Here is a 114,873-nt window from a genome sequence, read left to right on the forward strand (position 1 = left end):
TCTGCTGCATCAGATCGCAACCGGCCAGCCCTTCGACCCGCGCGCCTGCGTCAAACCCGCGCTGACGCTCCACGAAACCACCACGATCCTTCGGCTCCTGGAGCTGTTCCGCCAAGCACCCACCCGCATGGCCGTCGTGCTCGACGAGTATGGCAGCGTGGAAGGCCTTGTTACGCTGTCCGACATCTTCACCGTGATCGCCGGCGAAATGGCCGAACCGGACCAGATGGACGATTCGATCATCCCGCGCGGTCCAGGATCCTGGCTGATCGATGGCCGTACCCGCCTCATTGATGTGGAACGCAAGATCGGCGCCATAGGCCTGGTGCACAACGATTACAGCACGCTGGCCGGCCTCGTTCTCCACCGCCTCGGCCGATTGCCGCGCGTGGGCGAAAGTGTCACCTATAACGGCTTCCGCTTCGAAGTCGTCGATCTAGACGGGCGGCGCATCGACAAAATCCTGGTAGAGCGGATCGAAGCCCAGGAAACCGAGAACGGCCTCTCCGGCACCGCCTGAGGCGGGATCACGCGATCTCTTCCCACGGGAAGCTGTCTAGCCGTTCGGCGCCTTTGGGCGTGATCACGACTTGCGTCTCCAGCTTGACGCATTCACCCTTGCCTTCCTCCCCGATCAGGCTTTCGACGCAAACCGTCATGTTCTCGGCAAAGACGCCCCTATAGGCAGCGCGCCAATCCGGGTGCAGCGGGATCGATGGATATTCGTCCGCCATGCCGACGCCGTGGAGTGCCACCGAATAGCGGCAGGCGACGTATTTATCGGGGATCTGCCAGGATTTTGCGTTGAACTCGTCGAAACTCATGCCGGCTTTCAGGATCGCAAGATTGTGGTCAATTTGGTCGAGAGCGGCAGCATAGAGATCGCGCTGTGCCCCGCTCATGCGCCGGTGCCCGACGATCCAGGAGCGCGAGAGATCGGCGCAATAGCCATAGGGGCCGATCATGTCCGTGTCGAAACCCAGCATGTCGCCATCTGCAGCGACGTGATCCGAGCATTCCTGGAACCAGGGATTGGTGCGCCGCCCGACGGTGAGCAGCCGCGTTTCAAGCCATTCGCCGCCCGAGCGGATGTTCTCGTAATGAAGCTCGGCCCAGATTTCCTGCTCGGTGCGCCCGGGCAGTGAATATTCGTACATCCGCGCCATGCCGGCCTCGCAGACCCGGATGGTCCAGCGCATTAGTTCGAGTTCCTCGGCGCTTTTGACCGAACGCGCGATCTCGGTCAGGGCCTGGCCTTCGACGATGGTGACGCCGCGCCGGCGCAAGGCTTCCGCACCGGGCGGGTCGAGCTTGTCGATGGCAAGCCGCATGTTGCCGCCATTGCGTTCCTTGAGAATCGAGACGATCTCGTCGGCCCAGGCCTCGACCCGCTCCTGCAATCGGTCGGCGGTGTACATGTAGAACCAGGCATTGCCAGGGCGGATCTCGTTGATCGTTTCCAGCCCATCGGCAAGATGCTCGGCGCCGCGATAGGCGAATTCGATGGCATGCCCGTCGGCGAACAACATCGCGTAGTGGAACGGGTTGTGCGTCGCCCAGAGTTGCATATTGGAGATGTCGAGGGCGTAGCGGATATTGATCGGGTCGTAGAGCAGGATCGCCGCGCAATCATGGGCTGTCACCTGATCGACCAGGCGCTGCTTGCGGTAGCCGCGCGCCTTGACCAGAACCGATTTCGGGAGCGGGCTCTTCAACGGCCGGTCGGCGCCTTCCGGATTGAGATAGGCGCGCTTGCGCGCATCCTTGAAAACCTGATTTTCAGATACCGCCAACCCATCCATCGACATGTCCCGAACCCCCGCCAAGACTGTTTCGGGGTGAAATCTAGCCCGGCTGGGTGCGTTCCGGCGATACGTAATTGGAATGGCGCAATTTCCAGACGGTATGGCGTCCCGAACGATCAACCGACCGGCGAATTGACCAGTATGGTTGCCCTATCGCATACTGAGCCATGCCTCGCCCGATCAGGAGAAGATGATGACGTCGTCGATTGCCCGCATCCCCGCCAAAGGCCGCCTCGATAATTCGCATTACGAAGCCCGCTGTGACCTCGCCGCCGCCTTCCGCTGGACGGCCGAACTCAACATGCATGAGGGTGTCGCGAACCATTTCAGCCTGGCGGTCTCGGATGACGGCAGCCAGTTCCTGGTCAATCCCTGCGGCAAGCATTTCTCGCGCATCAAGGCGAGCGATCTTCTGCTGCTCGATGCCAATGATCCCACCACCATGGATCAGCCGAATGCACCGGACCCCACCGCCTGGTACATCCACGGTGCCATTCACCGCAACGTCCCCTCGGCGCGCTGCGTGCTGCACGTGCATTCCAAATATGCGCTGGTCCTCGCCACGCTGAAGGATCCCAGCATGCCGCCGATCGACCAGAACACGATGCGCTTCTACAACCGCATCGCCTTCGATCTCGGCTTCGACGGCATGGGATTGGGTGATGAAGGTGAACGCCTGTCGCATAGCCTCACCGAGAGCAAGAAGGTGATGGTGATGGGCAATCACGGTGTGCTGACCACCGGCAACAGCGTCGCCGAGGCCTTCGACACGCTCTATTACTTCGAGCGCGCCGCCGAGACCCTGATCACCGCCTACATGACCGGCCGCGAGCTCAGCATCGCCAGCGACGACGTGGCCGAGAAGACGGCAAAGCAATGGGAGGAATATCCCTCCGACATGATGGATGCGCATTTCAAGGAAATCCGCGCCATCCTCGACCAGAAGCAGCCCGACTACGCAGAGTGAGTCGGTAATACAACAATGTCATCCCCCGCGCAGGCGGGGGATCCACAAGTTTCTTTCCTCAGTCGCGGGCAAACTCGTGGATGGTCCGCCTGCGCGGACCATGACAAATTTTGGGACATACGCGTAATTCCCCCAAAGCCCCTTAGAGCGCCCTGGCCTGCTCCCGCAGGATGAATTTCTGGATCTTGCCGGTCGAGGTCTTCGGCAATTCGCCGAATATCACCTTCTTCGGTGTCTTGAACCCAGCCAGGCTCTCGCGACAGAAGGCGATCAATTCCGCTTCTTCCACCCTCGCGCCCGTTTTCAGTTCAACAAAGGCGCAGGGCACTTCACCCCATTTTGGATCCGGCTTCGCCACGACGGCGGCCAGCGCAACGGCGGGATGCTTATAGAGCCGGCTTTCGATCTCGATCGAAGAGACATTCTCGCCGCCCGAGATGATCACGTCTTTCAGCCGGTCCTTCACCTCGACATAGCCGTCGCTATGGCGCACGGCGAGATCGCCGGAATGGAAATAGCCGCCGGCAAAGGCCTTCTCGGTCGCTTCCCTGTCGCGGTGATAGCCTTTCATCACGGTATTACCCCGAATGACGATCTCGCCCATCGACTTCCCGTCCGAAGGAATGTCGGCGCCGGATTCCGGGTCCAGCAGTTTGATCTCCTCGGTGATCGGAAAACGAACACCCTGCCTGGCCTTGATCTCGGCCTGGTCGGCAAAGGGCAGTTCGTTCCATTCCTCATGCCAGGCGCAATGCACGACATGACCGAAGGTCTCGGTGAGGCCATAGACCTGCATCACCTCAAAGCCGAGCTCGGCCATCCTGGCCAGCACGGCGCTGGGTGGCGGCGCACCTGCCGTCATCACCTTGACCGGATGATCGAAGGCGCGGCGCTCTTCCGCCGGCGCGTTGACCAGCAGCCCAAGCACCACCGGCGCACCGCCCAAATGCGTGATGCGGTGTTCGGCGATCGCCTCGAAGATCGCCTTGGCGGCAACATAGCGCAGCAGGATCGCGGTGCCGGCCACCAGCGCCAGGGTCCAGGCATGGCCCCAGCCGTTACAATGAAACATCGGCACGGTGTAGAGATAGCGGGGATGCGGCGGCAGGCCCCAGCCCACCACCGTGCCCAGGCTCATCAGATAGGCACCGCGATGATGATAGATGACGCCCTTGGGCCGGCCGCTGGTGCCTGAGGTGTAATTGAGCGACAGCGATTGCCATTCATCCGGCGGCAGGCGCCACTCGAAACCATCATCACCTTCTTCCAGCAATTGGTCATAGGTGATCTCACCCAGCCGATCCTCCGGCAATCCACCCGTTTTTGCGGCCGGGTCGACGATGTCGATCACGATCGGACGTTTGCCGCTCATGCGTGCCAGTGCCTGGCGCATGGCGGGAGAAAACTCGCTATCGATAATCAGTACCTTGGCGCGGCCATGATCCAGGATATAGGCGATGGTGTCGGGATCGAGCCGCGTGTTGATGGTGTTGAGGATAGCGCCAGCAAGCGGCACCCCGAAATGCGCCTCAAAGAGCTCCGGCGTGTTGGCCGCCATCACCGCGACCACATCCCCGGTGCCGATACCCTTGCGCTGCAGCGCCGAGGCAAGACGCGCGGCACGGTTGCGGATAGCGAGCCAGCTCAGGCGCCTCTTGCCGTAAATCACGGCAACGCGACCCGGAAAGACTTCCGCCGCACGCGCAAGGAAGGAAAGCGGCGAGAGGGCCACATAATTCGCCGCGTTCCGCGGGAAATCCAGCGCCTCGGTCATCGGTCGCTCCCGGTCAGGGCCCACGCCAATCGATGTCGCAGATCTCGGCGCTGCGGCCGTCGAAATCCCATACCCGGCCGAAGGCGCGCACACGCCCCTGATTGGCCTTGGCGACGATGATGTCGGGAGCGATCCAGTATTCGCTGTTCTTGACGACGACGCCTTGCCCAGGTTCCTTGCCGCCAATCGGCTCCACCTCGCCCAGGATCTTTTTCGGGACCACGAGGCGCCGCTTCTCGCCCTCTCGCTCAAAGCTAACCGGCGCACGCTCCGCACCGAGGAACGTGCTGACCAGGGCCGAGAACAGGCCGGTGGTGCCGCGTGCCTTGCCGCTGAAGATGTTGACGAGCTTTTCAAACGCCATATCGCTCGCCCGCTCGTCGATGAAGGCCGCAGCGCTCCAATTGCCGCGTGCCATGTTGCCGGGAATGTCGAGCAGCAAGGCGACGTTGAGGCCGGAAAGGTCGGTCTCGCCGCTATGCCCCTGGTCGATGCGCACGCCGGCCCAGCCCTGGCACTGGCCTTCGGTCGGCGGATGCTTGCCGAGCGAGATGACGCAGGGGCAGAACACCGTACAACTGCAATTGAGGATCAGCTCGCCCTTGAGGGCCCATTTCTCCATTTATTCCACCTGCCTGCTAAAGCGACTGCCATCCGATGCCAAAGGCATATCCGGCCGAGAGAACCAGGGCGATCCCCAAGGGCAGCGTCACAAAGCGCCCGGGACCTGCAAGTTTTTCAATCAACATCAGAAGCATGGCCAACGCCATCCAGCCGAGATTCATGGTGCCGCCGACAAAGGCCAGCAGCATCAGCGGCCAGCAGCAGCCCAGGCAATCGCGCCCATGCTTCAACCCCATGATGACGGCACCCAGAACACCGTCGCGCCATTGCGCCAGGAAGAAGGTCATCGGATGCCGGCAGCGCGCGAGGCAGGCATGCTTTAGCTTGGTGAATTGGTAGATCCCGGCAAAGCCCAGCAAGCCGGCAGCGAGAAAACCGCTTTGCGCCCGGCCCGCCGCATCAATGAGATCCGCCGCGGCGAGCAGCATCTGCGCCAACGCTGCGATCAGCGAAAAACCGAGCCAGATTGCGACATAAGCGAAGCAGAAAGCAAGGAATTGCGCGGCACCGCCGGGGCGCGACTGCAGCAGATCGACGAGGCGCTGCAGGGCCGGGAAAGCCGTCGGCAACATCATGCCGAGCGACATCAGCGCCCACATGGCGATGAGATGCGGCAGGGCCAGAGACGAAACGGAATCGAGGCAGCGTGCCAGGAATCCGGCGAATGCACCGTGATCTGGCCAGAATATCGGCGTGCTCGTCTCAGCCATTGCGACGAGCCCCGCCCAGGCAGCAGCGATAGCGAGATAGAAAACGCACCAGCCTGCCGCGGCTGGAAGGCGACCGGCGATGGCCGAGGCCTGCATGGATGCGTCTCCGAAACTGCAACGATCACGATCGACCGGTGCGTCAGGAAAGCATGAATTCGGGAGCGTTGGAACTGGGCAGATATCGTGCAGTGCAGCAGAAAAACTTGGTCAGCCCGCCTTGCGCCAGCGCGCCAGGGCATAGATGGCGCCACCCGTGACGAGCCCCCAGAACGCGCTGCTCACGCCAAAGAAGCTGAGGCCGGATGCCGTCACGACAAAGGTTACCACAGCCGCCTCACGGTCCTTGGCTTCCGCCATCGCGCCCATCAAGGCGCCACCGAAGGCACCGAACAGGGCAAGGCCCGCCACTGCCTGGATCAGGATCGGCGGCGCCGCGCTGATGAAAGCGGTCGCCGCGGCGGCGCCGAGGCCGAAGAGTAGATAGAAGAGGCCGGCGATGACGGCAGCCCAATAACGCTTCTTGGGGTCGGGATGCGCGTCCTCGCCCGCACAGATCGCCGCCGTGATCGCGGCCAAATTGACTGCATGACCGCCGAAGGGCGCCGAGAGCAGGCTGAAGATACCGGTGATGCTGAAAAGCGGCCCCGGCTCTGGACGATAGCCATTGACGTTGAGCACGGCGATGCCGGGAATATTCTGCGAGGCCATGGTGACGATGAAGAGCGGCAAGGCGATGCCGATGAGGCCGGCAATGCTGAATTCCGGCAGGATCAGGATCGGCCGCGGCCACAGATCGTCGACCTGCAATCCGCTGACATCGACCGTCGCGGCGATGATAACGACCGTGACGATGACGGCGGCCGGCACAGCGAGCAGACGGCGGAAGCGCGCGACCAGCGCCCAGGTGACGACGATGAGCAGGCCGTGGATGGGGGATTCGGCGACCGCCTTTACCGGCGCGAGGCACAACCCCAGCAGCACGCCGGCCAGCATCGCATTGGCAAGCGGCGCCGGGATGGCGGCGACGGCACGGCCCAAGGGTTTCCAGAATCCGGCGATGACGATGAGGAGGCCCGTCACCAGGAAGGCGCCGACGGCCACGGGAAAGCCGCCTTCCGGCAACGCCGTCGATGCCAGCAAGGCAGCACCCGGCGTCGACCAGGCAATGCTGATCGGCAGGCGCGTGCGCAGACTCAAGTAAACGGCGCAGAGTCCCATCGAAATCGAGAGCGCCATCAGGCCGGAAGCCGCCTCGGCCTGACTCGCACCCACCGCTATCAGCCCCTGCACGATGACGGCAAAGGAACTGGCAAAGCCGACGAAGGCGGCAAGCCAGCCGGCGGCGAAGGCAGGCAGGGAAAGATCGCCGCGCAAATCGGAACTCGAGGTGGAAGTCATAGCGGGGGACTCGGGAATTAGCCGCGAAAGAGCAGCCAAGATGCGGGAAAATAGGAAGATTGGCAAAGACCTAGACTTACCGCGAGCTGACACGCCTTGAACCGCGCCGCCCGGCTCTTATCTCTAGGCTCCCCATTTCAAGATCCGGAGATTGCCCAAAATGCTCGACCCGAAACGTTTGCTGGAAGACTTCCTGGGCGGCAATGTCGGCCAAGGAGCAGGTCAGGGTTCAGGTCAGGGCTTCGGCAAGGCCGGTACCTTCGCGGCGGGTGCTGCGACCGGCGGTTTGGTCGGTTTGCTCTTGGGCTCGAAGAAGGCCAAGAAGATCGGCGGCAATCTACTGGGTTATGGTGGCGCCGCGGTACTGGGTGGTCTTGCCTATAAGGCCTGGCAGAACTACCAGGCGAAATCGCAAACCGGTGGCGCGCCGGCAAGTATTCCTTATCCGACGAGCGTCCCGGCCTCCGGCGCACCCGCGGCCCTGCCGCTGCCGGCCGACAGCCCGTTCGATCCCGGCATCGGCACATCGGCCGATGGCAAGCCCTTCGCTCTCGCTCTGGTCCGCGCCATGATCGCCGCGGCCAAGGCCGATGGCCATATGGATGCCAATGAGCAGAGCCAGCTCTTTGCCCGCATCGAGGAATTGCAATTGGACGCCGATGCCAAGGCCTTCGTGTTCGATGAACTGGGCCGCCCCACCAATCTCGACGCCATCGCCGCCTTGCCGCGCAGCCAGGAACAGGCAGCCGAGATCTGGCTCGCCTCGCGCCTTGCCATCGATCCCGATGACGTGCGCGAAAAAGCCTATATGTCCGCCCTCGCCGCCAAATTGCGCCTGCCGCCGGAACTCCTCAATCAGCTAGAACGGCAAGCGAGCGCGGTACCGGCTGAGATGGCCTGAATCAGGCGCGTCTATTCCGGCAGCGTTTCGGCAAGACGCCGTGCGGCGCGTTCCAGCACCGGCAGGAAACCGACTGCGCGCTCCAGGCTGAGGCGCGCCGATGGCGCGTGGCAGGCGAGTGCTGCCAGAGTGGCGCCGCTGCTGTCCTTGACGGGTACGGCGACAGCGATCAAGCCCAACAGGAATTCCTCGCGATCGAGGCTGTGCCCGGCTTTGGATATCTCCGCCAGCTCGCGCTCCAAGCTGGCGCGGTCGACGATCGTGTGCGGCGTGAAGGCCGAGAGTTCCAAAGCGGCGAGCACGCTACGCCGCCGCACTGGCGGCAGATGGGCCAGAAACAGCTTGCCGCTGGCCGTGCAATGCAAGGGCACGCGTGAGCCGGGTTCGAGATGGAGGCGCAAAGGCCACCTTGCCTCGACGCGGTCGAGATAGATCACTTCGTCCCCAGCAAGCGCCGTGAAGTTGCAGGTCTCGCCGATCTCGTCGACGACACTTTTCAGAATCGCACGGCGCTCGGCACTGGCCCCGCCGCGCATGACGTCGAGGCCGATCCGCAGCAGGCGCGGCCCGATACCGTAATGGCGGCCGCCCGGTTCGCGGGCGAGATAGCCGGCGGCCTCAAGGCGTTGGCACAGGCGATGCACGGTCGGCTTCGGCAGACCCAGGATGCCGCAAAGCTCCGGCGCGGTGAGCGCGCGCCCCGTGCGCGAGATCGCCTCGATGAGTTCCAATACGCGGTCGATCCCAGATGCGCCGTCACGCGCATTTGCCTTCTCGGCTGTCACCTTTTTGCTCCCCGATTTTGCACCGCACCCAACGGGTGGCGGCTCCCAGCACGATCGTTTGTCACCAGCATGCTATGCAGCACTTGTTGCTGTCATGCACCTTGGCTCCAGGATTATAGCTCATCTGGTGAGACGATTTGTCTCATTTCTTGTTGACATCAATCAACGGCTTGGTCAGTTTTCCTATGTCTGGGGAGACAAACATGAGCGTCGGAACCGAATTTGACTTCGTCATTGTCGGCGCCGGGTCGTCCGGCTGCGTGCTGGCAAACCGGTTGTCGGAAGGCGGGCGCTATAAAATCGCCGTCCTCGAAGCGGGACCGCGCGACCGTAATTTCTGGATTCATCTCCCGATCGGCTACGGCAAGACGATGTGGGACAGCCGGGTCAACTGGCGTTTCCATACTGAGCCCGAACCCAATATGGCCGGTCGCGAGATCTACTGGCCCCGTGGCCGCGTGCTGGGCGGATCGTCCTCGATCAACGGCCTCATCGTGATCCGCGGCCAGGCCGAGGATTACGATCGTTGGCGAGAGCTCGGCAATGCGGGTTGGAGCTGGCAGGAAGTCCTGCCCTATTTCCGCCGCCTGGAAAGCAATGACCGCTTCGCCGAGAGCCAGTTTCATGGCGCCACCGGCCCGTTGCGCGTCAGCAGCATCCGCGCCAAGAACGAATTGATCGAAGCCGTGATTGCAGCCGCGGAGAATTGCGGCGTGCCACGTACCGATGATTTCAACGGCGCCGCACAGGAAGGCGTCGGCTATTACCAACTCACCACGCATAACGGCTGGCGGGCAAGCGCTGCCAAGGCCTATCTGCGGCCCGCGGAAGACCGCGCCAATCTCAGCATCATCACCGATGCGCAGGTGACGCAAATCCTGTTCCAGGGCAAGCGGGCGACCGGCGTCCGCTTCCAGCGCGGCGGCCGCCAGGAATCGATCCAGGCGCGGCGCGGGGTGATCCTTTCGGCTGGTGCCGTGCAATCGCCGCAACTCCTGATGCTCTCCGGCATCGGCCCGGCGGCTCACCTCCAGGATCACGGCATTCCGGTCCTCCAGGATCATCCGGGAGTCGGACAGAATCTGCAGGATCATCTGCAGATCCGCCTCATTTATCGCTGCAACAAGCCCATTACCACCAACGATACCCTGCGCTCGCTCGCCGGCCGCATGCGCATAGGGCTTGAATGGCTGCTGTTCCGCAGCGGGCCGCTTGCCATCGGCATCAATCAAGGCGGGCTTTTCACCCGCGTCCTTCCGGAATCACAGACGCCGGACATCCAGTTCCACATCGCGACCCTCTCAGCCGACATGGCCGGCGGCAAGGTCCATGACTTTCCAGGATTCACCCTCTCGGTCTGCCAGTTGCGCCCGGAAAGCACAGGCAGCATCTCGCTCCGCTCCGGCGATCCGCTGGCCGCGCCGAAAATCCAGGCCAATTACTTCGCCGCGGAAACCGATCGGCGCTGCGCCGTCGCCGCCATGCGCTTTGCCCGCAAGCTGGCACAGACCGACCCGCTCGCCGGATATGTCGCCAGCGAGGTGAAGCCCGGCGACGGTGCCGTCAGCGACGATGATCTCATGAATTTCGCCCGGGAACAGGGCGCCACGATCTTTCATCCTGTCGGCACCTGCCGCATGGGACCGGAAGAAGACGCACAGGCCGTGGTCGATCCACGCCTGCGGGTGAAAGGAATCGACGGCCTTTGGGTGGTCGATTGCTCGATCATGCCGGCTTTGGTGTCCGGCAACACGAACATCCCCGCCATCATGATCGGCGAGAAGGCCGCCGAGATGATCCGGGAAGATGTCGATAACAATGAAGCAAACGGGAGGAAACCATGTCTGAGTACAGCGGAGGGCATACCGGCGGCGACCGCGGTTTAAGGCGCGTCGTTGTCGCCAGCGTCATCGGCGCCACCATCGAGTGGTACGATTTCTTTCTATACGGCATCGTCGCCGGCATCGTTTTCAACAAGCTTTATTTCCCGGCCGATGATCCGGTCGTCTCTATCCTTCTTGCCTATACCACCTTTGCCATCGGCTTCGTCGCGCGCCCGCTGGGCGGCGTGATCTTCGGCCATTTCGGCGACAAGATCGGCCGCAAGAGCATGCTGGTCTTGACCCTGATGATCATGGGTGTCGCCACCGTGCTGATCGGTCTGCTGCCGACTTACGAACAGATCGGCATCGCCGCCCCCATCCTGCTGCTGCTCCTGCGTATCGCTCAGGGCCTCGGCATTGGTGGCGAATGGGGTGGCGCCGTGTTGATGGCCTATGAATATGCGCCAAAGACCAAGCGTGGCTACTATGCCAGTCTGCCGCAAATCGGCTTAGCGATCGGCCTCTGCCTTGCGTCTGGCGTTACTGCATTGACCTCGCAATTGCCGGACGATCAATTCATGGCCTGGGGCTGGCGTATCGGCTTCATCGCCAGCTTCGTCCTGGTCGCGGTCGGTCTTTACATCCGCCTGCGCATCCTGGAAACGCCGGAATTCGAGAAGGTGAAGGCAACGCAATCGGAAGCCAAGATTCCGATCGTCGATGCCATCCGCGACTATCCGAAGAACATCCTGCTCGGCATGGGTGCGCGCTACATCGACGGCGTGTTCTTCAACGTCTTCGCCGTGTTCTCGATCGTCTATCTGTCGAAATATGTCCACGTGCCGGGGACCGAGGAATTCGTGCCGCGCACCACGGCACTTTGGGTGGTCGCCATATCGGCCCTGGTCATGATCTTCAGCATCCCCTTTTTCGGCAAATTGTCCGACAGATGGGGACGGCCAAAGACCTATGCCATCGGCTCGCTCCTGCTGGCGCTGGTGACCTATCCCGCCTTCTGGGTGATGAGCAGCGGGGATCCGATCATGATCGGCCTTGCTTTGATCATCCCCTTCGGCATCATCTATGCGATGTGCTACGGGCCGGAAGCGGCCTTGTTCTCCGACCTCTTTGACGCGCGGGTGCGCTACACCGGCATCTCGTTCGTCTATCAATTCTCTGGCATTTTCGCGAGCGGCATCACGCCGATCATCGCGACCTATCTCATCACCGCTGGAGATGGGAGCCCGTGGTATCTCTGCGCCTATGTCGTCTTCGCCGCCCTGGTCAGCATGTTCTCGGCCATGGCGATCAAGGACGGCCGCAAGAACGCCTGATCCATCGCAAGGCGGGCGGCAGACATGCCGCCCGCCGGCTTGCGCTCAATAACCCCACATATGCTGCAGTGATACGGCGCCGGCATCCGAGACGGTGACGATCTGGCAATTGATGTCGGCATTGGGGGCGGTCGCCAGCAACGGCCCCACATTCTCCGCGCCCAGGAATCCGGCAAGATCCGGGATGAGATCGTCGAGCCAGATGAGGCTCCCGGCGAAGCTCGGGACCACAACCGTGCCGGCGCGGCGCTCGCCCTTCCGGTTGAGCACGCTGAGGGTGAGCGCACCATTCGCCTTGTAATCGAGGCGGCCGCTCCCATGACATGCCAGCACCGCCGTGCGATAACCCGTCCCAACGCGCGCGCGCGCGAAAAGATTGGTGCGACCGATGACTGAGCCCATCGGCCCGGCGAAATGCGCGACACCGGGTACAAAGAGGCCGATATTGCGCCAGGAATTCTGGGCCTCGGTCACATCCCAATCCTCGCTTTGCCTGTGCTTCACGACAAGGTCGAATTGTGTCTTGAAGCCCTTTCGGCGATAGCCGATGCGCTCGAAATCCGGCGTCACCACGACGAGGCCGATCTCGCCATTGCCGGCAATCCAGGGGAGGTCGTCGGTGAAGATCGCCCCCTTGCGTGCCTTTTGATAGCGATCCTCGCGCAGCAAACGACCCTGTCGGTCGAAACTGTGGATGATGAAGTCGCGGTAATTCGGGTTGGCACTGTCGCAATCGAAGCCGAAGCAGAGCGGATTCTGTGGCCCCAGCACTGGAATGCAATGCGGATCGGTGAGGTAGCCCGCCACCCGCAGGGCCGCGATCTTCTCCCGCTCCGCCGCTTCCATCGCCATGTCGCGCTGGTCCCGCACTGGAACGCTGGCGTGATGATTGGCGGCGATCGCTCCGTCCCCACCCGGCCCCTTCCCCGGCTTCAGCGAGTACCAGTTCGAACCGCCATAGCCGGCATATTCCCAGCCGACGTAACGGCGCCCCGCCAGATCGGCAGCCGTGACGCAGTCCTCCTCGATCGGCAGATCGCGCCGGCGATGGATCTCGCGGATCTCGTCGTCGAGATAGGTGACCAGGCGATCGTCCTTACCGAGATCCCGGTCGTAATTCGGCACCGTCAGCACCACGTCACCATCGCGGCAGGCTTCGGCGGAGAGGCGGAATTCGAATTTATGATCCGGTGCGCGGTTGAACTCGTGGACGCCATGGAGGGTGGTAAGAGATTGCCGCCAGAAAACATCAGCGCAGACCCTGAGGCGATAATGCCGACCGCGTGTCAGAACGGGATGGGTGACATAAGCAGCAATGCTGGACGCCTGCCGGCCCTGCGGGAAGAAATCGGAAAGGCGGAGGGCCAGGCTCTCATCGGCACGCAGGATACGATAGAGGCGCTTCTTCTCGGCGCCGCACAGAATCTCGATGCGAAATTGCAGCGCATCCTTGATCCCGAAGAAATGCTGGAAGTGGTTGAAGAGCAAAGCCTCGGCATCGTCGGCCACCGAGGGCACCGGCAAGGTTCCGGCGCAGAATTCCCAGTTCTCGGCCACCCAATAGACCGGTTTGGTGGGATGGCCCTCCGCCATGCGGGCTAGGACCAGACGGTATCCGGCAATGACATCCGGCCCACCCGCCAGGGCGGCATCGAAGGTTGCAAGATCGATTCCATCCGGATTCGCGGCACCGGCCAGCACGTCCGCAATGTTGCAGGACGCCCAGGTCACGGTAAGATCTGGCGCCCCTGCCTTGACTAGGCTGAGGAAGGCCGCGTCACCTACCACCAGCAGATGCCGGATGCCGTCCTCAGCGATCCGCGCCAGCACCGATTGGAGGCTTTGCGAGATCAGCGTTTCGCTGGAATGGTGTTTCTTCGCCGCTTTCTTCCTGGCCTTGGCACCGCCGAAAAGCGAGCGTTTCACCTCGCGACCCAGGGCGGCAATCTGTGTGGGAAATGTCGCCACGATATCTGTCCGTTACCTGTAAATGCCTATGACGGGCGAACTCAAAATACGTATGATCGGCGTATGCCGGCCCCGGGCGGCATATTAGCGCGAGTTCCGGGAGCGAGAAACCCAAACGTCCGAACCCTTGTACAGGTCAGCAAGCCTTTGCCCCGCAATATCGTCGCCTTCATTTTCGCCCGCGGTGGATCGAAGGGGGTCCCGCGCAAGAACGTGCGGCCCATTTCCGGGAAACCGCTCATCGCCCATGCCATCGCGGCAGCAAAGGCCGTGCCGGCGATTTCGCGAATTGTGGTGTCGACCGACGATGCCGAGATCGCGGAAGCCGCCCGTGCCCATGGTGCCGAGGTGCCCTTCATGCGTCCGGCGGAACTGGCGACCGACAGCGCGTCGGAATGGCTGGCCTGGCGCCATGCGGTTCAATTTGTCGAAGATCAATCCGGGCCGATCGACCTCTTCGTCTCGGTCCCCACTGTCTGCCCCTTGCGGACCGGCATCGATATCGAAAAATGTATCGCGCGCTTCGATAAGGGTGATGCCGATCTGGTGCTGACCACCATTCCCGCCAAGGCCAATCCCTATTACACCCTGATCGAACTCGCAGCGGACGGCGCGCCGCATCTGGTGAAGCAGCCGCCCGCCGGCATCAGCGGCCGGCAGCAGGCACCAAAGGTCTACCAGATCGTCGCCGGCTGTTATGTGGCCCGGCCCGATTTTATCCGAAGCCACGATGGCATTTGGGCGGGACGCTTGCGCACAGTCGAGATCGCGCCGGAACATGGCGTCGATATCGACGACGAGATCGATTTCGCCTTGGCGGAATTGCTGCTCGCGCGGCGCGACGGCTAGGCCGGCAGATCGCGGAATTCTTTGAAGACCAGGCATGGCCAGTCGGCAATACCACGCAAGGTGGCGAGGATGCGTTCTGACGCCTGACCGTCACCATAGGGATTGACCGTGCCCCGTAGCTGCAGGGTCAGGGCTTTGTTGATCGCAGCGCCGATCGCGGTGCGGGCCGGCGCGCAATCGATCACCGAGGCAGCGCGCGGCCGCCCTTCCTGGCGCCGTCCGATATTGACACTCGGCACATCGAAACTCGGCGCCTCGTAAAGACCGCTCGACGAATTGCCGACGATCGCCGCGGCATGCTTCATCAGGCTCTGGAACGTGAGTGGCGCCAGCGAGGCATGGGCACGCGCGCCGGCATGCGTGGTGACGAAGCCGCGGATGAGGTCATTGAGAGCGTTCCCCTCCGCATCGGCATTCGCATAAGTGAAAATGAGGCCGATCTCCGGCGGCAATGCGCCAAGAGCCGCCAGCAGCTCGCCCATCTGTGCCACACTCGGCACCGGATCGAGTGTCACTGGATGAAAAGTGACCAACAGGAATCTATGCGGAATCTCATAGCCAAGGGCGGCGGACAATGCCGCCCGGTCGAGGTAGCTCGCCTGTTTAATGAAATCGATGCCAGTCGAGCCGACATTGAAGACGCGCTCAGGTATCTCGCCCAATTGCCGCACACGCCGCGCGGCGGCGTCATTGGTGACGAAATGCAAGCTTGCCATTTTGGTGATGGCATGGCGGAAGCCGTCATCGAGCGCACCGTTGGTGACGTCGCCACCGCAGAGATGTGCGATCGGCACCCGCTGCACGAAAGCCGCCTCTGCGGCCGCCAGGATCTCGAAGCGGTCGCCCAGCACCAACAGCATGTCCGGCCTCAACGTCTCGATAACGTCGACGAAGCCAAGGATGCCTCTGCCGATGGCTCGTGCTATCTCGGCGGGATCGTCAGCTTTCCCCAGGACCGGCACCTGTGCCGCCAGCGGGAAGCCATCCCGCGCGAACTGATCCACGGTATGCCCGAACTCCTGCGACAGATGCATCCCGGTCGCCGCCACGGACAGACGAAAGGCGGGGTCAGCCGCGATCTGGCGCATCGGCCAATAGAGCAGCGCATAATCCGCCCGACTGCCGGAGACCGCCAGGATATGCCGCTGCGCCGACATCAGGCCGATTTCGGATTGAACAATTGCGGTGCACTCGGGATGTTGATAATGCGCGGCTGGATCGCCTCTGCGACGTTTAGTGGCATGCGCGGCGATGCGCTGAACATCGGCAGCGTGTGGTTGAGGCGCCAAAGGGCACGGCACATATAACCAGCCCCATGCGTCGCCTTGAGAATCGTGTCGCGCTCGCCGGCATCCTCGGGCGCCAGCACCGCCGCCATCAGCCAGTAATTGCTCTTCGCATAGTCCGGCTCGCGCAGCATGGCAAAACGATTGGTCCCGGCAAAGGCCGCTTCGTAGCGGGCCTGCAGCGCACGCTTGGCCGACAGGCGCTCCGGCAGGGTCTCCAGCATGGCACAGCCCAGGGCTGCGTTGAGGTTCGGCAGGCGGTAATTCCAGCCGATCTCCTCATGGATGAATTCGAAGGGGTGCGGTGTCTTCGCCGTGGAGGTGAGGAAACGCAAGCGCTGGCCCAGCACCGGATCGCGCGTCAGGATGGCGCCGCCGCCGCCCGTAGTCACCACCTTGTTGCCGTTGAAGCTGAGGCAGGCGATCGGCGCCAGCGACCCGCAGGGCCTGCCGCGATAGGTGCTCCCCAGCGATTCCGCCGCATCCTCGATCACGGGCAAGCGCCAGCGTTCGGCGACGGCGAGGAGCGCATCCATGTCGACCGGATGGCCGAAGCAATGCATGGGGAGGATCGCCGCCAGGCGCCTGCCGGTGAGGCGGTTGCGCGGGCCGTCAGGAGTAAGCTCGGCAATGTCGTCGAGGTAATCGGCCAGCTTCGCCACGTCGACGCCCAGCGAGCGAATCTCGCTGTCGATGAAATGCGGCATGGCGCCGACATGGGCGATGGCGTTGTTGGTGGCGACGAAGGTAAGGCTGGGCGAGAGGACCTCGTCACCCGCCTGCACGCCGATCACGCGCAAGGCCATTTCAATGGCGACCGTGCCGCTGACGACGGCCGCACAGGCCCCGGCCCCCGTGAGGTCGGTCAGCATTTCCTCGAATTTCAAACCGAAGGCCCCGTTATAGGAAACCCAGCCGGAATCGAGGCATTGCTGCACATAGGCCCGCTCATTGCCGGTGAAGACCGGCTCGTGCAGGCCGACCGGCGTGGCGATCCCCGGCAGGGCCGCCTTCAGGGCCGCCAGGAAGGTCTGCGACAGGGGGGCCGTCATGGGGGCTGGCGCGGTGCTGAGAACGGTTTGAGTCATGATAATCCGGTGAAGTCGGGCCTACCGCCCCAAACCATCAATTTGCGCTTGAAATTCAATGGCTAGTGGCATGAATTGCGGCGGAGTATAACGTTTGCGCGGGGGGTGGTACAGACTCCCTGCGCGGGGGAACGAGACCGAGATGGCGGAAACCGAGACAGATCGCGTCGAGATCATCTGCGAGGCGGGGGTCAATCACAACGGCGACCTGCCGCGTGCCTTGGCGCTGGTCGATGCCGCGGCGGCGGCCGGCGCCGACGTCGTAAAGTTCCAGACCTATCGCACTGAGTCGATCGTCACCCAGGCAGCACCCAAGGCCGCCTATCAGAATCGCAACGCGCCGGAAACGGCCTCGCAATTCGAGATGCTGAAAGCGCTGGAACTGGATGCCGCGGCACACAAGGCCCTGATCGCCCGCGCCCGAGAGCGTGGCATCGGGTTCCTTTCGACACCCTTCGACCTTCCTTCCTTGCGCCTCCTTACCGAATTGGGCCTGACCCGGCTCAAGGTCTCCTCCGGCGATCTCACCAACGCGCCCTTGCTGCTGGAGATGGCGCGCTCGGGTGCCGACCTCATCCTGTCGACCGGCATGGCCGATCTCGCCGAGATCGGCGAGGCGCTCTCAGTCCTCGCTTTTGGATATATCGGCAACGGGCAACCCGACCGATTGGCCTTCGCCGCCGCTTTTGGCAGCGATGCCGGGCAGCTTGCTTTGCGGCAGCATGTGACGTTGCTCCATTGCACCAGCGACTACCCGGCGCAGGTCACGGACGTCAATCTGCGGGCGATGGATACGCTGGCCACTGCTTTCGGCCTTCCCACCGGCTATTCCGATCACACGATCGGCATCGAAATCTCGGTCGCAGCGTCGGCGCGGGGTGCCAAGGTGATCGAGAAGCACATGACCTTGGACAAGAGCCTGCCGGGTCCCGATCACAAAGCCTCGCTGGAGCCCAGCGAGTTCGCGGCGATGGTGGCGGCGATCCGCGCCGTCAGCAAATCCCTGGGCTCTACCGAGAAAAAACCGAGTGCGGCGGAAATGTCGACGCGCCAGGTCGCACGCAAGGCCATTGTCGCGGCACAGGCCATTGCCGTCGGCGAAGCCTTCAGCCTGGAGAATCTGACGACCAAGCGCGCTGGCGGAGGACTGGCGCCGGTGACGCTCTGGGACCTGCTCGGCGCCCGGGCAAAACGCGCCTATGCCCCGGATGAGGTGATCGAACCATGAAGAAACCTATCGCGATCCTGGGTGGCGGCGGGCATGGCCGCGTCGTGCTCGACGCCCTACGCCTCGCCGGCTTCGAATTCCTTGGCATCATCGACGCCAAGCCGGATTTCATGCCGCCCCAAGGTCTGCGGCATCTGGGCGGCGATCTCGACGCGGTATCGCCGGCGGATTGCGATCTGGTGCTCGGCATCGGCTCGGTCGATGTGGGTGCCCAAAACCCGCGCCCGCGCCTCTTTGCCGAGGCAAAGGCACGCGGTTTTCATCTCCCCGCTTTCGTCCATCCGGCCGCCTTTGTGGCCGGCGACGTCATCCTGGGGGAAGGCGCGCAGATTCTGGCCGGCGCCATCGTGCAGGTCGGCAGCCGGGTCGGCAGCAATGTCATCGTCAACACGCGCGCCTCGGTCGATCACGACGGCATCATCGGCGACCATGTGCATCTGGCGCCGGGCGTCGTTCTCTCCGGCAATGTCGAGATCGGGGCGGGCAGTCATCTCGGTACCGGCGCCATCGTCATTCAGGGCATGAAGATCGGCGTGGAGAGCATGATACGCGCCGGCTCGGTAATCACGAAGTCGGTGTCTGCAGGCGGCCGCGTCTAGGGCTACGCCCGACGGGCGAGATGCTCTCGCCACGGCTTGCTGTGCCGCGAGATATAATGGTCGATGAATTCTCCGACCAGTTGCGACGACATTTTTCCATCTTCAACATAGGAATACTCCGCAAAGCGCCGCAGCCGCGCGGCGCTGTCGCCCAGTGGACTGACGCGGTTCTCCAACAGATCTTCGAGCAATTGCGCCAGCTCAGCACCCGATTCCGGAAAGAAGGCGACCTCGCGATCCCCTGTGCGCGAGTAATGCAAACCGGAGGCCTCGGCCGAGCGGCGCGAATCGCCCCAGGTCGGCACCGCGACGCCCGCGCCGGAGAGTAGGGCCTCCACCACTGCCGTCGAATTGAAACCAACCACGATTTTCGATTCGGCAAAGAGAGACGGCAACGGCTCCTCGGAGACGACGTCGATCGGCGCGTTCCGTAACCTGGGATGCCGCTGGAAATGCAGGGCCACTTCGTTCTGCTTCTTCACCTTCAGGACGCAACGCAACTGGCCGCGATGCCGTTCAGCAAGATCGATGAAGCCATCCAGAACCTCCCGGAAATTCTCCGGCGCGAGATAGAGCGGGTCGCCGTAGGAGACCAGGGTTACCGTGCGGCGCGCGGCAACATCGATCATCGCAATGTCGCGCCAGGCATCAAACCTCGGCCAGCCGGTCAGCCATACGGCGCCAGCGTCGAATCCGCCCGTCTCGTAGAGCGTATCCCGGGTCGGTGCTGACGCTACTGCAACGCCTGCGCCGCCATAGACAAACTTTGCCGCTTTATACTGCAACTTGACCATCTGCGCCGAGGCTGGCCAAAGATAGTTCTCGCGGCTCAGCACCAGGAAGGGGATGCCCAGTTCCTTGCACCCCAATCGTATCGCGTCGTCCTGCCAATAATCGGTATTGGCGGCCATGACGGCATCGATCCTGTTTATCTGCGAAGCCTGTTCCAGGAAGCTCCGGCCAAACCTGGAGAGCAACGGTCGGGAAGCCTCAAGAGGACCATTCAGGTAGTCGCCGAAAAAAGTCTGCCGGCGCCATTGCGGCGGAATCCAGCGCTCCTGATACTTTTTGATGGTTGTCGCGCGGGCGACCGGAAAATTGTAGGGAAGCCGCTTGCGCAGCTCGACTACATCTTTGCGGAACAATGCCCTGTCCAGGCAGAGAATGGTCGGGCGCTGCGGGTCGACACCATGCCATTCCATCTTTCGCACCACCCGGCGCGCGCGATCCTCGACGCCCTCGCCCCGGCTGTTCGCCCATGCCCGCAAACGGTAGATCCAATCGCCAAACCGGGGCGTGATGACCTTGTCCAGGCCGCGATCCGGGTAACCGGCGGGGTATTGCGTATCGACCATGAAAGCTACTTCCAAATCTGACCAAACGAACTCGATCTTGCCTCTTATTAGCGGTAATCCGGCCTTCCCGCAAACCTCCGGCCCAATCCCTTTGGCACCCGCGTGGGGCACTGATTGACGCTGTTTAAGTCAGCCGGTAATAGTCGAACGCTGAGAATGAAACCAAGCGTTTTTCAGAAGAAAGCCCGTCAATGATCGATATTTCCGTGCTGTCCGAATTGCTGCAAGGACAAAAAATGCAATGTGTCGACGTCGGCGCCCGCGGTGGCATGCAGAAGCACTGGATGCCATTTGCCTCATTGCTTGAGCTCGACGCCTTCGAGCCGGATGCAGCGGCCTGTGAAGCACAGCGCAAGATCGCTCCACCATCAGAGCACTGGCATCCTTTCGCGCTCGGCGACCGGAACGGCCCGGGAACCCTCTATGTCGTGCGCAAACCTTCCTCTTCCTCGCTCTATCCGCCCAACAAGGCGATCATGGATTCCTACACTCCCAAGGGCTACGGCGATTTGATGAAGGAAGTGCCGGTCAGCCTGTCGCGCCTGTCGACGGTCCTCACCCAAGAGAATCGCCCCGCGCCGGACTTTATCAAGCTCGACGTCCAGGGTGCCGAGCTTGATGTGCTCAAGGGTCTGAACGATGAGCACTGGGGCAACGTACTGGGCCTCCAGGTCGAAGTCGAATTCGTCGAGGAGTATTTGGGCCAAGCTCTATTCTGGGACGTCGACGCCGCCATCCGCGCGCGCGGCTATGAATTATTCGACCTTCTGCCGGTCAAGATTTACCGGGCGAAGAACGGCCGTGAATTGCATTACCTCAAGGAACATCTTGGAATCGCGCGTAACCGCACGGATATTTCGCGACGCATGATCGCCGGCGATGCCTTCTATCTGAAATCCGCGCAAGCGGTGCTGGAGGCGGGTGGCGTTGAGCTCGGCAAGTATCTGATCATCCTGCTGATGTACCGCTGTTATGATGAAGTATTGTGGATGGCCGAACAAGCTTTGGAAAAGGGAGCGATCACGGCGGCCCAGCGCAACCGGCTGATTGCCCTCACACGAGAGTTGGCGCCACGTCCGGCGCTACTCCAGCGATCTGATTGGCTGGGCAAGCTGGCGCGGCGCCTCAACAAAAGATTCGGCTTCCGGGGCCGCAAGGCGGATTTCTGGCTAAATCGCAGTTGGGATTTTTAGACGGCGTCCAGAACAACCAGGGTTATTTCTGCCTTGTTCGCAAATCCTCCACCTGTTCCGGCGTCAGCGGGCGGATCGCACGATCCTTCAATAGCAGATAGAGCTTCGCGGTCTCTTCCAGTTCCTCGGTCGCATATTGCGCATCAAGGAGCGTCTTTCCCGCCACCACGGGACCGTGATTGGCGAGCAGCACCGCATGTGCCGTGCCGATCTTCGCCGTCACCGCATCGGCGAGCTTTTCATCGCCCGGCGGGAAATAAGGCACCAACGGCAGCTTGCCCACGCGCATGATGTAATAAGCCGTGAGCGGCGGCAACACATCCTCGGGCGGCACGTCGGCAAGGATGCTGACAGCGACGGAATGCGTCGAATGAAGATGTACAATCGCCCCGGCGTCACCCCGGGCACAATAGACGCAGCGATGCAGGAAGGCTTCCTTGGTCGGTTTGTCGCCGTCCAGATGCTGGCCGTCGACGGTGATATGCGACAGACGCGCCGGATCGAGTTCGCCCAAAGACATGTTGGTTGGTGTCGCCAGCAAGGTGCCGTCACCGAGGCGCACGCTGATATTGCCGCTCGAGCCGAAGGTGAGACCTCGATCGAACAGCGACTTGCCGATCCTGGCGATGGTGTCACGCAACTTCGTCGTTTCGGATAGGGTCGTGGCGCTCATGCGAGTACCTTCCAGGCTTTGAGGAAGAAGTCCGGCGCACCGAAATTGCCCGATTTCAGGGCGAGCGCCAAGGGCCGCCCTTGCAGGCTGGTCGTCCAGGGCACGCCGGGATCGATCTCGGGGCCGATGCGGAGCGCTTCGACACCGAGAGCCGCTACCACCGCGCCCGAGGTCTCGCCGCCGGCCACCACGAAGCGGCTGAAGCCGCGCGCGGCCAGTTCCTTTGCCGTCTCGCCCAGCAGATGCTCGACCATATCGCCCGCCGCTTGCCGCCCCAACTTCTCCTGGATCGCCAGCACCTCGGCAGGATCGGCGCTGGAATAGACCAAAGCCGGTTTCGCGGTACTCGCATGTGCCGTCACCCAGTCGACGATAGTGGCAGCAGTGATCTTTTTCTCGGCGACCGCCAACGGGTCGATGCGGAAGCTAGCGATGCCGGCTTCCTGCGCCTGCGCCACCTGCTCACGCGTCATCGCCGAACAGGAGCCGGCCAGGATTACGGGTAGGCCCGCAGGCGCCTGCAAGGTGGCGGTCGCCACGTCATGCGGCAGCAGCCCGGCGCGGCGGAAATTCTCGGGCAGGCCGAGGGCGATACCTGACCCACCGGTGATGAGCGTGAAATCAGCCGATGCCTCGCCGATATCGCGCAGATGCTGATCGGTGATGGCATCGACGACGAGGTAGCGCAGCCCCTCAGCGATTGCCTGCTCATAGCTCGCTCTGATGGCAGCGACGCCGGCATTCACGATGGCAAAGGGTAGCAGTCCGACCTTATGCCGTGTCTGCGCCCCCAATACCCGCATCAGATTGGCATCCCGCATCGGCGTCAGCGGATGATCCTTCATCGGGCTGTCGGAGAGCAACTGGTCGCCGACGAAGAGATGGCCCTGATAGATCGTGCGCTTGTTGGTGGGAAAGGCCGGACAGGCGATGGTGAGCTTCGCCTCCAGTTGCTCGAGCAGCGCATCGCCGACCGGCCCGATATTGCCTGAAGCGGTCGAATCGAAGGTCGAGCAGTATTTGAAAAGGAATTGCCGCGTCCCGTTCGCTTTGAGCCAGGCAGCCGCCTCGCTGGACAAGGCAATCGCTTCGGCAGCGGGGATGGTGCGGGATTTGAGCGCCACGACCACCGCATCGACCGAAGCCAGATCCATCGGGCTCTTCGGCGTGCCCACGACCTGCACGGTGCGCATGCCACCACGGGAAAGTGTGAGAGCGAGATCGGTCGCCCCGGTGAGATCGTCAGCAATGGCACCCAGAAGCATCTTGGTATCCTGTCTTGATAGGAAGCGCCCGCTGTTAGGCCGTGGCGCCCTTGATGAAATCGAAACCGACATCGGTAATCGACGGCACCTCGCGGCCTGACAGACGGTCAAGCACGCATTGTCCGGCGAGGGCGCCAATCTCGCGCCGCCGCGTTAGGACGGTGGTGAGTGGCTGCGGCAGCGCCTGGCCGATATCGAGGCCGTTGAATCCGATGATGGCGAGCTGATCTGGCAATCTGACGCCTTGGTTCATGCAATGGAACACGCCACCGATCGCCATGTCGTCATTGAGGAAATAAACAGCCTCGATCTTCGGATGCAGTTTGAGGAGCTGCGACAGCCCGGTACGGCCGGCCGCGACCGACGAGGCCCCCGGCACGATCACCTCGCCCGCCAAGGCGTGGCCCGCCTCGTCGAGCGCATTCAGAAAGGATTCACGGCGTTTGCTGGCGCGTAGATCCCGCACCAGATCGTGACCCACGAGGCCGATACGGCGATAGCCGGCGCCGAGCAGACGCTGTGCCGTCTCCTCGCCCACGCGCTGATGCGACATGCCGACCGCGATGTCGATCGGCTCGCCAGCAATATCCATCAGCTCGACCACCGGCACGCCGCAATTGCGCAGCAGCTTGATCGTCTCTTTCTTGTGCTCCAACCCCGTCACCATCACCGCGGCGGGCCGCCAGGAGAGCAGCGCCGAGACGGCCTGGTATTCCGCCTCCAGGCTGTATTCGGTGACACTCACCATGGCCCGGTAGCCATGGGGCGCCACGGAATCATGAATGCCGTTGAGCACGTCGGGGAAGACGATGTTGCCGAGCGAGGGCAGGATCACGCCGACGAGGTCGGACCCGGCCGACGCCAGGGATCCGGCAACGCGGTTGGGCACATAGCCGATCTTGCGGATGGCCGCTTCCACCCGCTTCAGCGTCTCCGCCGCGATCGGCCCTTGCCTGCGGATGACGCGCGAAACGGTGATCCGGCTGACCCGCGCCTCCCGCGCCACATCGGTCAACGTGACCGCCGGCCCGGTCTGGCCCTTGCGCGCCTTACGCTGCGCCATGTCGGTTCCCCAATGCTTGACCCTATCGAACGATCGGGACTAAGATTTTCGGATGTTACCGCTACCATTCCCCGACATCAAGCCGGGTAGATGCCCCCGGAGGACAGAGACATGGCCGCTTCACCCGTAAAGACCACGAAAATCGCCGTGATCGGTCTCGGCTCGATGGGATTCGGCATGGCGATCTCTTTGGCACGCGCCGGATTCGACGTGACCGGGGCCGATCGGCAGGCGGCCCTCCGCGATCGCTTTGCCAGCGATCATGGCAAAGCAGCCGAGTCACCCGCCGCCGCGGCCCGGGATGCGGAGATCATCGTGACGGTCGTGGTCAATGCGGCGCAAACCCGGGAGGTTCTGTTCGGTCCCGAGGGTGCCGCCACGACGGCCAGGAAGGAGGCAGTCATTATCTCCTCGGCGACAATGGGTCCGGCCGACGCCATGAGCCTTGCCGATCAGTCGGCTGCGCAAGGCCTCCTCTATCTCGATGCCCCGATCAGCGGCGGCGCCCAGCGCGCGGCAGAAGGCGCCCTCACCATTCTCGCCTCCGGCAGTGAGGCGGCCTTCGCGAAGGCGCGCCCGGCGCTCGATGCGATGGCGGCCAAGCTTTATCAACTGGGCGACGAGCCCGGCACCGGTGCCTCCTTCAAAATGATCAACCAGCTCCTGGCCGGCGTGCATATCGCCGCCGCCTGCGAGGCCATCACTTTTGCCAAGCAGCTCGATCTGGACATCGCCAAGGTCTATGAGGTGATCACGGGTTCCGCCGGCAATTCCTGGATGTTCGAGAACCGCGTGCCCCATGTGCTCGACGGCGATTACACACCCAGAAGTGCCGTCGACATCTTCACCAAGGATCTCGGCATCATCAACGACATGTCGCGCGCGCAGAAATTTCCGACCCCGATCGCCGCCCAAGCCCTGCAAATGTTCCTGATGACCGCCGCCGCGGGCATGGGGCGCGACGACGACGCCTCCGTGGCGCGGCTTTATGCCAGGATAGCCGGCCTTGAATTGCCGCAGAAATCACCTTCCCGCTAGACCGGACGAGACTTTTCCGATGCCCAATTTCGCCGCCAATCTCAGCTTCATGTTCAACGAATGGGATTTCCTCGATCGCTTCGGGGCGGCGGCCGATGCCGGCTTCACGGCGGTCGAATATCTCTTCCCCTACGACCATGCACCGGAGGTAATCGCCACCCACCTGCAGCGGCACAAATTGCGCCAGGCGCTCTTCAACTTCCCGCCCGGCGATTGGCAGGCCGGCGATCGCGGCCTCGCCGCTCTTCCCGACCGGCGCAAGGAATTCACCGTCGGCATCGACCAGGCCTTGCTCTATGCCGAGACACTCTCGGTGACGCGCCTCCATGTCATGGCCGGCCTCGCCGATGCCACGGATCCCAAGGCGCTTGCCGCCTATCGCGATGCACTGAAGCTGGCTTGCGAAAGGGCCGCACGGAAGAACATCACCATCCTCATCGAGCCGATCAACGGCCGCGACATGCCCGGCTATTTCCTCAATCACTTCGGCCGGGCCGCCGATATCATCACCAATCTCGGGCTGCCGAATCTCCAGCTGCAATTCGACATCTACCATCGCCAGATCATCCATGGCGATGTGCTGACCAGCTTGAAAAGCCTGCTGCCGATGATCGGCCATGTCCAGATCGCCTCGGTCCCGGCCCGCAACGAGCCAGGCAGCGGCGAGTTGGACGATTTCCGAATTCTCCGCACACTGGATGCGCTCGGCTATCAGGGCTATGTCGGCCTGGAATACCGGCCGGCCCAGGGGACGCTCGCCGGCCTTGACTGGTTTGACACCTTCAAGGCCGGCTGATCCTTTTCCTCAGCCGCGGCCGACGAAGGGCATCTGGGTCGCCATCACCGTCATGGTGAGGACGTTGGCATTGAGTGGCAGGCTTGCCATATAGGCCACGGCATCGCCGATATGCTTGGCGTCGATGGTAGGTTCGACCGCCGTCGAACCGTCCGCCTGCAGCACGCCGGTCGCCATCTTCGCAGTCATCTCGGTCGTCGCATTGCCGATATCGATCTGCCCGCAGGCGATATCGAATGGCCGGCCGTCGAGCGCTGTCGATTTGGTCAATCCCGAGATCGCATGTTTGGTCGCCGTATAGGGCGCCGAATGCGGCCGCGGCGTCGTCGCCGAGATCGAACCGTTATTGATGATGCGACCACCGCGCGGCGATTGCGCTTTCATGATCTTGATGGCCTGCTGTGTACAGAAGAAAGCGCCGGTCAGGTTGGAAGCAACGACCGCGTTCCATTGCTCGGCACTGAGTTCCTCCATCGGAATCGCGGGAGCGCCCACGCCGGCATTGTTGACCAACAGATCGAGGCGGCCCCATTTTGCCTTCACCTTCTCGAACAAGCCGGCAACCGCCTGAAAATCGCCGATATCGGCCGAGACCGGAAATACATTGGTACCGCTGGGATCGATCTCGTTCGCCGCTGCCTCGATCATCTCCTTGCGGCGGCCGACGATGGCAACCTTGTAGCCGCTGGTCAGCAGGGCCTTGGCGATGGCCTTGCCGACACCCGTGCCAGCACCGGTGACGATGGCTGTCTTGATACTCATGTCGTTTCCCCTTGATGCGATCAGGTCAGGCGAGCTTGCCGCCGAGTTCGTCTTCGATATGGACGCGGATGATCTCGTCGAACGAGCTTTCCGCCTTGAAACCCAGGGCCAAAGCACGCTCCGGCTTGAAATCGCGCGGCCAGCCGGCGACGATCTTGTCGATCACCGGATCCGGCACCCGGCGGATAAGCTTCACCGCCTTGTCGCCTGCGGCGCGCCGCAGGGCCTCGATCTGCTCTCCCACTGTAGCCGAAAGGCCTGGCAGGCTGATATTGCGGCGTGTGCCCATGCGTTCTGTATCGAGCGTTGCGGCATGCAGCAGGAAACCCACGGCTGCGCGCGGACTCGCATGCCAGTGCCGCACGTCTTCCGAGACCGGCAGGATCGCTTCCTGCCCAGCGAGCGGTTCGCGCAGGATGCCGGAGAAGAAACCCGAGGCTGCCTTGTTGGGTTTCCCCGGACGGATACAGATGGTGGGAAGGCGGATGCCGATCCCGTCGAAAAAACCGCGCCGCGAATAGTCGGAGAGCAGCAATTCGCCGATCGCCTTCTGGGTTCCGTAGCTGGTGAGCGGGGCGGTTAAGAACGTGTCGTCGATCTTCTCCGGAAAGGGCGCGCCGAAAACCGCGATCGATGAGGTGAAGACGAGGCGCGGCTTGTAGGGCGCCTTCACACCCTCAAGCCGTACGGCATCGAACAGATAGCGCGTGCCGTCGAGATTGATGCGGTAGCCCTTGTCGAAATCGGCTTCGGCCTCGCCCGAGACGATAGCGGCAAGATGGAAGATGAGATCGGGCCGCGTCGCAATCAGCTTCTCGGCCTCGCCTGGTATCGACAGATCCGCGGTGACGCAGGAGACCTTGCCGCTGAAGCTCGCAGGCGTGCTGGGCGGCACGACGTCGACCAGCGTCAGCTTCTCTACGGTACGGTCGGCGAGGCCACCTTGAGCGACGAGGCGGTCGGTCAGCTTGCGACCGACCATGCCGGCGGCACCGATGATCAGAATATGCATATAGTCAGAACCTTCTGAAGTTAGGCCTTCGCGCGCAGGCGCGTGACGGCATAGGGAGGCAGTTTAAGTGTCTGGCCGCTGGCAGGCGACAGGCGATCGAGCAGCGCATCTTCCCGGCTGGCAGCGACGAAATTCCCGGTATCGAGAGTCGCTTGCGCCTCGATTCCGACATTGAGCCGCAAGTTGAGCGCAGCACTGGTGAGATTGGCAAGCCAAAGCTCGAGCCCGGCGGCACTTTCCAGGGCGATGCCCTGGACGTCGCCTGGTTGCGAGATGTCGAGGCGCCGCACGTGCCGGCCCTTCTGGGCGGCAAGGCCATGCAACACATGGAAGAGGGGAAACATACCGCCCGCCTCGTCGAACCAGGGCTGTGGATAGGAAGCAGGTGTGTAGACTGCGCCGAACGGGCCGGTAAGAGCGCCCAGCGCAATGGCCTCCGCGCCGCCATAGGTGAAGCGCGCGATATAGCCGAGATCCCAGGCCGCCCCCAGCAGGCCACGCTGGCGCGGATCGTTCCAGTTCATGGCCTGGCGGATATTTCCAGGATTCTGCTTTGGCTTGTCGCCATAGGGATTGGCGCGCATACCGATGGCGGAGGGCCCGACCACGAAAGGCTTGGGTGCCGCGATGGCGGCGGCACTGGCCGCGATGGAGGGCAGTGCCTGCAGCGATTCCATGACCGACCGGTCATCGCCCGCATGAACCATGGCCGAAGTCGTGAAGCTCACGACATCGAGCAAGGCCACCGGCGGCCGCTTGCGGTTGAGCTCGGTGAAATAGCTGAACATGCCGCCGCCCAGGCGGGTGCCAGGAAAAGCCGCGCGGGCCGCCTGATAGATCGTCTCGAAACTGGGGCAAGGTGGCCAGACACTCCCCGGCAACGTGCATTTGAGATCGGGGGCCGGCGAGACCAAGACCGTGGCGAAGGGCGATCCCAGCTTGGCAACGACCATTCCCAATTGCGCGATCTCGGCGGCAGCGTCGTCGATCGACGTGATGATGGCTTCCAGCCAGGGCGTCGCGCCGATCGCTTTGACGACGTCGATCTGTCGCTGCAACGTGGTCGCGTCATGGCCGCGTCGCGGATCGTAATGGCAGATCATGTGATCGAGGCCGAGGTGCCGCAGCGATGCCGCCCGCTGCATGCTGCTGTCGATATCGTCGGGGTCGAGGCCGGCACCGATAGCCGGCATTTGTCCCGCCGGCGCGCCGAGAGTGACGGCGATCTCGCCCGGCGCCGCAGCACCTTTGAGTCCTCCCGAAATGGTGAGCGTCACCGCCTGATCGATCTTGTCGCCGGCACGCAGAGTATAGGGCCATGGCAAGGCAAGCGGGCGCACATAGGTCTTGTAGGAGGCATCCGTCCAGTTGCGCTGATCTTCCATCTCGTAGGTGTCGCCTTCCATGAGACAGGTGACGCGTAGTCCCGGAGCCGCTTCATGAGTGAGCGCACGCAAATCCATCATTGGCTGTACCGGGTCGATGATATCGGGGAAGGTGCTCTGCACCACGCTGCCATCGACGTGGCGAATCTCGACCGGTGCGCCGGCAACACCTTCGACGGGATGCAACACGACAAAGCCGGTGCGATTGGTGAGAAAATCGGTGACCGCCTCTCCTTCTCCCTTGAATACGAGCTTTCCGTCGGGACTGCCCTCTATCACCGCGCGGTAGCGAAAGGTCTGCGTGGCATCCGAGGTGACGGCGTCATAACTCACCCGGAAGCCCTCTGCACCCTCGCTCACCACAAGATTGCTGATCGCCGGGTTATAGGTGCCCCAATCCTTGTCGCGCACGATGAACGAGACAGCGCGCATGATCTCCACGCCGCCATAGCGGATATAGCGGAGATTTCCGGCCTCGAGTTCAGCCGTCAACTTCCCCGCCGCGAGCAAACGCGGTGGTGTGACCGCCTCTTCCGTGCCGAACAGTTTGACGGCAAGTGTCGGATCTTGGCTCATGCTTCTTCTCTCTCAGATTTCGCTGGCTCTAGCGATTGGAGCGCCAGTTGACCAGCCGTTCCACCAGCAAGGCGATGATGATGATCGAGCCGATGGCCGAGCCCTGCCAGAAGGGCGAGACGCCCAGCAGATTGAGGCCGTTGCGGATCATCACCATGATGAAGACGCCAATCAAGGTCCCGATGATCGAGCCGCGTCCACCAAACAGGCTGGCTCCGCCGATGACCACGGCGGCGATCGCGTCCAGCTCCATCTGGTTGCCCATCAAGGGGTCAGCCGAGAGCAATTGCGCAACGGAAAAGGTCACCGCCACGGCCGCCAGGGCGCCCGAGAGGATATAGGGCAGGATCGAATAGAAGAGGACGTTGAGACCAGCCGCCCGCGCCGCCTCCTTGTTGGAGCCCACTGCATAGATCGTCCGGCCGCCCTTGGTATAGGTGAGATAGGCCCAGGCAATGAGATAGAGCACCAGCAGAAAGATCACGTTGCTGGGAATGCCGAAGATCTCAGTATAGACGATATCGGAAAGGGCCTCGGGGATGTTCGAGATCGCGGTCTGGCCGGAGAAGATATAGGCAAGGCTCCGGGCGATCGCCATGACGCCGAGGGTCACCACGAAGGCCGCGAGACCGAAATAGGCAGTGAGGATGCCGGAGATAAGGCCGATCCCCGCCCCGGTCAGCACGGCGAACAGGATCGCGACCGGAATCGGAAATTGCTGCAGGGCGAGGCCCAGCACGATGCCGGTCATGCCGGCAACCGAGCCCACCGAAAGATCGATACCGCCGGTCAAAATCACCAGGGTCATGCCGACGGCGACGATGCCGATAACCACCGATTGGTCGAGCAGGTTGAAGATATTGTTCGCCGTCAGGAAATAAGGAGACATCAGGCTGAGACAGATGGCGATAACGATGGCAAGGCCCAGCATGCGCACTTCCAGCCGCCTTGTGAGGCTGCGGAAGAATCGCTGGGCGGAGGTCGTGTTGGTCGACATGAACTGACGGCCTTCTCTCAAAGTATCAATCGATGGCATTGAGGGCGGCGATCCGCGCCTCGATGGCTTGTGGCGGCGGCAGATCGGCGGCGGCCGGCAAGGCGAGGCCAATCCAGCCGAGATCGCTGCCGCGGCGGCTGCGCATGGGCAGGATCAGCGTAGCATTGTCGCCAGCGTCCTCCCGTACGAATTGGGCTTCACGGCGACGCAGAGCCTGGGGAATATGGGTAACGTCGATCGCGCGCGCCTCGCCCGGACGCAAACCCGTCGCAACCGGATTGGTGGCGTCGGCCTGGCTGAGACAGATCACCTCATCCTGCTCCAGCAACGCCCAGAAGGCGGTACCCCCAAAATCGGAGGTCAGTCGCCGCAGGAATTCCGTGTTGCGCGCGGTCGAGGTGCGGGGTGCTGCCAGCAAGGTGAGCTTCTCTTCGTCGAGCGAGGCGGTTGGCAGATCGGCGATGCTGACCCCATCGCTGATCACGACGATGCGCTCCGCAAGGCCCAGCAATTCTTCAAAATCGGACGAAATCAGGATGACGGCGACACCGTCCGCCGCGATCTCGCGCAGGATGGCATAGATCGACGCACGGGTGCCGATATCGACACCCTTGGTGGGCTCGTCGAGGATCAACACCTTGGGCTCCAGCAGCAGCCAGCGGGCCATCACCACCTTCTGCTGCATGCCGCCGGAAAAGGTGAGCAAATTGGCATCGAGCCGATCTGCGGGAAGATCGAGACTCTTGATAAGGGCAGCGAGTTTCTTCTCACGCGCCGCATAACCCAGGCCGAAGCCGCGATGAGCGCCGATATGGGCGAGGAGCAGATTCTCGCGCACGGTCAGATCAGGCACGATGCTCTGCACGCGGCGGTCTTCAGCCACCAGACCGATTCCCGCCTTGATTGCGTCTGCGGGTTTCGTCGGGTTGATCTCGCGCCCATCCACTTTGATGACACCACCGCGCCGCGGGCGCAGACCGAAGATCGCCTCCGCCGCTTCCGAACGGCCGGCACCGACCAGACCACCGAGTCCCAGGATCTCACCGCGCCGCACGCTGAAGGAAATGTCACGCACGGCTGGCGGTGCGGAGAGATGGCTCACTTCGAGTACAACCGGCAGGACTTCGCCCGCTGCATGGACCGGCGCCTGGGTGTAGACGCTACCCAAATCCTGGCCGACCATGTGCCGAACGATATCCGATTGCGTCAGGCTCGCGGTGGGCAGGGCATTTGCAACCGTACGCCCCTCGCGCATGATGGTGACGCGGTCGGTGATGGCAAAGACTTCTTCCAGCCGATGCGAGACGAAGATCAGCGCGCGGCCGTCATCGCGCAGGCGCGCCATGATGTCGAATAGGCGTTCGACCTCGCTGGGGCTGAGAGAGGCCGTTGGCTCGTCAAAAATCACCAGATTGGCATCGAGTGCCAAAGCTTTCGCGATCTCGACCAATTGCCGCTGTGCCGCCGAGAGGCGGCGCACCTCGAGATCGAGCGGGAGCGCATGTTCATGGCCGAGGCGCTCCAGTATTTCCGTGGCGCGGCGCCGGAAGACACCATACGACAACCTTGCAGGTCGCCCGAGCTCAGGCAGAAAGATGTTCTCCAGCACTGACATATCGGGGGCGAGGCTGGTTTCCTGGGCGACCAGCGCAATGCCGAGGCGCAAGGCATCGCGTGTAGTGGCTGCTTCGAGCGGTGCCCCGCGAAAGGTCACCTCGCCAGCATCGCGGCGCACATGGCAGGTGATGACCCGCGACAAGGTCGATTTGCCGGCACCATTGGCACCCAGCAGGCCGTGGACCTCGCCGGCCTTCAATTCGAGCCCGGCATCGACCAGTGCGCGCGTCTTGCCGAAGCTCTTGGCGACATTGCGTGCCACGAGCACCACATCCGATGGCTTGTTGGACGGCTGATCAATCACGGTGTCTCGGTCCCAGAACGAAGATTGCAAGAACAAGAATAAGGGGCATTCGATGCGCGGTCCAAGCCCGACCGGAGGTAAACCGGTCGGGCCTGACTCCGCAACGACCCTTACTGAACTTCGTTCGCGAACACGGTTTCCTTCACCGTCGGCAGCAATTCATCGATGTTTTTGCTGGTGACGACCAGGATCGGCACAGTCACTTCCTTCTCCGGCGTGCCACCTTCGAGATGGGTAAACATGGCTTCGGCCGAACGCACGCCCATCAGATAGGGCTGCTGCATGCCCGAGACGACCAGCTCGCCGGATTTCAGCAGCGGGACGAATTCCGGAATGCCGTCGAAGGCCGCGACCAGAACCTCGCCGGTACGACGGGCCGCCTTGATCGCGCGCAAGGCACCGATCGCCGGCTGGTCGGTCTGCACGAACATCCCGCGCATGTTCGGATTCGCGGTCAGCATGTCCTGGCTAAACTTGAAGGTCTCGTCGGCGGTATAGGATTGCATCTGCTGCAAGCCCGCATCGCCGGTGATGCCACCGGCGGCCAATGCGTCCTTGAAGCCCTTGGTGCGGGCCTGGCCGTTCTTGCGCGCCTGCGAGATCGAGACGATGCCGACGGAACCGTCCTGCCAGCCCTTCTCGGTCAGCATTTCAGCCATGGCCTTGCCGACGCCATTGGCGCCTTCGTAATTGTCCGAGCTGATGAACGAGACGAAATCACCGCTATTGGTGCCGATATCGGCGATCACGACCGGAATGTTGGCGTCCTTGGCAAGCTGCAGGACGCTAGGTGCCGTCGAGCTGTCGGTCGGCGAAATGACGATGCCGGCGACACCGCGGGCGATCGCATCCTGTGCGTTCTTCAGCTGATCCTGGGCGCTGTTATGCGAATCGAGCGCCTGGAAGCCATAGCCCTTTTCCACGGCAACCTTCTCGACGCCTTTCGACAGATAGCGCCAGAAAGGCAGATCGAGACCGGGCGTCAGATAGACGATTTCCTTGGATTGCGCTGCAGCCGGTGCAGCGGCACCGAAGTTCAGCGTAGCTGCGACTGCCGCCATGGCAGCAAGGCTTACAAAAGTACGACGTTTCACGATGGGTTTCTCCTCCCGAAAAGACCGCCGCTGGGATCGCGGCGGCAATTGTTTGATTTTTGACGTTGGGCGCGCACCGTCCCTCCCGCGACGGCATTCATTCCGGCTAACGACCGGATTTGCTGTTGGCTGATTTTCCGGATACGTCCAGAATCGACCGCGTGGTCACATAGATTCGGTCGAGATGATGGCCGAAAGCCGCAAGAACTGCTTGCGGATCATGTTTTTCCAGCGCCGCGACGATGGCGACGTGTTCCTGGTAGCTCTTGGCGATGGCCCCAGGCTGCGCCATGACACGCCGACGGTAATCCATCATGTAGGTGTAGAGGTCGGTCACCAGATCGGCGAGCAAAGGATTGCCGCAGGCGCGATAGATGGTGACATGAAATTCGCGGTCGCAGATCAGAAACTGCACCGGATCGTCGGTGCATTCCGCCTGCGCCCGCAGCGAGTTGTGCAGCCGCTCCAGCGCCGCGTCGGTGATCCGCGTTGCCGCGTCCTCGACGACCTGACGCTCGATCAGGAGACGAGTTTCATGCACCGTTTCCAGGTCGTAGCTGTTGATCACCGCATGCTGCGCGACGCCGACATGAAAACCGCTGAGATCCGTGCTGACGACACGGGTGCGGGCACCCTGGCTCACTTCGACGACACCGCGCGCCGCCAGGATCTGAATGGCACCACGCACGGTCTCGCGGCTGACGTCCAAGGCCGTCGCAAGCTCGCGCTCGCTCGGCAATTCGTCATCGATATGGAGCACGCCGGAAGCGATGAGAGCCGCGATCTTGTCGCTGATGATGTCCTTGGCCGTGCGCTTGGTAAGACTGCGGCGCAGATCCTTGGCCTCGGCCAGTAGCAATTGATTGGTCTCGATCGCGATCATCTAACGGACATCCGAAACTGTACTGCTGGTCCATCAACCAGACCAGTTGGAGACTGGAGAGGAATCGTTGCGGTGTCAAGACGGCCGGCGGCAGGCTGCTCAATGCCGCCGCGCGCCCGTCGTGAATTGAATTATTCCGTTGTTTCTTAGAATATTACGTGTCGTCGCCGCATCAGGCGATACGGCACCAGGTCCGTTTCCGGGCCGAGCGGGCGATGCCGTGAATGACCCGCTCGATATGGAGTCCGCGGGCGAAATCGACCAAAGGAGCCTCCGCGCCCTGGATCACGCGCAGGAAATGGGCGGCTTCAATCACTTTGAGATCGTTGAAGCCAAGGCCATGCCCGGGTGCCGGGCAGAAGCGGTCATAGGGCGCATGCAACGGCCCGGTCAGGATGGTGCGGAAGCCGCGTGTTTCTTCCAGGCCTTCCGCCTTGAAGAACTGCAATTCGTTCATGCGTTCCTGGTCGCAGGCGAGGTGCCCGCCGCTGCCATGGACTTCCCACATCAGATGGTTCTTGCGGCCCCAGGCGACGCGGCTGGAGCTGAGCACGCCGGTAAAGCCCGCCTCGAAGCGGACAAGTGCCTGGGCGATATCCTCGTTCTCGACCGCGCCCATCTCGCCCGGCTTGCCGCCAGACACGGGGCGCTGACGATAGGCGATATCTATATCAGCGCAGACCTCGGCAATCGGCCCGGCGAGCGTGACGGCGATCGAGACCAGATGGCACATGATGTCGCCCAGCACACCCAAACCAGCGCTCGCGGCGCGGCAGCGCCACGACCAGGGGATGTCTCCATCGGCCATGTAATCTTCATCGACCACGCCGCGCATATGCAGAATGCGCCCAATCTCGCCCGCCTCGATCAGCTGACGAGCATGACCGATCGCCGGGTTCTGGGCATAATTATATCCTAGCAAGGTTTTACCGGGCGCCAGCATCGCCGCATTCGCCATCGCCTCCGCATCGTCGAGGGTCAGTGCCATCGGCTTCTCGCACCAGACATGCTTGCCGGCGGCCAGAGCCGCCAGAGCCATCTCGCGATGCTCGGCATTGGGCGAGGTGATGGAAACGACCTGTACCTTGGGATCGTCGATCACTTCGCGCCAATGCGTGGTCCAGCGTTGAAAGCCGAATTGCGCGGCCTTGGCCTTGGCGTTCTCCGCATCGAGATCACAGAGGATGTTGAGGACCGGCTTCGGCACATCCCCGAAAGTGGGCAGGACAGCATTCCAGGCCATGGCATGGCACTTCCCCATGAAACCCGTGCCGATAAGGCCGATTCCGATTTCCGACATGTCGCTTTCCGTGCCCCTAAACCGTTCCGGCGAGTTCGGCCGAGAGATCCTGCAATTCCCGGCCGCCGGCCATCAGGTTCTGCAACTCGTCGAGTTCGATCTCGCTCTTGGCATAGGTCCCAAGCGTCTTGCCCCGATTAAGGACGGTGAACCTGTCACCGACCGCATGGGCATGACGCACATTGTGGGTGATGAAGATGACGCCGAGCCCCTTCTGCCGCACCTGGAAGATGTATTTCAGCACCATCGAGGTCTGCCGCACGCCAAGGGCCGAGGTTGGCTCGTCGAGGATCAGGACCTTGGCGCCGAAATAGACCGCACGGGCAATGGCAACGCATTGCCGCTCGCCACCCGACAATGTCCCCACCGCCTGCTGCGGATCGCGAATATCGATGCCGATGCGCACCATTTCCTCCCGCGCCACGCGATCGGCAAACTCCATGTCCATGAAGCGGAAGGGGCCGACGCGTTTCAAGGGTTCGCGTCCCATGAAGAAATTGCGCGTGATCGACATCAGCGGGATCATGGCGAGATCCTGATAGACCGTGGCGATACCGGCATTGAGCGCATCGCGCGGGCTTTCGAAGACAACCTTGTTTCCCTCGACCAGGAAATCGCCGGAAGTTGGCTTATGAACACCGGAGAGGGTCTTGATGAGCGTCGATTTACCGGCGCCGTTGTCACCCAACAGACACAGGACTTCGCCGGCATTGACCGCGAGCGAGATGCCGTTGAGCGCGATCACAGGGCCGAAGGATTTGCCGATATTGCGAACTTCGATCAGTGGGGCGTTCATTTCAGCGCTCCCCCGTCACGCGGCGGCGGACGAAATTGTTGAACAGCACCGCGATCAACAGCATGACACCCAGGAAGACGCGGAACCAATCGTTGTTGATGCCGGTAAAAAGGATACCGATCTGCACAACACCGAAGATAAGCGCGCCAAGGCAGGCACCCAGTACAGAGCCATAGCCGCCGGTCAGCAGGCATCCCCCGATCACGGCGGCGATGATCGCTTCGAATTCCTTGAGGAGGCCGCGATCCGCCGCGGCCGAGCCGAACTCGAAGACCTGGCAAGCGGCATAGACCGTGGCGCAGAAGGCGGTCAGCATGAACATGGCGATCTTCACCGCATTCACCGGCACGCCGACATTGCGCGCGGCCTTGGCATCGCCGCCGCTGGCAAAGATCCAATTGCCCCAATGGGTACGGCTCAGCACGATGCTGGCGAGGATGGCAATGATCGCCGCCCAGACCACCACCATGGGAATCCCCGATACAGTCGGCTGGCCGTTCGGGAACCGGCCGATGATCTCCTGCGCGGCCAGGAACTCAAAGACCGGCGCGCCGATCTTGCCGCCAAACAGCCAGCCAACGAAAGTCCCCTCGGCAGCTTCGACCATGCCGCCGACGATGGTGCGGTTGGCGAACATGATCGAGAGCGCGATGGTGAGGCCACGCAGGATGAAGAGGAAGGCCAAGGTCACGATGAAGGACGGCAGCCCCGTCCGGATGACGATCAATCCGTTAAGAAAACCGATTGCGAGCGCCCCTATGAATGTAATGACGACCGAGGCCCAGACCGGTAGGCCGAAATAGATGGTCGGAATGGCGATCATCATGCCGGCAAAACCGATCATCGAGCCGATCGAAAGGTCGAATTCGCCGGCAATCATCAGCAAGGCGGCCCCCACCGCCAGGATCATCAATTGCGACGAGACAGTCACCCAGTTAAGCACACCATCGGCATTGAACATGCCCGACCCTTGCGCGGCGAAACCGAAGAACAGGAAAACCAGTACAGCCCCGGCGACCGCCCCGAATTCCGGCTTCGACAGCATGCGCCGCATGGCCGATTCCCGCCCCAGTCTCTCGTCGGTCCTCACATCCGCACTCATACCCAACCTCGCCTGCCGCTCAAGTCTTCAAGAATACCGAAGAAAGTGCGGCCCGGCGATTGCGCACCGGGCCGCAAGTTCAGGAGGCGCCGGATCAGCGATATTCGCCAGCCAGCTTTTCCACAGTCGCGACATTGTTCTTGGTGACAAAGCCCGGGCCGGAATTGACGTGATTGCTCGGCATGATGCCATAGCGGTTGAACAACGTCAGGAACACGACCGGCAGGTAGCCTTGCAGATAGGGCTGCTGGTCGATGGCCGATTCGATGACGCCGTCCTTGATCGCCTGGGCGATGTCGGGCGAGAGATCGAAGCTGATGAAGTTGTACTTGCTGGCCGAACCTGAATCCTTCAGCAGCTTGATGGTCGGCTCGGCCGAATTAGGGCCGAGCGCCAGGATGCCGTTGGTATCGGGGTTGTTCTGCAGATAGGCCTTGGTCTTGTTGTAGACGTCGGTGGGATCAATGCCGGAATCGAGCATCTGATTACCCAAGTCGACGCCAAGCGCATCGGCGTAGCCCTGGCAGCGTTCCACCGAGGCGGGGTTGGTGATGTAGTGGTTGATGCAGAGGAACTTGGTAACGCCCGCCGCCTTCGCACGCTTGCCGGCGCCGAAGCCCGCATCGTATTCCGGCTGGCCCACATGGAGGAGCGCACCCAGTTTCTCGCTCTGCTCCTGCGTCCCCGAATTCACCGTGATAACCGGAATGCCCTTGGCGATCGCGTCCTTGATCGGGCCCTGCAGCACGTCGAAATCGGCGATTGTGGTGATGATGCCGTTGGGATTCGAGGCCGCAGCCTGCTGGATGATGCGCGCCATATCGGCGAGATCGCCCGAGGGCGGATTGCGGTACTCGACCGTCACCTTCATATCGCCTTCGGCGTTCTTGAGGGCAGTCTTGATCGTGTTCCACCACGAATCGGAATCCGGCGCGTGGCTAACGAAGACAAAGCGCTCGCCATCCGCCGAGGCCGGCCCGGCCATGGCAACCGCGAACAAGGCGGCCGCGGCAACCAGGGTTGATTTCAACAGGGTCTTCATAATGCGTTTCCTCCCGCTCGAAACATTGTTTGTTGTTCCGCGGCGGCATCGTTGGTCGATGCCACCGATCTCCGTGCCGATGGGAGGAAAGTCCATCGCGTGAGCGTATCGCCCTGCGATTGACGGTTGACCCTCCCAACGCCATCCCGGTTGCCAAGGTGACAAACAGGAATGTTCTTTTTAATTTTTTTATCTAATGGAAAATATTTTCCATTTATTGCGAGGTGTGTCAATACTCATTTCTATCGCTAAGTTGACGGGGTAACGGAGCATGGCGCGGCGGCAGGCGGGGATGGGCATGGCGGATTCGAAGGGCAAGTCAAAGCCGGCTTTGCCGCAGGATTTCGACGCCTTGCGCGCTCTCACCCTGGCGCGCCAGAGTGAGTTGCCGAAGCGTCTGGCGCAGGTTGCCGAATACGCCCTCACCCATCCCGACGAGATCGCCTTTGGTACCACCACCGAGATCGCCGCCAAGGCCGAGGTGCAGCCCTCAACCTTGGTACGCTTCGCCAAGACCTTGGGTTATGCCGGTTTCTCCGACCTTCAGGAGGTGTTCCGCTCGCGCCTCAAGGATCGCTGGCCGAATTACCAGGAGCGTCTCGCCGCCTTGCGCCAGGCCCATGATCCCCGGAGTGGTTCCGGTGCCTTGCTCGACGGCTTCGTCGGCGCGGCGGCCGCATCCCTGCAACGCCTTCACAAGACCACCGACCCACAGGCGATCGATCAGGCTGCCGAGATCCTGGCTCGGGCTGAGACGATCTATCTCCTGGGACAGCGCCGCGCCTTCCCGATCGCGACCTATCTCGCTTATGCCTTTGCCAAGCTCCATATCCGCACGGTGCTGATCAGCAATCTCGCCAGCCTCGGCAGTGAAGAGGCGGCTTTTGCCGGACCCCGCGACGCGGCGCTCGCAATCAGCTTTACACCCTATACGCCCGTGACGCTGGGCCTCGCAGCCAGCCTCAAGGAACGCCAGGTGCCGCTCATCGCCATGACGGATTCGCCTTTCAGCCCGTTGGCGCCGGCCGCTTCGGTTCTCTTCGAAGTGGTGGAAACCGATTTCGCGGGCTTCCGCGCTCTCTCGGCCAGCCTCTGCCTCGCGATGACGCTCGCCGTCGCTGTCGGCGAGCGCCGCGCAAACCTCTGACGCTGCCCAGATCTTCAGCCCTTGAGGCTCACGGTTTTGCCTGTTTTTGCTGATTCTGTCGCTGCATCGGCGATCTCCAACGCGCGCAAGCCGTCATGCCCAGTGGGGTCCATCGCCGCCCCTGTGAGGATCGCCTCGACGAAGCTGTCGATCTCCGCACGGTAAGCCGCGGCATAGCGCTCCAGGAAGAACGGCAGGGCCGGTTCGCCGGTGAAACCCGACGCATCTGCCTTCTCGACGCTGGTGAGAGGAATATTGTGCGCCCGCAACATGCCGAGGCTGCCATGCACCTCGATGCGCTGGTCATAGCCATAGGTCGCCCGGCGTGAGCACGAGATCTGGCAGAGGCGCCCACGCGCAGTCTTCAGCGTCACCACGGCACTGTCGACATCGCCCGCAGCGCCGATCGCCGGGTCGACCAGGGCCGCCGCCATGGCCGAAACCTCGACCGGCTCCTCGCCCAGCAGGAAGCGTGCGAGATCGAGGTCGTGAATCATCATGTCGCGGAAAAGACCACCCGAGCGGGCGATATAGGAGATAGGCGGCGGCGCCGGATCCTTCGAGAAGATGCTGACGATTTCCGGGGCGCCGATCTCGCCCGCATCCAGCCTCTGTTTCAAGGCCCGGAAGTTGGGATCGAAGCGGCGGTTGAAGCCGATCATCAGCTTGGCGCCGGTCTTCGCGACCACGTCCAGGCATTGCTTGACGCGCGCGGCGGAAAGATCGACCGGCTTCTCGCAGAACACCGCCTTGCCCGCCTTCGCCGCCAGCTCGATGAGATCGGCATGGGTATCGGTCGGGCTGCAGATCAGCACCGCATCGATTGCCGCATCGGCCATGATCTCGTTGCTGCTCGCTTGCACCACGGCCCCGGTCGCCTTGGCAAGGCTTTGCGCCGCCTCGGCGCTCACATCCGTCACCGCGACCAGCCTGGCCTTGGGATGGGCCGCGACATTGCGCGCGTGGATCTGCCCGATTCGCCCCGCACCGAGCACAGCAACCCTGACCATTCGATGTTCTCCCGGATCTAAAAAGAGAATAAGTATTCCGTTGTTGACACAAGATAGAACGAATGTTTCATTATGGCAAGTTCGGCGCGCCGATCGGCCGCGTCGTCGCGCGACAATTTTCCGGACACCTTCTATAGCTTCCGGACCCACGGAGAACATGCATGGCGCAGGAGCGCGACGGCAAGGATCTCGACGTCATCACCATCGGCCGCGCCTCCGTGGATCTCTATGGCCAGCAGATCGGCGGCCGGCTCGAGGACATGGCGAGTTTTGCGAAATCCGTCGGCGGCTGCCCCACCAATATCGCCGTCGGCACCGCCCGCCTCGGCCTCAAATCGGCGCTCCTCACAAGGGTGGGCGACGAGCATATGGGCCGCTTCATCCGCGAACAATTAGCGCGCGAAGGCGTCGAGACCGCCGGCATTCGCACCGATCCCGCGCGCTTGACGGCGCTCGTCCTGCTCGGAATCCGCGACGAGGACAATTTCCCGCTCATCTTCTACCGCGAGAATTGCGCCGACATGGCGCTTGCCCCGGAAGATGTCGACGAGGCCCTCATTTCCCGCGCCCGCGCCATCGTCGTGACCGGCACGCATTTCTCGCGCGAGAATACCGAAGCCGCCCAGCTGCGCGCGATGCAGCTTGCCCGCCGGCATGGCGGCAAGATCGTCTTCGACATCGATTACCGGCCCAATCTCTGGGGCCTCGCCGGGCACAATGCGGGGGATTCCCGCTATGCGCCCTCCACCGCCGTCACCGAACGCCTGCAGCGCATCCTCCCCGATTGCGATCTCGTCATCGGCACATTGGAGGAGATCCGCATCGCCGCCGGCTGCGAGGAGCCCCTTGAGGCGCTCCGGCGCCTGCGTGCCCTCACCCAGGCCGTCATCGTGCTGAAGCGCGGTCCCATGGGCTGCGTCGTCTATCCGGACGCGATCCCCGCCAATCTCGATGACGGCATTGTCGGCGCCGGCTTCCCGATCGAGGTCTTCAACGTGCTGGGGGCGGGCGACGCCTTCATGTCCGGCTTCCTGCGCGGCTGGCTGCGCGGGGAAAAGCTGGCGACCTGCGCCACCTGGGCCAATGCCTGCGGTGCCATGGTGGTGTCGCGCCTCCTCTGCGCACCGGAAATTCCGACCTGGCCGGAGCTGCAATATTTCCTCGATCACGGCAGCCCCCAGCGCGCGCTGCGCCTCGATGCCGAGATCAACCACCGCCATTGGGCGACGACCCGGCGCGGCGACTGGCCGAACCTCATGGCCTTCGCGATCGATCACCGCGCGCAATTCGAGGCGATCGCCGACCGCCTCGGCGCCCCTCGCGATCGCATCGCCGCCTTCAAGGTCCTCGCCGTCGCGGCGGCGGCCAAGGTCGCCAATGGCCGCCCGGGCTTCGGCATGCTGATCGACGGCTCCTATGGCCGCGAGGCCTTGTTCCGTGCCGCCGATCACGATTTCTGGCTGGCGCGGCCGGTGGAACGGCCTGGCTCGCGGCCTTTGCGCTTCGAAACTCATGACCTCGGCAGCCATCTCGCCGATTGGCCGGTCACCCACACGATCAAATGCCTCTGCTTCTATCACCCGGACGATCCAGAAGCCCTGCGCGCCGAGCAGGAGGAACGCCTGCTGACGCTCCATGACGCGGCACGGAAGGCTGGGCGTGAGTTACTGATCGAGATCATCGCCGGCAAGAACGGTGCCTTGGGCGAAGAGACCGTGGCCGGCATCCTTTCCCGCCTCTATGATCTCGGCATCCGGCCGGATTGGTGGAAACTGGAACCGCACAAGATGGCCTCGGCCTGGCAGCGCATCGGCGATGTCATCCGATCGCGCGACCCGCTCTGCCGCGGTGTCGTCCTCCTCGGCCTCGAAGCCAGCGAGGATGACTTACGCGAGAGTTTCGAGCTTGCCGCCAGCGATCCCATCGTCAAAGGTTTCGCCGTCGGGCGCACCATCTTCGCCGACGCCGCCGAGGCCTGGCTTGCCGGGCGCATCGGCGACGATGCGGCGATCGCCGACATGGCCGAGCGCTTCGCCCAATTGACCGAGGCCTGGCGGCAGGCTCTGGCAAGGCATCGGCGCGCCGCTTAAAAAGACAGAACAAGACCGGCTCGGGCCGGCGAATGGGCAGGAAACCATGAGCAGCAAGACCACCCGTCACAAAACCGTTCGATTGACCATGGCCCAGGCCGTCGCGCGCTATCTCGCGGCGCAGCGCACCCAGCGCAACGGCCGCCAGGTACCGCTCTTCGCCGGCATTTGGGCGATCTTCGGCCATGGCAATGTCTCCGGCTTCGGCGAAGCGCTCTACCAGCATCGCCGCGATCTGCCGACCTACCGCGCCCATAACGAACAGGGCATGGCCCATGCCGCCATCGCCTTTGCCAAGGCGGCGCGGCGGCGCCAGGTGATGGCCTGCACCACCTCGATCGGGCCGGGTGCCACCAACATGGTGACGGCGGCGGCTCTCGCCCATGTCAACCGCCTGCCGGTGCTCTTCCTCCCCGGCGACGTCTTTGCCAACCGCCGCCCGGACCCCGTGCTGCAGCAAGTCGAGGATTGGGGCGACGGCACCGTCTCGGCGAATGATTGCTTCCGCCCGGTCTCGCGCTATTTCGACCGCATCACGCGCCCCGAACAGATCCTCGGCGCCCTTCCGCGCGCGCTCGGCATCCTCACGGATCCGGCGGAATGCGGTCCCGTGACGCTCGCCTTGTGTCAGGACGTCCAGGCCGAGGCCTATGACTATCCCGAAAGCTTCTTTGCAACCCGTCTCTGGCGGACGCGCCGCCCCGAACCCGACCGCGACGAACTCGCTTCCGCTCTCGCAGCCTTGCAGCGCGCCAGGAAGCCGCTCATCGTTGCCGGCGGCGGCGTGCTCTATGCCGAAGCGGAGGCAACCCTCGCCCGCTTCGCCGACCGCCACGGCATTCCGGTTGCCGAGACTCAGGCCGGGAAATCGAGCCTCGCGATCGATCATCGCTGTGCCATGGGAGCGATCGGTGTCACTGGCACCGCGGCAGCCAATGCGCTCGCCGCCGAAGCCGATGTCATCCTCGCCATCGGCACGCGCCTGCAGGATTTCACCACCGGCTCGCGCAGCCTGTTCCAGGGCAGGAACCGCCGCCTCATCGGCCTCAACACACAAGCCTTCGATGCAGCCAAGCACCACGGCGATTGCCTGGTCGCCGATGCGAAGGCTGGCCTCACCGCGCTCGGCCGCGGTCTTGGCGATTGGTCGGCGCCGCAAAGCTGGCAGAAGCGCGCTGCGAAACTGCAAGCCGACTGGCTCACCACCCATGCCCGCGCCGTCGCCGCCCCGCGCGGCAGCGCAATGCCCAGCGACGGCCAGGTGATCGGCGCCGTGCAGCGCGCGGGCAAGCCCAGCGACATCGTCGTCGGCGCCTCGGGCGGGCTGCCCGGCGAGCTTCACAAATTGTGGCAATCCGGCGCGCCCGGCGGCTACCATCTCGAATACGGTTATTCCTGCATGGGCTACGAGATCGCCGGTGGCCTCGGCGTCAAGATGGCGCGGCCGGATTGCGAAGTCATCGTCATGGTGGGCGACGGCTCCTATCTCATGATGAACTCCGAGCTTTCCACCTCGGTCATGCTCGGCCAGAAGCTCATCGTCGTCGTGCTCGACAATCGCGGCTATGGCTGCATCAACCGCCTGCAACAAGCTTGCGGCGGTGAGAGTTTTAACAACCTCCTGCGCGACGCCAAACACGCAACCTTGCCGGAGATCGATTTCGCGGCACACGCCAGGAGCCTCGGCGCCGAGGCGGTGCAGGTTTCGACCACCAGGGAACTGGAAGCGGCCCTCACCAAGGCGCGGGGCGCCAAGCGCAGCAGCGTCATCGTCATCGAAACCGATCCGCTTGCCACCACCAAGGCCGGCGGCCATTGGTGGGACGTGCCGGTACCGGAGGTTTCGACTCGTAACGACGTGCGCGAGGCACACCGCAAGTATGCCAAGGCCACCAGACAGCAGATCATCGGAGAATAGAGAATATGGGCGTTCGTTTCGGCACCAACCCCATCGCCTGGTCGAATGACGATCTGCGTTCCCTGGGTGGCGCGACACCGCTGGAGACCTGCCTCCGCGAGGCGAAACAGGCGGGTTTCGAAGGGATCGAGCTCGGCCACAAATTCCCCCGCGAGGCGCCGGCCCTGAAAGCGGCCCTGGCGCCGAGCGGCCTCGATCTTGTCTCCGGCTGGTATTCCTGCGCCCTGCTGGAACGCGACGCAGCCGCCGAGATCCAGGCGATGCAGCCCCATCTCGATCTCCTCAAGGCCATGGGCTGCAAGGTCCTCATCATCGCCGAGACATCGAACGCGATCCACGGCGCGCAGGAGCGCCCGGTCTCCACGCGGCCGCATCTCCCCGCCGGCGGCTGGGCTGCCTTCGGCCGGCGCATGGACGAGGTCGGGCGCCATGTCGGCAAGGCCGGCCTCAAGCTGGTCTATCACCATCACATGGGCACGATTGTCGAAAGTACCGAGGATATCGATGCCTTCATGGCGGCGACCGGCCCCGACGTTTATCTCCTGCTCGATACCGGCCATGCTACCTTCGCCGGCGCGGATCCGGTGGCGCTCGCCCACCGCTACCGCGACCGCATCGCACATGTGCATTGCAAGGATATCCGCCGCGACGTGCTCTCCCGCATCCGCCTCGCCGACAAAAGCTTCCTCGACGCCGTGGTTGCCGGTACCTTTACCGTACCCGGCGACGGCTGCGTCGATTTTACCGCCGTGCTCAGCGAACTTCCCGGCTATGCCGGTTGGCTGGTGGTAGAAGCGGAGCAGGATCCCGAGAAGGCCAATCCGCTCAAATACGCCACGATGGGTGCTGCCAATCTGAAACGCTTCGCCGCCGCAGCGGGCCTCGCCTGAGGCAAGGAGGAATCGAGATGTCGCCATTACTGGTCAAGGCTCAGGCTCCAGATGCCAGCGGCTGTACCTTGAAGATCACGCCGGAAAGTGCCGGCTGGCGCTATGTCGGCTTCAGCACCTATCGCCGCAAGCCGGGTGAGACCCTCGCCTTCCGGACGCCCGACAAGGAAACCTGCATGGTCATCCTCTCCGGCACGGCGAGCGTGAAGGCCGGCGACCAGCTCTTCGCGCGTATCGGCAAGCGCCGGAACGTCTTCGAAGGAAAGGCCACCTCGGTCTATCTCCCCGCCGACACGCCGCTGGAGATCACCGCGGAAAGCGAGCTCGAATTCGCTCTCTGCACCGCACCCGGCGGCAAGGACGGCAAGGTGCGCCTGATCGCCCCCGAAGATGTCGGCGAAGAGACGCGCGGCGAGGCAACGAACCAGCGCCATGTGCGCAACATCCTGCCCGACACGGCCGAAGCCGACAGCCTGCTGGTGGTCGAAGTGATCACGCCGGGCGGGCATTGGTCATCCTATCCGCCGCACAAGCATGACCGCGACGCCCTGCCCGAGGAATCTTTCCTGGAGGAGACCTATTACCATCGCCTGAAACTCGCCCAGGGCTTCGCCTTCCAGCGCGTCTATACCGACGACCGCTCGATCGACGAGACCATGGCGGTCGAGGATGGCGATTGCGTGATGGTGCCGCGTGGCTATCACCCGGTGGGCGCGCCGCACGGCTATGACCTCTATTATCTCAACGTCATGGCCGGCCCGAAGCGCAAATGGGTCTTCAAGAACGACCCCCAGCATGAATGGATGCTGAAAAAGGCCTGAACAGCGTCTCTATGAGGATGTGATCGTCTGGCAATCCCGGAATGAGCCGGTCACATTGACCATGCCCTCGCGCCCAGCCACTCTCGTTGTGACGCGGCCGATGACGGCAGCCGTGAGATAGCCCGCAGCGCGCAATTCAGCGACACAATCTGCGGCCCGGTCCGAGGCAATTCCGGCGAGAAGGCCACCGGAGGTCTGCGGATCGAAAAGAAGCGCTTTCGCCGGCTCGTCGATATCATCCCGCAGTATCCCGAGTTGCGCGAGATTTGCCGGCAGGAGTGTCGATGCCACACCGGCCTGCGCCAACACGAGAGCACCCGGATAAAGTGGCACTTTGGCGAGATCAAGCTCGGCATCGGCGCCGCTGGCGGCGAGCATTTCGCCAAGATGTCCCACCAGGCCGAAACCAGTCACATCGGTCGTCGCCTTTGCCTGGTATCGGCGCAGGATCTCCGAGGCAATTCGATTGGATCGGCGCATTTCTGCGAGAGCCACAGCGGTGGATTCCGCACCTGCCAGACCGCGCATGGCGGCGGCGAAGAGAACACCGGTGCCCAGGGGGCGAGTGAGGACCAAAGCGTCCCCCGGCGACAGCCCACCCTTGCGCGTCATATGCTCCGCCGACACCTCGCCGGTGATGGAAAAGCCAAGTGCCAGTTCCGCTCCTTCGCTGGAATGGCCGCCGACCAGCGCCACATTGTCGCGATCGAGGCAGGCTCGCGCGCCTGCCAAAAGCTGAAATAGACTCTCCTCGACCTTGGCTGACGATCCCGCCGGCACGACGGCGATGGCCAGAGCGTGGCGCGGCTCGCCACCCATGGCAAACACATCGTTGAGAGCGTGATTGGCGGCGATCTCGCCGAAGACATAGGGATCGTCGATAAAGGCGCGGAAAAAATCGACCGTCTGCAGAAGGAAGCCCGTTCGCGGCGGGAGGGTCACGGCTGCATCATCCGGCATGCCGATCCCGACGACGACATCCTCGGTTAGCGGTGGCGCCAATCGTGCGAGCGCCCGAGCAAGCGGTTCCGGTCCGACTTTTGCGGCACATCCTCCACAACGCATGTCGTCTATCGTATTCCTCGACGAAGATCGTGCCGACATCCGCGCCTGCATCGCAGCGACGTCCTGGTACATCCGCATCCACCGCCGATCGATCCAATCCTTCCAGGACCAGACCCAGTTGCCCTCCATTTTCAGCCAGCCACGCGAGGCGATTGCGTAGCGCTCTCCGGTTGAGATCAGCGCCAGATGGCGGCGTTGCGGCCGCCAATCCTTGAGTTTTTCGCCCCGTACACGACGACGCAGATTGCGTGCGAGCGGCGGCCCGGCGCGAACCGCAAAGACGCCCGCTTTCTCGCGCGGTGTTCCGGCAAGGGTAATGCAATCGCCGGCACCGAACACATCGGGATCGTTGTCGATCTGCAACGTCTGCCGCGCCAACAGGAAGCCGTCATCATCGGTCGCGAGCCCCGTTCCGCCGAACCAGGAGGGCGCACTAGCACCCGTCGTCACCAGCACGGCCTCCGCCCAGATATACTCGCCGGATTCCAGCGTGATCCCCGCAGCATCTACTGCCTTTGCCGCGCTGTGCTCATAGAGTGCAGTGCCGCGCAATGCCAGTATCCGACGGAAAGCGTTGCGCACGTGCTCATGATGAGTCGGCAGGATGGTATCGGCCGTTACCAGGCTGAACGAAAACGCGGCTGCATCGCGCCCATCTGCACGCGCCTCTGCCAGCAACCGCTCGCGTACCGACAGCAGCAATTCGACACCGCCGGCACCGCCGCCGATGACCGCGATTCGGCGCGGTCCGTCCGCGGCCCGGCAATGCACAAGCAATGCCTTTAACTTGGTCAGAAACGAGCCGATCGGCTTTACCGCGATACCATATTCCACGGCACTTGCGATGTGATTCAGTGCCGGCGTGATACCGACGTCAATCGACAGAAGATCATAGGCGATCGGTGGTCGGTCGCGAAGATGGACACGCTTCGCCATTCGGTCCAGCCCGATCGCCTCGGCATGGATCAGCCGGGTATGTGTGACCGCTGCAAGGCGAACGAGATCGATATGCGCCTCCGCCTCGCCATAGATGCCGGCAACGACGCCCGGCATCATTCCGGAATACGGTGTCGCGAGATCACGCGTGATCAGCGTAAGGCGCACCCCCAGCTCGGATTGCATGGCAAATGCTTTCAGCACATGCACATGGGCATGGCCGCCACCGATCAGCACAATGTCGTTGCGAACGGCCGGATCGTTATTCATGCCTGCCGCCGACGCCACGGTTTCATCCAGCGCTGGCCTCTTCGATCATCAATCGCCGCCCCTCGCGATTAAAAAAATGACCTTCGTTGAGAAACAGCAAATTGTCCGATATGCGCAGCTCGATCTCACGCAACCTGTCACGCGCGGCCGCGTTATCGAGCGGTCCTCCTTCCGGTGCAGCCACAGGGAAGAAGCAGGCACCATTCCACGTGGCCGGCGCGCCGGCGAACAGGGCTAGGACTTCCAGCCAGACAATTTCGTCGCCGATCACGTTGAGATAGGTGGAGGCTACAGGCAGCACCGCCACGTCACCAATCTCGACCAGGATGATCAGGGCCGTAAAGGAACCCTGGTCCGCGAATTCCTGAACAATCCAGTCCTCGAACTCGACACCGGGCACTTGCGGATCAGAAATCGACAAGCGGCGTCTCCACCATGGGCTGATCGAACAGGTTCCAGAACGAGGTTGATTGCGAACTCTCGTACCATGCTTCAAAAACGATCATCTCCTCCACGACATTGGGAGCCGGCACCTCCTCTGCCGGCTGAAGATGTGCGAACATGGCCTTGGCGACCAGGGCGAAACGCGTCAGCACAGCCGATCGCGCCTCGTCATCCTCGCTCAGCCAGCCCAGCTTCGCGCGCAGGATGGCAAGGCAATTGGCTACCGCCATTTCTTCACTTTCGGCCCGACCGACGGCATCGCTCATCACCTGCAGCAGGCCCAGGCGGCGAAAGGCGAAGCTGCGCGCGCGTTCAAGCAGCTTGATCCTATCAGCCGCCTCGCGCCGGTAAGCCTTTTCGGCCATCGCGGCCTCATGTGCCGCGGTATCCAGCACCTGCAGGAACGAACTTGAACCGATCATCGCCGCACCTCCCGCGATTGTGGCGGAAGAGAGTGGGAGTCGAACCCACCAAGGACCGTCTCGCGACCCTTCCCGGATTTGAAGTCCGGACGCCCCACCGGGGACGTATCTCCTCCAATCGTCATCTGCGGCGCCTCCACGGATACACGCCGCGCGAAAAGATCAACCCGATTGGCATTGACTCGCCGCCAATCGCCGCGACGCAAAGTAAAGCCCTGACGGTCGAAGAATTCCAGTATTTGAATGGCGACCTTGCGGCCATTGTCCAGCCGGTCCCGGAACGCCGCGGCATTGAAGCGGGTATCAGCGGATCTTGCCGCCACATCCGCCGCGATTTCAGCCATCTCGGCAATCGTGTCGCTGAGGAAAAAGTGATCCGGCGCCACCTCGTCGACGTCGCCGCGCCGTGCCGCCAGGCGGAAAACCCGGCGCACAATCTTTTCGTCGATGGCGAATTCCTGGGCGACATCGCGCACGCGCGGCGGCCGAAAGCGGTTGTCCCCACCCAGAAGTGGCAGCGCTCGCGCCCAGATCGTCTCCTCCTCGGCGCTCATGCGGACTTCGTGAGAGGGCCGCCGCAGCCAAGCGCGATCCACGATGACAGCGCCCTCCTCGACCAAAAGTCGGATAGCCTCGGCGAAGACTGGCGCCGGCAGGCGAGGCTGCAGCATAAGGCGCAATTTTTCCTGCGCCATTCCCTGCATGTCTGGCCGGTCGGCATGAAGTTGATCGAGCGCTGCGATTGCCGTCTCTGCATAGCGGCGCCAGATGGCACGGCGCAGCGCGTTGGCTGTGCCGGGAAGGATGACGAGATCGAGTTTTTCCACGGCCTGCACCACCGCCACCGATGCCGCCGCCCAATCACGGAAGAATGCCGCAAGATCGACGAAGCCGCGCGGGCCGTCCAGAGCACCGGCAAGAGCTGCAAGCGGATCCGCAACATCCAGAGACTGCAATTCGGCACGCCGTTCCGATGACCGCCGCTTGCGTTCCGGCGCCCGGAGATCCAGCAGGACGCCGCCGCCGAGTGTATGGCTGGCGGATGTATCGCGGATGACAAAGCGGTCGCCCGCCGCGACCGCAATCGGGTGCTCCAGCACAAACTGCACGAATTCGGTCTCTCCCGGCGCGATCGGCGTATCTCGCAGCACGACGATACGCGCGGCAACATCCGCGGCACCGCAATGCAATCGCACCGGCATCCATTGACCGATCGCCTTTGGCGCCGACCGCAGAACCCTCAGCCGAGCATCAATACGGTCGGCGGGCGCATGCAGGCTTGGATCGACAACCACATCGCCACGCCGCACGGATTCCTTGCTGATATCGGGACCGACCAAAGCCAGTGCACAACGCTCGCCGGCTCGCCCTTCCCGGGCGGCGCTATTCTGCACATGCAGCGAGCGCACGCGCGCCTTGAGGCCGCTGGGGCTCAGGACGACGTTGTCACCGACAGATATCCTGCCCGACAGCACCGTGCCGGTGGCGATCGTCCCGGTGCCCGTCAGCGTGAAGGAGCGGTCTACCGCCAGCCGGAAACGACCATCGGCCGCACGCAATGCCGTCTCTTGGCATAGGCTGTCCAGCCGTCCCGCCAGCAGGTCGATACCATCGCCGGTCAGCGAAGAGACAGGGATTATTTCGGTGCCGCCGAGGCTGGTCGCGGCGAGTGTCGCATCGATCTCTGCACGGACCGCATGGCGGCGCGCCTCGTCAACCAAATCGATCTTCGTGAGGGCAACGACGCCGCGCGAAAGCCCAAGCAGATCAATAATCGCCAGATGCTCGCGGGTCTGCGGCATGATGCCGTCATCGGCCGCAACGACCAGCAGAACACAATCGATACCGGTGGCACCAGCCAGCATGTTGTGCACCAGCTTTTCGTGGCCTGGAACATCGATGAAACCTATGACCGTACCATCCGGCCGCGGCCAATAGGCGAAACCGAGATCGAGTGTGATGCCACGCGCCTTCTCTTCCGGCAGGCGATCGGCATCGATACCGGTGATGGCCCGCACCAACGCGGTTTTGCCATGATCGATATGCCCGGCGGTGCCGACGATCATGGCACCACCCCGGGCAGCGGTTCCGCGGCGCGCGCTTCCGCCAGAATCCGCTCTTCCGCATCGCAGGCCGCCAGCGCCGCCGGCAGGAACGGCTGGGCCAGCACGCTGCCGCCACGCTGACTGCGCAGCAGCCAGGTCAGGGCCAGAACAGCGTCCTTTGCCACCCCGGCACCGATGTGATGGGCGGCACCCAGCATGGCTTGGCCGTCGGCATCTCCTGCGGCCGCCGCCCTCCCCCACCATGCCGCCGCCGACGCCGGATCGCGTGGAACCCCCAGTGCATTGTGATAGAGCATGCCAATGCGGGTCATGGCGCTCGCGATCCCTTGCCGGGCGGCAGCTTCCGCCCAGTGGCGCGCCGCGTCGTAATCCGGCGGCAACAGATCGCCTTCGAGCAGCAACCAGGAGAGCATATCCTGCGCTTCCGCGTCGCCCTGTTCTGCCGCCGCGCGATACCAATGCGCCGCCTGGATCGGATCCATCTCGACCAATTCACCCTTGAAGTAGAGGGTTGCGAGATTGCGCTGGCCGATGGCGTCTCCCGCTTCCGCGGCAAGCGTCAGCCATTGCAAAGCCAAGGCTCCATCCGGCGCGACCCCCAGCCCATTCGCGAAGCAGGCACCGACATTGCTCTGGGCGCGCGCGATGCCGGCCTGCGCCAGCGGCCCCCAAATGGCGAGGGCCGTCGCATAATCGCCTTGGGCCGCCACATCATAGGATTCCGAAAGACGCGCGGTGACCTCCGCTGAATCGAGCGGCCTGGGCGCCATGGTGTCAGGCGCCGGCATGGGCACTTTCCGCAAGCTCAAGAGCCGTAAAATTCGCAGCGAATCCCGCTTCGTCTTCCAGGCAGCGCAGATCGAGGATCAGCGCGTCATCGGCGATCCTGCCGATGACCGGCACCGGAAGGCGGCGGAACACAGCGGCAAGCATCATCAGCGCACGGCCCCGTCCACGCGATTTGACCGGATGGATTGCGATCCCGGCACTGGGCAGGGTTTCCAGCGGCAATGCGCCTGAACCGATCTGGCTCGCGCAGGCGATCACTTCCACCCGGAAAGCCGCCCCCAGCTTGCCGGCGAGTATCGCCACCACGCGATGCGCCAGAGATTCTATCTCGGACTGTGGGCGCGCCAGCAAGCGGATCGTCGGCAGGCGCTCGACGAGCCGTTCCGGGTCTCGATACAACTTCAGCGTTGCTTCGAGAGCCGCCAGGCGAATCTTGTCGACGCGCAGCGCGCGCTTCATCGGATTGCGGTTGATGCGAGCCAGCAATTCCTTTCGTCCGACGATGAAACCGGTCTGCGGACCACCCAGCAGCTTGTCGCCGGAAAATGTAACGAGATCGGCACCTTCAGCGATCGCCTCCGCGACCGTCGGCTCGTGCGACAGGCCGAAGCGTGTCAGATCCACCAGCGTGCCGGAGCCAAGATCGTTGACCAACGGTACGCCGCGCGCCTGTGCCAGGTGGGCCAGATCGCCCGCACCGACTTCCTTGGTGAAGCCCTGCACCCGGTAATTCGACGTATGCACCTTGAGAACGAGTCCGGTTCTGGCGCCGATCGCCTCGACATAGTCTTTTGGATGTGTGCGGTTGGTCGTGCCCACTTCCACCAACCTCGCACCGGCACGGCTCATGATCTCGGGCAGGCGAAAGGCGCCGCCGATTTCGATCAGTTCACCGCGCGAGACGATCGCCTCGCGCCCCTTGGCGAGCGTATTGAGGACCAGCAGGATCGCCGCGGCGTTGTTGTTGACGATCGTCGCATCCTCCGCCCCCGTAAGCTCGCACAGCAAGCCGCGCAAGTGATCGTCGCGTTCACCGCGTCGTCCGGTTTCGAGATCGAATTCCAGCGCGGTCGCCGCGCGCATCACGGCAGTGGCCGCGGCAATGGCGGCTTCCGCCAGCAAGGCGCGACCGAGATTGGTATGCAGCACCGTACCGGTCAGATTGAAGACGGGGCGCAGGCTCGGCACGGATTGCGCCTCTAGCCGTGCATGCGCGCTCACCGCAACCAGTTCGGCCACAGCGCCGCTGCCACTGCTCCGCGCATCGGCGATGGTATCGCGGATGGAATCAACGACTGCCGGGCGCCCGAATATCTCAATAGCCCGGCCAGCAATCTCGGTCCGTAGCACTTCATCGACCGACGGCAAACGTGCGGATGGATGACCAGGATGTGACATCCGATCCGCTCCTCAATAGCCCAGCAGGAACGGATTGACGCCACCCCGCCTGAAATCGCTCCCGCGCAACAGCAGATCCAGGCCGAGGCTAGCGACATCGTCGGCGACCGGGTCGACCGCTGGATCGATATGCTGGTGCAGGATTTTCACGTAACCGCGGCAGATCTTGCAGGTCTCGGCCTTGACCGTACCCGGGCCACCTTCGATTTCCTGATAGGAAATGCCTTCGGTCGAGCCACACAATGTGCATTTGATCCGCACATAGTTCCACAACGTGCCGCAAAGAGCGCAGGCGCAATAACGCGTGCCATGGGCGCCCTGCCAGCCCACCACCATCGAACTCACCGGCGGCCCACCGCAGACGGGGCAAACACCGTCGCCCACCGCAACCAGGGATTTGGCGACGAGATGCGATGCCAGGCGGGCAAAATGCACCTGCAGGGCGGCGGCAACGAAGACATGCTCGGCCAGCATCTCCATCGGGATGGCATGAGAAAGGATCGCGCGCACCATCTCACCCGACGTCAGAGGGACGTCGGCACGGAGCCGCGCCAGAGCGGTCGACGCCTCCTCCGGCATGTCGATTTCTCCCAGGAACGACAGGAGACGGTCGAACGTCGTCTCGAAAACCGCGTCGGCAGCAAAGCGTTCGCGATCGAGCGGCGGCATGGCGAAATCGCGTGCGCGCTTCAGCGTCGCCGTATCGGGAAGGAGTGGGGCCGGCAGATCGCTTTGGACGTGGCTCTGAGCATCCGCTATGTCGGCGAGGAACAACAAATAGGGTCGCAGCTCATTGCGTTCCGCGAGGAAACGAAACCGCTCTGCCCGATCACGGAATAGCTGACCTGGGTCGGGGAGTCGAGCGAAAGGCGGGTTCGCAATCTCGCCAATGACTGTCATGTCGCCCTGGGGGGCGCCGCTCTTTGCCATTACCTACCTCACGAACCGCACGGGTCACGCTTTGGGTATCAAAGAACCCCTATTCGGCCGGTTTCTTGTCGGCACCGGATTTCTCGGTCTTGCCGGTCACCAGTTCCCGCAGCCATTTGCGGTGATGCCGCCAAGCCCAGCCACCGGTCACCGATCCCTTGACCATGGCGCGAATTGTACCCCTTACCCAGATCGCTGCATAGACGTGGACAATCCAGACGCAAATGATGACGATCGCCGCCAGCGAATGCAGCAGCATCGCGATCCGCTTCTGTTCGACGCTGCTATAAGCCGAGAAATACTGGTCCCAGATCACCAACCCGCTGCAGATCAGGGCGATGATGAGGATCGACATCAGCCAGAACACCATCTTCTGGCCGGCATTGTATTTGCCAATCTCCGGCAGCTTCTCCTCATGCCCGGCCAGCACGTCATGCAGGCGCGCCATCCATGTTCCGTCCTCGCGTTTCCATAGATTGGCCCGCCAAAAGCGCAAAAACAGACCAAGGAAACTGAAGAACAGGACGACGCCGATCCAGGGATGCAAGGCGCGCGTGGTCTCGCCGCCGCCGAACAAAGCGGTCAGGAAGAACAGTTTGGGGTGGAAAAGCGCAAGGCCGGAGATGGCGAGCAGAACCAGGCTCGCCGCCGTGATCCAGTGATTGATGCGCGCCGCCGTGGTGTAGCGATCCACCGTGACTGGATCGCCCGCATGCACCTGTTCGCTTCTCTCGGAATTTTTGCCCGTCATGGCCTGCGATCTCCCGTCTCGCCTTCGGCAAGGCGCTTCGCATTCTTCTCATCCTCGTCGGAAACCTTGTTTGCGCCCGAGATGATGTGATGCAGGAAACCGATGCCAACGAAGGAGGCGATCGCGGTCAATCCGGCATATTTGGTGATGCCCTTCCAGACCTCGACCACGGGGCTGATCTTCGGGTCCTTCGGGAGATCGGCATAGATCTGTGGCTTGTCGGCGTGGTGCAGAACGTACATTACATGGGTCCCGCCAACGCCCGGCGGGTCATAGAGGCCTGCATTGGCGAAGCCGCGGGATTTCAGATCCTCGATCCGGCCGGCGGCGTGCTGCTTCATCTCTTCCTTGGTGCCGAACACGATCGCCTGTGTCGGGCAAGCCTTTGCGCAGGCAGGCCCCTGGCCCACCGCCACACGATCCGAGCATAAAGTGCATTTATACGCCTTATGATCAGTCTTCGAGATGCGCGGTATGTTGAACGGGCAGCCCTTCACGCAGTACCCGCAGCCGATGCAATTCTCGTGCACGAAATCAACAATGCCGTTGGAATATTGCACGATGGCGCCGGGCGCCGGACAAGCCTTGAGACAGCCCGGATCGGCGCAATGCATGCAGCCATCCTTGCGGATCAGCCATTCCAGATTCTCGGTCTCCGGATTTTCCCATTCGGTAAACCGCATCAGCGTGAAGGTGGCTGGCGTCAGGTCATGCGGATTCTCGTAGAGACCGCGATTGACACCAACCTCCTCGCGCAGATCGTTCCATTCGAGGCACGCGACCTGGCAGGCTTTGCAACCGATACATTTGGAGACATCGATGAGCTTCGCCACCTCGGTCAGCTGACGTGCCGGAACCGGCACGTCGGAGGCCGAGCGACGAACCAGATCTTCTGCACCGAACTGCAGCGCGGAAGGCTGGACAGAGGGATTGGGAAGTGGTGGATACATTGCTTGCCTCCCCTACGAGACCGGATCGGCAAGCGGCTCAATATCGACCAGGAACGCCTTGTATTCCGGCGTCTCGATATTGGCGTCGCCCACGAACGGCGTCAGCGAGTTGGGCCCGAAGCCTTTTTTCGTTGCACCCGTGAATCCCCAATGCAGCGGTATGCCGACGATATGCACCGTCTTCCCGTCGCATTGCAGCGGCTTGATGCGCTTGGTCACCAGCGCCTTCGCCTTGACCTGGCCACGATTGGACATGACCCGCACCCAGCCACCAGACTTGATCCCCTTCTCCGCTGCCAGTTGTTCCGAAATCTCGACGAAGAATTCAGGCTGCGTCACGGCATTGGGTTGGACATGCTTGGTCCAGAAGTGGAAATGTTCGGTCAAGCGATAGGAAGTTGCCGCGTAAGGAAATTTCTCGGAAGTTCCGAATTGCGCCATGTCTCCTTCGAAAACGCGCGCCACCGGATTGCCCCGAATTTCCGGGGCGATTGGATTGGCGATCGGCGATTCAAATGGTTCGTAATGCACCGGGAAGGGACCATCCCGCATCATGCCGCGGGTGAACAGTCTGGCGGTTCCTTCCGGATTCATGATGAACGGTCCCACCACGTCGGGCTTCGCTGTTGGTGCGATATCCGGAACGTCGTAGCCTTCCCACTTCTCGCCATTCCACGCGATGGTCTTGCGCGTGGGATCCCAGGGCTGGCCGTTGCGATCTGCCGAAGCGCGGTTGTAGAGAATGCGTCGATTGACCGGCCAGGCGAACGCCCATTTTAGGTAGAAGCCGGCATCGTCGGGATCGCTGGTATCCCGTCGCGCCATGTTGTTGCCGTTCTCGTTGAAGCAGCCGGAATAGATCCAGCAGCCGCAGGAGGTCGTGCCGTCATCGCGCAACTGCGCGAAACTCACAACCTGCTTGCCCTTTTCAACTAGAACCTTGGTGGGATCGGCCGCATCATAAAGAGTTTCAATCGCATAGCCGTTGATCTCGCGGGCGATCTCGTCCGCCTTGGGATCGTCCGGATCCGCATAAGGCCAGCGCAATTTGAGGATCGGATCCGGAAGCGGGCCGCCCTCCTGCTCATAGAGCGCTTTCATGCGCTTCCAGATTTGCGCCATGATCCAGGTATCGGTCTTGGCTTCGCCCGGCGGCGTGCCGCCTGGCCAATGCCATTGCAGCCAGCGGCCGGAATTGGTCAGCGATCCCTCATCCTCGGCGAAGCAGGTGCTGGGCAGCTGGAACACTTCGGTCTGGATCTGCCCCGAATCGACGTCGTTGTGCTCGCCGTGATTTTCCCAGAAACGCGATGTTTCCGTCTCCAGCGGATCCATCGTAACCAGGAATTTCAGCTTCGAAAGTGCCTCGGTGCATTTCTTCCGGTTGGGGAAGGAAAGCAGCGGATTGAAGCCCTGACAGATATAACCTGTCATCTTGCCCTGGTTCATGAGCTCGAAGGCACGCAGCACGTCATAGGCCGGGACATCGAGCTTGGGCAGCCAGTCAAAGGCAAAATCATTGGCCGGCGTGGCTGCTTCACCCCACATCGATTTCAGGAAACTGACGAAGAACTTCTTGTAGTTCTGCCAATAGCTCATCTGGTCGGGCCGCAGCGGCTTGAAGCCGCGGGTTGACATGTACGTGGCGAAATCCACCTCTTTCTGGTTGGGCAAGGTCATGTAGCCGGGAACCAGATTCGACATCAGCCCAATATCGGTCAGCCCCTGGATGTTGGAATGGCCGCGCAAGGCGTTCATGCCGCCACCGCGGACGCCGATATTGCCCAGGATCAACTGCAGCATCGCCATGCCGCGGATGTTCTGCGAGCCCTTGGAATGCTGGGTCCAGCCCAGCGCATACATCGAGGTCATGGTCTTGGTCGGCGAGGAGCATTCGGCGATCATTTCCGCGATTTTCAGGAACTTGTCCTTCGGCGTACCGCAGATACGCTCCACCAGCTCCGGCGTATATTGCGCCACATGCTGTTTCAGCATGTTCCAGACGCAACGCGGGTGGCTCAGCGTGTCGTCGGCGACGACGAAACCATCCTCGCCGATCTGGTAATCCCAGCTCGATTTGTCGTAATCGCGCTTGGCTTCGTCATAGCCGGTAAACAGGCCGTCCTTATAGGCAAAGCCATCCTTGATCAGATAGGGCGCGTTGGTGAATGCTTTGACATATTCCCACTGCACTTTGTCGTTTTGGATGCAGTAATTGATGACACCCATCAAGAAGGCGATGTCACTGCCCTGGCGGATCGGGGCATAAACGTCGGCGACCGAGGCCGAGCGGGTAAAGCGCGGATCGACCACGATGAGCTTTGCGCCGCGGCTGGCCTTGGCCTCCGCGACCCATTTAAATCCGCAAGGATGCGCCTCGGCGGCATTGCCGCCCATGATGACCACGAGATCCGTGTTCCGGATGTCGGTCCAGGAATTCGTCATCGCGCCACGGCCGAATGTTGGGGCGAGACTCGCCACCGTTGGGCCGTGTCAAACTCGTGCTTGGTTGTCGAATACCAGCATGCCGGCGCTACGGACCACTTTATAGGTCAGGAACGCCGTTTCGTTGGTGGTTGCCGAGGCAGCCAGGAAACCGGTGGTGGTCCATCGGTTGACGGTCACGCCGTCTTGATTCCGCGCCACGAAATTCTTGTCCCGGTCATCCTTTAGATGACGCGCGATCCGGTCGAGCGCATCATTCCAGGAAATTTCCTCGAACTTGTCCGAGCCTGGTTTGCGCACGCGCGGCTTGGTCAGGCGCGTCTCGGCGCGAACGAAATCCAGCAACGCGGCGCCTTTCGGGCACAATGTGCCGCGATTGGTCGGGTGATCCGCATCGCCCTCGATATGGGTGACCTCGGCGGTCTCGCCCTTGGTCAGATCGCCCTTGGAATACATGATGACGCCGCAAGCGACTGAACAATATGGGCAGGTATTGCGGGTCTCGGTGGTGCCGGTCAGCTTGAAGGCGCGGATGGCATCGGCATGTGCGGCCTCGATGCCGCCAAATCCGAACGCGCCCAGCGCCGTTCCCGCCAGCCCCACGCCGGCACCCTTTAACAGGGTACGTCGCGAGAGTTCGATATTCATCGCTTCGGTTCCTCCCAAATTTGGTGTCGTCGCTGGGACGCTTAAGGCCTGGCTTGACGTCGGTCTTTGGTACTGAGGTTCCGCTTTTCGCAGACTCGTATTCTCAATCCATTGCCACGGCATTGCAACGTTAATTGCCGCTCTGACACACCTTAATATGGGCGATGCGCCTCGTCGTGTTCGTGATGGCGAGCTTCGCTGCGGTGCAGCGAGCTGCTGACCAATCGAAAAATTGGTCCTGGAGAGCGCGACAGATTTTGATTTGACGCATGTTCGGCACAAGCGCAATCTTCGAGCGTGGCTGACGGATGGGCTCCCGCGTGCCGGGGCGTTCATATTTCCCTCGTCCCGGGTCGGGCTGCGCCAGAGCGGCTCCGTCGTGATTGGTTGCGGCCTCCCAGCTCCAGCACATCTCTATTTCCGTATCAAAGCTGTCTCACGATCGGGCGATGCGTTCCGCCTGATGAATCTGTGTTTTGAAAAAAAGCATGGAAAGGGCCGACCATGATTCTTGGCAGACGTGATCTTCTTCAGATGGGTGCCGTGACCGGTCTGGCCGCCCTGCTGCCCACACATGCACGCAGCGAGAATGCCTTCGCGCCGCAACCCGGCACCTGGCGCCATTTCGAAATCGTTACACGGATCGACATCGCACCGGGTGCGACTGCGAGCCAAGCCTGGATTCCGGTGCCCTCGCTCAATGCCGATTGGTTCCGCGCCGAGCGCAGTACCTGGTCGACCAACGCCCAAGCCGCCGACCTCGTCAGCGATTCAAAATACGGCGCCGAGATGCTCCATGTCATCTGGTCGGCCGGAGAAACCGCACCCAGCATCGAAATTTCCAGCCGGATCGCCACCCAGGATCGGCGCATCGATTTCAGCAAGCCTGCTGCTACGGTGGCGCTTTCGACTGCCGAGAGGCAGCTCTTTACCGAAGGCACGGCACTCATCCCCATCGACGGCTTGGTCAAGCAGACATCGGATGAAATCGTCGCCGGACTCACCACCGATATCGAGAAGGCGCGTGCCATCTATGAATGGGTGGTCGAGAACACCTTCCGCGATCCCGCGGTGCGCGGCTGTGGTGTTGGGGACATCGCCTCAATGCTGGTGCTCAAGGACCTCAGCGGCAAATGTGCGGACCTCAATGCACTCTATGTCGGCCTGGCCCGTGCCGCCGGACTGCCGGCACGCGATATTTATGGCATCCGGATAGCACCCTCAAAATTCGGCTATCAGAGCCTCGGCGCCAAATCCGAGGTCATCACCAAGGCGCAACATTGCCGGGCGGAGGTCTACCTCGCCAATTTCGGCTGGGTGCCGGTCGATCCGGCGGATGTGCGCAAGGTAGCGCTGGAGGAGCCGCCCGGAAACCTCCCGCTTGAGGATCCGAAAGTAGCCGCCGCGCGCCGGACGCTGTTCGGCGCCTGGGAGGGCAACTGGCTTGCCTATAATGTGGCCCATGATGTGACCTTGCCGGGCTCGGCTGGGCCTGAGCTCGGATTCCTGATGTACCCTCAGGCCGAAACCGTTTCCGGACGCCTCGATCCCCTCGATCCCGACAGCTTCAAGTATCAGATCATCGCCAAAGAAATAGCCGCCTGACGAGACAGGCAAAATCGCAGGCTTTGTTGGGTGATCCTCCTCATCCCATCCTCTGCTTTGGTTAGGGGTCTTCTACCCCCAGCTCAGGGAGATCGTTCTGTGACTATTAACACGGGTGGGTTGACATGGCTGGGGAATAGGATTTCTATCTTTGAAAAGCGGTCCCGCTGGGAGGGATTTCAAATGATGACCGTACTGGTTGCGGACGATCATCCCTTGTTCCGGGAGGCGATCGTCGATGCGCTCCGCAGCATGCAAGATGATATCGATGTCATTGAATCCGGTTCTCTGTCCGAGGCATACGATCGGATTGCGAGCAACACAGATATCGATTTGATACTGCTCGATCTGCGCATGCCAGGCGTCAGCGGCGTAAAGGGAGTGCGCGCGTTGAGAACCCGACGGCCTGATGTACCGATTGCCGTCATCTCGGCATTAACCGACAGCGTCGTTATTCGCGAGTGCTTTGACGCTGGCGCCGCCGCCTACATCCCGAAATCCCTTCCTCGCGCTCATTTCGCCACGGCGATCCAGACTGTCCTTGACGGTGGCATCTACATGCCCAAGGAAGAGAAAGCCTCGCCGTCACTCGACGAAGAAGAGTCGGAAGGAATCGATGATTCCCTTCTTTGTCGCTTTGAATTGCTGACCAATCAGCAGCGCAAGGTCCTTGAACTCATGGCTCAAGGCATGCCCAACAAATGTATCGCCTATGAGATCGATGTGCAGATGACCACGGTCAAATCACACGTATCGAGCCTGCTGCAGAAGCTGGGCGTTTCAAGCCGGACGCAGGCGGTCATCCGCTATGAAAAATATGCCCGCCATCTGTCAGCCTCGAACAGACGAGATCAACGCTCGTAAACGCGCCGGCTTGATTGGTTTGACCAAAAAAGTAGCCCCTATCTGCTGAGCCAAGTTCTGGATCTCCGGGTTGCGGTCCGCGGTGATAACCGCGGCTGGAACAATCGTATCGCAATGCTTCCGAATGGCAGCGATGACGTCCGTACCGAAGCGGCCACGATCCAGGTGATAATCGGCCAGGATGATATCGGGACGGCAGTCCCGCTTCTTCAGTTCGGCAAGAACGCCTGCCTGGTCGGGCGCTGCAATGACATCGCAATGCCAGGCAGTAAGGAGGCCAGCCATGCCGTCCAGCACGTCCGGCTCATTCTCGACAACGACGACAAGCATGCCCTCCACGCTGGCACGCTCCGCGACTGTGGTTAGTCCTAGTTCCACTGGCTCGCTGGCGTCAGTCGCTACCGGAACCAGAACCGAAAACATCGATCCTTTGCCCAATTTCGAGCGCACTTGGACCGGGCAATTGATGAGGCGGCTGATGCGACGCACGATCGAAAGTCCAAGCCCATATCCTTCGCCACCAATTTCGGTCAGGCGACGGAATTCCTCAAAGATTTCGTTGAGCTTGTCTTTGGGAATGCCGATTCCTGTATCCAGCACCTGAAGCTCCACAAATGTGCCTCGCCTGCGAGCACCAAAGAGAATGCGGCCCTTCGGGGCATAGCGGCAGGCATTGGTCAGGAAATTCTGCAACAGCCGCCGCAAGAGCGGCACATCCGTCTTTACGCTGAGCGAACAGGGCATGAGGGTGACCGTCAAGCCATTGCGTTCGGCGAGAGGCGCTATCTCTTCATAAAGTGCCGCCATTAGCGCCACCAGTGGCGCACGCCGGATGTTCACCGCCACCTTGCCGGCATCAAGCTTGGAGATATCGAGGAGGATATTGAGAATGTCTTCGACATTCGAGAGAGCACGATCCACCCGGCTGATCTGACGCGACAGATCGTCGGGAACGGGTTGATCCTGGATCGCAGCGACGAACAATCGCGCCGCATTGAGCGGCTGCAGCAGATCGTGGCTGGCGTCGGCCAGAAATTGCGTCTTGCTCAAATTCGCTTGATCAGCCTGGGTCTTGGCCAGTTGTAGCTCTGCTGCGATTCGGCGCCGCTCGACGACTTCACCCAGCAGGGTTTCGTTCAGCTGCTGAAGAGACGCCGTGCGCTCGTGGACGCGACGCTCGAGCTCTTCATTGGCGGCCTCAAGAATGCGTTGAGCCCGGCGCCGCTCGGTGATGTCTTGAACAAGCGTAAAAAAACCGATGACGCGACCGCTGCTGTCGCGATGCGGCACATAGGTCGCAAGACCGAAACGCGGCTCTTCATCTGCCGACGGCAATGTCAATTCGAAGACCACGGTCGACCCGCTCAGCACGCGCTCAATATAAGGGCGGCGCAGATTGTAGGCCTCGTCGCCCAGAACGGTGCGCATCCGGCGCCCCAAAATCTTTTTGCCGTTGGATCCGAATGACGTGCGATAGGCGCGATTCACGAACTGATACTGTTCGTTCTCGTCGATAAAACACATCATGGTCGGCATGGCGTTCGCAAAAAGGCGAATGCGCTCTTCCCGGTCATGCACCGCCTCTTCTGCGAGGCGACGTTCCGTGATCTCAGCGCAAGAAAGTACGAAACCACCATCCGGCATGGGGTCGCGCTTGATGGCAAACCACCGACCGTTCACGCTCACTTCCGCCGGCGCTGTCCCATTGGCCGTGACAATCGGCGATGCGACGCCCAACTCGGGAACATTGCGAAGATCGTTGAATCTCTGAAAGTTATGCAGCGTCGCTCCCACCCGCAGCAAGTCGGACGGCAGTTCGAGCAATTCGCCGTAACGCTGATTTACCGTCATCAGCCGCTGCTCCTCATCGAACACAGCAACACCGATCGACATGCTTTCGAGTGTCGCCTGGAGATGACGCGACCTCTCCGCCAGCGCCAATTCCCGTTCCTGACGTTCGGCATCCTTGACATCGGTGATGTCCGTATAAACCGAGGCGATGCCACCTTCCAGAGACGGCCGGTCATTCACCTGGATCCATCGACCATTCGACAATGCGTATACCCAGCGAATGATGCCGCCCTGCTTGATCTCCTTCCGTTTGGCCAATCGGTCGGCAACCCATTGCTCGGCGGGGTAATCGGCCGGTGTGACGATCGACCCGTTTTTCAAGGCCAGTTTGATCAGGGCCTCGAAGGTCATATCGGCATGAGTATCTCCCTTGAGATTTGGCCAGAAGTCCAGGAAGCGTTGATTGCATAGGATCAGTTTGTCGTCAGGATCGAAAATTGCGAATCCTTCGGAAATGCTGTTGATCGCGTCTCGTTGCCGGTTCTGGGCGGTAACACCCATTGCCACCGCTTCCTTCAGCTCTCGGTTTGTTCCGGCGACAGCTTCCAGGGCATCTTCAAGTTCACGGGTGCGCTCCTTTACCATCCGGTCCAGCAAAATGGCCGTTTGGAACAGATGATAGGCATTACCCTGCAAATCGAGGCTGTGTTCGACATGCTGCGTCAGTGCTCGGTTGATCTCCCGCAGCTTTGACACTTCCCGCCGCAATGCAGCGACCTCGTCATCAGTTACCGGAGATATGAGCTGATCCTGCATGTTATTGCCGTCTTACCGCGGCCGACCGAAGGCGATACCGGTGAAGGTCTGGCTCATATGCATCGTGCCGAATTGTTCTCCATAGGTATTGAACCCAATCACGTTGTTGAGGTCGTGCAGATGCGATACGTCGGCCAGCATGTCTCCCTGCTCCATCTCGATATAACGCAGGATGCAATCAAACCCGATTGTTGCCTGTACAGACCCGAGATCCTTGCGCAATTTTTCGAATACAGCCTCCAGATCGGCCACCAGATCGCCGCTACGGGCAATGCTCAGCACGATCCCTTCGTCGATGGCGCAGAAGAACTGCAGACTGTCGTCGTCATTCACCTTCTGGATCGATCGCGCATAGAATCTCCCTCCGGCGCGCACCACGAGCGGATGCAAGGCAAAGACCTGAGCCGTGAGGTCGGCACGCGTGAGCCCCAGGAGTCTTGCATATTCCTGGGCAGCCGGTTCGGCGTTGATCTGCATGACAATCCGCCGCGATGGATCGGCGCGGGTGATGACCAGCTTCTGCGACAAGGCCTCGAAATGCTGCGTTTGAAAAACGCGGAAATCGAGATCGGTCGAAATCAGCATCAGGATCGCGGAATTGGTAAGAACCTGGCCGCCCAACAGCATGTTAGGTTCGTTTTTGACAGCGCTGATACCGGCCGAACCACCCACCAGCGGTACATGGCCCAGGGCATTGCCAAAGGCACTGGCAATTGCCTCCTCGCGCATCGACAAGCCGTCATTCAACAGTATCGCAAATGAGTTTGGCATCGCGGCGTGAAATTCCGCCGCCTCATGCTGGGTCAGCAGTGTACGTGCCGCAGAGAATCCATCGGCCAGGTCAAACTGCGCCAGCTGCTCGAACAATTGAAGTGACAAACTGAAATGTGTCTTGGGCAGACTCAATCCGGTGATGGTGCCGTGCCGGTAGCCAAGCGGCGTGATCTCCCCTGCCGTGGTGCAACCGACGACCGGTGCGGCGCAACCGTATTCGGCAACAGCAGCCGCGATCTCGGCGATATGGAATTGCGGCGAGCAAAACAGCAGGACGAGCGCGCTTTCATCGCTCGCAATAGCCTCCAGCACGGATAAGACGACATCCCGGACCGTCCCCGTCTCGGGGCTCGATTCCACAGCCCAAAGAATACCGCTGTGCCCTGCGTCCCGACCTGGTGCATCCGCCTCCAGAACAGCCATCTCAATCCTCCCGGCGAAAAGAGTCTTCTTGATTGATTGGTTGGGCGGCCCGCCTCAGCATGTCGCACCGCCGGTCGTCGCGCTGGCATTATCCGTGATTGCGGCCTTGATCCAAAGTCCAATTTCCGACTTGGCCAAGTTCTCGATAGCATTTCCTCTCCATTAATCGGCTCGCGCCTGCAGCATGCCGGCGAGCGATGCTGCTGGGGCGTGGCCCTCAAACGGATTGGATGCGATTATGAAAACTCGGGCAGCTCTGGCGACACAGGCCGGCAAGCCGTTGGAAATTGTCGAGGTCGAGCTCGCAGGCCCGAAAGACGGCGAAGTTCTTGTGGAAGTAAAAGCAACGGGCCTTTGCCATACCGATTGGTTCACCCTGTCCGGCGACGACCCGGAGGGCATTTTCCCTGCCATCCTGGGGCATGAGGGCGCCGGCATCGTGGTCGATGTCGGTGCCGGTGTGACCTCGCTGAAAAAGGGTGACCATGTCATCCCGCTCTACACGCCCGAATGCCGGCAATGCGAATACTGCCTCAGCCGCAAGACCAATCTTTGCCAGGCGATCCGCGTGACCCAAGGCCAGGGCTTGATGCCCGACGGCACCAGCCGCTTCTCCATGGGCGGACAAAAGGTTTATCACTATATGGGCACCTCGACCTTTTCGAATTTCACCGTGGTACCCGAAATCGCACTCGCGAAGATTCGCGAAGACGCACCTTTCGACAAAGTTTGCTATATCGGCTGTGGCGTCACCACCGGCATCGGTGCGGTTATCAATACCGCACGAGTGGAAATCGGCGCCAATGTCGTCGTCTTCGGCCTGGGCGGCATCGGCCTCAACGTCATTCAGGGCGCCCGGCTGGCCGGTGCCAACATGATTGTCGGCGTCGATCTCAATCCCGGCCGCAAGGCCTTGGCCGAGAAGTTCGGCATGACCCATTTCGTCAACCCGAAGGAGGTCGAGGGCGATCTCGTCCCCTATCTGGTCAACCTCACCAAGGGCGGCGCGGATTACAGCTTCGAGTGCATCGGCAATATCAAGACGATGCGGCAAGCATTGGAATGCTGCCATAAGGGCTGGGGCGTTTCAGTCATCATTGGCGTGGCCGGTGCTGGTCAGGAAATATCCACCCGGCCGTTCCAGCTCGTGACAGGGCGCGTCTGGAAAGGCACCGCCTTCGGCGGTGCGCGCGGTCGCACCGACGTGCCGAAAATCGTCGATTGGTACATGGACGGCAAGATCAACATCGATGACCTCATCACCCACACGATGCCACTCCAGGACATCAACAAGGGGTTCGAGCTGATGAAGGCAGGTACCTCTATCCGCAGCGTGGTCCTCTATTGACCGATGTCCAACCGCAAGCCGGCCCCGGCCTGATAGCCATGAGCCAGATCACGACCGTGCCGGTTGAAACCTTGTCTCGCCACCGTTGCTTTGGCGGATGGCAGGGATTTTATCGCCACCAATCACATGAGATCGGCCTGCCGATGCGTTTCTCGGTATTCGTGCCGCCGCAAGCCGAACGGGGGTCCTGTCCGGTTCTCACCTTTCTGGCGGGCCTCACCTGCACCGAAGAAACCTTCATGATCAAGGCGGCAGCACAGCGTCTGGCCGCCGAATATGGCCTCGTCCTGGTGGCTCCTGATACCAGCCCCCGCGGAACGGACTTTCCAGGGCAGGCAGACCATTGGGATTTTGGTGTTGGAGCGGGATTTTATGTCGATGCCACGCAACAACCCTGGGCGCGGCACTGGCGGATGTTCAGCTATGTGACCCGTGAATTGCCGGAGGTGATCGCCGCCCATTTCCCGACGGATTCCACGCGTCAGGGGATTTTTGGTCATTCCATGGGTGGTCATGGTGCTCTCGTCGCCGCCCTGCGCAATCCCGGCCGTTACCAATCCGTTTCTGCCTTCGCGCCGGTTGCAGCTCCCAGTCAGAGCCCTTGGGGTCAAAAAGCCTTCAGCAACTATCTCGGGCCAGAGGCAGCCGATTGGCATGCCTACGACGCCAGCGAATTGGTCAAGAACCATCTCCACCCAGATGAAATTCTCATCGATCAAGGGTTGGATGACCAATTCCTCGCAGAGCAATTGCACCCGCATCTCTTCGAGAAAGCGGCCCTGCAATCTGGCCAGGCCGTCGAACTGCGACTGCACCAGGGTTACGACCATGGCTACTATTTCATTCAGAGCTTCATGGCCGATCATATCCGGCATCATGCGCAGCGGATTTGCCGGGACCACTAGCATTCCGGCCGGGGAGACGAGGATGGTCAGATCGCTACGTCGGATACTCGCTGGATTATTGATGGGCCTTTTCCTGGTGAATGAGGCACCAGCAACAGATTTGCCGACAATTCGCGTCGGGCTCCTGAAATTCGGTACGGTCAATTGGGAGATGCAATTGCTCCGCGAGGGGCTCGACCGCAAGCACGGCTTTATCCTCAGTCCGTCAATGCTCGCTGACCGGGAAGCCAACAGCATCGCCCTGATGGGTGGCGACGTCGACGTCATCGTCACCGACTGGATCTGGGTCGCAAAGCAGCGTGCCCTCGGTCGCGACTTTACCTTCGTCCCATTTTCGCGCTCGGTCGGCGCCGTGATGGCAGACCCCGCCACCGGTATCAAATCGATCGCGGATCTCAAGGGCCACAGCATCGGCGTCGCAGGCGGCGCCTCCGACAAGAGCTGGGTTTTGCTGCGGGCCTATGCCCAGAAAACGCTGGGCCTGGACCTTGCGAAGGAAGTCGATGCCCAGTTCAGTGCCCCGCCCATGCTGAACGAACTGCTGCTACGCGGAAAATTGGATGCCGTTCTCAACTACTGGCAATTCAATGCCCGGCTGAAAGAAAAAGGCATGGTACCAGTCATTTCGATCGCCGACATTCTGCCGGCGCTCGGGATCGAGACGCCGCCCCCTCTCCTCGGCTGGGTGTTCAGCGAAAACTGGGCAAAGGCCAATCCAACCGCAGCCGCGGGTCTGATCGATGCCTCCTATGAGGCCAAAGGCATCATGAAAACCGACGATGCCGCCTGGTCCCGCCTGCGCCCGCTCATGGATGCCGAGACTGACGCAGTCTTCAATGCTTTGAAAGCTGGTTATCGTGACGGCATACCCGAGGGATACGGCCCGACGGACGTCGCGGCGGCACAGATTGCTTTCAAGGAAATGCGCGCCATTGACCCCAATGCGGTCGCCGATCTGGAGGCCTTGCCTGACGGCACCTTCTGGCCAGATTTCCGCCCATGAGCCCGGCGATCACTACCTTCCCCCGAGAAACTGCCTCCGGCGCACGCTGGATCAAATGGTCGTCATTACTGGTGCTGGCGGCAATCTGGCATCTCACCTCGCTGACGCTGAATGATCCGGCCTTGGTGCCATCCCCTTGGACCACATTAATTTCATTTCATCATCACCTCTTCGAAGGAAACCTGCTCCCCAACCTGGCGGCAACGCTCGCCCGGGTGGCGGTTGCGTTCGCCCTGGCCATGGTGCTGGGGAGCGCCCTCGGCATTCTCATGGGTCGATCGCTGCTGGTCGACAATCTGTTCGGTGGCTGGCTGGTGATTGCTCTCAATATGCCAGCGCTGGTGACGATGGTCCTGTGCTATGTCTGGTTCGGATTGAACGAAAGTGCCGCCATCCTTGCGGTTACGATCAACAAGGCGCCTCTGGTCGCCGCCATCACCCGCGAGGGCGCGCGCGCCATCGATTCCTCTCTTCTGGAGATGACCCGGGTCTTTGGCGTATCGCCGCTACGTGTGCTGCAGCGGGTCGTCCTGCCGCAGATCGCCCCCAGTTTCATGGCGGCGGCGCGGGCCGGCCTGGCTCTCACCTGGAAGATCGTGCTGGTGGTGGAATTGCTGGGGCGGCCAAGCGGAATCGGGTTCGAGATCCGCACATTCTTCAATTACTTCGATATCGCCAGCATCCTAGCCTATTCATTGGCATTCGTGGCCGTCGTCATGGCCATCGAAGGCTTGGTTCTGCAGCCCCTTGAGCATCGCGCACAACGCTGGCGGCGCACATGACGGGCGTGCAGCTTCACAATATTACCAGGAATTTTCAACGCCCGGCGCCTCATGCCGTCTTACGTGCCCTCGATCTTACCGTCACACCAGGAGAACTCCTCGGTCTCGTTGGCCCGTCCGGGTGTGGCAAAACGACATTGCTACGCATCATAGCCGGCCTAGACCAAGGCTTTGGCGGCACATTGACCTGGACAAGCGGAGAGCGTCCGAAGACCGCCATGGTGTTCCAGGAACCGCGTCTCGTCCCCTGGCTCAGCCTTCTCGACAATCTTCTCCTCGTCACCGATCAGGCAAGACGCGCCGAAGCGATGGCGCTCCTTGCAGAGGTTGGGCTCGCCGGCCATGAAACTGCCTTTCCCGCGCAGTTGTCCGGGGGCATGCAGCGGCGTGCCGCGCTGGCCCGCGCCCTTCTGGCCGATCCGGATCTGTTGCTGCTGGATGAGCCATTCATTTCGCTCGATGGCGCGTCTGCCGCCCAGATGCGGCGATTGCTGACGACCTATTGGCAGAAGCGCGGCATCACCATACTTCTGGTAACGCATGATTTACCCGAGGCGATCGAACTTGCCACGCGTATCGTGACATTGTCGCCGGAACAAGGACGTATCACGGCCGACATCTCGATCCCTCTCTCCTATCCACGCCGGGAGACGGACCCCGCCATCGTTGAAATTCTGAGCCAACTCCGCCCCGCGACCCGGGATTGGCCACCTACAGCGGAGCCACCCGCCCCAACCTATCGCAGTAACGCGCGATCGAGGTTGCGGGCTTTCTCGAGATCGACCGCCTGATCAACGCCAATCAGATCGATGAGCTTGGTGGACGCCACGTCGGCGCGGTCAAAAATGGCACCGGCGACGTTTGCGCCGGTGAGATCGGCACCGGCGAGTTCAGCCATCATCAAATCAGCGCCAGACAAATTGGCGCCCCGCAACTTGGCAAACTCCATCTTGACGCGCGACAACCTGGCATCCGACAAATCCGCACCCGTCAGATCGGCCGAAGAGAGCACGGCGCGCATCAACCCCATGGACTGATTTTTCATATCCGCCGATAGGTCGGCACCGGTGAGATTTGCACCGTTCAGGCGCGCACCCGTCATATCCGCGGTGACGCGCGCACCGGAAAGGTTGGCCCCGACAAAGTTCGCGTCCCGCATCTGCGCGCTAACAAGGCTGGCGCCGATGAGGCGTGCCTGACTAAAATTAGCGCGCAGCGCCCAGGCCTGGTCCAGAATCGCGCCCTCCAGATTGGCGCCACGCAGATCGGCATTGTTGAGATAGGCGCCACGCAGATTGGCGCGGTAAAAATTCAATCCGGAAAGATCAAGACCGTTGAGCCTCTTGCCGGCAAGATCGATCGGCACACCGGATGCCACCCTCGTCAACAGTGCTGCAACATCATCTCTCGTCATCTCCGCTGACGTAAAGGTCGGTGTGGACAGATCAACCTGATCCATCATGCTCTGAGCGGCTGCGAGGCTTGACCCAATCAGCAGGGCGAAAAGCACCACGGCCGGAAAGCTGCGAGGAATTTGCATCGCGCCTATCTCACTTCGCCGGGATCACGGCATTCAGCATGGTCGGATAGCCTGCCTCAATCCATTCTTGGACGCCGCCAGGAAACCAGTGGACGCCGCTATAGCCATATGCCATGGCACGCTTCGCAGCATTCCATGACATCCAGCATTGCGCATCGCAATAGAACACCATTTTCCTGGCCTTGTTGCCCAAGGAGATCTTGCCAAGCGCATCTCGAAAATAGACATCCATCTCATCCGACAGACGTCCATATCCGACATTGGCAAGCCAGATGCTGCCTGGAATATCGTATCGCGCGGGGGCGCGCCAATAGGTCGTGGCAGGAAGCTCCTGTGGTCGGGGCGGCTGCGGCAACACGTCGATGACGATCACGGCCTCGCGCAACATCAGTTGATGCAGATCAAGGGCGTCAATCACGCGGGCGCCTCGCAGAGTTGCCGGCGTTTCACTGCGATAATCGTCAAGTCTGTAACCCACCGGCTCGGCTGTCTGGGCATATGCCGACAGACTGCCGCCGATCAGCATCAACACACATACTCCCAGATTCCGGATTGCATCCTTCATGGAATCAGCTTGCGCCGACCGTCGAGCCTGGGAATGTGGTAACTGCGCAGGATTTCCTGGATCGGTTCCGCGTTCTCGCGCAACAGTTCGTTGATGTCATTCTTCCATCTATTTTCGCCGGGGCGAACCGCCATGGTGATGTAGAAATCCATCCGCGTGGTATTCGCCTCTTTGGTCAGCGGCATGATCCTCAAGGCCGCGTCGTGTTGGATAGCGTAATATCCCGCGATCGGCCCCCACATGATCGCCACATCGATCTCGTGATCAAGCAGATCCTCGATCATGTCCTTGCCTGGGGACTGATGCCGCGTGTCAACCATCAGGTCATAGGGGCGAACCCGCGATGCGAGTCCCGTTCTGGCGATGATGTCCGCGGGCGGCGCCCCGGCAGTGAGGCCGATTCTGAAATTCTTCGATTGCAACGCCGCGATCGTCTCGGCAGTGATGTTGTCGGCGCTGCGCGTCACCATGACATAGGCCGAGCGATAGTATGGATTCGTGCTCTGCACCATTTCAGCACCGGTGACGATGCCCAGGACCAGATCGCATCGGCGTGCGCGCAAGGTGTTGCGCAGGAAGCCCACCGTATTCGGGTACCAGATATACTTTAGAGGAACATTCAGCTTCTCCGCCAGCAATTCGGCGATCTTGTTTTCGAAGCCTTCGCCCTTGTCGTTCGAAAATGGCAGATTGCTGGGATCTGCACAAACCCGCAGCGCCGAACGGTCCACCGCCTCAGGGAGCTCATTGGCCATCGCTGGGATATGGAAGGAGAATGCCAGCCAGGTCGCTGCCAGACATGCCATGACAATCGAAAAGCTCTGCGCTTTCCTCACCAGCGACATCCTTCTAATCGGCCATACAGGCCGCCTCCGCCTCGGCAGCCTCTGGTGGCTTCGGATCATGCTTCGCCGGCCGCCCCGGCCCGATCGCTCGATCCGATCGCGCCTTCAGATAGGCATAGATATCGTCGATATAGCACATGACATTGCGATCCGTGCCCAATGCCGGCATCTTCAGTGTCGTCGCCGTATTGACGTCGGTCTTCCCGTTCACGACGACTTCGTAGAATTGTTCGTAAGTGAGGACCTTCAAAGATTCCATGAGGGCCGGACCGAAGGAACTGCCGGCGCCGTCTGGGCCATGGCAGGCAAGGCAATTGCCACTATACCGTCGGAAGCCATTGAACGTCGCCCAATCGGTCGTCCCGTCCGGCTGAATACGATAGGGCTTTTCCTCGGCTTCCGCATCATCGCCTTCCTGGGCGTTGCCTGGGGCATTGGCGCCGAAAAAGATCAGGCTAAGAAGGATCGCCGCTATAGCCATAGCGGGGTGTTGAAGATACCGCCTTTCGTTCCGCAGCATTCATTGTCCTCGGTCAATATTTTGATGATCGTGCATCGGTAGCGGGAAAAAGAACGGGGATACGGGCCGACCGTATCCCCGTTCAGTAGCGACATCACTCAGGGAGAGCGAAGACGGTCAAAGTGCCACCGAGCGCGGTGTACTGGGAGAGCGACTTGTATGCACCGACGGCACCCAAGCCTTCCTGCTCACCCGTCAAACCGGCCGCCATGCCGATACCGGCCCAGCCACCGAGTCCGGACAGGACGGCTACATACTGCTTGCCATCATATTCATAGGTATTGACGTTGCCGATGATGCCGGATGGCGTTTTGAAGCGATACAATTCCTTGCCGCTCTCGGCATCGACGGCCTTGAGATAGCCTTCCAGCGTGCCGTAGAAGACCACGTCGCCAGCCGTCGCCAGGGCGCCGCTCCAGACCGAGAAAGGCTCCGGCAGGGACCATTTGATCTTCCCCGTGGTCGCGTCCCAGGCGATGAAGTTGCCGAGATTCTCTTCGCCCTTGGGTGGATACATGCTCAGCGTCGCCCCGACATAAGGCTGGCCAGCGGTGTAAGCGACCCTATACGGCTCGTAATCCATGCAGACGTGATTGGTCGGCACGTAGAACAGACCCGATTTCGGCGAATAGGCGGACGGCTGCTGATCCTTGGAGCCAAGAGCGGCCGGGCAGATATTCTGCGTGTTGGTATCCTCGCCACCGGCTTCAGTCGAGAATTCCTTCACCCGCTCCGGCAGGCCGGTCTCGAGATCGATCTTGGTTGCCCAGTTCACCGCCGGATCGAATTTCTCCGCGACCAACAGCGCGCCAGTCTCGCGATCCAACGTGTAGCCGAAGCCGTTGCGATCAAAGTGAACCAGCAGTTTCCGTTGTTCGCCATTGAACTCCTTGTCGACCAGGATCATTTCGTTGACGCCGTCATAATCCCACTCGTCGTGCGGTGTCATCTGATAGACCCACTTGGCCATGCCGGTATCCGCGTCGCGCGCGAAAATGGTCATCGACCATTTATTGTCACCGGGACGCTGCACCGGGTTCCAGGTGCTGGGATTGCCAGTGCCGTAATAGACAAGGTTGAGTTCCGGGTCATAGGACATCCAGCCCCAGGCCGTGCCGCCACCGGTCTTCCACTGGTCACCTTCCCAGGTCGCGATGCCGGAATCCTTGCCGACCGGCTTGCCGAGCTGTGTCGTCTTCTCCGGATCCATAAGCGTATCCGAATCCGGCCCAACGGAGTTTGCCCGCCAAAGCTGCTTTCCGGTCTTGGTGTCATAGGCCGTAACATGACCCACCACGCCGAACTCGGCACCGCTATTGCCGATCAGCACCATGTTCTTGATCACCATTGGCGCCGAGGTGCCGGTTTCACCCTTGGTCGGATCGCCGTCGACCGCCGTCCAGGCGACCTTACCGGTCATGGCATCGAGTGCCACCAGAGAGGTGTCGGCCTGGTGCAGGAAGATCAATCCATCACCATAGGCGACACCGCGATTGACCGTGTCACAGCACATCACCGGAATGACGTTGGGATCCTGCTTGGGTTCGTGTTTCCAGACAATTTTTCCGTCCTGGCTAAGATCAAGCGCGAAAACGGTATTGGGGAATGGTGCGTGCACATACATCATATTCCCAATGACCAGCGGGCCACCTTCATGGCCGCGCAGAACACCGGTCGAGAATGTCCAGGCGACCTGCAGATCCTTCACATTCCCTGCATTGATCTGATCAAGGCCGCTATAGCGCGTGCTCGAATAGTCACCAAGCGGCATGACCCATTGCTTGGGATCTTTCTGCAGCGTCAGCAATTCATCATTGGCGATAGCGCTCGCCGACCACAATGTCGCCATTGCGGCCAACCCCAGCACAACTCCTGAAGCAGGATTCACTCTTGCCATGGTTCCCTCCCGGATTATGAATGGCGCACCGCCTCGGCGTCTTTTTTCCCTGACCTACCGAGCCGCCATCAACTGGCCGATCATTAAGCGATGTTGCCGGGTTCTCCCGATCATCTTCGTATCGCAGAGAGTCTCGCTGGCCGTGAAGAACGCAGCGAACGATTTGTCGGAAGCCCTGCAGTCCACGCTAACACTTCATAGAGTGAGGCGACCGACCATTTGTCGTCAATCGACAAACGCTTCGTAGTCATCGTCCTTTGGTACAACTTAGCGCGCGAGACAGTTGGAGCACGCGGATCGCACACCGTTGATGAAGATCTCTCTCGTACTTAAGCACGACGAGCGTGCATCATCCGGCCGGATTGTTCGCTGTGATTCAGCTGGCCGCAGCGGCGGCGGTTTTGCGGCGGCGATACTGAAAATCCGGCGCCGGCGCTTTGCTCGCCGATTCCGCCAGCGCCCGCAAATCGGCATGCAGTGGCGACAAGGCACAGGCCGGATCGGTGGCCCCAGCAGAGCCTGCGATTGCGAGCGCCTGGCACCGGCAGCCGCCCCAATCAACCTCTCGCTGCGCACAGCTCTGGCAAGGTTCCGGCATCCAATCCGTACCACGGAACTTTTCAAATGCCGGCGACGCCGCCCAGATTTCCGCCAGCGCCTTGTCGCGAACGGAATCAAAAGACAATTCGGGAATCGTTTCCGCGGCGTGACATGGCAGGACCCGCCCAGAAGGCGCCACATTGAGAAATTGCCGCCCCCAGCCGCCCATACAGGCCTTGGGTGTTCGGGCGTAATAATCCGGAACAACATAATCGATCACGATACGACCGCGCAGCCGCACCCGCGCCAGTTCGACCTGCTCCGTTGCGCGCTGCAGATCGTCCAGTGTCGGCATCAATGCCGCTCGATTTCTGAGCGCCCAGCCGTAATATTGCACATGCGCAATCTCGACCCGCGCTGCATCCAGTGAGACGGCAAGGTCGATCATACCGTCGATCCGGCTGACATTATGTCGGTTGACGATGATGTTGACCGTCAAGGGTAGGCCAGATTCGCGAACCCATGTGGCAAAAGCCAGTTTCTTCGCCTGAGCGCCGGCGCAATTGCCGATCCGCTCAGCCGATTCGGCAAGCGAGTCCTGGAAACTTAGTTGCGCGTGATCGAGTCCGGCAGCCACCAGATCCGCAAACCGTGCGCGATCAATCGCCACGCCGGACGTAATCAGGTTGCTGTAGAGACCGCATTGCCGGGCATGATCAACCAGCACGGCCAGATCGCGCCGAATGGTCGGTTCACCGCCTGAGAAGTGCACCTGCAGCACCCCGAGATCGGCCGCCTCTTCGATGACGCGGCGCCATTCCTCGGTCGTGAGTTCATCGCGCACCTGCTCCAGCTCAAGCGGGTTTGAACAATAGGGACATTGCAGCGGACAGCGATGTGTCAACTCGAGCAGAATCGCCAGCGGCGGTTGGGGAGCTTGCCGTGCGCTCATACCATCAATATCCGCTTCTCAAGGAGATCGGCCAGTAACGCCTGCACATCACCCTCGATCTCGGCGCGATCGGCACTATAGGCCTGCGCCAAATCCTCGACCATGGCCGCCACATCCGTAACGCCGTCGCAGCGCTTGAGGATCTCGCAGGCGGTGTCATCGAGCATCAGCACACGCTCCGGTGCCAAAAGCGTCCAGCTCTGCCGCGTCGCATCAAATCTCAGGCGCACGCCGGGCGCCAAGCGCGGTCTGGATGCCGTGGCTAGCATCGCCTCGTTCACGCCCTTTGCCCCGGAACGAAGGCGCCCGGCGGAATGTGACCCGGCTCGACATAGGCGTAATAGAGCGCGTCGAGCTGGGCCCACAGCACGTCGCATTTGAAGGTCAACGCATTCAAGACGAGCTGTTGCTGCTGTGGCAACCGCGCCTCCCGTTTCACATAATCGAGGGCAAAATCGGCATCCCGCGGCGCCTGATAGAGCCTCTTGTCGAAATAGGACAATGCGGCGCGATCAACAAAATCGTAATTGGCCAGCATGCCGCTGACCCGATCTGTGATGATGGCAGGGGCAAACATTTCGGTAAGAGAGGATGCAACGGCCTCCAGCAGGCTGCGGTCGCGCACGAAATGCAGGTACGCCTCGACGGCAAAGCGCGTGCCTGGCAACAGACCCGCACCAGAAACGACATAATCACGCTCGAGGCCCAGTGCGCCGGTCAGACCGAGCCAGCGTTCGATGCCGCCCGGGCCATCGTCGTTGCCGTCGTGATCCTCAATTCGTTGTCGCCAGATGCGCCGGAACCCCAGATCCGCGGATCTGCCGAGAATGGTCGCATCCTTCATCGGAATGATTGACTGGTAGTAATAGCGGTTGAGCGCCCAAGCCTGTACCTGACCGCGGTTGAGCTTGCCGCCATGCAGCAATGCGTGGAACGGGTGACGGTTGTGATAACGCTCAGCGCCGATCGCACGTAGTGCGGTCTCCAACCCCTCAGGATCGAGCATATGACTCACAATGAGATCCTCATGCCATCTTGCGCCACTTCCCAACCGGCCGCGACAGTCGCCGCATGCTCCAGCGAAGCCTCGTCCAGGACCGGATTGGTCGTATTCACGTGAATGAACACCTTGCGCCCTATGGCCAGACCCTCGAAGGCGGCCATGGTGCCGTCGGCGCCGCTGATGCTCATATGCCCCATTCGCGCTCCCGTCTTTGCGCTGATGCCGAGGTCGACAAGTTCCGTATCCGACCACAGCGTTCCGTCAAAGAAGATCAACGGCGACCCTCGCAGCCGCTCCCGCAATGCCGGGGTCAATCGCGCGCAGCCGGGGATGAAGTGAAAGCGCGCCGCCCCACTCCTGATCTCCAAACCGATCGTATCCTCGACTCCCCCGGCAAGATCGCCGACATGGCGCGATTCGAGGAACAAGGGGACCTTGCCTGGCACGGGGAACGCCTCGATAACGAGGCCAAGATCACCAGACGCGCCCGCAATCTTTATCGGATCGCCCAAGGGAAACGCGCTGCGTTCGACATAGTCAGGCGCCAATGCGCCGAATATCGGGTTTTCTGCCAATATCCCGAGAACGCTGCTTGTGGCCCAAAGCCGGAAGGGCTGGCTTTCTCGCATCGACAGCAACCCCGCGACATGATCAATCTCGGCACTGGTCAGCAAGACCGCCTTGATAGGCGAATCCCGCAAACCCTGCCGCGGCCAGAACGCACGGTTCTGTAGCAATTGCTGACGCAAATCCGGCGATGCATTCACCAGAAGCCAATTCTCGCCATCCGCGCTGACAGCAATCGACGCCTGCGTGCGCTGCTGTGCACCGCCGGCTCCCTCGCGCGCCGCCTTGCTGGTCGGCGCGTTGCAGTTCCACTGAGGGAATCCACCGCCGGCGGCAGAGCCAAGCACGATTACTTCCATGACAGCCGTATCTTCAACGACTGCCGTGGCGGTAACATTGTCTGTTTCCACCGCGCAGCGACGGAAGCTGTCTACAGGCGCGCGCTGGCGTAGCTGTTGATTTCCATGCCGACGCAGATTTCGCGGATACGCGGAGCTGTCCATTTCTTCACGATCAGTCCTCCCAATTTAGAGCGATTGTCGAACCGGCACTAACAGTCGGCATCACCGACTTATTGAATGGTATCGCGAGTCCGGCAGCGCCACAATAACGGGCTGCCTCTCAACGCTCATCCTTAGGGTGGAATTTCTGGGACAAACCCGATGCTGGGTTCATCAGCGCCTATTATCGGTGCGTTCAACACGCCTTGAAGACCGGCCTGGCCCCCAGCCGAGACAGTTCCAGCGAAAATTCCCGTATTGTTGGCGCGGTATCACGCAGCCATTGTAACTGCACATGATAGGCTTCGCTTTCGCGTGCACTCCAATCCTGGCAATCCAGCGGCAGATGCAACGTCGCGCCCCGGGAAGCCGTATGCGGATCGTGTTTTGCATGGGCATGAAGCTGCATAAAATGGGTAAGTTCATGCACCAGGATGCTGGTGGCCACCGGGTCGGTGCCAATATGCAGACTGTCATCGACCAGAATGCGACCCTCCGGCGTCGTGAATGCGAGGACACCGCAGGGCCGGCTGCAAACCTGCTCTGCCAGTTCGCTTTGAGGGATCGCAATGATCTCGGGGGCCACGACAGGAATTGCATACCCAGTATAGCCGGAGATTGCCGTCAGGAGCGAGGCTATCAGCTTGGCGGTTATCACGACACCAGTCCCCCTTCAGCCGTAACGCCAATTGACGCTCCCTGATGCCTGTGTTTCTCTGTCGGCGATGCACCTGCCACCCAATTGGAGGCTGCCGCATGCGTAAGCGGTTTCTCATGAGTGCGATGGCTTGCCTTATTCTGATGAGTGAAAGCGCATTGGGCGCTGCGGCGGCGAACGATTATCCCACGCCGGTCGTTGCCGATTATGTGATTGGCTGCATGGCCAGCAACGGCCAGACCCAGGACATGCTGCGCCGCTGCGCCTGCAGTATCGATACCGTCGCATCGATCATGCCTTATGATACCTACGAAAAAGCGGACACCATCATGCGCATGCAACAGGTGAGTGGAGAGCTCACGGGCATGTTCCGCGACATGAAAATGCTGACCGATATCGTCAAGCAATTGCGCCTGGCGCAAATCGAGGCGGACTTCCGCTGCTTCTAGTCTCCGGCCCACCAGCCCCCTCGCTTGCTAGCTATCAGCCCGCCGGTGGCACTGGCCACTCGGCCCTGAACGAACGCCCGGCGGAATCCATGACATCTGCCTCCACGCGGCCATCCAAGCCCTGACCCGGCAGATAAAATTGAATGGCGGGGTTTTCGCTCAGGGAGATATTTCCCTCGACCGAGAGGAGCAATTCCCCATCATGGCGTATGTCGATCTTTTCGACATAATCTGCCGGTATGTAATGACGGGTGACCTGGTCCATCTGCATACCAGAATAGTTCGGATGCCGGATGAGGAGTTCCAGCGACCCCTCCCTCTCCGCCGCCGCAAGCCGCTTCAGTTTCATCTCACCTCGATTCGCTTCGGCATCAGCGGGGTTTTTGTTCGCGGGCGCCGAGCAACCGCCAGCCGCCTTGACGAACACCGCAATTTCAAACAGCCGGCCATCCGACGTCTCTGCTACCGCATGCACGTCGGTATATTCGTTGACCCGAATGCGAACGCCCACGGAAGGATCCGTCCGATCCGATGCATAGCGGAACACTGCTGCCACCGGTGCTGGGTTCTTGTCGACGATGAGTGTAAGGGTGCTGAGGGTGATGCCTTGCATGTGCGCCCGGTCGAAATCGATCTGTACCGGTACGATTGCGGCATCATGGGCGCGCTCCGGCGCGGTCATGCGCATGAAGGCGGCACCATTCTCGATCACTTTGTCCGGAAACAAGGCCATCTTGAGGTCAGACCACAGATCGTCTTCGGCGCGTGCTTCGGTGCCGCAGAGAAGACAAATTACCGGGACGAGAATTTGCAAGAGCCAGGGCTTCATCTTAACCTCCCTCGGGCCGGCGCTGGACCAGACGCTATTCCCACTCTAATTCAGTATACGCCGCCGTGACGTTGCGCGCATTGTAGTCGTCAAAGAGCAGCCAGCGGCCCTTCTCGGACAATCCGACCGTTGCCGTGGCGGCCTGCAAAGTGCCGCCGGCCGCCAGAATCCGGCGGGTTTCCGTAACGATTACCTTCAGATAGCGCCGCTCGTCCGCCAATGCATCGGGCCACGCGGCCGCAACGGGACCGTGACCAGGAACCACTTTCCGGGCCGGGATCTCGGCCAATCTGTCAAGCACGGCGAGCCAGCCCAGGACCGATCCGTCCACTGCGGGGATACGCTCGAGAAAAACAAGATCGCCCGCGAACAACGTCCCGGTCGCCTCGTCGAGAACGGTGAGGTCACTATCAGTATGGGCGGGAGGATGGGCCTCCAAGATCAGAACCCTATCTCCCAGGTCGATCGTTTCCCGCGTGCTGACGAGGTGTTTAGGCAGGACGAACCACGCTTCGGAAACGTCCTGCCCTAGCGTTTCTGCCGCCCGCGCGAGATAACTTTCCTGCCGCGCCCGCAATGCCGCCGGCAGATTGGCATGACCGATGAAGACCGGCGCTTCAGCGGAAAAAGCCGAATTGCCCAGAATGTGATCTGGATGGAAATGGGTGTTGACGACATAACCAATAGGCCGATCGGTCACCTCCCGTATGGCGCTGAGTAGCGCCGTACCGATGACGGGGCTGCCGCCAGTGTCAATGATCGCCACCGACCGAGTGCCGACAACGAAGCCGATATTCGCGATGCCACCGTCATTTTCCGGATTCGCTTCCGCATGTTCGCCGCGATAGACGTAGACGCCAGGCGCTACCTCCGTCACGGAAAGGGCCGCTTGCGCAAAGGCGGGGCACGCTGGCGGGATTGCGGCCACGGCAATTGCGATCACGAACAAATGACCGGCACGACGCAAATGCGAAAACGGGTGCGACATGATCGATGCCATTCTCCCTTGTACTTTAGGCTGAGAGCAGCGTTGAACGCTTGTGGTGCCCGGGTTCGATTCCTAATATTCAATCAATTGGGACAAGTCGCCATCTGACAAATGTACGGCAGATCGGTAAGAGCGACCATCATACTAATGACGTACAACAAGTTTCTGGGAGTTTGTGCATGCTGCGATCGTCTTTCACGGCGGCGACCATCATTTTGACAACAACCCTCTGCGCCACGGCTGCCTCCTATGCCGTCGATAACGGCGACCCCACAAAGGGAAAGAAGATTTTTGCGCGCTGTGCGGCGTGCCATTCCGTGGAGGCCGACGTCAACAAGATCGGTCCTTCTCTTCACGGCATTATTGGCCGTCCCGCCGGCACGATTGCCGATTTCAAGTATTCCGATGCGATGAAGAGCAGCGGCCTCACCTGGGACCCCGATACGCTCGACAAATATCTGACCAAGCCGAAGGAGCTCATCCCTGGCAACAAGATGATTTTCCCCGGATTGCCCAAGCCGACCGATCGCGCAGACCTTATCTCCTATCTTCAGGAAGCAGCCGGCGCCGCGCAATGAGAACCCACGCCGCTCTCCGACATGCCTTCATCGGTCTGGCAATCTCTTCTACCATCGGCACGGCAAGTTTTTTTGTCGCTGCCGAGGCCAAGGCCCAGACGACCGAACTAATCGTCAAGATCGGTTATCTCGGCGAGGCGATCCCGGAGCGCGAGCCGTTATCCCTGGTCGAAGTGGTTGCGACGGACAAGGGAATGGCCGGCGCAAGGCTGGGCATCGAAGACAACAACACGACCGGGAAATTCCTCAAACAATCCTACACCTTGCTGGAAACCATCATCCCCGAGAAAGGCGACCTTCATCAGGCTGCCAAGGACATGAGCGCAGCCGGCATCAAATTGGTGGTTGCCGCCTTGACGGCCGATCGTCTCCTGGAACTTGCGGCCTTTCCGGAAATGCAGGACGCACTTATCTTCAATGTTCAAGCGCAAGATGACGGCCTGCGCATCTCCGGCTGCCGGGCCAATGTCTTCCACATGGTTCCCAGCCGCGCCATGAAAGCCGATGCGCTGGCGCAATATCTGATCAGCAAGCAATGGCCGCGCTGGGTTCTCATTTCCGGGGCGTTGCCGGCGGACAAGGCCTTCGCTGACGCCATAAGACGGGCGGCAAAGCGCTTCGGCGGAGAAATCGTGGAAGAACGGGTCTATGAGTTCGAGGCGGGTGCGCGCCGAAGCGACACCGGTCAGCAGCAGGTCCGCAAGCAAATGACCGACCTCACCCAGCGTCTGCCGGATTATGACGTGATGATCGTCGCTGACGAGAGTGAGGTTTTCGGCGAATATCTCCCCTACCGCACTTGGTCACCGCGACCCGTTATGGGTACGCAGGGATTGATCCCCACAGCATGGCACCGTAGTCAGGAGCAATGGGGCGGCACGCAGCTTCAGCGCCGTTTCACCAAAGCGGCTGGCCGCTGGATGTTGGAGGAGGATTACACTGCCTGGATGGCCGTCCGGTCGATCGGCGAGAGTGTTACCCGCAGCACCCAGGCTGACCCTGAAACACTAAGGCAATTCATGCTGTCGGATGCGTTCCAGTTGGGGGCATTCAAGGGCCAGGGCCTGACCTTCCGCCGATGGAACCAGCAATTGCGCGAGCCGATCCTGCTGGCATCGCCGACGATGCTGGTTTCAGTCTCGCCGCAGGAAGGATTCCTGCACCAACGCACGCCCCTGGACACTCTGGGTTATGACGAACCGGACTCAGAATGCCGGCTCAATCCGTGATCGATATCGCCGCCGTCGGCAGAATATGACCGTTATGGGAGGTTGAGATGAATCGCTTGCCAGCTTGCGTTCTCGCTCTGATGGGTCTTGTGACGACGACCCCGGCCCTGGCGTATACCGCCTATGTCTCCAATGAGAAAGGCAACACGATCAGCGTCATCGATTTGACGACGATGGAAGTGACGGCGACCGTGCCGGTGGGTGAGCGCCCGCGAGGCATCACGCTCAGCGCCGATCAGAAGCAAATCTATATCTGCACCAGCGATGCCGACCATATCGAGGTGTTCGACGCAGACAGCTTGAGCTTGATCAGGACCCTGCCAAGTGGACCCGATCCGGAACTCTTTGCCTTGGCACCGGCAGGCGATCTGCTCTATGTCGCCAACGAGGACAACAACATGGTGACGGTCGTCGATGTCGGCCCGGGTGCGGTCGCTGCCGAGATCCCGGTCGGCACCGAGCCCGAAGGCATGGGTGTCAGTCCGGATGGCAAATGGCTGGTCAGTACGTCGGAAACGACCAGCATGGCCCATTTCATCGATACGGCGAGCTTCGAGGTGACGGATAGCGTCCTGGTGGATGCAAGACCGCGTTACGCAGCCTTCACGCCCGATGGTAAGCATGTCTGGGTCTCGTCGGAAATCGGCGGTACCGTGAGTGTGATAGACGTTGCCACCCGCCAGATCGTCCAGAAGATCACCTTCGAGGTGCAAGGATTGCGGAAGGAATCAATCCAGCCGGTCGGCATCGCCATCACGCCCGACGGCAAGACAGCCTTCGTGGCGCTCGGGCCGGCAAATCGGGTTGCCGCGATCGATGTCGCCAGCTTTGCGGTCAAGGAATATCTGCTGGTGGGCCAGCGCGTGTGGCAGCTGGCCCTCACGCCCGACAGCAAGTTCCTGCTCAGCACCAATGGTGAATCCAATGACATCTCCGTTATCGATGTCGAATCCCTGAAAGTCATAAAATCCATAGCGGTTGGCGAACTCCCTTGGGGCGTCGTTATCCGGTGAGTGGGTCCATCCGGTGGAGCCCATGGTGGCCAGCCACGAAGGGATAGCGACATCGCCGTCCGGGCAATCCCCCGCCCTCTCGATCGCCGACCTCAATCACCACATCGGCGGGCGGGCGATCCTGGAGCACATCAACCTGCAAGTGCCGGCGGGGCAATTTACCGTGCTCCTGGGGTTAAACGGCGCCGGCAAGACGACATTGTTCTCGCTGATCACCCGTCTCTATGCTGCACAGCAAGGGTCCATCAGTATTTTCGATGTGGATTTGCGGCGGGACAGCTCGGCGGCGCTCGCCATGCTGGGTGTCGTTTTCCAGCAACGTGCTCTCGATGCGGATCTCACCGCCCGACAAAATCTCTGGTATCACGCATCCCTGCACGGCATGACCTGGCGCCGGTCCAGCACCCGCATAGCCGAAGAATTGGCGCGCGTCGGTCTCTCGGACAAGGCCGAGCAAAAGATTCGAGCCTTTTCCGGTGGCGAGGCACGGCGGGTCGAACTCGCCCGCGCCTTGCTCCACGACCCAAGACTTCTGCTTTGCGACGAAGCCACCGTCGGCCTCGACATCAAAAGTCGCGCCGACATCATTGCCGATGTCCGCGGCCTCGTCACCGCGCGCGGCATGAGCGTGCTCTGGTCGACCCATCTGATCGACGAAGTCCAGCCAGATGATTTCACCATCATCCTCCATCGCGGCCATATCCTGCGGACCGGTCTTGCCGCGGATATTGTGCAGGAATTGAATGCGGTCGATCTCAATGACGCCTTTCGCCGATTGACGGAAAGCCGCGACATATGAGTTACAAGCTATCCGCCGGCGCCTGGCTGCGCTGCTTCTACGGGATCGTCTGGCGGGAGGGGCTGCGCTTTGTCCATCAGCGCAGCCGATTTGTTTCGGCTCTGGTACGGCCCCTGATATGGTTGTTCGTTTTCGCCGCCGGTTTTCGCGCCGTTCTCGGCGTCTCGATCGTGCCGCCTTACGAAACATACATACTCTACGATGAGTATATCGTTCCCGGTCTCATCGCCATGATCCAGCTTTTCAACGGCATGCAGAGCTCGCTGTCCATCGTCTATGACCGTGAGGTCGGCAGCATGCGCGTGCTCCTCACCAGTCCGCTCCCCCGCTGGTTTCTTCTGGTATCGAAACTGACCGCCGGCACCTTGCTCTCGTTGCCACAGGTCTACGTTTTCCTCTTGATTGCCCGGCTTTACGGCATTGATATACCTGCTTCGGGCCATCTTGTTGTCCTGCCCGCATTGCTGCTCTCAGGCCTGATGCTGGGCGCGCTCGGCCTCCTGCTCTCGTCCCTCATCCGCCAGTTGGAAAACTTCGCCGGCGTGATGAATTTCGTGATCTTCCCCATGTTCTTCGCTTCTTCCGCACTATATCCCTTGTGGAAGATAGAAGAATCGAGCCCCCTCCTGCGCGACATCTGCGGCTTCAATCCATTCACCTATGCGGTTGAACTGATACGCTTTACGCTCTACGGCAAGATCGACATCTTTGCTACATTGGCGGTGCTTGGATTCAGTGCCTTCTTTCTGAGCGCCGCCATCTTTGCCTATGACCCATCGAAAGGCCTGATCGCGCGCATGCGCCCAGGTGCTTGAAAGGAGAACGGCATGCCGGCCAAAGCTTACTTGCGAGCGATCGCTCTCTCCTCACTTCTTGGCTTCTCGGCGCCGACGCAAGCGCAGGATTCTTCGCCGACAGCGGCACCGAGCAACTGGCCTTGCGAACAGGTCCTGCGACCGGAAATCTCACTCGGCGCCATATGGTCTGGCCCGGGTTTGGCTGACGCGACCGAAACATGGCGCAACGTACCGGCCGTCGCGACATTGGTGGCACAGGTGGCACCCCGCCGCACGCCACAGGATGATGCCGTGGCAGCCCTGCACCGCTTTGCCGCCGGATATACAAAGGACCGGCAGCACGTCATGATCCAGGTTCTGGCTGGCCTCTTCGATACCATGAACCGGGAGAGGCGCGACATCATCCGCGGCATCCGCCGCTTCACCGAACGCCAGGACAGCCTGTCTCAACGCATCGAGGAAGGCTGGCGGATACTGGACAACCTGGATCCAAGCTCGACCGATCCCGTTATCGCCGAGCAGCGCTTTTCCCTGCAACAGGCGATTGATTGGGATTCCCGTGTGTTCGATGACCGGCAGAAGCTCCTGCCGGAGATATGCCAGCAGCCGGTCATTATCGAACAGCGCCTCTTCACCCTGTCGCGGGCGATCCAGGAAGATATTTCCGCCGGCCAATAGCAGCGTCCGATGCCACTCTCATCCTTTGGAACAACAGCGCCTCCCGGCTCTCGACGGATGAAAATATTCAAGGATATAACCGAAGGGTCGTGCCGATGTGATCGCGGGCGCTACCGCCGCGCACATCGTTAAGAGGGGCGCTGGATCAGAAGAAATCTGGAGGATACGAACATGGCTGTATCGATACATCCGTCCGTGGATAACGGCGTCAAGCCAGGATCAAAGACTTTTTCCGGCGGAACTTTGACATGCAAATGCGCGACGGATCCCGTGACCGTCACCATCAGCGCCCAAACCGCGCACAATCACGTCTGCGGCTGCACCAAGTGCTGGAAACCGGCGGGAGCAACCTTCGCACAGATTGCCGTCGTTTCGCGTGACGCCGTCAACGTTACGAAGAACGCGCAGAAACTCAAGGTCGTCGACCCAAACGCCACCATCCAGCGCCATGCCTGTTCTGGCTGCGGTGTTCATATGTACGGCCGCATCGAGAACAAGAACCATCCATTCTACGGCCTCGACTTCGTGCATACCGAGTTGTCCAAGGAAGATGGCTGGTCGGCGCCCGAATTCGCCGCTTTCGTTTCCTCGGTGATCGAAGCTGGTACGAAGCCGGATCAGATGGCCGGGATCCGGGCGCGGTTGCGGGAACTCAAGCTCGAACCCTATGACTGCCTCTCGCCACCCTTGATGGACGCCATCGCAACGCATCTTGCCAAAGCCTCCGGCGTCCTGAAGGCGTGACAAAGCTGACATGAGATCGGCAGCGTAGGGCATCAAACTACGCTGCCGCTATCTTTCCCTGAACGAAATCGGATCACGTAATCGCCGGAATCCATGGATTTGAATTCCTTTCAGAGACGCTGCTGTCCTTCACGATTGAGGCGGCGGGCCAGGGGCGGCAAGGCCAGCGTGAACAACCAGCATGCCGCCAGCATCGTGGCGGAGCCAATAAGGCATGCCGCGAGACCGCCCACGCCATAGAGCAAGCCCGATAACAGCGTGCCCATGAAGCGTCCAGCCGCATTGGCGGCATAATAGAAGCCGACATCCTCGGCGGCCTTTTCCGAGCCGGCATAGGCAAGGACGAGATAGGAATGGACCGAGGAATTGATGGCAAAGGCGACGCCGAAAAGAATTAACCCCGTCACCACGGCGATGAGTTCGTAGCTCTGACCGAAGTTCAACCAGCCGACCATTGCAGCCGGAATCAAGGCGAGCAGAAACGACCAGAGCCTCGCCGCCGCGATGCCATCCTGATGGTTGCGGCCGCCGCCTCGTACCAATGCTGGCGCCACCGCCTGTACCAGCCCATACCCGATGGTCCAGATTGCCAGGAAGGTGCCGACCATGGTGAAGGTCCAGCCTGCGGCATAGAGAAAGATCGGCAAGCCGACCACGAACCACACATCCCGCGCGCCAAAAAGGAAGACCCGGGCCGCGGCAAGAAGGTTGATTCCGCGCCCCTTTGCAAAGAATTCGCGGGCTGACTTCGAGGCCTGAGCCTTACCCATCTGAGCGGGCAGCGACAGAACGACGCCCAGCAACACCAATCCGAGGAGCGTCGCCATCGTCCAGAGCGCGGCTTTGAAGCCCAGACCTTCGAGGAGTACGCCGCCCAGGAAGAAGCCAAAACCTTTCATCGCATTCTTGCTGCCTGTGAACCAGGCAACCCAACGAAAGAGCTTTCCAGGTGTTTCATCACCCAGGGCTTGATCGGCAGTCAGCTTGATCGCCGATTTGCTGGCGGTCTTGGTAAGATCCTTGGCAACGCCGCAAATGCCCTGTGCCGCCACGACCCAAGCGACCGAGGCCATGGCGCTCCATTCGGGCATCAGGGCCGACATCATCAGGAATCCGCTGATCTGGGTAATGAGGCCAACGGCCAACATGCGGGCAATGCCGAAATGTGTCGCTAGCCAACCGCCGATCAGATTGGCAAGGACGCCGGCTGCTTCATAAAGTAGGAACAAGAAGGCAAGCGTGAGCGGCGAATAGCCGAGGCGAAAGAAATGCAGCAGCACCAGCATGCGCAAGGCGCCGTCGGTCAGTGTGAAGCCCCAATAGGCGGCCGTAACAATCACATAGTTGCGAGTGGCGCTCACGATCGATCAGAGTCCCGCTTGGCTTAGGATGCAGGCGAGATCCACCATGCGGCAGGCGTAGCCCATCTCGTTGTCGTACCAGGCATAGACCTTGAGCAGGGTATCATCTGTCACCATGGTAGACGGTGCATCGACGATGCTGCTGCGCGTATCGCGCGCGTAATCAGCCGAAACCAGTGGCCGGGTTTCGTAGCCGAGAATACCCGCGAGCGACCCGGTAGCGGCCTGTCGGAAGAGGTTGTTCACCTCATCGGCATCGGTTGCGCGTCGCAATTCGAAGACACAATCTGTCAGGCTGGCGTTGAGCACAGGTGCGCGAACCGCATGGCCATTCAGCTTTCCCTTGAGTTCCGGATAGATGAGCGCAATCGCCGTGGCGCTACCCGTCGTGGTCGGCTGAAGCGAGAGCATGGCACTTCGCGCACGCCGGAGATCCTTGTGGGGGGCATCGGTCACGACATTCGTGTTGGTAGGGTCGTGGATCGTGGTGATCTGGCCATGGCGGATACCGATGGCCTCGTGCACGACCTTCACCACCGGCGCAAGGCAATTGGTCGTGCAGGAGGCCGCTGTGACGATCGGGTATTTCGCGGGGTCATAGAGATGGTCGTTCACCCCGACCACGACGTTGAGCACAGTGTCGAACTTGACGGGAGCAGCGACAACAACGCGCCTGGCACCACGATCGAGATGACCTTGCAGGGCGCTCGGCGTCAGGAATTTCCCCGTGCATTCCAGCACAAGGTCGACACCGAAGTCACCCCAGGGGATATTGGCAGGTTCGGCGTGATCGGAGAATGTGATGCGGCGGCCATTGACGCTGATCGCATCCTCACCTTCCACGCCGATATCGGCACCGCGCCAGCGGCCCTGGACGCTGTCGAATTCGAGAAGGTGTGCCGTCGCGGCCGCGCCGCCCTTCAACTCGTTCACATGAACGATTTCCAGGCGATTATCCTTCCTGGGATCGTCATCGGGCCGCTCGGCGGCGCCCAATGCCGCCCGCAAAGCCAGACGCCCGATGCGGCCCATGCCGCTGATACCCACGCGCATGATGGAATTCCCTTGTTGCCCGGCGTTATCGCGCCATCACATGCGGATCGGCGAGTTCGTCAAGCCGGGCTTTCAGAGACATGCGGTTCAGCGAATTGATCGGCAGATTGATGAATATCTCCAGACGTCGTCGCAAACCTGCATAGATCTCATTGATAAGGGTTGCCCGCTCGATGGCACTGCCCGTGAATTTCGCCGGATCCGGCAGCGGCCAGGCAGCGGTAACGACGCTGGTTCCGAAATCCGGACAGACCTGACCCGCGACGGTGTCGCAAAGCGCGATCACAAAATCGATCTGTGGAGCATTGGGCTGGATGAACTCGTCCCATGATTTCGAGCGAAGGCTGGAGACGTCATGGCCAAGTGCCTTCAACTGCGCCAGTACCTCCGGCAGCGGGCCTTCTGCGGCCGGAGCCGATCCCGCGGAATAGGCGCGGAAGCGATTGCCGCCGACCTTGGCGAGGATTGCTTCGGCCATGATCGAGCGGGCCGAATTCCGGGTGCATAGGAAGAGGACATTGAAGGGATCCGCTGGCATGGCTTTGGTCTCCGAGAAAAGTGAGTCGAGGAAACTGCTCAGTTCCGCGTTACGGCCTGTGTTCAGGCCGCAGCAGGTTTCGGCAAGGTAAGCGAGCAAGTCACGGAGGCGCGCCATATGCGCGGCGTAAACCAGGCTGCGGCCATAACGCCTGACGATGACAAGTTCCGCCTGCTCGAGTGCACGAAGATGGAACGACAGGGTCGAGGACGCGACGTCCAGTTGCGCCGCAATGTCGCCAGCCGGCATGCCGGTCGGGCCTGCGGCCAGAAGCGCGCGGATCAGGTCCAGGCGGGTGGTCTGGCCGAGGGCGGTGAAAAGCTCTGCTGCTTCAATCGATTCCATTATTCAACAATAGTAGAAACGACTGAGTATAGGCGTTAAACTATTATGACAATCTCATCACATCGTTACATTAAATCAATAGCTTACGGCTGCGAACCAGCGTCACCGCCGCCACACTGGACCGGGCTTATTGCAGGAGCCTTCTGAGGGCTGCAATCTCCGTAGGTGGCTCCGGCTGCTACGCCGCACGGAAGAACTCTGCGAAAGGGAAACGGTCCGTCGTGCACGCTCAAGCACGGATCGATCGATCATCGCACCATTCAAGCGGGCAGCCCCACCGCCATTTGAGAGTGCCCAGCGTCACTTAAATTCAGCCGCCGAAGCCGTTAAATCACCGCCTCTCGGGTCTCACTTACTTTGCTGACGGATAAGCTGAATCAAGTCTCCCTCGCTGGCGGGGTAAACCACTTCTCTTTGGGCACGATCAACGGCTGTGGCGGTTGTTCGTAAAATTGCGGCGACATGATCTGGACAGCGAATTCATTGAACACATCCTGAATCGAGCCATGCAGGGCCGATAGCGCGGAGACCCGATCGGCGGGAATGGGAAGGACCGCAAACAGTTCATATTCGACATAGAAATCCGTGAGGGCGCGCTGATAGATATAGGGGGGTGGGTCTTTCGCCAGTTGATTCACGCGGTCGGCGGCCATAAGCAGCATGGCATGAACTTGACGCCAAGGCGTATCGTAGCCGATCGTGATCTTGGTCGATATCTGGCATGCACCCGTCTTGAGGCGCTGCGAGTAATTAATGACCGTGTTCTCGACCAGGACGGAGTTCGGGATAGTAACCTCGGCATTACTCGGCGTAACCAGTTTGGTTGAAATGGCGCCGACTTCCGAGACCGTTCCCTCATGGATATCAATCTGGACATAGTCGCCCGGCCGCAACGAGCGGGAATAGGCGAGCACCGTTCCGCTCATCATCTGCGAGACGACGCCTGTCGATCCCAGCGAGACCATCAGGCCGAAAAGGACGCTGAGGCCCTGGAAGGCGAGGCTATCCGACCCGGGTATGTAGGGATAGGCAACTGCAAGCGCAATGCCCCAGATGAGGATACGCAGGATCTTGCGGGTCGCGCCAGCTGTCTCCGGATCGATCAGCGGGACTTTAACATGCTCCTGTTCAGCGGCCCGAATGACGTTGCCGACTGAAAGGCTGATCGCCTGCGCAAGAAGGATAATTACGGCGACAGTCAGAATCCCTGGAACTGCGCTGATGGCACTCGAGGCGAGGTTTTCCAGTAGCACGAGAACGACGCTGCCCAATTGTGTGCCGAGAGGTTGCGTGACCGGGAACTGGCTGAGTACGAAGGTTACCCAGAGATAGATCAGCGCCAGAATGGCAAAGGTCGTCAGCAATTGTACGACGCGGGCGGTAAAGGCATAGCCATAACGCCGCCAATCCAGTCCGGCATGCGTGGCGCGCTCGATGCTGCGCGTGATCAGGGCGCTGGCCCAATCATGAATCCGAATGCGAAGTTGCCATGCCAGCCAGATGAGACCCAAGAGCAGAATGCCGCCGCCGACAGAATAGAGAATGGCGCGCAAGAGAATCATCGGCCGTTGCTGCTCCAGCCGTGCGGCGAAAGCCTCCTTCAATTTCGCCTTGGCGTCTTCGGCCAAGTTCCGGATTGAATTCGGCTGTTCTGGGTCGATGTCACCTGGTGCGACGCCAAACAGCAGGCGCCCATCCAGGGTCAGGACGAGGCCTTCTCTGCCGGCCAAGACAACTGCCTGGATCTCTATCTCGTTGCCAAGCAGGACATCGTCCAGATCTGACAGGCGGCGAAGCGCAAACTCGGCCCGCTGCTGCGGCGTCAGTGGACCGACCGAATCCCGGAACACCATGATCGGTCGATTGAGATAGGTTAGTGTTGCGGGTTCCAGTGAGTTCCTGCCTTCGCCATCCTGGGCCCTGGCGTCGGCCGCTGTCAAAACGCCGGCAAGAAGGGCTCCCATGAAAAGCATGGCCACCCATCTGCAGCGAAGCGTCTTGCCTCCGCAAAGCAGAACGAACGATCTCCTCAAGAAGCACCCTGCAGCAGCCGGACTTACCATCCTTGATCTCTCCACTAGTTTACTTGATCTTCGGCGTGCCGGATGCGTTGCAGGAATCGGTTCTCCCGGTCAGTTCGATCACGGCCGCTTCCGTGCTGGTAAAGACCATGCCGACCCCAAGCCTCTCTGCCAGGCCGGAGCGCTGCACGCATTTTCGGGCATTGCTGTTGAGTTCGCAGAGGCACATCAACATGCCCGCGGCGGCCAGCTCAGCACGCAGATCCTCCAGCTTGGCGACGGCCGTGCTGTCCAGAAGATTCACGGCCGAGGCATCAAGAACCACCCATTTGGTGGTTGCGCGCCGTGCCAGGGCGATTTTCAACAGGCGATGCTTGAGATAATCCGCATTGAAGAAAACGACTGCGGATTGAATCATAACGATCACCATGCCCGGAACCGGCTCGGCCTCCGGATAACGATGCAGTTTGACAAGGCCGGGGCGCCCCGGCAGGAAGCCAAGTAATGCGGTGCGTGGGTGCGATGCCGTCCACAGCAGCTGCAACAGGGTGACGGCGATCGCGATGAAGACTCCCTGCAGAACGCCTACAACGGCAACCCCCAACATGGTGATGAGCGAAAAGCCGAACTCGGTCGGATCAATCCGCCGGATGGCACGTAGCTCCTTGAGGTCGATGAGGTCGATGGCTGCCGAAATGAGCACGGCACCGAGCGTGGCAGTGGGCAGGTAAGCGAGGAGATCAGCAATGAATAGAACGGCGACTGCCACTCCGGCTGCGGCAATCAGCGCCGTCAGTTGCGATCGCCCGCCGATCGCAAAATTTACGGCCGTGCGAGAATCCGAGGCCGTCACGGGGAAGCCGCCGAACAACCCGCTCGCGATATTGGCGCCGCCGAATCCGATCAACTCCCGGTCGGCGCTGACATCGCTTCTCGCCTTCATCGCGAAGCTTCGCGCCGTCACAATCCCGGAGCCGAAGCTCACCACCATGATCGCAATCGCCCCGCCCAGCAGGTCGGCGGCCTGTGCCAAGTCGATACCGGGCCAGGTCAGGTGAAAGGCGATCGGCGGCAGCGTTCCAATAACGTCGACATCGTACCGCGGCAGATCCGCGATGGCGGAAACGCCAATCGCACCTGCGATGACCATCAGCAAAGCCGGCATGCCGGGCAAGCATCGTTGCAGCAGGCGTACTGCAACCAGCGATCCGATCCCGACCGTCAAGGTCCCCCAATGTACCAAGTCGACATGCCGCGCGAATTCCGCGAGGGGGCGCAGGATACCGCCGGCTTCAATCGGAACGGCGGTCAAGCGTGTGATCTGACCGATGATCAGGCTGATCGAAATACCTATGAGAAAACCGACCAGCATTGGCCGCGACAGGAAATTCGCCAGAACGCCCAGACGCAGCCACCCCGCCGCCAGACAAAGAAACCCCACCATCACCGCCAGCATCTGCGCCAGGGTCGCTCTCGCATCGGCATCGGGAAGGGCGAACGCGCCGAGGATGCCAGCCAACATGATGCAGGTAGCCGTGTCCGGGCCTACCATCAATTGACGTGACGGCCCGACCAGGGCATAGCCCAGCATGGAAAAGATCGCGGCGAACAAACCGGTCTCGAGCGGCAGACCGGCAATGGCCGGATAGGCGATGGCCGAGGGAAGCGATACCGCGGCGACCGATAGTCCCGCCGACAGGTCATACTTCAGCCAAGCAGGCCGGTAATCTCGGGCTTGCGAGAGAAGCGGTAGCTGAATCGCGCTGGTGATCGGTTTCATCGGAGATGCATCAGAGTTACAGGAAGATCGACCCAGTGCTGCGCAATCGAGATTGTGCGGCACTGTGCAACAAGCATTGCTATGAGTGCGCCTTCGCGAGGGAGCAAAGCCAAGGAGAAGCGATCCGGCAGTGAAAGAGGAGTATGTTACAGTAGCGTTCCAAATTCCCCGTTCGCCGATGGGGAAGCTCTGTTAGTTTTTTGATCGGTCAATTCATCTCACCCATTCACTTCACCCGTTGTGCAAGTGAAGAGCACAAGCCGAGTTACCGCGTCGATCGAGACAGAAATTAAGATGAAGTTTTTGAGAGACGAGGGCGCACACGATCCGCGCCGATATCCGGCATACTGTCGGCAGCTTGAATAGTTTTGACGCAGGCTGGCATTCCTTCGCCTCGCAAAGATGGTTCTGGAGAAGTTAGCGCGGCCTGGCTTTCTGCGACCAACCGGACAACGGAGGTAGGCGATGAAAAAGACCATCAAGAAAGCAAAAACGGCTGGCCACAAGCCGAACCGGGCGGCCGAAAGGCTCGGCAACAAGGAATACAATGCTGCACTGCGAAAGCTGCATGTCGAATTGGTGACATTGCAAGAATGGGTCAAGGCGACGGGCGCCAAGATCTGCATCGCATTCGAAGGGCGGGACGGCGCCGGTAAGGGCGGCACCATCAAGGCCATCACGGAACGAGTGAGTCCGCGTGTCTTCCGGGTCATCGCCCTGCCCGCACCGACCGAGCGGGAAAAATCTCAGATGTATATCCAGCGCTACCTGCCGCACATGCCGGCGGCCGGCGAAATCGTGATCTTCGACCGCTCCTGGTACAATCGAGCCGGTGTTGAGCGAGTGATGGGCTTCTGCAGCGAAGAGCAGGTCAAGAAATTCCTGCGCATGGCACCGGCGGTGGAGCGCGCTATTGTCGATTCCGGCATCATCCTGATCAAATATTGGCTGGAAGTATCCGAAGCCGAGCAGACCCGGCGTCTCCAGGCCCGGATAGGCGACGGCCGCAAGATCTGGAAATTGTCGCCGATGGATCTCAAATCATATAGCCGTTGGTACGACTATTCCCGTGCTCGCGACGAGATGATTCAGGCGACCGATACCGCCTGGGCGCCCTGGTATGTGGCTCAATCGGATGACAAGAAGCGCGCCCGTCTGAATATTATCACCCATATGCTAGGATTGATCCCCTATCATGAGGTGTCGCGCGCCAAGGTGAAGCTGCCGAAGCGGCAGCGGGACAAGGGCTACCGCGAGCCACAATACGCCTTCAAACGCGTCCCCGAAAAATTCTAAATCGGCTGCCTTTGCCGTGCCGAGCGCCGCCACCAGCGCGGTACGTTACCGTAACGATCCCTCTCACTGAGTGGTAGCGCGCCTATCGTTATCTTGATTGGCATCGTCTGCCCGATTGCGTCGTCACAGGGAGACAATTTCATGACCGCCACGACTCTTTCGGATGTCGATGTCGCACGACCCGGCCGATCAGACAAACTGACGCTCCTCCCGCTTATCGCCTTGGTCATTGGCTCCATGATCGGGGGCGGCGTTTTTAATCTTCCTTCCGACATGTCCGGGCGGGCATCACCCGGTGCCATCATCATCGGCTGGGTGATCACCGGTTTCGGCATGCTGATGCTGGCTTTCGTTTATCAAAGCCTTGCTGTGCGAAAACCTAATCTGAATGCCGGCCCCTATGCCTATGCCCGCGCCGGATTCGGCTCATATGTGGGCTTCAATAGTGCTTGGGGCTACTGGCTCAGCGCCTTTCTTGGCAATGTCGCCTATGCGGTCGCTATTTTCTCCGCGCTTTCCTATTTCTTTCCTTTCTTCGGCGGCGGCAACAATGTCGCTTCGATCATCGGCGCCTCCTTGTGTCTCTGGCTGGTGCACGGGTTGGTGCTCAAGGGCATCAAACAGGCGACATTCATTAACGTCGTCACCACGATCGCCAAGCTCGCGCCGCTGTTCCTGTTCATTCTTCTCGCCATCGTCGGCTTCAATCTCGACAAGATCAGCTTCGATTTCTGGGGTCGGGGTGGCATTGAAGGCGCTACCGATCTGGGCGCGATCATGGAGCAGGTCAAGGGAACCATGCTGGTGACGCTCTGGGTGTTTATCGGCATTGAGGGCGCCAGCGTCTACTCGGCGCGCGCGGCCAAAAGATCGGATGTCGGCCGCGCCACCGTGATCGGCTTTGTCGGCTCGCTCGGCATTTATGTGCTTGTGTCGCTTCTGGCAGCGGGTGTCATGACCCAACCGGAGCTGGGCGCACTCAAGGTGCCGTCGATGGCCGGTGTTTTTGAAACCCTGGTCGGCCCATGGGGTGCCGCATTGATCAATCTTGGCCTCATCCTGTCCGTCGGTGGGGCCTTCCTGTCCTGGACGCTGCTATGTGCCGAGATTCCCTATAGCTGCGGCCAGGACGGGACCTTTCCGAAGTGGTTTGCGCGCGAAAACGGCAACGGTGCGCCGGCCAACTCACTCTGGGCAACGAATGTCCTGATTCAAGCCTTCCTGGTGTTGAGTCTGTTCTCGCAAAGCGCCTATCAGTTCTTCTATTTCATCGCCTCGGTGGCGATCCTGCCTCCTTATGTATTGTCTGGCGCCTATGCCTTAAAACTCGCCGTGACGGGTGAAACTTACGGTGAAGGCCGCCAAGGCCGCACCCGCGATCTGATCATCGGGTTTCTCGCAACCGTCTACGGCCTCTGGCTGGTCTATGCCGCCGGGCTCGATTATCTGCTGATGTGCACGGTGCTCTTTGCGCCCGGTATCTTCGTCTTTCTCAAAGCCCGGCGCGAACGCGGCGAAAATGTGTTCTCCGGCGCGGAAATGCTGCTGGCCGTCATCATCGGGGTGCTTGCCGTCCTGGCCGCCTGGCTGATGTGGGTCGGCCGTATCAGCCCGTTCTGAGTCCATTCGGGAGAAAACTTACATGCGGACCTTCGGTGTACATTCGGAAGTCGGCAAATTGCGGACCGTCATGGTGTGCCGCCCATCCTTGGCTCATCAGCGCCTGACGCCGGCCAATTGCCATGATCTGCTCTATGACGACGTCATCTGGGTGCATGAAGCCCAGAAAGATCACTATGACTTCGCTCTCAAAATGCAGGAGCGCGGCATCGAAGTACTGGAGCTGCATGACCTCCTGGCGGCAACCTTGCTCGACAAGGAAGCGCGAAAATTTGTGCTCGACCGCCGTGTTACAATACATTCAGTCGGGATCGCGGTTGCCAAGGTGGTGCGGCCCTGGCTCAACGAGATGCCGGCGCCGCAACTTGCCACGCATCTGATCGGTGGCATCGCGATCGCCGATTTGCCGGACAGCACGGCGCGCCGCATGCTGGGCGAAGCCTTCGGCGGCACGGAATTCCTGCTGCCGCCGATCCCGAATACCTTGTTCCAGCGCGACCCCTCCTGCTGGATCTATGGCGGTGTTACCTGCAATCCGATGTACTGGCCGGCGCGCCAGCCCGAGACCCTGTTGCAGCGCGCCGTCTACAAGTTCCATCCCGAATTCAAGACTGGCGGCTTCAAGATCTGGTGGGGCGATTCGGATGAGATCTTCACCGGCGCCTCGATGGAAGGTGGGGACGTCATGCCGGTCGGCAAAGGTGTGGTGCTGATCGGCATGGGTGAGCGAACCACCCATCAGGCCGTCGGCCAGGTGGCCCAGCAATTGTTCAAGCACAAGGCGGCAAGCCGTGTGATCGCCTGCCTGATGCCGAAAAGCCGCGCCGCCATGCATCTTGATACGGTCTTCAGCTTCTGTGACCGAGACCTCGTCACCGTGTTTCGCGAGGTGGTTGATCAGATCCGTTGCTACAGCGTGCACCCCGAAGCCGATGACGGAACCTTCAAGGTCGTTGCAGAAAAGCAGCCTTTGCTGGAGGTGGTCCGCGACGCCTTGGGTCTTAAGGAATTGCGAGTCGTCGCTACCGGCGGAGACAGTTTCGAGGCCGAGCGCGAGCAATGGGATGACGGCAATAACGTGGTGGCGCTCGAGCCTGGCGTGGTGGTGGCCTATGACCGCAATGTCTATACCAACACGCTGCTGCGCAAGGCGGGTGTCGAAGTCATCACCATCCGCGGCGCGGAACTGGGCCGCGGTCGTGGCGGTGGCCATTGCATGACCTGCCCAATCTGGCGCGAACCGGCCTATTGAATTGCCTGTAACCTCGGCATTTGGAGTAGAACCATGAGCTTCAATCTCCGCAATCGCTCGCTTTTGACGGTGCAGGATTATACGCCGCGCGAATTCCGTTATCTCCTCGATCTCGCCCGCGATCTGAAGCGCGCTAAATATGCGCGCACCGAGCAGAAGCATCTCGCCGGCAAGGAGATTTGCCTCATCTTCGAAAAGACGTCCACCCGTACGCGCTGCGCCTTTGAGGTGGCCTGTTACGATCAGGGGGCCAACGTCACCTATCTCGATCCCGCCGGGTCGCAGATCGGCCACAAGGAATCCTTCAAGGATACCGCCCGCGTGTTGGGCAGGATGTATGACGCGATCGAATATCGCGGCTCAGCACAGGAAGGGGTCGAGCAGCTCGCCAAATATGCCGGCGTACCGGTCTATAATGGCCTCACCAATGAGTATCACCCGACCCAGATGCTGGCTGATGTGCTGACCATGCGCGAGAACAGTGACAAGCCGATCTCGGATATCAAATACGCCTATGTCGGCGATACGCGTTCCAATATGGGCCATTCCCTGATGATCGTCGGCTGCCTGATGGGCATGGATGTTCGCATCTGCGGACCGAAATCGCTCTGGCCGTCGGAGGAGTATCGAAAGATTGCCGAGGATCTGGCAGCGAAATCCGGCGCGCGCCTCACCATTACCGAAGACACCGCGATTGCCGTCAAGGGAGTTGATTTCATTCACACCGACGTCTGGGTGTCCATGGGCGAGCCGAAAGAGGTGTGGAAGGAGCGGATCAAACTGCTCACCCCCTATCAGGTTAACGAAGCTCTGATGAAGGCCAGCGGCAATCCGCAGGTGAAGTTCATGCACTGCCTGCCAGCCTTCCACGATACCGAGACGACGATGGGCAAGCAGATTGCCCAGGATTACGGCATGTCGAACGGCCTCGAAGTTACCAATGACGTATTCGAGTCCGAAGCCAATGTTGCCTTCGAACAGGCTGAAAACCGCATGCATACGATCAAGGCGCTGTTGGTCGCCACCCTGGGAGATTGAAAAGATGCGCATTGTCGTGGCCCTGGGCGGCAATGCCCTGCTGAAACGCGGCGAGCCGATGACGGCCGACGTGCAGCGCGCCAATATCCGCGTCGCCGCCCAGGCGCTCGCCCCCGTGGCGACCGAGCATCAATTGGTCATCAGCCACGGCAACGGACCCCAAGTCGGCCATCTCGCGCTGCAGGGGGCCGCCTATAAACCCGAGGAGGCCTACCCGCTCGACGTTCTGGGGGCCGAGACCGAAGGCATGATCGGCTACATGATCGAGCAGGAAATGGGCAATCTGATGCCCATCGAGGTACCGTTTGCGACCTTGCTGACCATGGTCGAGGTAGATGGCAATGATCCGGGCTTCCAGAATCCAACGAAGTTCGTGGGTCCCGTCTATGAAGCCGCGGCAGCCGAACGAATCAAGGCGGAGAAGGGCTGGGTGTTCAAGCAGGACGGCGCCAAATGGCGCCGCGTGGTGCCGTCGCCTTTGCCGAAGAGGATTTTTGAGTTGCGGCCGATCAAGTGGCTGCTGGAAAAGAACACGATCGTGATCTGCGCCGGCGGCGGCGGCATTCCCACCATGTACAAACCGGGCACGACGCGCGAGTTGATCGGTGTCGAGGCGGTGATCGACAAGGATCTGTGTTCGGAACTGCTGGCCCGCGATCTCGATGCCGACCTTCTGATCATGGCCACCGATGTCGATGCCGTCTATGCCGATTGGGGCACACCGCAGGCGAAGGCTCTGCACCGGGCGCATCCAAATGCGATATCACCCGATTCCTTCCCCGCAGGTTCGATGGGGCCTAAAGTGAGTGCGGCCTGCCAGTTCGCCGAACGGACCGGCCGGGTCGCGGCGATCGGCGCCCTCGCCGATATTCCAGCGATCGTTCGCGGCGAGAAGGGCACGCTGATCGGCAGCGCCTATCAGGGCCTGACCTGGCATTCCTGAAAGATCGATCGCGCCGCAGGGGGACCAGCATGCCCGAGCCAACGGATCCAGCTATGCCGGCCACGGGCAGGGTACGCAACCAGCGGCCGCCGAGTCTGCTGGATGCATGCATCCCTTTGCTGGCTCTGGTTGTTCTGCTCACGGCTTCCTACATTCTTTTCGGTGACCGTGCCTCGGCAGGCCCCAATCAGATCGCTCTTCTGTTCTGCGGCATCATCGCTGCCGGCATCGCCTACAAAAATGGTATGCAATGGGAGGGAATCCGACAGGCCGTGCTTGATGGGATGGCGACCGGTCTTGCCGCGATCATGATTTTGCTGGCTGTGGGCGCTCTGATCGGTACCTGGGCCATGTGCGGCACGATCATGTCGATGGTCTATTTCGGCCTCCACATTCTCAGCCCGAACTATTTCTACGCCTCGACCGCGATCATCTGTGCCATCGTCGGTTTCAGCATCGGCAGTTCCTGGACGGTTGCCGGCACCATCGGCGTCGGGTTGATGGGGGTGGCGGCCAGCATGAATTTGTCGCTCGAGATCACGGCCGGTGCCATCATTTCCGGCGCTTATTTCGGCGACAAGGCATCGCCTCTGTCAGACACAGCCAATCTGGCAACAGCCGCCGCAGGCTCCAGCATTTATGATCATATTCGTGAATCGCTCTGGACATCCGTCCCGGCTCTACTCCTCGCCGTGATGATCTTCAGTATGCTGGGGTCGCCGGGCGATTTCGATCCGGCAACAATTCTCAGCGGGATCGAACGCGTCATGCCAGTCTCCTTGTGGGGATTCCTGCCCTTGCTCCTGGTTCTGGGCCTTGCGATCATCCGCTTCCCCCCTTTCGTGACGATCTTCGCCGGGGCGCTGGCCGGGGGCGTCCTGGCGGTGATCGAGACGCCGGCCGCCGTCGCGGCCTTCGCCGATGCCGACTCACTGCCCCATGGCTTGGCTCTGCTCAAAGGTGTTTGGACGGCACTGGCCTGGGGATATACGGTCGATAGTGGCGAACCGGCCATTGACGCGATGCTCAGCCGCGGCGGCATGGCGAGCATGATGGGTACCGTTTGGTTGATTCTGACGGCACTCTCTTTTGGCGCGACGGTCGAACATGCCGGCCTGATCAACCGCCTGATCGATCCAATCGTCCGGCGGGTCAAATCGGGCGCGGGGCTGGTTATCTCGCTGGTCGCAACCTGCGTCGTGGCGAATGCCGTGACGTCCGATCAGTATATCGCCATCGCTTTGCCCGGCCGCTTGTTCCGGGCGCCGTTCCGGGAACGCGGCCTGGCACCCGTCATGCTGTCGCGCGTGGTCGGGGATTCCGCCACGGTGACATCGCCGCTCATTCCATGGAACAGTTGCGGCGCCTATATGGCGGCCGCCCTCGGCATATCCTCCACCGCCTTCGCCGGGTATTGCTTCTTTAACCTGCTCAATCCCATTCTGACGATTCTATTCACTCTGCTCGGCTGGCGCGTGGTGCGCAATGTGGCCGAACCGCCATGATCGTCAGATCGCCAGTCCCGCTTTTTTCAGGCCGTCGAGCACGGCATCTATGATGGCCGGGGCCATGTTGCGGGCGGCAAGATCACGGCGCGCCTTCGCACCGTATGCGGGATCAATGCGCAGAATGTCGGCGACAGCGGCGCTCCCTCTTGCCGTATCGCCAAGCTGGCCATAGGCGGCGGCGCGCGCGACATGGCCATAAATCACCAGGGGCGCGCCGATGCGTTCTGCCTCGATCAGCGCTTCCCGATATTCACCTTGCATGTAGGCATGCAGGAAATGTGCGACGCGGTAGCCGGTGGGTGCCGCCGGATCGCGTTCGTAGGCGTCGTCGACCAGAGGCAGCGCCTTGTCCCACTGGCCAAGCAAGGCGTAGCGGAGGCCGAGATCGGCGAGCAATTCAGCGTTATTTGGATTGAGCGCAAGGCCGCGTTCGGCGGTGGCGATGCTGATATCGGTCTTGTTCTGGAACCAATAAGCGAGGGAGAGGGCGAGATAGGGCTGGCTCGCACGCGGCTCCAGACGCTGTGCCAGCGTAGCGAGTTCGCTGGCCTTGGCCAGGGCGGATCCATCCTTGTCGCCACCGCCGAAGCCAAAACGATACCGATCGATATTGATCAAGGCGAGGCTCGTATAGGCCGGGGCATAATCCGGCTCGGCGGCAACGGTGCGATGAAGGCAGGCTTCAATGTCGCCGAAACTTTCACGATCATATCCCCGCCAATAGCTGCGGAACCGGACCAGACACGCATAGGACGTCAATTGTGCGGCGCTCTCGCGTTCGATCGATTCCTGATAGTGCTCTATGATGACGCCATCCGGCTGTGCCACCATATTGACGACGCGCTGGCTGATGGCTTGGGTGAGATCGACGATGCCGACGGTCGACAATGCCTCTTCCGTGCTCCAGGCCCACAAACTGTGACCGGTCTTCTGTTCCGTCAACACGACATTGACGCGCATGGCACGCTCGGATGTCTGAACAGATCCGCTCAGCACGTAATCGGGAGGAGCAATCGCAGGACTAATAGAGCTTCCCGCCGCCAAGGCGAGCGAGGTACGCGGCCCGTAAACAAACAACTCTTCGAAGCGCGTCAATTTGGCGATGATCTCATAGGTCATGCCAAGTGCGATGTAGTCGAGATCATCGCCGGCACTGGCCGTTTCGAAAGGCAGAACCATGATCGAGGGATTGCGCGGTCCGGTCGAAGCAGATCTCGGCGAGGATGTTTGCAAAAGAAAAGTAGACACAAGTGCGATGAGGAGCGCGACCAGAACAGCCAATCCCGTCACTGCGATCGCCCAATTGCGTGGGAACCTAAGCGGTGAAGTGTTCTCTGGCACTGCCGTCGGCAGAAACGTCGCCATATCAGGTGGCAGATCGCTATCGGTTCGGAGCAATTCACTGGGATCACACTTTGCAAACTCGAAGCTCGGCACATAAGAGCCTTTAGGCATGTCGATCCGAATTCGATCCTGCCTCCCGACGGTCAGATAATAATGTTCGATCGCGCGGCGTAACCGGCTGGCTTCGATGCGCACGATCGGATCCGTCAAGGGATCGAAATCGTCACCCCGCTCGAAGACGGCAAGCGCGATGGTGTAAGCCTTGATGCGCGCGCCACGACCCAGCAATGTTTCTTCGACGACATAGGAGAGGAAACGCCGATTGCGCGCCGATGCGTTGAACTCGGCATGTGCCAGCATGGTCTCTATCTGCTTGCGGATCGCCTCGGGCGTAGGTCCCCCGGCGCCAAATGATGGATCAGCGGGATCTGTGAAATCGACTTTCGCAATCCGTCCCGGCATAGGATCGACTCCTAAAGGCTCGGCGATTGAATGCAGACCGCAAGCAGGTCCCGCTTGTATCGAACATCAACGATAGAGAACTTACTGTTGAACTATTCAACATTATTCATGGCCGTGCCATTTTGACCTGGATCAATTGTCGATTATGAGCGCTGCGGTGTGTATCGCAGCAGCGAGGTTTCCTCGCTGTCCCATGCGTTCGCTGGGATCAAAGTCCTTCTAGGAATACTGATTAAAAGGAGATCGAGGAGCCGACGGAAATTTCGATGGCATCGTATTCGTCGGTCGGATCATCGGCATCGTCGGCCGCTTCGCCCCAAGTATAGAACAGGCCGGCATCAATATCGATGCCGGGGCCAAGAGCATAGTTCACCGTGATGCCCGCGCGGTCGATCGTGTCGTTATCCTTGGCGTCGGGCTGTTCAGAGACCGCATGCGCCCAGCCGCCGCCAAAGGTCCAAGCGTCGATGTCATAGGTCAGTCCGGCGCCGATGACCCAGATGTCCTGGCTTGCGCCATTCCCATCTTCCAGGAAAGCACCGGCGGCACCCATGGTCCAGGACCCCAATGCGAGGTTTATGCCGGCATTGTATCCCGCCTGTTCGGTATCGTCGGGCGCCTCCCTGTTGACGTCCCCCTCCAAGTAGGCGGCGGCACCGGCTTCGATGCCCCAATCCTCCCCTTCGTGACCATAATGCAGGGCAAGGGCGAAATTATTGCTGGCCGAACCGCCCGGCTTGTTAGGACGCCAAGAGCCGTCGATATTATCGCCGTCGTTATAGGTCTTCTCGTCATCATTCGGCGTGTAGGACGCGCCAAAACTGAACCCACCCCATGTCGGCGAGAAATAGACGAGCTTCTGTGGCTTGTCCTTGATCGTCAGCAAGTTCTCCGGGTCGAAGAAGCCGGGCGTGAGCGCGGCCCCCGTGTTCTCCGGGGAATATGGCCCGAAATTGGCAGTCGAACCCGGTGGCAGCATGTACATGTTGCCGGCCGCGCCATCGACCACACCGATACGAAATTCACCAAAGCCACCGCTATAGAAGGCATATGACTGGTCGATCTGGTCACCATCCTCGTCGCCGCCTTCCAACTCGATCTTGGCACCGACAGTGATGCCGTTGTCGAGGGTTACGCTGCCACTGAAATGGATTTCGGCATCCGTGCCGACACCAGAAAAGTTAATGTCGTCGCCGGCCTCGCCCGCTTGATCGTCGTCGAAGGCAACGCCAAACGCATTCGACATGAATCCGCCCAGGCTCAGTTTCACTCCATCGCTGGCCATAGCGGGTGCGATCAGCAGGTTAAAACCTGCCAAGGCCGAGCTGCCGATTAATATCTGTCGCATGCTGTCCCCCTGATGTGACGAGCATTACTATCACCATAACAACGTCGTTGACGGGGGATAGGTTACGGAACCCGGCGTTACCGTAACGTGCTTCGCCAAAGGCGAGAGCGCATGCAACAGTTTGCTCACTAAGCTTGGATTTACGCCGCGAAGCGCGAGACTGGAAAGAAGTCGTTTGCTACCTCGGCAACAATGCTCCGAGGGGCAATGTTTGACAGGATTCGATACCCGCACCTGCTTTGCCTGAGCATGGGATGTACCGAAATTGTCGCCACCCCTTGAAAAGGTCTACCAGCTCTTTCCGGACCGCGCTTTCCTGGTGACGCAATTGGCGCACCGCAGCGAGGGCTTCTTCGCATTGTGCGAGGAATATGATCTCGCTGTCAGTGCATTGCAGCAATTGGAAGCGCGCGGGGCGCACGCCGCGGCCGATCTTCTGCATATGGCCGAATACCGGGCCTTGATCGAGGAATTGAAGCTGGACCTGCTGCGAGAATTGCAGGCGTCGGAAGAAGCGAGCAAGCATTAACGACGGATGCGTACTGGGAGAGTGAAGATGACGACCATCCATCAGCCGGCCGATTTCGGGCTCTCGCGTCGCAATTTGTGCCTCGGCATGGCCTTGGTCGCCGTCGCTGGTCTGGTGAAGCCCGCCAGGGCCGATCTGGTTCCGTCCGGCACCGTCAGCATCGAGCAGGTTCAGATCGCCTTTATCGGCAGCGGCAATCTTGGTGGCGGCACGTTGAGCTATGGTGGCGGCAAATATGATTTCACCATTGGCGGCCTCGGTGTGGGCGGCATCGGCATCTCGAAAATCGAAGCGACGGGAACCGTTTACAATCTTTCGCGGCTTGAGGACTTTGCCGGTGCTTACGTGCAGGCGCGATATGGACTTGCCGTAGGTTCGCTCAGCACCGGGGAGCTGTGGTTGCAGAACACGAATGGGGTGGGTCTGGCGCTGAAGGCCGAGCGCACTGGCCTTGCCCTCTCGCTGGGCGGCGACGCCGTCTTCATTGATCTCGATTGATCCAAGGAGAGAGAAGATGCGCGCATTGGCACGTCGGTTGGTCGTACTTGGTTTCAGCATCGCTTCGGTCATGGCAGCCGCCCCCGCCGGCGCTGATTCCGAGGAGACGATCAAGGCTTTCTCCGCCTGGCAGGGACGCGGCCAGGTTTTCGAGACCAGCGAGTTCGGCGCCACTTTCGTCGGTTCCTTCAGCGGCATCATCTATGTCGAAACCGAAAAGGGACCCTTGGATGCCGGTTTCATGATCTGTCCAGCCATCGTGACGATCGATATGCGGGACGGTAGCCAGGATGCGAAGGGGCGCTGCACGATCGTGGCCAAGGACAGCTCCCGGGCCTACGCGGATATCGCCTGCAAGGGGGTTCATCTGGTGGGGTGTGACGGGGATTTTACCTTTACCGGCGGGACCGAACGCTTTGCGGGGATCACCGGCGGCGGCCCCGTTACCATTCGCTCCTCGCTGCACGAGATCCCGGCGGGTGCGGGCAATGTCGTGCAGGAATCGGCGGGTGGAATCATCGTCTGGCCGAAGCTGACCTACAAATTGCCCGAGCCGGCCGCGGGCGCGCAATAGCGGAGCACCATGACGATGACCGATCGAATTCATGGTAACGCCAGGCTGCGTCGCCAAAGCGGGACAATCTCTCTGGTGGCGATGCTGCTGGTCCTGCCAATGGCCGACGCCTTTGCGCAGGCAGCGCCGATCGTCTATCCCGGCGCTGGTCAAAGCATGGAACAACAGGCGCAGGATGAAAATACCTGTCGCAATTGGGCGACCCAGCAGACCGGGATCTATCCCTATCAGTCCGCGCCGGCTTCCTATGGCAGCAGCCCTGGCGCACCGGTTTTGAGCGGTGCGGCGCGTGGTGCAGCCTTGGGCGCCGTCGGCGGCGCCATCGCCGGCGATGCCGGCCAGGGTGCAGCGATCGGGGCCGGTGTCGGTGCCACGGCCGGGCTGCTCAGGAAAAATCGCGAGCGCCGCCAGCAAGCGCAGGCCAACGACCAGGCACAAGCACAATATCAAGCCGATATGGGCCGCTACAATCAGGCCTTCGCCGCCTGCATGCAAGGTCGCGGCTACACCGTCCGTTGAGCGAGGAGAAATGGGATGGCTGATCTGTTGCGCCCCGAAGATCTCAAGAAGATCTCCGAAGATATCGACATGGAACGCGCCAAGAAGGCTTTCGAAAAGATCCAGGCCAAGGAGCGGGAGGCGAGGGATCTTGAAGATTCCTTCATGCACCGCGACCTTCATCCGGATGTAAAGCTGCGCGTCAATAACGCGGTAAAACGTGCCGCCGAACAGGGCCTCAACCAGATCCAGGTTCTCACCTTCCCGGCCTCCTACTGCAACGACCGGGGGCGGCGCATCAACAATCTGGAACACGATTGGCCGGAATCGCTCGAAGGTTTCGCGAAGCGCGCCTATCAATTCTATCTCTCGGAACTGCAGCCGCTGGGCTTCAAGCTCACCGCGCAGATTCTCGATTATCCGGAAGGCATGCCGGGTACCGTGGGCGTCTTCCTCAGTTGGGATCGCTGAATTTGAGACCGCCGGGCCGAGATAGCAGCGAGGAGTTGGGATGTTGAAACATCTTCTGTTGGCAGCAGGCTTCTTGTTTGCGTTCGTTCCGGGTTTGTCGGCTCAGGAAAGCGCCGATAATGCCCCAGCGCAGCAGGTTCTGACCGTCGGAACGGTTCCGGCGGCTCGCCAGGAAATCTCGAAATCGCTGAGTTTCGTGGGCCGGGTCGAGGCGATCGAACGCGTCGAGATCGTGGCGCGCATTTCCGGCTATCTCGAAGAAATTCTTTTCCAGGAAGGCGGCACAGTACAGGCCGGCGATCCGCTCTATACCATCGAGAAAGGGCTCTACGAAGCCGCCTTGCAGCAGGCGCAGGGCAGTGTCGAAAGCGCCAAAGCCTCGGTCGTTCTCGCCGAACAGCAGAGGAGTCGCACCTCCGAACTCCTCTCCAAGGAAGTGGCCAGCCAGATGACCATGGATCAGCGTCTGGCGGCGGTGCAAAGCGCCAAGGGCGATGCCGCCACCAGCGCTGCCAATGTGAAGACTGCCGAAATCAATCTCGGCTACACCGACATCAAGGCGCCGATCGGCGGGAGGATCGGCCGCACTTCCGTCACCAAGGGCAATGTGGTCGGACCCAGCAGCGGCACGCTGACCGTGATCGTCAGTCAGGATCCCATGTATGTGGTCTTCCCGGTGAGCCAACGCGAGTTCCTGCGCACGCGGGAAGCCGGACAGGGCGCCAATCCCGATAAACTGGTTGTGCGTCTCCAATTCTCCGACGGTGCCTATTACGACCAGACCGGCAAGGTCGATTTCGTGGACGTGACGACGGACCGGGACACCGACACCATCACTGTGCGCGCAATCTTCCCGAATCCCAAAAGCGTGCTGGTGGACGGACAATTGGTCAATGTCGAGCTCGCCAGCGACAAACCGGAAGAGGCCGTCATGGTGCCGCAATCCGCCTTGCTGGCCGATCAATCCGGACCCTATCTTTTTGTGGTGGAGGACAGCAAGGCTGTCGTCAAGCGCGTCAAGCTGGGCGGCGAACATGGCGCCAATGTCGTCATTAGCGAAGGCTTGTCCGGTGGAGAATTGGTGATTGTCGAGGGATTGCAATTCGTCCGCCCCGACATGCCCGTGAACGCAGCGCCGATCAGCGCTGCGGATCCGAGTTGAGCCGATGCTGTCAGCCGTCTTTGTCGACCGACCGCGTCTCGCCATCGTCATTGCCGTCGTCACGGTGATCGGTGGCCTGCTGTCGCTGTTCGTCATCCCCGTCGCGCAATATCCCGATATCGTCCCGCCCCAGGTTTCGGTCACGACCAGCTATCCCGGCGCGGCTGCCGCCATCGTCGATGCCACGGTCGCCCAGCCGATCGAGGCACAGGCGGTCGGCGTCGACAAAATGATGTATATGAAGAGCGTCAGCGGCAATGACGGCAGCTATTCGCTGACCGCTTCCTTCGAGCTTGGCACCGATCCCGACATCAACACGGTCAATCTCAACAACCGGGTTCAGGTCGCGCTCTCGAAACTGCCCCAGGAGGTGCAGCGCCAGGGCGTCACGGTCAAGAAGAAATCGTCGGCGCTCCTAGCCGTGATCGCGGTTTATTCGCCCAAGAACACCTACGATCCACTGTTCATCTCGAATTACGTGACGATCAATCTCCTCGATCAGGTCAAGAGTGCGCCGGGTGTCGGCGATGCGACCTTGTGGGGTCCCCAGGACTATGCCATGCGCGCGTGGTTGCGGACCGACCGGCTGACCGGCCTCGGCCTCACGCCGGGCGATGTCATCGCGGCGGTCCAGGCGCAGAACGTGCAGGCGGCGGTGGGCCGGATCGGCGCCCGGCCAATTTCCAACGAACAGCAATTGCAGCTCAACATCCAGACCACGGGCCGCCTCGCCTCGGTCGAGGAATTCGAACAGATCGTCATCCGGACCAATGCCGATGGCTCCGTCCTGCGCCTGCGCGATGTTGCTCGGCTGGAACTGGGGGCGGCCAATCTGGACCGCGAGACGCGTTTCAACGGTGCTGCTTCTTCGGTAATGGCGATCTATCAGGCCCCCGGCGCCAACGCCATCGCGACACTGGAAGGCGTCACCGCGCGGCTGGCGGAGTTGCAGAAATCCTTTCCCGAGGACCTCGCCTGGAAGGTTACCTACGACCCCACCACCTTCGTGAAGGCGACGGTCCATGAGGTGCAGAAAACCCTCATTGAAGCCTTTATCCTGGTTGTGATCGTCGTCTTCCTCTTTCTCGGCAGCTGGCGCGCCACCTTGATCCCGGTTCTCGCCGTTCCGGTCAGCCTGATCGGTGCCTTCATCGTCCTCAATGCGATCGGCTATTCCGCCAATTCCGTCTCCTTGCTGGCCGTCGTGCTGGCGATCGGCATCGTGGTCGACGACGCCATCGTCGTGGTCGAGAATGTCGAGCGGGTGATGGAGGAACATCCCGACCTCTCGGCGGCCGAGGCCACCAAAATGGCGATGGCGGAAATCACCGCGCCGATCATCGCCATCACCCTGGTCCTGCTCTCGGTCTTCGTGCCGGTGGCCTTCATTCCCGGCATTTCAGGCGAGCTCTTCCGGCAATTCGCCATCACCGTCGCCGTCTCCATGCTGCTCTCGGCGATCAACGCGCTTACCTTGTCACCGGCACTCTGCGGCGTGCTGCTGAAGCGCCATGCCGGCCCGCGACACGGCATCATGGGCTATGTCATGCGCGGGATCGATTGGGTGCGTGATGCCTATGGCGACATCGTGGCGCGCCTCGTCCGCATCTCGATCATCGGCTTGGTCATCACCCTGGTGGCGGCTGCGGGAACAATCTGGGTCGGCAAGGTCACGCCGACAGGATTCCTGCCGGAAGACGACCAGGGCGCCCTCTTCGTAGTGGTGCAATTGCCGGAAGGCGCCTCGCTGGAGCGCACGACCCGCGTCATAGCCGAGGCCGAGAAAATTCTGCGCGAAGAGGAATCCGTCGCGGATTTCACCTCGGTAGTCGGCCTCAACTTCATCGACAATTACTCGCAAGCCAATGCCGCCTTCATCGTGGTGACGCTAAAGGATTTTGAGGACCGTCTTGATACCTCTCTGAAAGCGCCGGCGGTTTTGGCGCGCCTGGCCGGCAAGTTCCGCAACATCCGCGAGGGTGTCGTGGTGCCGCTGGCACCACCGCCCATTGTCGGTCTCGGCACCGGCGGGGGCTTCACCTATGTGCTGAAGGATTTGCGGGGCGGTGATCCGAAGACCATGGCCCAGGTGCTGCGCGGTCTGGTCGCCGCGGCAAACCAGGAACCGCTCCTGCGCAACGTCTTCACGACCTTCTCCGCCACCAGCCCCTCGGTCTTCCTCGATATCGACCGCGACAAGGTCCAGGTCCTGGGAGTCGAGATGAGCGATTTGTTCCAGGCACTGCAGGCCTATCTCGGCGGCTATTATGTCAACGACCTCAACCTCTTCGGCCGCACCTGGCAGGTGCAGGTCCAGGCAGAGGCGGTTGACCGGGCCAGCGTCAACGACATCTACCGCATCAATGTGCGCAACAAGGACGGCAAGATGATCCCGCTGCGCAGCCTCCTCGAAGTGCAGGTGGTGACCGGTCCGCCGGGCCTCATCCGCTACAACAACGTCCGCGCCGTGACGATCCAGGGAAGCCCGGCCGAGGGCATTTCCTCGGGCCAGTCGTTGCAAGCGATGGAGGCGGTTGCCGCGCGCACCTTGCCGCCGGGCTATGCCGGGGAATGGACCGACACCGCCTTTCAGGAAAAGCGCGCCGAGGGCAAGACTGCCTTCATCCTCGGCATGGCGGTGCTGTTCGCCTATCTCTTCCTGGTAGCACTTTATGAAAGCTGGACGATTCCAATCCCCGTCCTGCTCTCGGTCATGGTCGGTATCCTGGGGGCGGTCGGTGCCGTCTGGCTTGCGGGCCTGACTTTCGATCTCTACGCCCAAATCGGCCTTGTCGTTCTCATCGGCCTTGCCGCCAAGAACGGCATCCTGATCGTGGAATTTTCCAAGGAACTACGCAGCCACGGCCATCCCTTGCTGGTGGCCGCGACCGAGGGTGCACGGCTCCGCTTCCGCCCCGTCATGATGACCTCCTTCGCCTTCATCCTCGGTCTCTATCCACTCGTGGTGGCCGTCGGCGCCTCCGAGCTTGCCCGGCGAGACGTCGGCACGCCGGTTTTCGGCGGTATGATCCTGGCATCCTTCATCGGCATCTTTGTCATCCCGCCGCTTTACGTCACGTTCCAATGGGCACGCGAAAAAGTACGGCCATCGACACGACCCGCGAAGGAAATCGCCCCGGAAGAGCCGGCCGAGGTATAGCCCACTTTTAAATCGCCGCCTCATCGAGCGTTCTGCCAAGTTGACCTCACGCGCGTGGCGCGCCTTCAGAGAGATTGCAGCCGCTCGGCACTGCCCCCTGCGCCCCATTACCCTGCGTCGCTGGTTCTACCGATGCTTTCCCTGACACCGACGGGTTGGAGATCGACGGCCTCACCTTCCACGATCTGCGTGGCCCGGCCGTTACGCGCTCAGGGATTGCCGGGGGCTACCGAGGTCGAGATCGCCACTATTCCCGGCCTCAGTCTGAAATCGGTGCGCGCCATCATGGACGAGCATTATCTCAACTGGGATCCCGCGCTGGCAGAAAGCGCGATGGCGAAGCTCGAAGGCACGCGGCCGGAACAATATTTCAAACCGGCCTAACCGAAACTAGCCAGAAATCGGAAATTTTCCAATAAATTCAGATGGCTGGGGGACTAGGACTCCCAGCGAAACTCCAGCCCAGTGATTTCAGTGACTTAGCGGTCACTTCGAGCAGCTAAAAAGCACGCTGACTCCCGCAAGGTGGATCAGCCCGGTGGACCAGTCAAGGGCGAGGCGGGACGAGGGCGCGTCAACAAATTTGAATGTGCGATAAGACAGTTGCAGATGCCGAGCCATCACACCTCTAACCGCGGCCAGATGCCTCGCTCGGTCAGCGCCTGACAAACCCGCCAGCTAGAATTTGTTGGCTGAAGAAATCGGGCAGTTCTGAGGGCGGCAGATGATCGCATGCAGAGGCAAGTTTCTCTCCGCGTATCAACGCCTCCAGCGCTTCAAATACGTCGGGCGAAACAGATGTGATCTTTGCGGTCCCGTTTTTCCGCCAAATCATCAGACGCGTTTCAATTGCCTTCAGCGTGATCGTTTCTGCAATCTCCGCGCCGTGCGCAAACCGATAGATATCCTCGAGGGGGAATTCGATCGAAGCAGAGTGAGGCTTGGATGCTCTTCGGGCGCAGCGACAGCGAGACCTCACCGCCGAGATGCTGGGGCAATCGGCTCCGGTAGTAGTAGACGCCCCGTTTCCGCGTGATGTGGGTGACTTGTGGGGGCATTGGGAGCTTCCGATCCGAAGAGCCGGTGGCTCGAAGCGAAAAACACCACTGATGTCAGTTTATTGATGCGATGTTGGCTGGGGACTAGGGCGCGCAGCCGTCCCAGAAAGGCCAATAAAATCAACGGAGTCATATCGCTGAGGGCGGGAATGTGTCACATGCCTGTGTCACAGGCACGATCACTGCCCTTGAGTAGCCAACCTTTGCTTCGAACGCTGAGTAAATTTCCTAAGCCCGCTCCAGGCTATTTCCTTTTTTTCTTTGCGCTTTTCTTCGACAACCAGCGCCGGCCGCTGCTTCTGGATGAGGCGCCGCCGCCCGCCTTCGTTTTCTTTGTACGCACCTTTGACTGAAAGGGCGGAGTTTGGACTACCCGCTTTTTGGCCGCTGGTGTTTTGGTTTTCGCTTTTGTTTTTGTTTTTGCTTTTGTCTGGGTTTTAGGTTTGGCCTTTGCTTTCGTCCGTCGGCTGGCTTTCTTCTGTCGGGACGCTGGCTCCTTTTGGGCTGCTGGCGCGACTGGATCGAGTGGCGCCCCGGCTTCCGTCGCGGCGCCAAGCGTGCCCATCCAGAACGAGATCTCCAACCCGCGCGCACCGCGCCTTTGTTCTTCTTGCCAGCGAGCATCCGACC

At 61.1% G+C, this 114,873-nt stretch carries 103 protein-coding genes, 1 tRNA gene and 1 pseudogene (2 of these 105 cut by a window edge); 46 read left to right on the forward strand and 59 right to left on the reverse strand.

Going from position 1 to position 114,873, the window contains the following annotated elements:
• Nucleotides 1–520: the 3' end of a hemolysin family protein gene (locus ACE3PR_RS03740; RefSeq protein WP_374368328.1), read on the forward strand. Its footprint begins 824 nt before the window's first position; 520 of the gene's 1,344 nt are visible here — the last part of the coding sequence; its start codon lies beyond the left edge, outside the window; the stop codon is at nt 518–520.
• Between the two features lie 7 nt (nt 521–527).
• Here ACE3PR_RS03740 and ACE3PR_RS03745 read toward each other — a convergent pair whose 3' ends face one another.
• Nucleotides 528–1,808, reverse strand: a complete 1,281-nt coding sequence (locus ACE3PR_RS03745) for a M24 family metallopeptidase (protein ID WP_374368330.1) — start codon at nt 1,806–1,808, stop codon at nt 528–530.
• A gap of 187 nt (nt 1,809–1,995) precedes the next feature.
• Here ACE3PR_RS03745 and ACE3PR_RS03750 point away from each other — a divergent pair, with 187 nt between their 5' ends.
• On the forward strand, nt 1,996–2,772 hold the full coding sequence (locus ACE3PR_RS03750) for a class II aldolase and adducin N-terminal domain-containing protein (RefSeq protein ID WP_374368332.1): 777 nt from the start codon (nt 1,996–1,998) through the stop codon (nt 2,770–2,772).
• Between the two features lie 142 nt (nt 2,773–2,914).
• Here the strand turns inward: ACE3PR_RS03750 and ACE3PR_RS03755 are convergent, their stop codons facing one another.
• From ACE3PR_RS03755 to ACE3PR_RS03770, 4 genes are all read right to left on the reverse strand, one after another.
• Nucleotides 2,915–4,546: an acyl-CoA synthetase gene (locus ACE3PR_RS03755; RefSeq protein WP_374368334.1), complete on the reverse strand. Its 1,632-nt coding sequence runs from the start codon at nt 4,544–4,546 to the stop codon at nt 2,915–2,917.
• Between the two features lie 13 nt (nt 4,547–4,559).
• Nucleotides 4,560–5,168 carry a DUF1326 domain-containing protein gene (locus ACE3PR_RS03760; protein ID WP_374368336.1) on the reverse strand — a complete coding sequence of 203 codons (609 nt, stop codon included), beginning with the start codon at nt 5,166–5,168 and terminating at the stop codon, nt 4,560–4,562.
• A gap of 16 nt (nt 5,169–5,184) precedes the next feature.
• Complete coding sequence (locus ACE3PR_RS03765) at nt 5,185–5,976, reverse strand: DUF2182 domain-containing protein (RefSeq protein ID WP_374368338.1); 792 nt, start codon at nt 5,974–5,976, stop codon at nt 5,185–5,187.
• Nucleotides 5,977–6,087: 111 nt separating this feature from the next.
• Complete coding sequence (locus ACE3PR_RS03770) at nt 6,088–7,278, reverse strand: benzoate/H(+) symporter BenE family transporter (protein ID WP_374368340.1); 1,191 nt, start codon at nt 7,276–7,278, stop codon at nt 6,088–6,090.
• Between the two features lie 160 nt (nt 7,279–7,438).
• Here ACE3PR_RS03770 and ACE3PR_RS03775 point away from each other — a divergent pair, with 160 nt between their 5' ends.
• Nucleotides 7,439–8,179 carry a tellurite resistance TerB family protein gene (locus ACE3PR_RS03775; protein ID WP_374368342.1) on the forward strand — a complete coding sequence of 247 codons (741 nt, stop codon included), beginning with the start codon at nt 7,439–7,441 and terminating at the stop codon, nt 8,177–8,179.
• Between the two features lie 11 nt (nt 8,180–8,190).
• On the opposite strand, the gene ACE3PR_RS03780 is transcribed toward ACE3PR_RS03775, so the two are convergent.
• A complete protein-coding gene (locus ACE3PR_RS03780; protein WP_374368345.1) occupies nt 8,191–8,964 on the reverse strand; it encodes an IclR family transcriptional regulator in 774 nt (257 codons plus the stop codon).
• 203 nt (nt 8,965–9,167) lie between these two features.
• On the opposite strand from ACE3PR_RS03780, the gene ACE3PR_RS03785 reads away from it, so the two are divergent.
• Both ACE3PR_RS03785 and ACE3PR_RS03790 read left to right on the forward strand, forming a co-directional pair.
• A complete protein-coding gene (locus ACE3PR_RS03785) occupies nt 9,168–10,850 on the forward strand; it encodes a GMC family oxidoreductase (RefSeq protein WP_374368348.1) in 1,683 nt (560 codons plus the stop codon).
• A complete protein-coding gene (locus ACE3PR_RS03790; RefSeq protein ID WP_374368351.1) occupies nt 10,805–12,121 on the forward strand; it encodes an MFS transporter in 1,317 nt (438 codons plus the stop codon). Before ACE3PR_RS03785 ends, ACE3PR_RS03790 begins: the two co-directional genes overlap by 46 nt.
• A gap of 45 nt (nt 12,122–12,166) precedes the next feature.
• On the opposite strand, the gene ACE3PR_RS03795 is transcribed toward ACE3PR_RS03790, so the two are convergent.
• Nucleotides 12,167–14,089, reverse strand: coding sequence for a hypothetical protein (locus ACE3PR_RS03795; RefSeq protein ID WP_374368354.1), 1,923 nt, complete (start codon nt 14,087–14,089; stop codon nt 12,167–12,169).
• Between the two features lie 147 nt (nt 14,090–14,236).
• Between ACE3PR_RS03795 and ACE3PR_RS03800 the strand changes: the two genes are divergently transcribed.
• Complete coding sequence (locus ACE3PR_RS03800) at nt 14,237–14,938, forward strand: cytidylyltransferase domain-containing protein (protein WP_374368357.1); 702 nt, start codon at nt 14,237–14,239, stop codon at nt 14,936–14,938.
• On the opposite strand, the gene neuC is transcribed toward ACE3PR_RS03800, so the two are convergent.
• Nucleotides 14,935–16,095: a UDP-N-acetylglucosamine 2-epimerase gene (neuC, locus tag ACE3PR_RS03805; protein ID WP_374368360.1), complete on the reverse strand. Its 1,161-nt coding sequence runs from the start codon at nt 16,093–16,095 to the stop codon at nt 14,935–14,937. The genes ACE3PR_RS03800 and neuC overlap by 4 nt on opposite strands.
• Nucleotides 16,095–17,312, reverse strand: coding sequence for a LegC family aminotransferase (locus ACE3PR_RS03810; RefSeq protein WP_374368363.1), 1,218 nt, complete (start codon nt 17,310–17,312; stop codon nt 16,095–16,097). The genes neuC and ACE3PR_RS03810 overlap by 1 nt, the downstream gene beginning before the upstream one ends.
• Before the next feature lie 142 nt (nt 17,313–17,454).
• On the opposite strand from ACE3PR_RS03810, the gene neuB reads away from it, so the two are divergent.
• Both neuB and ACE3PR_RS03820 read left to right on the forward strand, forming a co-directional pair.
• Nucleotides 17,455–18,540, forward strand: coding sequence for an N-acetylneuraminate synthase (gene neuB, locus ACE3PR_RS03815; RefSeq protein ID WP_374368366.1), 1,086 nt, complete (start codon nt 17,455–17,457; stop codon nt 18,538–18,540).
• Complete coding sequence (locus ACE3PR_RS03820; protein WP_374368369.1) at nt 18,537–19,139, forward strand: acetyltransferase; 603 nt, start codon at nt 18,537–18,539, stop codon at nt 19,137–19,139. The genes neuB and ACE3PR_RS03820 overlap by 4 nt, the downstream gene beginning before the upstream one ends.
• Before the next feature lie 2 nt (nt 19,140–19,141).
• Here ACE3PR_RS03820 and ACE3PR_RS03825 read toward each other — a convergent pair whose 3' ends face one another.
• Nucleotides 19,142–20,494, reverse strand: a complete 1,353-nt coding sequence (locus tag ACE3PR_RS03825) for a hypothetical protein (RefSeq protein WP_374368372.1) — start codon at nt 20,492–20,494, stop codon at nt 19,142–19,144.
• Between the two features lie 191 nt (nt 20,495–20,685).
• On the opposite strand from ACE3PR_RS03825, the gene ACE3PR_RS03830 reads away from it, so the two are divergent.
• Complete coding sequence (locus ACE3PR_RS03830) at nt 20,686–21,687, forward strand: FkbM family methyltransferase (protein WP_374368374.1); 1,002 nt, start codon at nt 20,686–20,688, stop codon at nt 21,685–21,687.
• A gap of 22 nt (nt 21,688–21,709) precedes the next feature.
• On the opposite strand, the gene otnC is transcribed toward ACE3PR_RS03830, so the two are convergent.
• Genes otnC through ACE3PR_RS03845 form a run of 3 tightly spaced genes read right to left on the reverse strand, consistent with a single transcriptional unit; the run spans nt 21,710 to nt 24,688 of the window.
• Nucleotides 21,710–22,360, reverse strand: a complete 651-nt coding sequence (otnC, locus tag ACE3PR_RS03835; protein ID WP_374368377.1) for a 3-oxo-tetronate 4-phosphate decarboxylase — start codon at nt 22,358–22,360, stop codon at nt 21,710–21,712.
• Nucleotides 22,357–23,625 carry a 3-oxo-tetronate kinase gene (gene otnK, locus ACE3PR_RS03840; protein WP_374368380.1) on the reverse strand — a complete coding sequence of 423 codons (1,269 nt, stop codon included), beginning with the start codon at nt 23,623–23,625 and terminating at the stop codon, nt 22,357–22,359. The genes otnC and otnK overlap by 4 nt, the downstream gene beginning before the upstream one ends.
• 34 nt (nt 23,626–23,659) lie before the next feature.
• Nucleotides 23,660–24,688 carry a LacI family DNA-binding transcriptional regulator gene (locus ACE3PR_RS03845; protein ID WP_374368383.1) on the reverse strand — a complete coding sequence of 343 codons (1,029 nt, stop codon included), beginning with the start codon at nt 24,686–24,688 and terminating at the stop codon, nt 23,660–23,662.
• A gap of 111 nt (nt 24,689–24,799) precedes the next feature.
• Between ACE3PR_RS03845 and ltnD the strand changes: the two genes are divergently transcribed.
• Together ltnD and otnI are read left to right on the forward strand one after the other, a co-directional pair.
• Complete coding sequence (ltnD, locus tag ACE3PR_RS03850; RefSeq protein WP_374368386.1) at nt 24,800–25,726, forward strand: L-threonate dehydrogenase; 927 nt, start codon at nt 24,800–24,802, stop codon at nt 25,724–25,726.
• Nucleotides 25,727–25,745: 19 nt separating this feature from the next.
• Nucleotides 25,746–26,522, forward strand: coding sequence for a 2-oxo-tetronate isomerase (gene otnI / locus ACE3PR_RS03855; protein WP_374368389.1), 777 nt, complete (start codon nt 25,746–25,748; stop codon nt 26,520–26,522).
• A gap of 9 nt (nt 26,523–26,531) precedes the next feature.
• Here otnI and ACE3PR_RS03860 read toward each other — a convergent pair whose 3' ends face one another.
• From ACE3PR_RS03860 to ACE3PR_RS03910, 11 genes are all read right to left on the reverse strand, one after another.
• Nucleotides 26,532–27,284 (reverse strand): SDR family oxidoreductase, encoded by a 753-nt coding sequence (locus ACE3PR_RS03860; protein ID WP_374368392.1) that lies wholly within the window; start codon nt 27,282–27,284, stop codon nt 26,532–26,534.
• A 25-nt stretch (nt 27,285–27,309) separates the two neighbouring features.
• On the reverse strand, nt 27,310–28,296 hold the full coding sequence (gene denD, locus ACE3PR_RS03865; protein ID WP_374368395.1) for a D-erythronate dehydrogenase: 987 nt from the start codon (nt 28,294–28,296) through the stop codon (nt 27,310–27,312).
• A 20-nt stretch (nt 28,297–28,316) separates the two neighbouring features.
• On the reverse strand, nt 28,317–30,257 hold the full coding sequence (locus ACE3PR_RS03870; protein WP_374368398.1) for a hypothetical protein: 1,941 nt from the start codon (nt 30,255–30,257) through the stop codon (nt 28,317–28,319).
• A 28-nt stretch (nt 30,258–30,285) separates the two neighbouring features.
• Complete coding sequence (locus ACE3PR_RS03875) at nt 30,286–31,254, reverse strand: ABC transporter permease (protein WP_374368400.1); 969 nt, start codon at nt 31,252–31,254, stop codon at nt 30,286–30,288.
• A 25-nt stretch (nt 31,255–31,279) separates the two neighbouring features.
• On the reverse strand, nt 31,280–33,175 hold the full coding sequence (locus tag ACE3PR_RS03880; RefSeq protein WP_374368403.1) for a sugar ABC transporter ATP-binding protein: 1,896 nt from the start codon (nt 33,173–33,175) through the stop codon (nt 31,280–31,282).
• A 110-nt stretch (nt 33,176–33,285) separates the two neighbouring features.
• Complete coding sequence (locus ACE3PR_RS03885) at nt 33,286–34,269, reverse strand: substrate-binding domain-containing protein (protein WP_374368406.1); 984 nt, start codon at nt 34,267–34,269, stop codon at nt 33,286–33,288.
• 106 nt (nt 34,270–34,375) lie between these two features.
• Nucleotides 34,376–35,152, reverse strand: coding sequence for a FadR/GntR family transcriptional regulator (locus ACE3PR_RS03890; RefSeq protein ID WP_374368409.1), 777 nt, complete (start codon nt 35,150–35,152; stop codon nt 34,376–34,378).
• A 172-nt stretch (nt 35,153–35,324) separates the two neighbouring features.
• Complete coding sequence (locus tag ACE3PR_RS03895) at nt 35,325–36,452, reverse strand: Gfo/Idh/MocA family protein (protein WP_374368412.1); 1,128 nt, start codon at nt 36,450–36,452, stop codon at nt 35,325–35,327.
• A gap of 16 nt (nt 36,453–36,468) precedes the next feature.
• Nucleotides 36,469–37,248, reverse strand: coding sequence for an ATP-binding cassette domain-containing protein (locus tag ACE3PR_RS03900; RefSeq protein ID WP_374368415.1), 780 nt, complete (start codon nt 37,246–37,248; stop codon nt 36,469–36,471).
• A 1-nt stretch (nt 37,249) separates the two neighbouring features.
• Nucleotides 37,250–38,302: an ABC transporter permease gene (locus ACE3PR_RS03905; RefSeq protein WP_374368418.1), complete on the reverse strand. Its 1,053-nt coding sequence runs from the start codon at nt 38,300–38,302 to the stop codon at nt 37,250–37,252.
• Nucleotides 38,303–38,444: 142 nt separating this feature from the next.
• Nucleotides 38,445–39,392, reverse strand: a complete 948-nt coding sequence (locus ACE3PR_RS03910) for a sugar ABC transporter substrate-binding protein (protein WP_374368421.1) — start codon at nt 39,390–39,392, stop codon at nt 38,445–38,447.
• 298 nt (nt 39,393–39,690) lie between these two features.
• Between ACE3PR_RS03910 and ACE3PR_RS03915 the strand changes: the two genes are divergently transcribed.
• Nucleotides 39,691–40,539: a MurR/RpiR family transcriptional regulator gene (locus tag ACE3PR_RS03915; protein WP_374368424.1), complete on the forward strand. Its 849-nt coding sequence runs from the start codon at nt 39,691–39,693 to the stop codon at nt 40,537–40,539.
• Between the two features lie 14 nt (nt 40,540–40,553).
• Here the strand turns inward: ACE3PR_RS03915 and iolG are convergent, their stop codons facing one another.
• Nucleotides 40,554–41,549 (reverse strand): inositol 2-dehydrogenase, encoded by a 996-nt coding sequence (iolG, locus tag ACE3PR_RS03920; protein ID WP_374368427.1) that lies wholly within the window; start codon nt 41,547–41,549, stop codon nt 40,554–40,556.
• 161 nt (nt 41,550–41,710) lie between these two features.
• Between iolG and iolC the strand changes: the two genes are divergently transcribed.
• The 4 genes from iolC to iolB are packed head-to-tail and all read left to right on the forward strand — an operon-like array spanning nt 41,711 to nt 47,268.
• A complete protein-coding gene (gene iolC / locus ACE3PR_RS03925; RefSeq protein ID WP_374368430.1) occupies nt 41,711–43,639 on the forward strand; it encodes a 5-dehydro-2-deoxygluconokinase in 1,929 nt (642 codons plus the stop codon).
• Nucleotides 43,640–43,685: 46 nt separating this feature from the next.
• Nucleotides 43,686–45,557 carry a 3D-(3,5/4)-trihydroxycyclohexane-1,2-dione acylhydrolase (decyclizing) gene (gene iolD, locus ACE3PR_RS03930; RefSeq protein ID WP_374368433.1) on the forward strand — a complete coding sequence of 624 codons (1,872 nt, stop codon included), beginning with the start codon at nt 43,686–43,688 and terminating at the stop codon, nt 45,555–45,557.
• Between the two features lie 5 nt (nt 45,558–45,562).
• Complete coding sequence (iolE, locus tag ACE3PR_RS03935; protein WP_374368437.1) at nt 45,563–46,447, forward strand: myo-inosose-2 dehydratase; 885 nt, start codon at nt 45,563–45,565, stop codon at nt 46,445–46,447.
• A gap of 17 nt (nt 46,448–46,464) precedes the next feature.
• Nucleotides 46,465–47,268 carry a 5-deoxy-glucuronate isomerase gene (gene iolB / locus ACE3PR_RS03940; protein ID WP_374368439.1) on the forward strand — a complete coding sequence of 268 codons (804 nt, stop codon included), beginning with the start codon at nt 46,465–46,467 and terminating at the stop codon, nt 47,266–47,268.
• Nucleotides 47,269–47,277: 9 nt separating this feature from the next.
• On the opposite strand, the gene selD is transcribed toward iolB, so the two are convergent.
• The 11 genes and pseudogenes from selD to fdnG all read right to left on the reverse strand — a co-directional run bounded on the left by selD (nt 47,278) and on the right by fdnG (nt 60,382).
• Nucleotides 47,278–49,539, reverse strand: a complete 2,262-nt coding sequence (selD, locus tag ACE3PR_RS03945) for a selenide, water dikinase SelD (protein ID WP_374368441.1) — start codon at nt 49,537–49,539, stop codon at nt 47,278–47,280.
• Nucleotides 49,540–49,561: 22 nt separating this feature from the next.
• Nucleotides 49,562–49,960 (reverse strand): hypothetical protein, encoded by a 399-nt coding sequence (locus ACE3PR_RS03950; RefSeq protein ID WP_374368443.1) that lies wholly within the window; start codon nt 49,958–49,960, stop codon nt 49,562–49,564.
• Nucleotides 49,947–50,405: a hypothetical protein gene (locus tag ACE3PR_RS03955; protein WP_374368445.1), complete on the reverse strand. Its 459-nt coding sequence runs from the start codon at nt 50,403–50,405 to the stop codon at nt 49,947–49,949. Before ACE3PR_RS03955 ends, ACE3PR_RS03950 begins: the two co-directional genes overlap by 14 nt.
• Nucleotides 50,406–50,425: 20 nt before the next feature.
• Nucleotides 50,426–50,521: transfer RNA gene (locus ACE3PR_RS03960), tRNA-Sec, on the reverse strand.
• A 78-nt stretch (nt 50,522–50,599) separates the two neighbouring features.
• A pseudogene (gene selB, locus ACE3PR_RS03965) lies at nt 50,600–52,471 on the reverse strand (selenocysteine-specific translation elongation factor); the annotation flags it as partial.
• On the reverse strand, nt 52,468–53,259 hold the full coding sequence (locus tag ACE3PR_RS03970; protein ID WP_374368447.1) for a tetratricopeptide repeat protein: 792 nt from the start codon (nt 53,257–53,259) through the stop codon (nt 52,468–52,470). The gene ACE3PR_RS03970 and the pseudogene selB, both read right to left, overlap by 4 nt.
• A complete protein-coding gene (gene selA, locus ACE3PR_RS03975) occupies nt 53,246–54,658 on the reverse strand; it encodes an L-seryl-tRNA(Sec) selenium transferase (RefSeq protein ID WP_374368449.1) in 1,413 nt (470 codons plus the stop codon). Before selA ends, ACE3PR_RS03970 begins: the two co-directional genes overlap by 14 nt.
• 12 nt (nt 54,659–54,670) lie before the next feature.
• A complete protein-coding gene (fdhE, locus tag ACE3PR_RS03980; RefSeq protein WP_374368451.1) occupies nt 54,671–55,588 on the reverse strand; it encodes a formate dehydrogenase accessory protein FdhE in 918 nt (305 codons plus the stop codon).
• A 49-nt stretch (nt 55,589–55,637) separates the two neighbouring features.
• Nucleotides 55,638–56,339, reverse strand: coding sequence for a formate dehydrogenase subunit gamma (locus ACE3PR_RS03985; protein ID WP_374368453.1), 702 nt, complete (start codon nt 56,337–56,339; stop codon nt 55,638–55,640).
• The gene (fdxH, locus tag ACE3PR_RS03990) at nt 56,336–57,247 is read right to left on the reverse strand and encodes a formate dehydrogenase subunit beta (RefSeq protein WP_374369316.1); all 912 of its coding nucleotides are present in this window, start codon (nt 57,245–57,247) and stop codon (nt 56,336–56,338) included. The genes ACE3PR_RS03985 and fdxH overlap by 4 nt, the downstream gene beginning before the upstream one ends.
• Before the next feature lie 54 nt (nt 57,248–57,301).
• Nucleotides 57,302–60,382 carry a formate dehydrogenase-N subunit alpha gene (gene fdnG, locus ACE3PR_RS03995; protein ID WP_374368455.1) on the reverse strand — a complete coding sequence of 1,027 codons (3,081 nt, stop codon included), beginning with the start codon at nt 60,380–60,382 and terminating at the stop codon, nt 57,302–57,304.
• Between the two features lie 504 nt (nt 60,383–60,886).
• Between fdnG and ACE3PR_RS04000 the strand changes: the two genes are divergently transcribed.
• Entirely contained in the window at nt 60,887–61,987 is a 1,101-nt protein-coding gene (locus ACE3PR_RS04000) for a transglutaminase-like domain-containing protein (protein WP_374368457.1), read from the forward strand.
• Between the two features lie 183 nt (nt 61,988–62,170).
• Complete coding sequence (locus tag ACE3PR_RS04005; RefSeq protein ID WP_374368460.1) at nt 62,171–62,851, forward strand: response regulator; 681 nt, start codon at nt 62,171–62,173, stop codon at nt 62,849–62,851.
• Here ACE3PR_RS04005 and ACE3PR_RS04010 read toward each other — a convergent pair.
• Together ACE3PR_RS04010 and ACE3PR_RS04015 are read right to left on the reverse strand one after the other, a co-directional pair.
• On the reverse strand, nt 62,819–65,458 hold the full coding sequence (locus tag ACE3PR_RS04010; protein WP_374368462.1) for a NahK/ErcS family hybrid sensor histidine kinase/response regulator: 2,640 nt from the start codon (nt 65,456–65,458) through the stop codon (nt 62,819–62,821). The two genes, ACE3PR_RS04005 and ACE3PR_RS04010, sit on opposite strands and share 33 nt — an antisense overlap.
• Nucleotides 65,459–65,470: 12 nt before the next feature.
• Nucleotides 65,471–66,655 carry an FIST N-terminal domain-containing protein gene (locus ACE3PR_RS04015; RefSeq protein ID WP_374368464.1) on the reverse strand — a complete coding sequence of 395 codons (1,185 nt, stop codon included), beginning with the start codon at nt 66,653–66,655 and terminating at the stop codon, nt 65,471–65,473.
• Between the two features lie 238 nt (nt 66,656–66,893).
• Here ACE3PR_RS04015 and ACE3PR_RS04020 point away from each other — a divergent pair, with 238 nt between their 5' ends.
• From ACE3PR_RS04020 to ACE3PR_RS04040, 5 genes are read left to right on the forward strand one after another with little or no spacing between them, the layout of a single operon-like run.
• The gene (locus ACE3PR_RS04020) at nt 66,894–68,003 is read left to right on the forward strand and encodes an S-(hydroxymethyl)glutathione dehydrogenase/class III alcohol dehydrogenase (RefSeq protein WP_374368466.1); all 1,110 of its coding nucleotides are present in this window, start codon (nt 66,894–66,896) and stop codon (nt 68,001–68,003) included.
• A gap of 38 nt (nt 68,004–68,041) precedes the next feature.
• Nucleotides 68,042–68,908, forward strand: a complete 867-nt coding sequence (gene fghA, locus ACE3PR_RS04025; RefSeq protein ID WP_374368468.1) for an S-formylglutathione hydrolase — start codon at nt 68,042–68,044, stop codon at nt 68,906–68,908.
• Nucleotides 68,880–69,911: an ABC transporter substrate-binding protein gene (locus ACE3PR_RS04030; protein ID WP_374368470.1), complete on the forward strand. Its 1,032-nt coding sequence runs from the start codon at nt 68,880–68,882 to the stop codon at nt 69,909–69,911. Before fghA ends, ACE3PR_RS04030 begins: the two co-directional genes overlap by 29 nt.
• The gene (locus ACE3PR_RS04035; RefSeq protein WP_374368476.1) at nt 69,908–70,693 is read left to right on the forward strand and encodes an ABC transporter permease; all 786 of its coding nucleotides are present in this window, start codon (nt 69,908–69,910) and stop codon (nt 70,691–70,693) included. Before ACE3PR_RS04030 ends, ACE3PR_RS04035 begins: the two co-directional genes overlap by 4 nt.
• Nucleotides 70,690–71,484 carry an ABC transporter ATP-binding protein gene (locus ACE3PR_RS04040; protein WP_374368478.1) on the forward strand — a complete coding sequence of 265 codons (795 nt, stop codon included), beginning with the start codon at nt 70,690–70,692 and terminating at the stop codon, nt 71,482–71,484. The genes ACE3PR_RS04035 and ACE3PR_RS04040 overlap by 4 nt, the downstream gene beginning before the upstream one ends.
• Here ACE3PR_RS04040 and ACE3PR_RS04045 read toward each other — a convergent pair.
• From ACE3PR_RS04045 to ACE3PR_RS04060, 4 genes are read right to left on the reverse strand one after another with little or no spacing between them, the layout of a single operon-like run.
• The gene (locus ACE3PR_RS04045) at nt 71,430–72,233 is read right to left on the reverse strand and encodes a pentapeptide repeat-containing protein (RefSeq protein ID WP_374368480.1); all 804 of its coding nucleotides are present in this window, start codon (nt 72,231–72,233) and stop codon (nt 71,430–71,432) included. The genes ACE3PR_RS04040 and ACE3PR_RS04045 overlap by 55 nt on opposite strands.
• Before the next feature lie 10 nt (nt 72,234–72,243).
• Complete coding sequence (locus tag ACE3PR_RS04050; RefSeq protein ID WP_374368482.1) at nt 72,244–72,759, reverse strand: PQQ-dependent catabolism-associated CXXCW motif protein; 516 nt, start codon at nt 72,757–72,759, stop codon at nt 72,244–72,246.
• 35 nt (nt 72,760–72,794) lie between these two features.
• The gene (locus tag ACE3PR_RS04055; protein ID WP_374368484.1) at nt 72,795–73,703 is read right to left on the reverse strand and encodes a substrate-binding domain-containing protein; all 909 of its coding nucleotides are present in this window, start codon (nt 73,701–73,703) and stop codon (nt 72,795–72,797) included.
• Nucleotides 73,648–74,019, reverse strand: a complete 372-nt coding sequence (locus ACE3PR_RS04060; protein ID WP_374369318.1) for a c-type cytochrome, methanol metabolism-related — start codon at nt 74,017–74,019, stop codon at nt 73,648–73,650. Before ACE3PR_RS04060 ends, ACE3PR_RS04055 begins: the two co-directional genes overlap by 56 nt.
• On the opposite strand from ACE3PR_RS04060, the gene ACE3PR_RS04065 reads away from it, so the two are divergent.
• A complete protein-coding gene (locus ACE3PR_RS04065) occupies nt 73,942–74,205 on the forward strand; it encodes a hypothetical protein (protein ID WP_374369334.1) in 264 nt (87 codons plus the stop codon). The genes ACE3PR_RS04060 and ACE3PR_RS04065 overlap by 78 nt on opposite strands.
• A 52-nt stretch (nt 74,206–74,257) precedes the next feature.
• On the opposite strand, the gene ACE3PR_RS04070 is transcribed toward ACE3PR_RS04065, so the two are convergent.
• The 7 genes from ACE3PR_RS04070 to ACE3PR_RS04100 all read right to left on the reverse strand — a co-directional run bounded on the left by ACE3PR_RS04070 (nt 74,258) and on the right by ACE3PR_RS04100 (nt 80,280).
• Nucleotides 74,258–76,060: a methanol/ethanol family PQQ-dependent dehydrogenase gene (locus tag ACE3PR_RS04070; RefSeq protein ID WP_374368486.1), complete on the reverse strand. Its 1,803-nt coding sequence runs from the start codon at nt 76,058–76,060 to the stop codon at nt 74,258–74,260.
• Between the two features lie 376 nt (nt 76,061–76,436).
• On the reverse strand, nt 76,437–77,552 hold the full coding sequence (gene pqqE / locus ACE3PR_RS04075) for a pyrroloquinoline quinone biosynthesis protein PqqE (protein ID WP_374368488.1): 1,116 nt from the start codon (nt 77,550–77,552) through the stop codon (nt 76,437–76,439).
• A complete protein-coding gene (gene pqqD, locus ACE3PR_RS04080) occupies nt 77,549–77,929 on the reverse strand; it encodes a pyrroloquinoline quinone biosynthesis peptide chaperone PqqD (protein WP_374368490.1) in 381 nt (126 codons plus the stop codon). Before pqqD ends, pqqE begins: the two co-directional genes overlap by 4 nt.
• Nucleotides 77,830–78,558, reverse strand: a complete 729-nt coding sequence (pqqC, locus tag ACE3PR_RS04085; RefSeq protein ID WP_374368492.1) for a pyrroloquinoline-quinone synthase PqqC — start codon at nt 78,556–78,558, stop codon at nt 77,830–77,832. The genes pqqD and pqqC overlap by 100 nt, the downstream gene beginning before the upstream one ends.
• A gap of 5 nt (nt 78,559–78,563) precedes the next feature.
• Entirely contained in the window at nt 78,564–79,481 is a 918-nt protein-coding gene (gene pqqB / locus ACE3PR_RS04090) for a pyrroloquinoline quinone biosynthesis protein PqqB (RefSeq protein ID WP_374368494.1), read from the reverse strand.
• 71 nt (nt 79,482–79,552) lie between these two features.
• Nucleotides 79,553–79,633: a pyrroloquinoline quinone precursor peptide PqqA gene (gene pqqA / locus ACE3PR_RS04095; RefSeq protein ID WP_374369320.1), complete on the reverse strand. Its 81-nt coding sequence runs from the start codon at nt 79,631–79,633 to the stop codon at nt 79,553–79,555.
• 185 nt (nt 79,634–79,818) lie between these two features.
• On the reverse strand, nt 79,819–80,280 hold the full coding sequence (locus tag ACE3PR_RS04100) for a hypothetical protein (RefSeq protein ID WP_374368496.1): 462 nt from the start codon (nt 80,278–80,280) through the stop codon (nt 79,819–79,821).
• A gap of 98 nt (nt 80,281–80,378) precedes the next feature.
• Between ACE3PR_RS04100 and ACE3PR_RS04105 the strand changes: the two genes are divergently transcribed.
• Nucleotides 80,379–80,729 (forward strand): hypothetical protein, encoded by a 351-nt coding sequence (locus tag ACE3PR_RS04105; RefSeq protein ID WP_374368498.1) that lies wholly within the window; start codon nt 80,379–80,381, stop codon nt 80,727–80,729.
• Between the two features lie 34 nt (nt 80,730–80,763).
• Here ACE3PR_RS04105 and ACE3PR_RS04110 read toward each other — a convergent pair whose 3' ends face one another.
• Together ACE3PR_RS04110 and ACE3PR_RS04115 are read right to left on the reverse strand one after the other, a co-directional pair.
• Nucleotides 80,764–81,558, reverse strand: coding sequence for a quinoprotein dehydrogenase-associated SoxYZ-like carrier (locus ACE3PR_RS04110; protein WP_374368500.1), 795 nt, complete (start codon nt 81,556–81,558; stop codon nt 80,764–80,766).
• A 34-nt stretch (nt 81,559–81,592) separates the two neighbouring features.
• The gene (locus ACE3PR_RS04115; RefSeq protein ID WP_374368502.1) at nt 81,593–82,558 is read right to left on the reverse strand and encodes a quinoprotein relay system zinc metallohydrolase 2; all 966 of its coding nucleotides are present in this window, start codon (nt 82,556–82,558) and stop codon (nt 81,593–81,595) included.
• Nucleotides 82,559–82,725: 167 nt separating this feature from the next.
• On the opposite strand from ACE3PR_RS04115, the gene ACE3PR_RS04120 reads away from it, so the two are divergent.
• From ACE3PR_RS04120 to gfa, 7 genes are all read left to right on the forward strand, one after another.
• Nucleotides 82,726–83,124, forward strand: coding sequence for a cytochrome c family protein (locus ACE3PR_RS04120; protein ID WP_374368504.1), 399 nt, complete (start codon nt 82,726–82,728; stop codon nt 83,122–83,124).
• On the forward strand, nt 83,121–84,353 hold the full coding sequence (locus tag ACE3PR_RS04125) for an ABC transporter substrate-binding protein (protein ID WP_374368506.1): 1,233 nt from the start codon (nt 83,121–83,123) through the stop codon (nt 84,351–84,353). Before ACE3PR_RS04120 ends, ACE3PR_RS04125 begins: the two co-directional genes overlap by 4 nt.
• 47 nt (nt 84,354–84,400) lie before the next feature.
• Nucleotides 84,401–85,366 carry a YVTN family beta-propeller repeat protein gene (locus ACE3PR_RS04130; RefSeq protein WP_374368508.1) on the forward strand — a complete coding sequence of 322 codons (966 nt, stop codon included), beginning with the start codon at nt 84,401–84,403 and terminating at the stop codon, nt 85,364–85,366.
• A 22-nt stretch (nt 85,367–85,388) separates the two neighbouring features.
• On the forward strand, nt 85,389–86,165 hold the full coding sequence (locus ACE3PR_RS04135; RefSeq protein WP_374368510.1) for an ATP-binding cassette domain-containing protein: 777 nt from the start codon (nt 85,389–85,391) through the stop codon (nt 86,163–86,165).
• Nucleotides 86,162–86,980, forward strand: coding sequence for an ABC transporter permease (locus ACE3PR_RS04140; RefSeq protein WP_374368512.1), 819 nt, complete (start codon nt 86,162–86,164; stop codon nt 86,978–86,980). Before ACE3PR_RS04135 ends, ACE3PR_RS04140 begins: the two co-directional genes overlap by 4 nt.
• Before the next feature lie 12 nt (nt 86,981–86,992).
• Nucleotides 86,993–87,640 (forward strand): hypothetical protein, encoded by a 648-nt coding sequence (locus ACE3PR_RS04145; protein WP_374368514.1) that lies wholly within the window; start codon nt 86,993–86,995, stop codon nt 87,638–87,640.
• 171 nt (nt 87,641–87,811) lie between these two features.
• Complete coding sequence (gfa, locus tag ACE3PR_RS04150; RefSeq protein ID WP_374368516.1) at nt 87,812–88,384, forward strand: S-(hydroxymethyl)glutathione synthase; 573 nt, start codon at nt 87,812–87,814, stop codon at nt 88,382–88,384.
• A 110-nt stretch (nt 88,385–88,494) separates the two neighbouring features.
• Here gfa and arsJ read toward each other — a convergent pair whose 3' ends face one another.
• The 5 genes from arsJ to ACE3PR_RS04175 form a co-directional block, all read right to left on the reverse strand.
• On the reverse strand, nt 88,495–89,745 hold the full coding sequence (arsJ, locus tag ACE3PR_RS04155; protein WP_374368518.1) for an organoarsenical effux MFS transporter ArsJ: 1,251 nt from the start codon (nt 89,743–89,745) through the stop codon (nt 88,495–88,497).
• Between the two features lie 6 nt (nt 89,746–89,751).
• Nucleotides 89,752–90,798, reverse strand: coding sequence for an ArsJ-associated glyceraldehyde-3-phosphate dehydrogenase (locus ACE3PR_RS04160; protein WP_374368520.1), 1,047 nt, complete (start codon nt 90,796–90,798; stop codon nt 89,752–89,754).
• Between the two features lie 25 nt (nt 90,799–90,823).
• Nucleotides 90,824–91,681 (reverse strand): metalloregulator ArsR/SmtB family transcription factor, encoded by an 858-nt coding sequence (locus ACE3PR_RS04165; protein ID WP_374368522.1) that lies wholly within the window; start codon nt 91,679–91,681, stop codon nt 90,824–90,826.
• A gap of 377 nt (nt 91,682–92,058) precedes the next feature.
• On the reverse strand, nt 92,059–93,654 hold the full coding sequence (locus ACE3PR_RS04170; protein WP_374368524.1) for a mechanosensitive ion channel family protein: 1,596 nt from the start codon (nt 93,652–93,654) through the stop codon (nt 92,059–92,061).
• Between the two features lie 109 nt (nt 93,655–93,763).
• Nucleotides 93,764–95,482 (reverse strand): SulP family inorganic anion transporter, encoded by a 1,719-nt coding sequence (locus ACE3PR_RS04175; RefSeq protein WP_374368526.1) that lies wholly within the window; start codon nt 95,480–95,482, stop codon nt 93,764–93,766.
• A 465-nt stretch (nt 95,483–95,947) separates the two neighbouring features.
• Here ACE3PR_RS04175 and ppk2 point away from each other — a divergent pair, with 465 nt between their 5' ends.
• The 6 genes from ppk2 to ACE3PR_RS04205 all read left to right on the forward strand — a co-directional run bounded on the left by ppk2 (nt 95,948) and on the right by ACE3PR_RS04205 (nt 103,136).
• The gene (ppk2, locus tag ACE3PR_RS04180) at nt 95,948–96,778 is read left to right on the forward strand and encodes a polyphosphate kinase 2 (RefSeq protein WP_374368528.1); all 831 of its coding nucleotides are present in this window, start codon (nt 95,948–95,950) and stop codon (nt 96,776–96,778) included.
• Between the two features lie 141 nt (nt 96,779–96,919).
• Entirely contained in the window at nt 96,920–98,398 is a 1,479-nt protein-coding gene (gene arcD, locus ACE3PR_RS04185; protein WP_374368530.1) for an arginine-ornithine antiporter, read from the forward strand.
• 22 nt (nt 98,399–98,420) lie between these two features.
• Nucleotides 98,421–99,650, forward strand: a complete 1,230-nt coding sequence (gene arcA, locus ACE3PR_RS04190) for an arginine deiminase (protein ID WP_374368532.1) — start codon at nt 98,421–98,423, stop codon at nt 99,648–99,650.
• Nucleotides 99,651–99,683: 33 nt separating this feature from the next.
• Nucleotides 99,684–100,688, forward strand: a complete 1,005-nt coding sequence (locus ACE3PR_RS04195; RefSeq protein WP_374368535.1) for an ornithine carbamoyltransferase — start codon at nt 99,684–99,686, stop codon at nt 100,686–100,688.
• 4 nt (nt 100,689–100,692) lie between these two features.
• On the forward strand, nt 100,693–101,631 hold the full coding sequence (gene arcC, locus ACE3PR_RS04200) for a carbamate kinase (protein WP_374368537.1): 939 nt from the start codon (nt 100,693–100,695) through the stop codon (nt 101,629–101,631).
• A gap of 29 nt (nt 101,632–101,660) precedes the next feature.
• Nucleotides 101,661–103,136: a Na+/H+ antiporter NhaC family protein gene (locus ACE3PR_RS04205; RefSeq protein WP_374368539.1), complete on the forward strand. Its 1,476-nt coding sequence runs from the start codon at nt 101,661–101,663 to the stop codon at nt 103,134–103,136.
• Between the two features lie 3 nt (nt 103,137–103,139).
• Here ACE3PR_RS04205 and ACE3PR_RS04210 read toward each other — a convergent pair whose 3' ends face one another.
• A complete protein-coding gene (locus tag ACE3PR_RS04210; RefSeq protein ID WP_374368541.1) occupies nt 103,140–104,945 on the reverse strand; it encodes a hypothetical protein in 1,806 nt (601 codons plus the stop codon).
• Between the two features lie 232 nt (nt 104,946–105,177).
• Entirely contained in the window at nt 105,178–106,293 is a 1,116-nt protein-coding gene (locus ACE3PR_RS04215; RefSeq protein WP_374368543.1) for a porin, read from the reverse strand.
• A gap of 265 nt (nt 106,294–106,558) precedes the next feature.
• Between ACE3PR_RS04215 and ACE3PR_RS04220 the strand changes: the two genes are divergently transcribed.
• From ACE3PR_RS04220 to ACE3PR_RS04255, 8 genes are all read left to right on the forward strand, one after another.
• Nucleotides 106,559–106,822: a hypothetical protein gene (locus tag ACE3PR_RS04220; protein WP_374368545.1), complete on the forward strand. Its 264-nt coding sequence runs from the start codon at nt 106,559–106,561 to the stop codon at nt 106,820–106,822.
• 27 nt (nt 106,823–106,849) lie between these two features.
• Nucleotides 106,850–107,320, forward strand: a complete 471-nt coding sequence (locus ACE3PR_RS04225) for a hypothetical protein (RefSeq protein ID WP_374368547.1) — start codon at nt 106,850–106,852, stop codon at nt 107,318–107,320.
• 16 nt (nt 107,321–107,336) lie between these two features.
• On the forward strand, nt 107,337–107,894 hold the full coding sequence (locus ACE3PR_RS04230; protein WP_374368549.1) for a hypothetical protein: 558 nt from the start codon (nt 107,337–107,339) through the stop codon (nt 107,892–107,894).
• A 15-nt stretch (nt 107,895–107,909) separates the two neighbouring features.
• Complete coding sequence (locus ACE3PR_RS04235) at nt 107,910–108,413, forward strand: glycine zipper family protein (RefSeq protein ID WP_374368551.1); 504 nt, start codon at nt 107,910–107,912, stop codon at nt 108,411–108,413.
• A gap of 15 nt (nt 108,414–108,428) precedes the next feature.
• Complete coding sequence (locus tag ACE3PR_RS04240; RefSeq protein ID WP_374368553.1) at nt 108,429–108,863, forward strand: hypothetical protein; 435 nt, start codon at nt 108,429–108,431, stop codon at nt 108,861–108,863.
• Between the two features lie 40 nt (nt 108,864–108,903).
• Entirely contained in the window at nt 108,904–110,025 is a 1,122-nt protein-coding gene (locus ACE3PR_RS04245) for an efflux RND transporter periplasmic adaptor subunit (protein ID WP_374368555.1), read from the forward strand.
• Nucleotides 110,026–110,029: 4 nt separating this feature from the next.
• Nucleotides 110,030–113,185: an efflux RND transporter permease subunit gene (locus ACE3PR_RS04250; protein ID WP_374368557.1), complete on the forward strand. Its 3,156-nt coding sequence runs from the start codon at nt 110,030–110,032 to the stop codon at nt 113,183–113,185.
• A gap of 216 nt (nt 113,186–113,401) precedes the next feature.
• Nucleotides 113,402–113,569: a hypothetical protein gene (locus ACE3PR_RS04255; RefSeq protein ID WP_374368559.1), complete on the forward strand. Its 168-nt coding sequence runs from the start codon at nt 113,402–113,404 to the stop codon at nt 113,567–113,569.
• Between the two features lie 918 nt (nt 113,570–114,487).
• Here ACE3PR_RS04255 and ACE3PR_RS04260 read toward each other — a convergent pair.
• Nucleotides 114,488–114,873, reverse strand: partial view of a hypothetical protein gene (locus ACE3PR_RS04260; protein WP_374368561.1) — the 3' portion only. The gene runs 2,296 nt beyond the window's last position; 386 of the gene's 2,682 nt are visible here — the last part of the coding sequence; its start codon lies beyond the right edge, outside the window; its stop codon occupies nt 114,488–114,490.

Origin of the sequence: Dongia sp. (assembly GCF_041909655.1) — a bacterium.
Lineage (GTDB): Bacteria > Pseudomonadota > Alphaproteobacteria > Dongiales > Dongiaceae > Dongia.

What these genes read in the sequence shown, in the direction of transcription:
- ACE3PR_RS04015 (WP_374368464.1), bottom strand. Translation starts at nt 66,655, where the DNA reads ATGGCTGTTCTGGAGGCGGATGCACCAGGTCGGGACGCAGGGCACAGC.
- pqqD (WP_374368490.1), bottom strand. Translation starts at nt 77,929, where the DNA reads ATGCGACGTGCTGTGGGCCCAGCTCGACGCGCTCTATTACGCCTATGT.
- pqqB (WP_374368494.1), bottom strand. Translation starts at nt 79,481, where the DNA reads ATGGAAGTAATCGTGCTTGGCTCTGCCGCCGGCGGTGGATTCCCTCAG.
- ACE3PR_RS03755 (WP_374368334.1), bottom strand. Translation starts at nt 4,546, where the DNA reads ATGACCGAGGCGCTGGATTTCCCGCGGAACGCGGCGAATTATGTGGCC.
- pqqC (WP_374368492.1), bottom strand. Translation starts at nt 78,558, where the DNA reads ATGCTCGATCCTGAGGGGTTGGAGACCGCACTACGTGCGATCGGCGCT.
- iolC (WP_374368430.1), top strand. Translation starts at nt 41,711, where the DNA reads ATGGCGCAGGAGCGCGACGGCAAGGATCTCGACGTCATCACCATCGGC.
- otnK (WP_374368380.1), bottom strand. Translation starts at nt 23,625, where the DNA reads ATGCTTCTGGGTGCCATTGCTGACGATCTCACCGGGGCGACCGATCTC.
- ltnD (WP_374368386.1), top strand. Translation starts at nt 24,800, where the DNA reads ATGGCCGCTTCACCCGTAAAGACCACGAAAATCGCCGTGATCGGTCTC.
- ACE3PR_RS04035 (WP_374368476.1), top strand. Translation starts at nt 69,908, where the DNA reads ATGAGCCCGGCGATCACTACCTTCCCCCGAGAAACTGCCTCCGGCGCA.
- ACE3PR_RS03905 (WP_374368418.1), bottom strand. Translation starts at nt 38,302, where the DNA reads ATGCGGCGCATGCTGTCGAAGCCGGAATTCGGGGCGGTCGCCGGGGCT.
- ACE3PR_RS04065 (WP_374369334.1), top strand. Translation starts at nt 73,942, where the DNA reads ATGGCAGGCAAGGCAATTGCCACTATACCGTCGGAAGCCATTGAACGT.
- ACE3PR_RS04225 (WP_374368547.1), top strand. Translation starts at nt 106,850, where the DNA reads ATGACGACCATCCATCAGCCGGCCGATTTCGGGCTCTCGCGTCGCAAT.
- ACE3PR_RS04020 (WP_374368466.1), top strand. Translation starts at nt 66,894, where the DNA reads ATGAAAACTCGGGCAGCTCTGGCGACACAGGCCGGCAAGCCGTTGGAA.
- ACE3PR_RS04050 (WP_374368482.1), bottom strand. Translation starts at nt 72,759, where the DNA reads ATGCTGATCGGCGGCAGTCTGTCGGCATATGCCCAGACAGCCGAGCCG.
- ACE3PR_RS03860 (WP_374368392.1), bottom strand. Translation starts at nt 27,284, where the DNA reads ATGAGTATCAAGACAGCCATCGTCACCGGTGCTGGCACGGGTGTCGGC.
- ACE3PR_RS03830 (WP_374368374.1), top strand. Translation starts at nt 20,686, where the DNA reads ATGATCGATATTTCCGTGCTGTCCGAATTGCTGCAAGGACAAAAAATG.
- ACE3PR_RS04195 (WP_374368535.1), top strand. Translation starts at nt 99,684, where the DNA reads ATGAGCTTCAATCTCCGCAATCGCTCGCTTTTGACGGTGCAGGATTAT.
- iolD (WP_374368433.1), top strand. Translation starts at nt 43,686, where the DNA reads ATGAGCAGCAAGACCACCCGTCACAAAACCGTTCGATTGACCATGGCC.
- otnC (WP_374368377.1), bottom strand. Translation starts at nt 22,360, where the DNA reads ATGAGCGCCACGACCCTATCCGAAACGACGAAGTTGCGTGACACCATC.
- ACE3PR_RS04250 (WP_374368557.1), top strand. Translation starts at nt 110,030, where the DNA reads ATGCTGTCAGCCGTCTTTGTCGACCGACCGCGTCTCGCCATCGTCATT.
- ACE3PR_RS04040 (WP_374368478.1), top strand. Translation starts at nt 70,690, where the DNA reads ATGACGGGCGTGCAGCTTCACAATATTACCAGGAATTTTCAACGCCCG.
- ACE3PR_RS03915 (WP_374368424.1), top strand. Translation starts at nt 39,691, where the DNA reads ATGGCGGATTCGAAGGGCAAGTCAAAGCCGGCTTTGCCGCAGGATTTC.
- ACE3PR_RS04205 (WP_374368539.1), top strand. Translation starts at nt 101,661, where the DNA reads ATGCCCGAGCCAACGGATCCAGCTATGCCGGCCACGGGCAGGGTACGC.
- ACE3PR_RS04165 (WP_374368522.1), bottom strand. Translation starts at nt 91,681, where the DNA reads ATGGAATCGATTGAAGCAGCAGAGCTTTTCACCGCCCTCGGCCAGACC.
- ACE3PR_RS03895 (WP_374368412.1), bottom strand. Translation starts at nt 36,452, where the DNA reads ATGTCGGAAATCGGAATCGGCCTTATCGGCACGGGTTTCATGGGGAAG.
- selD (WP_374368441.1), bottom strand. Translation starts at nt 49,539, where the DNA reads ATGAATAACGATCCGGCCGTTCGCAACGACATTGTGCTGATCGGTGGC.
- ACE3PR_RS03900 (WP_374368415.1), bottom strand. Translation starts at nt 37,248, where the DNA reads ATGAACGCCCCACTGATCGAAGTTCGCAATATCGGCAAATCCTTCGGC.
- ACE3PR_RS03750 (WP_374368332.1), top strand. Translation starts at nt 1,996, where the DNA reads ATGATGACGTCGTCGATTGCCCGCATCCCCGCCAAAGGCCGCCTCGAT.
- ACE3PR_RS04055 (WP_374368484.1), bottom strand. Translation starts at nt 73,703, where the DNA reads ATGATCCGAAGCCACCAGAGGCTGCCGAGGCGGAGGCGGCCTGTATGG.
- arcD (WP_374368530.1), top strand. Translation starts at nt 96,920, where the DNA reads ATGACCGCCACGACTCTTTCGGATGTCGATGTCGCACGACCCGGCCGA.
- ACE3PR_RS03760 (WP_374368336.1), bottom strand. Translation starts at nt 5,168, where the DNA reads ATGGAGAAATGGGCCCTCAAGGGCGAGCTGATCCTCAATTGCAGTTGT.
- pqqE (WP_374368488.1), bottom strand. Translation starts at nt 77,552, where the DNA reads ATGAGCGCACGGCAAGCTCCCCAACCGCCGCTGGCGATTCTGCTCGAG.
- ACE3PR_RS04110 (WP_374368500.1), bottom strand. Translation starts at nt 81,558, where the DNA reads ATGAAGCCCTGGCTCTTGCAAATTCTCGTCCCGGTAATTTGTCTTCTC.
- ACE3PR_RS04240 (WP_374368553.1), top strand. Translation starts at nt 108,429, where the DNA reads ATGGCTGATCTGTTGCGCCCCGAAGATCTCAAGAAGATCTCCGAAGAT.
- ACE3PR_RS04210 (WP_374368541.1), bottom strand. Translation starts at nt 104,945, where the DNA reads ATGCCGGGACGGATTGCGAAAGTCGATTTCACAGATCCCGCTGATCCA.
- ACE3PR_RS04070 (WP_374368486.1), bottom strand. Translation starts at nt 76,060, where the DNA reads ATGGCAAGAGTGAATCCTGCTTCAGGAGTTGTGCTGGGGTTGGCCGCA.
- ACE3PR_RS04145 (WP_374368514.1), top strand. Translation starts at nt 86,993, where the DNA reads ATGCCGGCCAAAGCTTACTTGCGAGCGATCGCTCTCTCCTCACTTCTT.
- fghA (WP_374368468.1), top strand. Translation starts at nt 68,042, where the DNA reads ATGAGCCAGATCACGACCGTGCCGGTTGAAACCTTGTCTCGCCACCGT.
- arcC (WP_374368537.1), top strand. Translation starts at nt 100,693, where the DNA reads ATGCGCATTGTCGTGGCCCTGGGCGGCAATGCCCTGCTGAAACGCGGC.
- ACE3PR_RS03890 (WP_374368409.1), bottom strand. Translation starts at nt 35,152, where the DNA reads ATGATCGCGATCGAGACCAATCAATTGCTACTGGCCGAGGCCAAGGAT.
- selA (WP_374368449.1), bottom strand. Translation starts at nt 54,658, where the DNA reads ATGTCACATCCTGGTCATCCATCCGCACGTTTGCCGTCGGTCGATGAA.
- iolB (WP_374368439.1), top strand. Translation starts at nt 46,465, where the DNA reads ATGTCGCCATTACTGGTCAAGGCTCAGGCTCCAGATGCCAGCGGCTGT.
- ACE3PR_RS03910 (WP_374368421.1), bottom strand. Translation starts at nt 39,392, where the DNA reads ATGAAGACCCTGTTGAAATCAACCCTGGTTGCCGCGGCCGCCTTGTTC.
- ACE3PR_RS04005 (WP_374368460.1), top strand. Translation starts at nt 62,171, where the DNA reads ATGATGACCGTACTGGTTGCGGACGATCATCCCTTGTTCCGGGAGGCG.
- ACE3PR_RS03845 (WP_374368383.1), bottom strand. Translation starts at nt 24,688, where the DNA reads ATGGCGCAGCGTAAGGCGCGCAAGGGCCAGACCGGGCCGGCGGTCACG.
- ACE3PR_RS04245 (WP_374368555.1), top strand. Translation starts at nt 108,904, where the DNA reads ATGTTGAAACATCTTCTGTTGGCAGCAGGCTTCTTGTTTGCGTTCGTT.
- ACE3PR_RS04045 (WP_374368480.1), bottom strand. Translation starts at nt 72,233, where the DNA reads ATGCAAATTCCTCGCAGCTTTCCGGCCGTGGTGCTTTTCGCCCTGCTG.
- ACE3PR_RS04160 (WP_374368520.1), bottom strand. Translation starts at nt 90,798, where the DNA reads ATGCGCGTGGGTATCAGCGGCATGGGCCGCATCGGGCGTCTGGCTTTG.
- ACE3PR_RS03790 (WP_374368351.1), top strand. Translation starts at nt 10,805, where the DNA reads ATGTCTGAGTACAGCGGAGGGCATACCGGCGGCGACCGCGGTTTAAGG.
- ACE3PR_RS03955 (WP_374368445.1), bottom strand. Translation starts at nt 50,405, where the DNA reads ATGATCGGTTCAAGTTCGTTCCTGCAGGTGCTGGATACCGCGGCACAT.
- ACE3PR_RS03745 (WP_374368330.1), bottom strand. Translation starts at nt 1,808, where the DNA reads ATGTCGATGGATGGGTTGGCGGTATCTGAAAATCAGGTTTTCAAGGAT.
- otnI (WP_374368389.1), top strand. Translation starts at nt 25,746, where the DNA reads ATGCCCAATTTCGCCGCCAATCTCAGCTTCATGTTCAACGAATGGGAT.
- ACE3PR_RS04030 (WP_374368470.1), top strand. Translation starts at nt 68,880, where the DNA reads ATGCGCAGCGGATTTGCCGGGACCACTAGCATTCCGGCCGGGGAGACG.
- ACE3PR_RS03985 (WP_374368453.1), bottom strand. Translation starts at nt 56,339, where the DNA reads ATGACGGGCAAAAATTCCGAGAGAAGCGAACAGGTGCATGCGGGCGAT.
- ACE3PR_RS04215 (WP_374368543.1), bottom strand. Translation starts at nt 106,293, where the DNA reads ATGCGACAGATATTAATCGGCAGCTCGGCCTTGGCAGGTTTTAACCTG.
- ACE3PR_RS04120 (WP_374368504.1), top strand. Translation starts at nt 82,726, where the DNA reads ATGCTGCGATCGTCTTTCACGGCGGCGACCATCATTTTGACAACAACC.
- ACE3PR_RS04010 (WP_374368462.1), bottom strand. Translation starts at nt 65,458, where the DNA reads ATGCAGGATCAGCTCATATCTCCGGTAACTGATGACGAGGTCGCTGCA.
- ppk2 (WP_374368528.1), top strand. Translation starts at nt 95,948, where the DNA reads ATGAAAAAGACCATCAAGAAAGCAAAAACGGCTGGCCACAAGCCGAAC.
- ACE3PR_RS04000 (WP_374368457.1), top strand. Translation starts at nt 60,887, where the DNA reads ATGATTCTTGGCAGACGTGATCTTCTTCAGATGGGTGCCGTGACCGGT.
- ACE3PR_RS04140 (WP_374368512.1), top strand. Translation starts at nt 86,162, where the DNA reads ATGAGTTACAAGCTATCCGCCGGCGCCTGGCTGCGCTGCTTCTACGGG.
- arcA (WP_374368532.1), top strand. Translation starts at nt 98,421, where the DNA reads ATGCGGACCTTCGGTGTACATTCGGAAGTCGGCAAATTGCGGACCGTC.
- ACE3PR_RS03820 (WP_374368369.1), top strand. Translation starts at nt 18,537, where the DNA reads ATGAAGAAACCTATCGCGATCCTGGGTGGCGGCGGGCATGGCCGCGTC.
- ACE3PR_RS03825 (WP_374368372.1), bottom strand. Translation starts at nt 20,494, where the DNA reads ATGGTCGATACGCAATACCCCGCCGGTTACCCGGATCGCGGCCTGGAC.
- ACE3PR_RS04115 (WP_374368502.1), bottom strand. Translation starts at nt 82,558, where the DNA reads ATGGCATCGATCATGTCGCACCCGTTTTCGCATTTGCGTCGTGCCGGT.
- ACE3PR_RS03870 (WP_374368398.1), bottom strand. Translation starts at nt 30,257, where the DNA reads ATGAGCCAAGATCCGACACTTGCCGTCAAACTGTTCGGCACGGAAGAG.
- neuC (WP_374368360.1), bottom strand. Translation starts at nt 16,095, where the DNA reads ATGTCGGCGCAGCGGCATATCCTGGCGGTCTCCGGCAGTCGGGCGGAT.
- denD (WP_374368395.1), bottom strand. Translation starts at nt 28,296, where the DNA reads ATGCATATTCTGATCATCGGTGCCGCCGGCATGGTCGGTCGCAAGCTG.
- ACE3PR_RS04230 (WP_374368549.1), top strand. Translation starts at nt 107,337, where the DNA reads ATGCGCGCATTGGCACGTCGGTTGGTCGTACTTGGTTTCAGCATCGCT.
- ACE3PR_RS04135 (WP_374368510.1), top strand. Translation starts at nt 85,389, where the DNA reads ATGGTGGCCAGCCACGAAGGGATAGCGACATCGCCGTCCGGGCAATCC.
- ACE3PR_RS04130 (WP_374368508.1), top strand. Translation starts at nt 84,401, where the DNA reads ATGAATCGCTTGCCAGCTTGCGTTCTCGCTCTGATGGGTCTTGTGACG.
- ACE3PR_RS03970 (WP_374368447.1), bottom strand. Translation starts at nt 53,259, where the DNA reads ATGCCGGCGCCTGACACCATGGCGCCCAGGCCGCTCGATTCAGCGGAG.
- ACE3PR_RS03775 (WP_374368342.1), top strand. Translation starts at nt 7,439, where the DNA reads ATGCTCGACCCGAAACGTTTGCTGGAAGACTTCCTGGGCGGCAATGTC.
- ACE3PR_RS03765 (WP_374368338.1), bottom strand. Translation starts at nt 5,976, where the DNA reads ATGCAGGCCTCGGCCATCGCCGGTCGCCTTCCAGCCGCGGCAGGCTGG.
- ACE3PR_RS04235 (WP_374368551.1), top strand. Translation starts at nt 107,910, where the DNA reads ATGACCGATCGAATTCATGGTAACGCCAGGCTGCGTCGCCAAAGCGGG.
- neuB (WP_374368366.1), top strand. Translation starts at nt 17,455, where the DNA reads ATGGCGGAAACCGAGACAGATCGCGTCGAGATCATCTGCGAGGCGGGG.
- ACE3PR_RS04125 (WP_374368506.1), top strand. Translation starts at nt 83,121, where the DNA reads ATGAGAACCCACGCCGCTCTCCGACATGCCTTCATCGGTCTGGCAATC.
- ACE3PR_RS03770 (WP_374368340.1), bottom strand. Translation starts at nt 7,278, where the DNA reads ATGACTTCCACCTCGAGTTCCGATTTGCGCGGCGATCTTTCCCTGCCT.
- iolE (WP_374368437.1), top strand. Translation starts at nt 45,563, where the DNA reads ATGGGCGTTCGTTTCGGCACCAACCCCATCGCCTGGTCGAATGACGAT.
- ACE3PR_RS03810 (WP_374368363.1), bottom strand. Translation starts at nt 17,312, where the DNA reads ATGACTCAAACCGTTCTCAGCACCGCGCCAGCCCCCATGACGGCCCCC.
- ACE3PR_RS03785 (WP_374368348.1), top strand. Translation starts at nt 9,168, where the DNA reads ATGAGCGTCGGAACCGAATTTGACTTCGTCATTGTCGGCGCCGGGTCG.
- fdhE (WP_374368451.1), bottom strand. Translation starts at nt 55,588, where the DNA reads ATGGCAAAGAGCGGCGCCCCCCAGGGCGACATGACAGTCATTGGCGAG.
- ACE3PR_RS04170 (WP_374368524.1), bottom strand. Translation starts at nt 93,654, where the DNA reads ATGCTTTTCATGGGAGCCCTTCTTGCCGGCGTTTTGACAGCGGCCGAC.
- ACE3PR_RS04105 (WP_374368498.1), top strand. Translation starts at nt 80,379, where the DNA reads ATGCGTAAGCGGTTTCTCATGAGTGCGATGGCTTGCCTTATTCTGATG.
- iolG (WP_374368427.1), bottom strand. Translation starts at nt 41,549, where the DNA reads ATGGTCAGGGTTGCTGTGCTCGGTGCGGGGCGAATCGGGCAGATCCAC.
- gfa (WP_374368516.1), top strand. Translation starts at nt 87,812, where the DNA reads ATGGCTGTATCGATACATCCGTCCGTGGATAACGGCGTCAAGCCAGGA.
- ACE3PR_RS03875 (WP_374368400.1), bottom strand. Translation starts at nt 31,254, where the DNA reads ATGTCGACCAACACGACCTCCGCCCAGCGATTCTTCCGCAGCCTCACA.
- ACE3PR_RS04175 (WP_374368526.1), bottom strand. Translation starts at nt 95,482, where the DNA reads ATGAAACCGATCACCAGCGCGATTCAGCTACCGCTTCTCTCGCAAGCC.